The sequence below is a fragment of the Streptomyces sp. NBC_00503 genome, from assembly GCF_036346895.1.
Classification (GTDB): domain Bacteria; phylum Actinomycetota; class Actinomycetes; order Streptomycetales; family Streptomycetaceae; genus Streptomyces.
The window spans coordinates 1252286-1367628 of the sequence record NZ_CP107855.1 but is presented as its reverse complement, the minus strand read 5'-3'; the positions used below and the strand labels follow the sequence as shown (position 1 = coordinate 1367628).

The 115343-nt window shown below is 71.6% G+C and carries 99 protein-coding genes, 3 rRNA genes, 1 pseudogene and 1 riboswitch (2 of these 104 running past the window's edge); of the genes and pseudogenes, 60 read left to right on the top strand and 43 right to left on the bottom strand.

Going from position 1 to position 115343, the window contains the following annotated elements; genetic code table 11:
- Together OG490_RS06355 and OG490_RS06350 are read right to left on the bottom strand one after the other, a co-directional pair.
- Window positions 1-37, bottom strand: partial view of a hypothetical protein gene (locus tag OG490_RS06355; protein WP_330295298.1) — the 5' portion only. The gene continues 1601 nt to the left of window position 1, outside the view; only the first 37 of its 1638 coding nucleotides appear in the window; it begins with the start codon at window positions 35-37; the stop codon falls past the left edge of the window.
- A gap of 51 nt (window positions 38-88) precedes the next feature.
- Complete coding sequence (locus tag OG490_RS06350) at window positions 89-283, bottom strand: hypothetical protein (RefSeq protein ID WP_125646070.1); 195 nt, start codon at window positions 281-283, stop codon at window positions 89-91.
- Between the two features lie 300 nt (window positions 284-583).
- Between OG490_RS06350 and OG490_RS06345 the strand changes: the two genes are divergently transcribed.
- The 4 genes from OG490_RS06345 (at window position 584) to OG490_RS06330 (ending at window position 4306) form a co-directional block, all read left to right on the top strand.
- Window positions 584-1000: an ankyrin repeat domain-containing protein gene (locus tag OG490_RS06345; RefSeq protein ID WP_330295297.1), complete on the top strand. Its 417-nt coding sequence runs from the start codon at window positions 584-586 to the stop codon at window positions 998-1000.
- Between the two features lie 343 nt (window positions 1001-1343).
- Entirely contained in the window at window positions 1344-2741 is a 1398-nt protein-coding gene (locus OG490_RS06340; RefSeq protein WP_330295296.1) for a HEAT repeat domain-containing protein, read from the top strand.
- 96 nt (window positions 2742-2837) lie between these two features.
- On the top strand, window positions 2838-3341 hold the full coding sequence (locus tag OG490_RS06335) for a DUF2867 domain-containing protein (protein ID WP_330295295.1): 504 nt from the start codon (window positions 2838-2840) through the stop codon (window positions 3339-3341).
- Complete coding sequence (locus OG490_RS06330) at window positions 3338-4306, top strand: alpha/beta hydrolase (RefSeq protein WP_330295294.1); 969 nt, start codon at window positions 3338-3340, stop codon at window positions 4304-4306. Before OG490_RS06335 ends, OG490_RS06330 begins: the two co-directional genes overlap by 4 nt.
- Before the next feature lie 41 nt (window positions 4307-4347).
- Here the strand turns inward: OG490_RS06330 and OG490_RS06325 are convergent, their stop codons facing one another.
- The 3 genes from OG490_RS06325 to OG490_RS06315 are packed head-to-tail and all read right to left on the bottom strand — an operon-like array spanning window position 4348 to window position 6649.
- Entirely contained in the window at window positions 4348-5217 is an 870-nt protein-coding gene (locus tag OG490_RS06325; protein WP_330295293.1) for a biotin-dependent carboxyltransferase family protein, read from the bottom strand.
- The gene (locus OG490_RS06320; RefSeq protein WP_330300804.1) at window positions 5214-5840 is read right to left on the bottom strand and encodes a 5-oxoprolinase subunit B family protein; all 627 of its coding nucleotides are present in this window, start codon (window positions 5838-5840) and stop codon (window positions 5214-5216) included. Before OG490_RS06320 ends, OG490_RS06325 begins: the two co-directional genes overlap by 4 nt.
- An 8-nt stretch (window positions 5841-5848) precedes the next feature.
- A complete protein-coding gene (locus tag OG490_RS06315; RefSeq protein WP_330295292.1) occupies window positions 5849-6649 on the bottom strand; it encodes a LamB/YcsF family protein in 801 nt (266 codons plus the stop codon).
- 117 nt (window positions 6650-6766) lie between these two features.
- On the opposite strand from OG490_RS06315, the gene OG490_RS06310 reads away from it, so the two are divergent.
- The 4 genes from OG490_RS06310 to OG490_RS06295 all read left to right on the top strand — a co-directional run bounded on the left by OG490_RS06310 (window position 6767) and on the right by OG490_RS06295 (window position 14600).
- Complete coding sequence (locus tag OG490_RS06310; RefSeq protein ID WP_330295291.1) at window positions 6767-8272, top strand: hypothetical protein; 1506 nt, start codon at window positions 6767-6769, stop codon at window positions 8270-8272.
- On the top strand, window positions 8269-8769 hold the full coding sequence (locus tag OG490_RS06305) for a hypothetical protein (protein WP_330295290.1): 501 nt from the start codon (window positions 8269-8271) through the stop codon (window positions 8767-8769). The genes OG490_RS06310 and OG490_RS06305 overlap by 4 nt, the downstream gene beginning before the upstream one ends.
- Complete coding sequence (locus OG490_RS06300) at window positions 8766-9779, top strand: hypothetical protein (RefSeq protein WP_330295289.1); 1014 nt, start codon at window positions 8766-8768, stop codon at window positions 9777-9779. The genes OG490_RS06305 and OG490_RS06300 overlap by 4 nt, the downstream gene beginning before the upstream one ends.
- A 102-nt stretch (window positions 9780-9881) precedes the next feature.
- Entirely contained in the window at window positions 9882-14600 is a 4719-nt protein-coding gene (locus OG490_RS06295) for a hypothetical protein (RefSeq protein ID WP_330295288.1), read from the top strand.
- 15 nt (window positions 14601-14615) lie between these two features.
- On the opposite strand, the gene OG490_RS06290 is transcribed toward OG490_RS06295, so the two are convergent.
- Window positions 14616-15098 carry a hypothetical protein gene (locus tag OG490_RS06290; protein ID WP_330295287.1) on the bottom strand — a complete coding sequence of 161 codons (483 nt, stop codon included), beginning with the start codon at window positions 15096-15098 and terminating at the stop codon, window positions 14616-14618.
- Between the two features lie 396 nt (window positions 15099-15494).
- Between OG490_RS06290 and OG490_RS06285 the strand changes: the two genes are divergently transcribed.
- Genes OG490_RS06285 through OG490_RS06270 form a run of 4 tightly spaced genes read left to right on the top strand, consistent with a single transcriptional unit; the run spans window position 15495 to window position 19944 of the window.
- Window positions 15495-18410: a nitrate- and nitrite sensing domain-containing protein gene (locus OG490_RS06285; protein ID WP_330300803.1), complete on the top strand. Its 2916-nt coding sequence runs from the start codon at window positions 15495-15497 to the stop codon at window positions 18408-18410.
- Window positions 18407-18844 carry a roadblock/LC7 domain-containing protein gene (locus OG490_RS06280; RefSeq protein ID WP_330295286.1) on the top strand — a complete coding sequence of 146 codons (438 nt, stop codon included), beginning with the start codon at window positions 18407-18409 and terminating at the stop codon, window positions 18842-18844. Before OG490_RS06285 ends, OG490_RS06280 begins: the two co-directional genes overlap by 4 nt.
- A 10-nt stretch (window positions 18845-18854) precedes the next feature.
- The gene (locus OG490_RS06275; RefSeq protein ID WP_330295285.1) at window positions 18855-19337 is read left to right on the top strand and encodes a DUF742 domain-containing protein; all 483 of its coding nucleotides are present in this window, start codon (window positions 18855-18857) and stop codon (window positions 19335-19337) included.
- Window positions 19318-19944, top strand: coding sequence for a GTP-binding protein (locus tag OG490_RS06270; RefSeq protein ID WP_330295284.1), 627 nt, complete (start codon window positions 19318-19320; stop codon window positions 19942-19944). Before OG490_RS06275 ends, OG490_RS06270 begins: the two co-directional genes overlap by 20 nt.
- Before the next feature lie 192 nt (window positions 19945-20136).
- On the opposite strand, the gene OG490_RS06265 is transcribed toward OG490_RS06270, so the two are convergent.
- From OG490_RS06265 to OG490_RS06250, 4 genes are all read right to left on the bottom strand, one after another.
- Complete coding sequence (locus OG490_RS06265) at window positions 20137-21336, bottom strand: lipid-transfer protein (protein ID WP_330295283.1); 1200 nt, start codon at window positions 21334-21336, stop codon at window positions 20137-20139.
- On the bottom strand, window positions 21333-21812 hold the full coding sequence (locus OG490_RS06260) for a Zn-ribbon domain-containing OB-fold protein (RefSeq protein ID WP_330295282.1): 480 nt from the start codon (window positions 21810-21812) through the stop codon (window positions 21333-21335). Before OG490_RS06260 ends, OG490_RS06265 begins: the two co-directional genes overlap by 4 nt.
- Window positions 21813-21877: 65 nt before the next feature.
- Window positions 21878-22222 (bottom strand): Mpo1-like protein, encoded by a 345-nt coding sequence (locus OG490_RS06255; protein WP_443065762.1) that lies wholly within the window; start codon window positions 22220-22222, stop codon window positions 21878-21880.
- Window positions 22223-22236: 14 nt separating this feature from the next.
- Window positions 22237-22938: a M15 family metallopeptidase gene (locus tag OG490_RS06250; protein ID WP_443065761.1), complete on the bottom strand. Its 702-nt coding sequence runs from the start codon at window positions 22936-22938 to the stop codon at window positions 22237-22239.
- Window positions 22939-22961: 23 nt separating this feature from the next.
- On the opposite strand from OG490_RS06250, the gene OG490_RS06245 reads away from it, so the two are divergent.
- Both OG490_RS06245 and OG490_RS06240 read left to right on the top strand, forming a co-directional pair.
- Window positions 22962-23486, top strand: coding sequence for an NUDIX domain-containing protein (locus tag OG490_RS06245; protein ID WP_330295279.1), 525 nt, complete (start codon window positions 22962-22964; stop codon window positions 23484-23486).
- Window positions 23487-23669: 183 nt separating this feature from the next.
- Entirely contained in the window at window positions 23670-25520 is a 1851-nt protein-coding gene (locus OG490_RS06240) for a M1 family aminopeptidase (protein WP_330295278.1), read from the top strand.
- A 66-nt stretch (window positions 25521-25586) separates the two neighbouring features.
- On the opposite strand, the gene OG490_RS06235 is transcribed toward OG490_RS06240, so the two are convergent.
- Window positions 25587-27935 (bottom strand): glycoside hydrolase family 31 protein, encoded by a 2349-nt coding sequence (locus tag OG490_RS06235; RefSeq protein WP_330295277.1) that lies wholly within the window; start codon window positions 27933-27935, stop codon window positions 25587-25589.
- A 267-nt stretch (window positions 27936-28202) separates the two neighbouring features.
- On the opposite strand from OG490_RS06235, the gene OG490_RS06230 reads away from it, so the two are divergent.
- On the top strand, window positions 28203-30182 hold the full coding sequence (locus OG490_RS06230; RefSeq protein ID WP_330295276.1) for an acetoacetate--CoA ligase: 1980 nt from the start codon (window positions 28203-28205) through the stop codon (window positions 30180-30182).
- A gap of 71 nt (window positions 30183-30253) precedes the next feature.
- Entirely contained in the window at window positions 30254-31189 is a 936-nt protein-coding gene (locus tag OG490_RS06225; RefSeq protein WP_330295275.1) for a hypothetical protein, read from the top strand.
- Window positions 31190-31289: 100 nt separating this feature from the next.
- On the opposite strand, the gene ptsP is transcribed toward OG490_RS06225, so the two are convergent.
- Both ptsP and OG490_RS06215 read right to left on the bottom strand, forming a co-directional pair.
- Window positions 31290-32960, bottom strand: coding sequence for a phosphoenolpyruvate--protein phosphotransferase (gene ptsP, locus OG490_RS06220; protein ID WP_330295274.1), 1671 nt, complete (start codon window positions 32958-32960; stop codon window positions 31290-31292).
- A 73-nt stretch (window positions 32961-33033) separates the two neighbouring features.
- On the bottom strand, window positions 33034-33483 hold the full coding sequence (locus OG490_RS06215; protein WP_330295273.1) for a PTS sugar transporter subunit IIA: 450 nt from the start codon (window positions 33481-33483) through the stop codon (window positions 33034-33036).
- 743 nt (window positions 33484-34226) lie between these two features.
- On the opposite strand from OG490_RS06215, the gene OG490_RS06210 reads away from it, so the two are divergent.
- The 13 genes from OG490_RS06210 (at window position 34227) to OG490_RS06150 (ending at window position 49833) form a co-directional block, all read left to right on the top strand.
- A 16S ribosomal RNA gene (locus OG490_RS06210) occupies window positions 34227-35751 on the top strand.
- 287 nt (window positions 35752-36038) lie between these two features.
- A 23S ribosomal RNA gene (locus OG490_RS06205) occupies window positions 36039-39162 on the top strand.
- A 74-nt stretch (window positions 39163-39236) separates the two neighbouring features.
- Window positions 39237-39354 (top strand): 5S ribosomal RNA (gene rrf / locus OG490_RS06200).
- Together the 16S, 23S and 5S rRNA genes form the textbook arrangement of a ribosomal RNA operon.
- A 131-nt stretch (window positions 39355-39485) precedes the next feature.
- Entirely contained in the window at window positions 39486-40076 is a 591-nt protein-coding gene (locus OG490_RS06195; protein WP_330295272.1) for a CDP-alcohol phosphatidyltransferase family protein, read from the top strand.
- 101 nt (window positions 40077-40177) lie between these two features.
- On the top strand, window positions 40178-42673 hold the full coding sequence (locus tag OG490_RS06190) for a mannose-1-phosphate guanyltransferase (RefSeq protein WP_330295271.1): 2496 nt from the start codon (window positions 40178-40180) through the stop codon (window positions 42671-42673).
- A 113-nt stretch (window positions 42674-42786) separates the two neighbouring features.
- Complete coding sequence (locus OG490_RS06185; protein WP_330295270.1) at window positions 42787-43686, top strand: DUF881 domain-containing protein; 900 nt, start codon at window positions 42787-42789, stop codon at window positions 43684-43686.
- Window positions 43683-44015, top strand: a complete 333-nt coding sequence (locus OG490_RS06180; RefSeq protein ID WP_112452698.1) for a small basic family protein — start codon at window positions 43683-43685, stop codon at window positions 44013-44015. Before OG490_RS06185 ends, OG490_RS06180 begins: the two co-directional genes overlap by 4 nt.
- 38 nt (window positions 44016-44053) lie before the next feature.
- A complete protein-coding gene (locus OG490_RS06175) occupies window positions 44054-44836 on the top strand; it encodes a DUF881 domain-containing protein (RefSeq protein WP_330300802.1) in 783 nt (260 codons plus the stop codon).
- 483 nt (window positions 44837-45319) lie between these two features.
- A complete protein-coding gene (locus tag OG490_RS06170) occupies window positions 45320-45862 on the top strand; it encodes an FHA domain-containing protein (RefSeq protein ID WP_330295269.1) in 543 nt (180 codons plus the stop codon).
- A gap of 44 nt (window positions 45863-45906) precedes the next feature.
- A complete protein-coding gene (gene ftsR, locus OG490_RS06165) occupies window positions 45907-46668 on the top strand; it encodes a transcriptional regulator FtsR (RefSeq protein ID WP_330295268.1) in 762 nt (253 codons plus the stop codon).
- Between the two features lie 97 nt (window positions 46669-46765).
- A complete protein-coding gene (locus OG490_RS06160) occupies window positions 46766-47239 on the top strand; it encodes a bifunctional nuclease family protein (protein WP_330295267.1) in 474 nt (157 codons plus the stop codon).
- 203 nt (window positions 47240-47442) lie between these two features.
- A complete protein-coding gene (locus tag OG490_RS06155; RefSeq protein WP_330295266.1) occupies window positions 47443-48099 on the top strand; it encodes a MerR family transcriptional regulator in 657 nt (218 codons plus the stop codon).
- Between the two features lie 120 nt (window positions 48100-48219).
- Window positions 48220-49833 (top strand): DNA polymerase IV, encoded by a 1614-nt coding sequence (locus OG490_RS06150; protein WP_330295265.1) that lies wholly within the window; start codon window positions 48220-48222, stop codon window positions 49831-49833.
- Between the two features lie 59 nt (window positions 49834-49892).
- On the opposite strand, the gene OG490_RS06145 is transcribed toward OG490_RS06150, so the two are convergent.
- Entirely contained in the window at window positions 49893-50264 is a 372-nt protein-coding gene (locus tag OG490_RS06145) for a PRC-barrel domain-containing protein (RefSeq protein ID WP_330295264.1), read from the bottom strand.
- Between the two features lie 118 nt (window positions 50265-50382).
- Window positions 50383-50481, top strand: a riboswitch (glycine riboswitch).
- A 197-nt stretch (window positions 50482-50678) separates the two neighbouring features.
- On the opposite strand from OG490_RS06145, the gene gcvP reads away from it, so the two are divergent.
- Window positions 50679-53564: an aminomethyl-transferring glycine dehydrogenase gene (gene gcvP, locus OG490_RS06140; protein WP_330295263.1), complete on the top strand. Its 2886-nt coding sequence runs from the start codon at window positions 50679-50681 to the stop codon at window positions 53562-53564.
- A gap of 120 nt (window positions 53565-53684) precedes the next feature.
- Here the strand turns inward: gcvP and OG490_RS06135 are convergent, their stop codons facing one another.
- Together OG490_RS06135 and OG490_RS06130 are read right to left on the bottom strand one after the other, a co-directional pair.
- Window positions 53685-53891: a DUF5999 family protein gene (locus tag OG490_RS06135; RefSeq protein ID WP_330295262.1), complete on the bottom strand. Its 207-nt coding sequence runs from the start codon at window positions 53889-53891 to the stop codon at window positions 53685-53687.
- Window positions 53892-54160: 269 nt separating this feature from the next.
- Window positions 54161-54781 (bottom strand): hypothetical protein, encoded by a 621-nt coding sequence (locus tag OG490_RS06130; protein WP_330295261.1) that lies wholly within the window; start codon window positions 54779-54781, stop codon window positions 54161-54163.
- Between the two features lie 507 nt (window positions 54782-55288).
- On the opposite strand from OG490_RS06130, the gene OG490_RS06125 reads away from it, so the two are divergent.
- Together OG490_RS06125 and OG490_RS06120 are read left to right on the top strand one after the other, a co-directional pair.
- On the top strand, window positions 55289-56824 hold the full coding sequence (locus OG490_RS06125) for a glutamate-cysteine ligase family protein (protein WP_330295260.1): 1536 nt from the start codon (window positions 55289-55291) through the stop codon (window positions 56822-56824).
- 152 nt (window positions 56825-56976) lie between these two features.
- Window positions 56977-57759, top strand: coding sequence for a CPBP family intramembrane glutamic endopeptidase (locus OG490_RS06120; RefSeq protein ID WP_443065933.1), 783 nt, complete (start codon window positions 56977-56979; stop codon window positions 57757-57759).
- A gap of 36 nt (window positions 57760-57795) precedes the next feature.
- Here the strand turns inward: OG490_RS06120 and OG490_RS06115 are convergent, their stop codons facing one another.
- The gene (locus OG490_RS06115) at window positions 57796-58641 is read right to left on the bottom strand and encodes a PhzF family phenazine biosynthesis protein (RefSeq protein WP_330295258.1); all 846 of its coding nucleotides are present in this window, start codon (window positions 58639-58641) and stop codon (window positions 57796-57798) included.
- A gap of 148 nt (window positions 58642-58789) precedes the next feature.
- Between OG490_RS06115 and OG490_RS06110 the strand changes: the two genes are divergently transcribed.
- Window positions 58790-59413 carry a hypothetical protein gene (locus OG490_RS06110; RefSeq protein ID WP_330295257.1) on the top strand — a complete coding sequence of 208 codons (624 nt, stop codon included), beginning with the start codon at window positions 58790-58792 and terminating at the stop codon, window positions 59411-59413.
- Window positions 59414-59594: 181 nt separating this feature from the next.
- Here the strand turns inward: OG490_RS06110 and OG490_RS06105 are convergent, their stop codons facing one another.
- Window positions 59595-60077: a helix-turn-helix domain-containing protein gene (locus OG490_RS06105; protein WP_330295256.1), complete on the bottom strand. Its 483-nt coding sequence runs from the start codon at window positions 60075-60077 to the stop codon at window positions 59595-59597.
- A 439-nt stretch (window positions 60078-60516) separates the two neighbouring features.
- Here OG490_RS06105 and OG490_RS06100 point away from each other — a divergent pair, with 439 nt between their 5' ends.
- On the top strand, window positions 60517-61146 hold the full coding sequence (locus OG490_RS06100) for a PadR family transcriptional regulator (RefSeq protein ID WP_330295255.1): 630 nt from the start codon (window positions 60517-60519) through the stop codon (window positions 61144-61146).
- Between the two features lie 121 nt (window positions 61147-61267).
- Here the strand turns inward: OG490_RS06100 and OG490_RS06095 are convergent, their stop codons facing one another.
- Window positions 61268-61696, bottom strand: coding sequence for a type II toxin-antitoxin system Rv0910 family toxin (locus tag OG490_RS06095; protein WP_330295254.1), 429 nt, complete (start codon window positions 61694-61696; stop codon window positions 61268-61270).
- A gap of 181 nt (window positions 61697-61877) precedes the next feature.
- Here OG490_RS06095 and OG490_RS06090 point away from each other — a divergent pair, with 181 nt between their 5' ends.
- Window positions 61878-62837, top strand: coding sequence for an EamA family transporter (locus tag OG490_RS06090; RefSeq protein ID WP_330295253.1), 960 nt, complete (start codon window positions 61878-61880; stop codon window positions 62835-62837).
- Between the two features lie 166 nt (window positions 62838-63003).
- On the top strand, window positions 63004-64104 hold the full coding sequence (locus OG490_RS06085) for a DMT family transporter (protein ID WP_330295252.1): 1101 nt from the start codon (window positions 63004-63006) through the stop codon (window positions 64102-64104).
- Here the strand turns inward: OG490_RS06085 and OG490_RS06080 are convergent.
- The gene (locus OG490_RS06080; RefSeq protein WP_330295251.1) at window positions 64086-64832 is read right to left on the bottom strand and encodes a pyridoxamine 5'-phosphate oxidase family protein; all 747 of its coding nucleotides are present in this window, start codon (window positions 64830-64832) and stop codon (window positions 64086-64088) included. The genes OG490_RS06085 and OG490_RS06080 overlap by 19 nt on opposite strands.
- A 37-nt stretch (window positions 64833-64869) precedes the next feature.
- On the opposite strand from OG490_RS06080, the gene OG490_RS06075 reads away from it, so the two are divergent.
- On the top strand, window positions 64870-66201 hold the full coding sequence (locus OG490_RS06075; protein ID WP_330295250.1) for an aminotransferase class I/II-fold pyridoxal phosphate-dependent enzyme: 1332 nt from the start codon (window positions 64870-64872) through the stop codon (window positions 66199-66201).
- 44 nt (window positions 66202-66245) lie between these two features.
- On the opposite strand, the gene OG490_RS06070 is transcribed toward OG490_RS06075, so the two are convergent.
- Window positions 66246-67211, bottom strand: a complete 966-nt coding sequence (locus OG490_RS06070; RefSeq protein ID WP_330295249.1) for a DMT family transporter — start codon at window positions 67209-67211, stop codon at window positions 66246-66248.
- 73 nt (window positions 67212-67284) lie between these two features.
- Between OG490_RS06070 and OG490_RS06065 the strand changes: the two genes are divergently transcribed.
- A complete protein-coding gene (locus tag OG490_RS06065; protein ID WP_330295248.1) occupies window positions 67285-68184 on the top strand; it encodes a LysR family transcriptional regulator in 900 nt (299 codons plus the stop codon).
- Window positions 68185-68211: 27 nt separating this feature from the next.
- Here OG490_RS06065 and OG490_RS06060 read toward each other — a convergent pair whose 3' ends face one another.
- The gene (locus tag OG490_RS06060; RefSeq protein ID WP_330300801.1) at window positions 68212-68637 is read right to left on the bottom strand and encodes a pyridoxamine 5'-phosphate oxidase family protein; all 426 of its coding nucleotides are present in this window, start codon (window positions 68635-68637) and stop codon (window positions 68212-68214) included.
- A 208-nt stretch (window positions 68638-68845) separates the two neighbouring features.
- On the opposite strand from OG490_RS06060, the gene OG490_RS06055 reads away from it, so the two are divergent.
- Window positions 68846-69472, top strand: coding sequence for a cysteine hydrolase (locus OG490_RS06055; protein ID WP_330295247.1), 627 nt, complete (start codon window positions 68846-68848; stop codon window positions 69470-69472).
- 361 nt (window positions 69473-69833) lie between these two features.
- On the opposite strand, the gene OG490_RS06050 is transcribed toward OG490_RS06055, so the two are convergent.
- Entirely contained in the window at window positions 69834-72431 is a 2598-nt protein-coding gene (locus tag OG490_RS06050) for an ATP-binding protein (protein ID WP_330300800.1), read from the bottom strand.
- A 511-nt stretch (window positions 72432-72942) separates the two neighbouring features.
- Between OG490_RS06050 and OG490_RS06045 the strand changes: the two genes are divergently transcribed.
- A complete protein-coding gene (locus OG490_RS06045; protein ID WP_330295246.1) occupies window positions 72943-73389 on the top strand; it encodes a hypothetical protein in 447 nt (148 codons plus the stop codon).
- A 421-nt stretch (window positions 73390-73810) separates the two neighbouring features.
- Here OG490_RS06045 and OG490_RS06040 read toward each other — a convergent pair whose 3' ends face one another.
- Window positions 73811-74533 (bottom strand): hypothetical protein, encoded by a 723-nt coding sequence (locus OG490_RS06040; protein WP_330295245.1) that lies wholly within the window; start codon window positions 74531-74533, stop codon window positions 73811-73813.
- A gap of 556 nt (window positions 74534-75089) precedes the next feature.
- On the opposite strand from OG490_RS06040, the gene OG490_RS06035 reads away from it, so the two are divergent.
- The gene (locus OG490_RS06035; RefSeq protein WP_330295244.1) at window positions 75090-76271 is read left to right on the top strand and encodes a hypothetical protein; all 1182 of its coding nucleotides are present in this window, start codon (window positions 75090-75092) and stop codon (window positions 76269-76271) included.
- A gap of 51 nt (window positions 76272-76322) precedes the next feature.
- Here OG490_RS06035 and OG490_RS06030 read toward each other — a convergent pair whose 3' ends face one another.
- From OG490_RS06030 to OG490_RS06020, 3 genes are all read right to left on the bottom strand, one after another.
- Complete coding sequence (locus OG490_RS06030; RefSeq protein ID WP_330295243.1) at window positions 76323-76988, bottom strand: phosphatase PAP2 family protein; 666 nt, start codon at window positions 76986-76988, stop codon at window positions 76323-76325.
- Complete coding sequence (locus OG490_RS06025; protein WP_330295242.1) at window positions 76985-77590, bottom strand: phosphatase PAP2 family protein; 606 nt, start codon at window positions 77588-77590, stop codon at window positions 76985-76987. Before OG490_RS06025 ends, OG490_RS06030 begins: the two co-directional genes overlap by 4 nt.
- A gap of 259 nt (window positions 77591-77849) precedes the next feature.
- Window positions 77850-78425: a DUF4232 domain-containing protein gene (locus tag OG490_RS06020; protein ID WP_330295241.1), complete on the bottom strand. Its 576-nt coding sequence runs from the start codon at window positions 78423-78425 to the stop codon at window positions 77850-77852.
- A gap of 286 nt (window positions 78426-78711) precedes the next feature.
- Here OG490_RS06020 and OG490_RS06015 point away from each other — a divergent pair, with 286 nt between their 5' ends.
- The 4 genes from OG490_RS06015 (at window position 78712) to OG490_RS06000 (ending at window position 81855) form a co-directional block, all read left to right on the top strand.
- Window positions 78712-79308, top strand: a complete 597-nt coding sequence (locus OG490_RS06015; RefSeq protein WP_330295240.1) for a hypothetical protein — start codon at window positions 78712-78714, stop codon at window positions 79306-79308.
- Between the two features lie 123 nt (window positions 79309-79431).
- A complete protein-coding gene (locus OG490_RS06010) occupies window positions 79432-79908 on the top strand; it encodes a hypothetical protein (RefSeq protein ID WP_330295239.1) in 477 nt (158 codons plus the stop codon).
- A 202-nt stretch (window positions 79909-80110) separates the two neighbouring features.
- On the top strand, window positions 80111-80695 hold the full coding sequence (locus OG490_RS06005) for a hypothetical protein (protein WP_330295238.1): 585 nt from the start codon (window positions 80111-80113) through the stop codon (window positions 80693-80695).
- Window positions 80696-80838: 143 nt separating this feature from the next.
- Complete coding sequence (locus tag OG490_RS06000) at window positions 80839-81855, top strand: serine/threonine-protein kinase (RefSeq protein ID WP_330295237.1); 1017 nt, start codon at window positions 80839-80841, stop codon at window positions 81853-81855.
- A 221-nt stretch (window positions 81856-82076) separates the two neighbouring features.
- Here the strand turns inward: OG490_RS06000 and OG490_RS39140 are convergent, their stop codons facing one another.
- The 7 genes and pseudogenes from OG490_RS39140 to OG490_RS05965 all read right to left on the bottom strand — a co-directional run bounded on the left by OG490_RS39140 (window position 82077) and on the right by OG490_RS05965 (window position 93018).
- On the bottom strand, window positions 82077-82223 hold the full coding sequence (locus OG490_RS39140) for a hypothetical protein (protein WP_443066014.1): 147 nt from the start codon (window positions 82221-82223) through the stop codon (window positions 82077-82079).
- Between the two features lie 17 nt (window positions 82224-82240).
- Window positions 82241-82338 (bottom strand): annotated as a pseudogene (locus OG490_RS39135) (leucine zipper domain-containing protein); the annotation flags it as partial.
- Window positions 82339-82390: 52 nt separating this feature from the next.
- A complete protein-coding gene (locus OG490_RS05985) occupies window positions 82391-82615 on the bottom strand; it encodes a response regulator transcription factor (RefSeq protein WP_330295236.1) in 225 nt (74 codons plus the stop codon).
- Window positions 82616-82814: 199 nt separating this feature from the next.
- On the bottom strand, window positions 82815-85262 hold the full coding sequence (locus OG490_RS05980) for a SpoIIE family protein phosphatase (protein WP_330295235.1): 2448 nt from the start codon (window positions 85260-85262) through the stop codon (window positions 82815-82817).
- 115 nt (window positions 85263-85377) lie between these two features.
- The gene (locus OG490_RS05975; protein WP_330295234.1) at window positions 85378-86070 is read right to left on the bottom strand and encodes a 4'-phosphopantetheinyl transferase family protein; all 693 of its coding nucleotides are present in this window, start codon (window positions 86068-86070) and stop codon (window positions 85378-85380) included.
- The gene (locus OG490_RS05970; protein WP_330295233.1) at window positions 86067-90719 is read right to left on the bottom strand and encodes a type I polyketide synthase; all 4653 of its coding nucleotides are present in this window, start codon (window positions 90717-90719) and stop codon (window positions 86067-86069) included. The genes OG490_RS05975 and OG490_RS05970 overlap by 4 nt, the downstream gene beginning before the upstream one ends.
- Window positions 90720-90804: 85 nt before the next feature.
- The gene (locus OG490_RS05965) at window positions 90805-93018 is read right to left on the bottom strand and encodes an MMPL family transporter (RefSeq protein ID WP_330295232.1); all 2214 of its coding nucleotides are present in this window, start codon (window positions 93016-93018) and stop codon (window positions 90805-90807) included.
- Window positions 93019-93198: 180 nt separating this feature from the next.
- Between OG490_RS05965 and OG490_RS05960 the strand changes: the two genes are divergently transcribed.
- The 7 genes from OG490_RS05960 (at window position 93199) to OG490_RS05930 (ending at window position 99263) form a co-directional block, all read left to right on the top strand.
- Entirely contained in the window at window positions 93199-94038 is an 840-nt protein-coding gene (locus tag OG490_RS05960; RefSeq protein ID WP_330295231.1) for a HipA family kinase, read from the top strand.
- Window positions 94035-94418, top strand: coding sequence for a DUF3037 domain-containing protein (locus OG490_RS05955; RefSeq protein WP_330295230.1), 384 nt, complete (start codon window positions 94035-94037; stop codon window positions 94416-94418). Before OG490_RS05960 ends, OG490_RS05955 begins: the two co-directional genes overlap by 4 nt.
- Window positions 94419-94554: 136 nt before the next feature.
- On the top strand, window positions 94555-95316 hold the full coding sequence (gene fabG, locus OG490_RS05950) for a 3-oxoacyl-ACP reductase FabG (RefSeq protein WP_330295229.1): 762 nt from the start codon (window positions 94555-94557) through the stop codon (window positions 95314-95316).
- A 47-nt stretch (window positions 95317-95363) separates the two neighbouring features.
- The gene (locus OG490_RS05945; protein ID WP_330295228.1) at window positions 95364-96122 is read left to right on the top strand and encodes an SDR family oxidoreductase; all 759 of its coding nucleotides are present in this window, start codon (window positions 95364-95366) and stop codon (window positions 96120-96122) included.
- Window positions 96123-96274: 152 nt separating this feature from the next.
- Window positions 96275-97858 (top strand): ABC transporter substrate-binding protein, encoded by a 1584-nt coding sequence (locus OG490_RS05940; protein WP_330295227.1) that lies wholly within the window; start codon window positions 96275-96277, stop codon window positions 97856-97858.
- Window positions 97859-97995: 137 nt separating this feature from the next.
- A complete protein-coding gene (gene ung / locus OG490_RS05935) occupies window positions 97996-98664 on the top strand; it encodes a uracil-DNA glycosylase (protein WP_330300799.1) in 669 nt (222 codons plus the stop codon).
- A 95-nt stretch (window positions 98665-98759) separates the two neighbouring features.
- Window positions 98760-99263 carry a hypothetical protein gene (locus tag OG490_RS05930; RefSeq protein WP_330295226.1) on the top strand — a complete coding sequence of 168 codons (504 nt, stop codon included), beginning with the start codon at window positions 98760-98762 and terminating at the stop codon, window positions 99261-99263.
- Window positions 99264-99277: 14 nt separating this feature from the next.
- Here the strand turns inward: OG490_RS05930 and OG490_RS05925 are convergent, their stop codons facing one another.
- Both OG490_RS05925 and OG490_RS05920 read right to left on the bottom strand, forming a co-directional pair.
- Window positions 99278-99871 carry a hypothetical protein gene (locus OG490_RS05925; RefSeq protein WP_330295225.1) on the bottom strand — a complete coding sequence of 198 codons (594 nt, stop codon included), beginning with the start codon at window positions 99869-99871 and terminating at the stop codon, window positions 99278-99280.
- A gap of 120 nt (window positions 99872-99991) precedes the next feature.
- Window positions 99992-100516 carry a DinB family protein gene (locus OG490_RS05920; protein WP_330295224.1) on the bottom strand — a complete coding sequence of 175 codons (525 nt, stop codon included), beginning with the start codon at window positions 100514-100516 and terminating at the stop codon, window positions 99992-99994.
- Window positions 100517-100600: 84 nt separating this feature from the next.
- On the opposite strand from OG490_RS05920, the gene OG490_RS05915 reads away from it, so the two are divergent.
- Window positions 100601-101506, top strand: a complete 906-nt coding sequence (locus OG490_RS05915; protein ID WP_330295223.1) for a Gfo/Idh/MocA family protein — start codon at window positions 100601-100603, stop codon at window positions 101504-101506.
- A gap of 18 nt (window positions 101507-101524) precedes the next feature.
- On the opposite strand, the gene lnt is transcribed toward OG490_RS05915, so the two are convergent.
- From lnt to OG490_RS05890, 5 genes are all read right to left on the bottom strand, one after another.
- The gene (lnt, locus tag OG490_RS05910) at window positions 101525-103081 is read right to left on the bottom strand and encodes an apolipoprotein N-acyltransferase (RefSeq protein ID WP_330295222.1); all 1557 of its coding nucleotides are present in this window, start codon (window positions 103079-103081) and stop codon (window positions 101525-101527) included.
- Window positions 103082-103184: 103 nt separating this feature from the next.
- Window positions 103185-103655, bottom strand: coding sequence for a nuclear transport factor 2 family protein (locus tag OG490_RS05905; protein ID WP_330295221.1), 471 nt, complete (start codon window positions 103653-103655; stop codon window positions 103185-103187).
- Between the two features lie 70 nt (window positions 103656-103725).
- The gene (locus tag OG490_RS05900) at window positions 103726-103893 is read right to left on the bottom strand and encodes a hypothetical protein (protein WP_330301198.1); all 168 of its coding nucleotides are present in this window, start codon (window positions 103891-103893) and stop codon (window positions 103726-103728) included.
- A 123-nt stretch (window positions 103894-104016) separates the two neighbouring features.
- Window positions 104017-104895 carry an undecaprenyl-diphosphate phosphatase gene (locus OG490_RS05895; RefSeq protein ID WP_330295220.1) on the bottom strand — a complete coding sequence of 293 codons (879 nt, stop codon included), beginning with the start codon at window positions 104893-104895 and terminating at the stop codon, window positions 104017-104019.
- Between the two features lie 48 nt (window positions 104896-104943).
- Window positions 104944-105684, bottom strand: coding sequence for a TVP38/TMEM64 family protein (locus tag OG490_RS05890; RefSeq protein ID WP_330295219.1), 741 nt, complete (start codon window positions 105682-105684; stop codon window positions 104944-104946).
- 348 nt (window positions 105685-106032) lie between these two features.
- Here OG490_RS05890 and tuf point away from each other — a divergent pair, with 348 nt between their 5' ends.
- From tuf to OG490_RS05875, 3 genes are all read left to right on the top strand, one after another.
- On the top strand, window positions 106033-107211 hold the full coding sequence (gene tuf / locus OG490_RS05885) for an elongation factor Tu (protein WP_330295218.1): 1179 nt from the start codon (window positions 106033-106035) through the stop codon (window positions 107209-107211).
- 92 nt (window positions 107212-107303) lie between these two features.
- On the top strand, window positions 107304-108251 hold the full coding sequence (locus tag OG490_RS05880) for a patatin-like phospholipase family protein (protein ID WP_330295217.1): 948 nt from the start codon (window positions 107304-107306) through the stop codon (window positions 108249-108251).
- A gap of 67 nt (window positions 108252-108318) precedes the next feature.
- Window positions 108319-109110, top strand: coding sequence for a spermidine synthase (locus OG490_RS05875; protein ID WP_330300798.1), 792 nt, complete (start codon window positions 108319-108321; stop codon window positions 109108-109110).
- A gap of 81 nt (window positions 109111-109191) precedes the next feature.
- Here the strand turns inward: OG490_RS05875 and OG490_RS05870 are convergent, their stop codons facing one another.
- Both OG490_RS05870 and OG490_RS05865 read right to left on the bottom strand, forming a co-directional pair.
- Complete coding sequence (locus tag OG490_RS05870) at window positions 109192-110481, bottom strand: MFS transporter (RefSeq protein WP_330295216.1); 1290 nt, start codon at window positions 110479-110481, stop codon at window positions 109192-109194.
- 115 nt (window positions 110482-110596) lie between these two features.
- Window positions 110597-111658: a hypothetical protein gene (locus tag OG490_RS05865; protein WP_330295215.1), complete on the bottom strand. Its 1062-nt coding sequence runs from the start codon at window positions 111656-111658 to the stop codon at window positions 110597-110599.
- Window positions 111659-111753: 95 nt separating this feature from the next.
- Here OG490_RS05865 and OG490_RS05860 point away from each other — a divergent pair, with 95 nt between their 5' ends.
- The 4 genes from OG490_RS05860 to OG490_RS05845 form a co-directional block, all read left to right on the top strand.
- Window positions 111754-112206 carry a DUF4442 domain-containing protein gene (locus OG490_RS05860; RefSeq protein WP_330295214.1) on the top strand — a complete coding sequence of 151 codons (453 nt, stop codon included), beginning with the start codon at window positions 111754-111756 and terminating at the stop codon, window positions 112204-112206.
- Window positions 112207-112317: 111 nt separating this feature from the next.
- The gene (locus tag OG490_RS05855; RefSeq protein WP_330300797.1) at window positions 112318-112470 is read left to right on the top strand and encodes a DUF2191 domain-containing protein; all 153 of its coding nucleotides are present in this window, start codon (window positions 112318-112320) and stop codon (window positions 112468-112470) included.
- 155 nt (window positions 112471-112625) lie between these two features.
- On the top strand, window positions 112626-115136 hold the full coding sequence (locus OG490_RS05850) for a beta-glucosidase family protein (RefSeq protein ID WP_330295213.1): 2511 nt from the start codon (window positions 112626-112628) through the stop codon (window positions 115134-115136).
- A gap of 60 nt (window positions 115137-115196) precedes the next feature.
- A protein-coding gene (locus tag OG490_RS05845; protein ID WP_330295212.1) for a DedA family protein crosses the window boundary here: on the top strand, window positions 115197-115343 show its 5' end (the start). 525 nt of this gene lie beyond the right edge of the window; 147 of the gene's 672 nt are visible here — the first part of the coding sequence; the start codon lies at window positions 115197-115199; its stop codon lies beyond the right edge, outside the window.

Below are 115343 nucleotides of genomic sequence, written 5' to 3'. Positions count from 1 at the left end.
CGCTGCTGAGGATGCGGGGAAGTGGGCGCCGGGCCACGGGCGTCTCCTGGAGTTGTGGATGCTTCGGACGGGTTCCGGGTGCCGGGCGCTAGAGCTTGATCCCGCCGAGAAGGCTCGCGAGGCTCGCCGTGCTCGCCGTGATGCTGGGGGCGATGGCCGAGCCGGCGAGGAAGAAGCCGAAGAGCGCGCAGACGAACGCGTGCGTCAGCTTCATGCCGTCCTTCTTGAAGAACAGGAAGGCGATGATGCCGAGCAGGACGACACCTGAGATGGACAGGACCATGAGTCAGTTCTCCTGGTGGGTGGGGACGGTCACCATCAGTTCTTCCAGGCTCACAGGAAGTATCAATGCGACAAAAGGTGCATACGGGTGAATCGCCGGGTTTTTCACTTGACCGGCCCAGCCCGGCTGGCGCGCCGGGGGCGTAGGAGGCAAGAGGCTCGCGGGGTGATCATTGCCTCGGCCCGGCCCGCTCATGTGCAGGTCCGGGCGCTACGCTGGCGATTCACCCGTACGGACGCATTGCCGTACGCACCCCTGCCCGCGCAACCCCGGGTAACCCCGTGAAAGGCGGTACGACCGATGAGTGAGCACGTCGAGGACAGCTCCCAGGACGTTCCCGACGAGGACGTCATCGAGCTGGCCACCAAGATCTTCGACCTCGCCCGTCGGGGTGAGACCGAGACCCTCGCCGCCTACCTGGACGCGGGCGTCCCGGCGAACCTCACCAACGACCGCGGCGACACCCTCGTCATGCTCGCCGCGTACCACGGCCACGCCGAGGCCGTCACGGCCCTGCTGGCCCGCGGCGCCGAGGCGGACCGCGCCAACGACCGCGGCCAGACCCCGCTCGCGGGGGCCGTCTTCAAGGGTGAGGAAGCCGTCATCCGCGCGCTCCTCGCCGGCGGGGCCGATCCGGAGGCCGGAACGCCCTCCGCCGTGGACACGGCCCGCATGTTCGCAAAGGCTGACCTGCTGGAACTTTTCGGAGCCAAGTAGTCCGCTTTTGGCAGCCCCGTGCGCGGCCTTTGGCCGTTCCAGACCTCACGGATTGGTCACGGCGGCCTTAAATGTGGTCGCGGTGCACAAACCGCCTGGGTCATCATGACGTCGGATTCGATTCGCGGACAGGACGGACGGGCAGGAGCGGGCAGGACACAACGGGTGTCCGAACCCACACCTGCCGGGGGACCGCCGCCCTGGCCGCGAAGCACCGACGAGAGTGAGAAGGCAATGGTCTACATCGAGCGGAACATGACGGCGGACGTCCTCACATGCTGTTACGCGGCCCTGTGAATTTTGATTCCCGGTTGCGTCCCCAGCTTGATTTGAGGCCATTCCCATGTTCGAACCAGTCATAGCGCCAAGCGGCACCCTGCTCGGGCTCCTCCAGCGGGGGCGCGGCGACGGAACGCTGCACGCACTTGCCGCGCCCAGGGCCGAGGCCCTGTCGGCGCTCAACCAGTGCGTGGCCGGCGATCCCCGCCAGGACTGGCAGGTCGAGAACCGCTCCTTGTACTACGCCCGCCTGTACGTGGACCTCGACGGCCCCCTCGGCGAGATCGAGAACCACCTCTTCAGCGTCGACGACCTCGTCGACGAGGACGAGCGCCGCACCGGCCTCGCCCTGTCCGTGCTCGGACACCTGGCCTCGTACGGCCGCGACGACGCACTCATGCTGCTGCGCCGCTACGCCGCCACGGGCGCCGGCTGGTCCTGGGCCCTCGACGAGCTCGCCCTGCGCGACGACGACGAGGGGCTGCGCTCGCTCGCCGCCCCCGTGCTCGCCCGCTTCCCCGCCACCCCGGAGGGTGAGGCGCGGCTCGCCGCCGCCGTCCGCGACGCCTACGAACCCAGGCCCTGGTGCCTGTGGGAGGAAGACCCCGCCTACGGCGAGCGCCTGCGCGCCGCCCGCCAGCAGGGCTCCTTCGACCGCTGGCAGCGCCAGCTCACCCCGCGCGGCCCCCAGCCCGGCTGGGGCGTCCAAGCCGTCTTCGACTGGGCCGCCGACGGCCTGCGCCGGGGCACCCCGCTGCACGTCCCCGCCGCCCGCTGCCTCGCCGCCGTGGCCACCCCCGAGGACCGCTCCGCGATCCTTGCGGCCGCCGCCGGCGCCAACGGCGAGGCCGCCCGCGCCACCGCGCTGCACCACCTGGTCCTCGCCGAGCCGGAGAACCCGGCCGTACTGGACCTCATCGAAGCCGCCGGGGACGAGCCCGCCGTGGCCGCCTACGAGCGCATGTGCGGCCCCGCCGCCCTCGAACGGGCCCGGCGCTGGGCCCACCGCCCCGACGCCCTCGGAGGGGCCGCTGCGGCCCTCCTGGCCGCCCGCGGCGGAGCCGAGGACGCCGGCCCGGTGCTCGGAGCACTGCGCTCCACGGTGCGGGGCTCCGGCCCCGACTCGGTCCGCCTGTTCGCCCTGGTCGACGGAGCCGGCCGGCTCGCGATCGCCTGCTCGGCCCCGGTGCTGCGCCACATCTACCGGGAGACGGCCTCGTCGCACCTCAGGGGCCGGGCCGCCCGGGCCCTGGCGGCCACGGACCCGGCCTTCGGAGCGGGCTTCGCGGTGGAATGCCTCTGGGACTGCGAGGAGACCACCCGCGAGGTGGCCGCACGCCACGCCGAGACGGCCGACGCCCGCGTCGCGCCCAGGCTGCGGCGACTGGCCACGGACCCGGCCGAGGAAGAGGACGTCCAGTCGGCGGTGCGCAACCGGATCGCGCCGGAGTCGGCGGTGTAGTCGGCGGTGCGGTCGACTCTCCAGGGCCCGGGGGGGGCCTGGAGGGCCCAGAGCCTCGTATGAGGTAATGGGCCGACGGCCAAAGGGGGTTGCGTGATGGGCGGAACAGTTCGCCGGCGGGTTGCGCCGGTGGTGGGGGCCGCGGTCGCGAGCCTCGGAACCTACGACCACGTGGACGCGGTGGCGGTGGACGTGGCGCCCGGAACGAGCGCGGAGGACTTCGTCCGCCTCGTCTCCACCGGAAGTCCCGCCTGGGTGGGCCGGCTCCTGGCCCTGCGCGACAGGCTGGTCGCTCCGTTCGGCCTCCAGGTGCAGGAGCGGGCGAAACCGGCCGAGACCCGGATCGAACCGGGCGTCAAACGCGGGCCCTTCCGCGTCCTGTCGGTCACGCAGGACGAGGTCCTGTGCGGGGACGACGACAAGCACCTCGCCTTCCGGGCCTCCTTCGCCGTGCGGCCCAAGGCCGACGGGTCGGGGTCGGAGGGCGTCTGCACGACGGTGGTCCGGTTCGAACGGACCGCCGGGCGCCTCTACTTCCGCGCCATCGAGCCCTTCCACCACCTCGTCGTCCTGAGCCTGCTCCGCCCCCGCACGTCGTGACCGCACCGCCCTTCGACCGCGAACTGGGCGAGGCCCTCGCCGCGTCGGGGGACGCGGTGCGCGAGCCGTTCACCCCCGGGAACCTCGCGGCCCGCCAGGAGCGGGACGCCGCGACCCGGGCACGGCCCACCGTCCGCGAACTCGCCGACGGCGGCCGCTTCGAAGTGGCCGAGCTGCGGGCACCGGGACCGCCGGGCGGACCGGACGTCACCCTCGTGCACGCACGGCCCGCCGCGGCCTCCGGGCCGCTGCCGGTGCTCTACTACATGCACGGCGGCGGAATGATCATGGGAAACGCGTGGTCCGTGCTCCCGCGGCTGCTCCGGGACTGGGCCCTGCCGCTGGGGCTGGCCGTCGTCTCCGTCGAATACCGGCTGGCGCCGCGGACCCAGTACCCGGGACCGCTGGAGGACTGCTACGCCGGGCTCGTGTGGACGGCCGGGCACGCGGACCGCCTCGGTGTGGACGCGGACCGGATCCTCGTCGGGGGCAAGAGCGCCGGCGGCGGACTCGCGGCGGCGCTCGCGCTGCTCACTCGCGACCGCGGCGGCCCCGCACCCATCGGACAGCTGCTCCTGTGCCCCATGCTCGACGACCGCGACCACACCTTCTCCAGCCGCCAGATGGCCGGAGTCGACACCTGGGACCGGACCTCCAACGCCACCGCCTGGCGGGCGGCCCTGGGCGACCGGTACGGCGCCGAGGACCTGCCGCCGTACGCGGCCCCCGCCCGCGCCACGGACCTGTCCGGGCTGCCACCGGCGTACATCGAGGTCGGGTCGGCGGAGACGTTCAGGGACGAGGACGTGGCCTACGCCAACGCGATCTGGCAGGCCGGAGGCCAAGCCGAACTGCACGTGTGGCCCGGGGCCTTCCACGGGTTCGACACCCTCGCGCCGGACGCAGCCCTCAGCCGGGACGCCCGCGAGGCCCGCCTCCGCTGGCTCGGGCGGGTCCTCTCGTAGTCCTGCGAACGCCTCCTGCAAACGCCTCCTGCGAACGCCTCCTACGACCGCACGAAGCGCACGGCCAGTCCCGGCCCGGCCTGCGCCGCCGCATCCAGGGCGCGGCCCGGGGGGACCACGCCCACGACCGGGTAGCCGCCCGTCACCGGATGGTCGGCCAGGAAGACCACCGGGTAGCCGTCCGGGGGGACCTGGACCGCGCCCAGGACCATGCCCTCGCTCGGGAGTTCCCCGGACCGGGCGCGGAGCAGCGGCGGCCCCGCCTCCGTGCGCAGGCCGATGCGGTTCGAAGCCGGGGAGACGCGGTACGGGGCGCGCAGCAGGCCGTCCGTCAGCGAACGGGCGTCGAACCAGTCGGCCCTCGGGCCCAGGCGCAGCGGGAGGACGAGCTCCTGGGGCGGGCCCGGGACGGCGAGGGCGTCCACCCCGGCCACCGGATCCGGGCCGGGCGGGCCCACCGGCAGCAGGGCTCCCGCCGCCAGGACCGGGGGGCCCAGGCCCGACAGCAGGTCCGTCGAGCGACTGCCCAGGACCGGGTCCACGGCGAACCCTCCCCGCACCGCGACGTAGCTGCGCACCCCCGACTCCGCCCGGCCCACGGAAAGCTCCGCCCCGGCGCGCAGCAGGACCGGGGCTCCCCAGGGTGCGGCCCGCCCGCAGACCCGTACCGCACAGGGGGCGCCGGTCACGGCGACGAGCAGGGGGCCGGCCAGGGCCCGCAGGCCCACGCCGTCGAGGGTCGTCTCCAGCACGGCGGCCCGCGGCGGGTTGCCCAGGAGGCGGTTGGCCAGGGTGTGGGCCGCCGAGTCGAGGGCGCCCGAGCGGGGCACGCCCAGGTGCGCGTAGCCGGGGCGGCCCCCGTCCTGGACGGTCGTCAGCGCGCCCGGCCGCAGCACTTCGAAGGCCCTCATGCCGCCACCTCCGCGAACCGGACCCGTACTCCCGGTGCGAGGAGGGCGGCCGGTTCCCGCGCCGGATCCCACAGCACCGCGTCGGTGGAGCCGATCAGCTGCCAGCCGCCGGGGGAGGAGCGGGGATAGACCCCCGCGTACTCGCCCGCCAGCGCCAGCGAGCCCGCCGGTACGGCCGTACGGGGCGTCGCGCGGCGGGGCAGCCGCAACCGGGCCGGGAGGCCGGTGAGGTAGCCGAAGCCGGGGGCGAAGCCGCAGAAGGCGACGCGGAAGGAGACGGAACCGACGATGCCGGGGACCTCCTCGGGGGCGACCCCCCACAGGGCGGCCACCTCCTTCAGGTCGGGCCCGTCGTAGCGCACCCGGACCGTGACCAGGGGGCCGTCGGCCGGTGCGAGCGGCGGGATCACCCAGCGGCCGATGCGGGCGGCCAGGGCGCGCGGCTCGCGCACCCCGTCGAGCAGGACGGTCCGGGCCGCGGGCACGATGTCCCGTACGCCGCCCGGCCCGCCGAGTTCGCCCGCGTCCCGGCGGCGCAGCAGTTCCGCGTGGAGCGCGGCCACCTCCTCCGCGGAGTCCACCTCCAGGAGCAGGGCCTCGGCGCCCACGGGCAGGGCCCTCACCGCACCGGTCACGCGAAGGCCTCCACCCGGACCCCGGCCGCGCCGAGCGCCGCCCGGACGCGCAGGGCCAGGTCCGCCGCCCCGGGGGTGTCCCCGTGCAGGCAGAGCGAGCGGGCGGCCACCGGGATGCGGGATCCGCCGGCGGCCACCACCGAGCCCTCGGCGGCCATCGCGACCGCACGGGCGACCACCGCGTCCGGGTCGTGCACCACGGCTCCCGGCTCACCGCGTGGTACGAGGGTGCCCGCCGGGGTGTAGGCGCGGTCGGCGAAGGCCTCCGGGACGGCGGTCAGTCCGGCCCGTTCGGCGGCGGCCAGCAGCAGCGAGCCGGGCAGCCCCAGCACCGGCAGCCCCGCGCGCCCGGCCGCCAGCAGCACGCCCGAGACGACGGCGGCGGCCTGATCGGCGTCGTGGACGGTCCGGTTGTAGAGCGCGCCGTGCGGTTTCACGTACGACACCGTGGAGCCGGCCGCCTTCGCGAACACCTCCAGCGCCCCGATCTGGTACGCCACCTCGTCGGCCAGCTCACCGGCCGGCACGTCCATGGAGCGGCGCCCGAAGCCCGCCAGGTCGCGGTACGAGACCTGCGCGCCGATCCGTACCCGGCGGGCGGCCGCCAGTTCGCAGACGCGGCGCATGATGGACGGGTCGCCCGCATGGAACCCGCAGGCGACGTTGGCACTGGTGACGACCGACAGCAGGGCCTCGTCGTCGGTCAGCGTCCAGCGGCCGAAGCCCTCGCCGAGATCGGCGTTGAGGTCGATCACGGGGGCGGGGCCGGACGGATCCGGTGTGATCATGGAAGCCATGCGGTGAGGGTAGAACAGCGCGCGGTCCGTGTTCACGTGTCCCGGGTTCCGTCGGGGACGAAGATGCCGAACCATCCCGTTTGGGATGTTGTCACTGTCAGCGCCTAGTCTTTGTCCGTGACTTTCCCTGCCCCGGCGAAGACCCTGCCGTCCCCGGCGCCCGGCCCGGCCGCCGACGAGGGCCTGGCCCGGCGGCTGCGCGCGCTCGCCTGCACCGCCCCGCTGCACGACCTCGACGTCCGCAAGGCCAATCTGGCCGGCGAGTACGGCGGCTACGCGATGGCGGAGGTCGCGCTCGCCGCGATCGACCTGGTCACCCTCAACATGGACTTCGACACCGGAGCCGACCACGACCAGATAGTGGCCCGGTTGCTCCCGCGCATCGCCGCCCAGGCTCCGGGCCGCCCGGCGGCCGAGCACGAGCGGGTGGCCCGCTGGGTGCTGGAGAACCTGATCAACGTCGGCAGCGTCGACCGCGGCTTCCGCGCGATCTACGGCACCTTCGGGCCGGACGGGGTGTACGTCCGCCGCGACTACGACTTCAAGCTGATCGAGGAAGTCCCCGGCTACGGCGGCGCGGTGTACCTGCGGACCACCGACGAAGCCGTCAACGTCCTGGTCGGCGCCCTCGACACGGATGTCACCAGCGCGCAGATCGCCGCCGAGGTCAAACTGGAGGTCCTCATCAGCCGGGGCCGGCTCGCCGACGCCCAGCTCGCCGCCGAACAGGCCCGCTACCGGACCGTCCAGTACGCCGAAACCCTGCGCCGCACGCTCGACGCGACCCGGCGCAACGTGCGGGCCGTGGACTGGCTGGTGACCGTCCCCGACATGATCGCCGAGGCCCTCGACCACGTCGCCGACCGCTACCGCCACGAGAACGCGATCCTCACCAACATCCGCAAGGCGCGCGACGAGGCCGAAGAGCCGGAGAACAAGCGCCGCGCGGCGGAACTGGTCGACATCGTCAAGGACTGCATCCGCCGCCACACGCAGCTGCAGTCCCGGCTGCTCGACGCCGGCCCGCTCTTCCGCGCCGAACAGGACCGCCAGGCCTTCGCGGCCCCCGCTCCGCGTTCCGGAATCGACCTGTACGGGCAGCTCGTGGCCCCCCTGCTGCCGCTGCCGCTCTCCCAGGCCTCCCGGGTCACCGACGCCTTCTTCGCGGCGGGAGCCGGCCTGCGCACCCCCGTCTCGGTCCGGGTCGCCGACCTGGTGGAGATCCTCCTGACCCCGCCGGTGGAGCGGGAGCACCTGGGTCTGGAAATGCCGGAGCCGGACCTGATCGCGACCCCCGACGACAGCCGGTTCAGCGAGGAGCAGCTCGCCGCCGCGATGGAGCTCCTGGAACTCCCGCACGACGCCCCGCGCCGCCTCTCGGGCCTGCTCGCCGAGGCCCGCCGCTCCGACCCGGACCTGCCCTACCTGGTCGCCCTCCTGGCCGTCCACGCGGCCAGCCCGGCGGTGGGCACCGCGTACCGCCAGGGCGAGGAGCGGCTCCTCTTCGCGGTAGACGACGGCACCGCCCTGGAAGACCCCGAATTCGGCGGCGCCGACCTCATCGTCGGCACCGCCCTCCTCGACGCGGCCGCCATGACGGCAGACCGCACGGAGGCGGCATGACCCCACCCGTGCCCATGCCCCGGCCGGGTCGCGGGACGGACCCCGCAGCCACCGCCCCGCGCCCCCCGGCCGCCGCCTCGATGACCCGCCCCTCCGGGCCCGGGGCCGCCGCCTCGATGACCCGCGCCTCCGGGCCCGGGGCCGCCGCCTCGATGACCCGCGCCTCCGGGCCCGGGGCCGCCGCCTCGGCCGCTCCGCGCTGCCCGGCCGCCGCCTGCGACGCCGGGCGCTCCGGCCCCGGGGCGGTTTCCCGCCCGGGGGACCGCCCCGTCCGGCCCACGGCGCCGTACGCGTCGGCCGACGCTCCCGTCGCGGCGCCCGCGTACACGGCCGTGCCCGGCACCGGGGCGCAGGCCCCGGCCCGGCGGCTCCGACCGGGGGTGTGGGGGTTTGCCCCTGCTTTCGGGAAGGGGCGGGGTGGGGGAGATGCCCCACCCGCCGCCGGAGCCACCGCACCGCACACCACCACCCGCACCGCCGAGGAGACGTACCCGTGAGCGACCACCACGCCGAGCAGCACCCCGCGTGGAGCGCGCCCGACGCCGACGAGGCGTCGGCTCCGGCGTGGGCCCCGGCATCGGCCACCCTCCCGGCTCCGCCCCAGGGACCCGCCCCGGTTCAGGCCCTGCCCCAGGGACCGGCTCCGACCCAGGGACCGGCTCCGACCCCGGGACCCGGGGTCGCCCCCGTGACCCCGGCCGACGCCGCCGACGCCGCGCGGCTGGTCGCCTTCGGGCTCCAGCCCAAGCTGCTGCCCGCCCGTGACGCCGAGTACGCGGAGCTGCTGCGCCGCTACCGCGAGGACCCCGCCTTCGGCCGGCTCGCCGATGCCGTCGCCACCGGCCTCGGACTCGTCGTCCTGGAGGTGTCCCCGCGCGCCGGGATGGCCGTCGCCGCCGGCGAGGACTCCGTCTTCGCCGTCCGCATGGGCGACTACGCCCGCCGCGCCACCGCCGACTCCGCGGACCGCTTCCTGCACGGCCTCGCCCACCTCGCCGTCGCCGCCCTCGCCTTCCCCCGCCCCGAGGACCTCGCCGACGACGGCTACATCGGCCGGATCACCGTCAACGGGGTCGACGCCTTCGTCCGGCAGACCTGCCGCCGGCTGGAGGAGCGCGCCGAGGAGCTCGGCGAGAACACCGACCCGGCCTCCGACGCCCCCGGCCTGGAGGCCGCCTGGCGGGTCTACGCCCGCCGCAGCGCGACCGGAGCCACCAAGGACGCGCGCCGCCTGGCCGGTTCCACCACCGGCATCGTCGGCAAGGCCGCCGCCTTCCTCACCGACTCCGGCTTCCTCCAGCGCACCGGCGACGACTCCGGAGGCACCTACCGCACCACCCCCCGCTACCAGCTCCAGGTCCGCGACATGGCGGGCAGTGCGGCCATGGCCGAGCTGCTGGAGCTGGGAGTGGTCCCCGTCAGCGACGGCAGTGCCAGTCTGCTGCCGCCGCCCGAGGGCGACGACCTGGAGCTCGCCGCCGACGCCGGGCTGCCCTTCCACGCCTGAGCCGCCGGGCTGCCGGACTCCCCGCCGCGGAGCCGCCGCCCGTCGACCCGCCGAGTCACTGATCCCCGTACGAACCACGAGAGACCGCGAGAACCCGCCGCCATGTACGAGCTGTCCCGGATCCGCCTCTACTCCATCGGGCCCGCGGGCGCGCGCTACGCCGACACCGTGCTCGACCTGCGCGGAGTCGGCGAGCCGGTGCCCCACCCGGCGCCCGCGCAGGCGGAGTTCTTCGAGGACGAGCCCACCGGACCGCCGCGCCGCCCCGCACCCGCCGGCGTGCTGTTCCTGGAGAACGGCGGCGGCAAGTCCGTCCTGCTCAAGCTGATCTTCTCGGTGATGCTGCCCGGCCACCGCAACACCCTCGGCGGCGCCAGCTCCGGCGTGCTGCGCAAGTTCCTGCTCGCCGACGACTGCGGCCACGTGGCGCTGGAGTGGCAGCACACCCAGACCGGCGAATGCGTGGTCGTCGGCAAGGTCAGCGAATGGCGCGGACGCCAGGTCTCCAACGACCCGCGCAAGTTCGCCGAGGCCTGGTACTCCTTCCGCCCCGGTCCCGGGCTCAGCCTGGACAACCTCCCGGTGGCCGAGGCCACTTCGGTGCGCCCGCCCGTCGAAGGCGTCTCCGGCGCCCGCGGGCGGCGCCGCACCATGAAGGGCTTCCGCGACGCCCTCACCGAAGCCGGCAAGGCCTACCCGCACCTCGAGGTGTACTTCGAGGAGATCCACGACCGCTGGAACGAACACCTCACCGAGGTCGGCCTCGACCCCGAACTCTTCCGCTACCAGCGCGAGATGAACGCCGACGAGGGCGAGGCCGCCGGCCTCTTCGCGGTGAAGAAGGACTCCGACTTCACCGACCTCCTGCTGCGCGCCGTCACCGACACCCGGGACACCGACGGCCTCGCCGACCTCGTCCACGGCTTCGGCAACAAGCTCGGCCGCCGCGCCGAGCTGATGGCCGAACGGGAGTTCACCGCGGGCTCCGTGGACCTCCTCACCCGGATCGTCGAGGCCGCCGAGACCCGCACCCGGCTGCGCGACGTCCACGCGGGCGCCGAACGCCGCACCCGCTCCCTCGCCCGGCGGCTGTCCGCCCGCGCGACCGGGGAACGCGGCCTCGCCGCCGACCTCGCGCAGCGGGTCACCGGCGCCGCCCACGAGGTCACCGCCGCCGAGTCCGCCCGCTCCCGCAGCGCCGCGGTCTCCGCCGAACTCGCCTACCGGCACGCCTCGCTGGCCCTGACCGTCGCGGACAAGGCCGCCGCCGCGCAACGCCGCGAGCTCCTCGAAGCCCGCACCCTGCACTCCGCCTGGCAGGCCGCCGAGATCGTCCTGCGCCACCGCGCCGCCGCCGACGGCTCCGCCCGGGTCGCCGCCGCGATCCTGGAGGCCGAGCGGGACGCCGCCCCGGCCCTGGCCGCCCGCGCCACCGCCGCGGGAGAGCTCGTACGGGCCCTGCACACCGCCGCGGAGCAGGGCGAACGGGCCGCCAACGAGGAGGAGGAGCGCTCCGCCGTCCTCCAGGCCACCGGCGAGGCCGCCCACCGCGACGCCACCGCCGCCGCCACGGCCGCCCAGCGCACTCGCAGCGAAGCCGAGCACCTGCGCGCCCGCCTCGCCGAGGTCCAGCAGGAGACCGACGAGGCCGTCCGGGCCGGCTGGCTCGACGACTCCGCCCCCGACGCCGACCCGGCGCGCGCCGCGCTGGCCGCCGCCGACGCCGAGAAGACGGCCGTGGCCGCCTGGGAGGAGTCCCGCGAGGCCGCCCGCAGCGCCTCCGAAGCCGCCCGCGAGGCCACCGGGGCGGAATCCCGCGCCGAACTCACCGCCGCCCGCGCGGCGGACGCCGCCGACGCGGCCGAGGCCGCCCACGAAGCCGAGGAACGCGCCGCCGCCTCCCTGGCGGCATCGCCCCGCCTGGCCGCCCTGCTCGGCCTGCCTTCCGCCCCCGAGCCCACCGACGCATCCGACGCCCCGGTCCCCGGAGCCGACGCGGGTACGGGCCTTCGTGCACCGGCCCCCGCCCCCTCCGCCGGAGCCCCCGGCGGGCTCACCGTCGCCGACCTCGACCGGGGCTCCGACGAACTCGCCCGGATGCTGGCCGACACCGTCGGCTCGGCCGAACGCCAGCTCTTCGAGCTGCGCACCGCCGCCGCCGACGACTCCCGGATCCTCGGAGCCCTCGGCGACGGCGGCCTGCTGCCGCCCGGCCCCGACGTCCTGGCCACCGTCGAGTACCTCGGCGAACACGGCATCCCGGCCCTCCCGGGCTGGCGCTACCTCGCACAGTCCGTGGACCCCGCGGCCCACGCCGCCGTCCTCGCCGCCCGTCCCGAACTCGTCGACGGCGTCGTCATCACCGACCCCGACACCCACGCCCGCGCCCGCGAGGTCCTCTCCGGCGCGGCCCTGCTGCCCCGCTCCACCGTCGCCGTCGGCACCGCCGCCGCGCTGCTGGCCCCCGTGCCTCCGACGGACGCAGACGCCGACACCGGCGTCGGGGGCATCTTCATCGTCCCGCCGAACCCGGCGATGCACGACGAACAGGCCGCCGACGAGGAGCGCCAGGCGCTGCGCACCCGCGCCACCGCCCGCGACACGGAGATCCGGGAACTGGCCGCCCGCCTCTCCGGCGACCGCGAACTCGCCGCCCGGCTGCGCTCCTGGCGCACCGGCTGCCCGCCCGGCCGGCTCGCCGAGCTCGCGGAACAGGCCGCCGCCGCCCGCTCCTTCGCCGAGGAGGCCGAGGCCGAGCTCGCGCAGGCCCGTACCGTCCGCGCCGAGGCGGACGAGGTCTCCGCCGACGCCGTCCGCATCCGCGACGAGCGCCAGGACACCGCCCAGCGCGCCCGCCGCGTCGCGGACGCCCTCGCCGGACTCGCCTACCGGCTGCGCGAGCGCGCCGGCTGGCAGAGCAGGCTGCGCGAACTCGCCGAGGACACCGCCGAGTCCGAGGCCCGCGCCGAGGTCTTCCTCGACCGGGCCCGCGCCGCCGACGAGGACCGCCGCGCCGCCCAGCGCGCCGCCGACGACGCCCGCCGCACCGCCCGCGCCCTGCGCGGCGAACGCGCCGAGGTCGCGGGCGCACCGGACCCGCTGCCCGCCGACGACGGCACGGCCAAGGCCCCGCTCCCCGACCTCCGCGAGGCCTACCGCGCCGCCTCCCGGCTCTACGAGAAGGTCGGCGTCGGCGCCGACCTGCGCGCCGAACAGGCCCGCGCCGAGAGCGACGAGAGCGCCGCCCTCGCCGAGCTCGACCGCCTCACCAACAAGGTCCGCACCCGCGCCGCCCAGCTCCTGGAAGGCACCGACGGCGCCGACGGACCCTCCCGGCAGGCCGCCGCCGCCCGCGCCGAGGCCCTCGTACAGATGCTGGAAACCCGCGCGTCCACCGCGAGCGAGCACCTCGGCCGACTGCGCGGCGAAGCCGAACGGCACGCCCCCGCCGAGGGCGGGGCGCACACCGAACTGCCCGAGGAGCTCGTCCCCGACGACGTCGAGCAGGCCCAGGCGCTGCTGCGCACCTCCACCGCCCAACTCGGCGCCCACAGCTCCGCCCTGGACTCCGCGCGGGCGGCCCACGCCGACCTGCTGCGCGCCCACCGCACGGCCGAGGACGGCGCGGGCGGCTTCGACGAGACCGCCGCCATGCTCCGGGACCTGCTGCGGGACCACGCCCACCAGGAGGACGAGCAGGAGCCGGTGTCCCACCCCGGAACCCTGGAGGAGGCCCGCCAGTCGGCCACGGAGGCCCGCCGCTCGCTACGGGGCTGCGCCGCCGACCTGTCGGCCGCCGAGGCCGCCGTCCGCGAGGCGAGCGACCTCCTGGTCCGCCACGCCAACGCCAACCGCTACGAGCAGGTACGCACCCCCGCGCGCCAGCAGATCCGCGAACTGCCCGCCTCCGCCCTGCCCGAGCACGCGGCGGCCTGGGCCGTCGCCTTCGCCCCCCGGCTGCGCGTCCTCACCGACGAACTGGCGCAGCTGGAGCGCAACCGCGACAGCATCGTGGACCGGCTGCGCGGACTGGTGGAGTCCGCCCTGGCTACCCTGCGCTCCGCCCAGCGGCTCTCCCAGCTCCCCGAGGGCCTGGGGGAGTGGTCGGGCCAGGAGTTCGTGCGCATCCGCTTCGAGGAGCCCGACCAGGCCACCCTCACCGAGCGGCTCGGCGAGGTCATCGACGAGGCCACCAGCGCGGCCGTGAAGAAGAACAGCACCGCCTCCTTCGGCGAAGGCCGCCGCGACGGCATGTCGCTGCTGCTGCACGGGGTCCAGGCGGCCCTGGAGCCCAAGGGCATCTCGGTGGAGATCCTCAAGCCGGACGCGGTCCTGCGCGCCGAGCGGGTCCCCGTCGGCCAGATGGGCGACGTGTTCTCCGGAGGCCAGCTGCTCACCGCCGCGATCGCGCTCTACTGCACGATGGCCGCGCTGCGCAGCAACGACCGGGGCCGGGACAAGCACCGGCACGCGGGCACGCTGTTCCTCGACAACCCGATCGGGCGCGCGAACGCCACGTACCTGCTGGAGCTCCAGCGGGCCGTCTCCGACGCGCTCGGGGTCCAGCTGCTGTACACGACGGGCCTGTTCGACACCACGGCCCTCGCCGAGTTCCCGCTGGTCATCCGGCTGCGCAACGACGCCGACCTGCGGGCAGGGCTGAAGTACATCAGCGTCGAGGAACACCTGCGCCCGGGGCTGCCCCAGCAGTCCCCCGACGAGGAGACGATCCACGGCGAGATCACGGCGACCCGCATGTTCCGCCGTTCGACCACCCCGAGCCCGAGCCCGAGCCCGGTCCCCGGCCCGGTCGGCGGCTGAGGCCGGCCAGCCCCGTCAGCCCCGCCCGGTGCCCGAGGGCGGCGGCCAGATGCCGGTCGCGTCGCCGCGCCCCCGTATTCGCTCACCGGGAGCAGCCTGCCGGGGCCCGGCCCCCGCCGGCTGCGACCGGACCTCGCGGCGGGCCCGGCGCCGCTCGCGCCGACGACCCCGCGCGGTGCTGCTGGGCTCGGAGAAGACCCCGTACCGCTGGTTCCACATCTGCCGGGTGATCAGCACGTCCAGCACGCCCCAGGTGGCCACGACGGTCCCGGCTATCGCGCAGAGCGACAGCGGGAAGGCCAGCCAGGAGCCGGTGACCGCCAGGAAGAAGGCGATCGTCGCGTCCGTCAGCGTCACGGCCACGATCAGCACCGCGCGCACGGCGGAGTCCCGCACCGGGTCCGGCATGCGGCGGTGCCCCGCCGCCTGGTCCACCCACAGGGCCCGCCCGGCCGACGCCCCGGATCCCGCGTCGCCGTCCTCGTACTTCTTCGCCATGCCCCGCTCCCTCCCCTCCACGCGGCCGCTCATGCCCGCCCCGAACAGCTAGACGTACGGCGTCCTCGAGAGATTCCCGCTTCGCGGACCTTCGGAACGCGCCGCATCATCGCGGAACGAATAATTCCAGCCATCCATTCCGGTACGGGAACTGACGCCGCACCAAGTGTCATCTGCCACATATCGGGCCGCTCCCGACCGGAACTATCGGACAACTCGTGATCTTCACCCGGTGCCTCGGCCGAAAACGTCCGGACAGGCCTTCGAGGGTGCCCTGTGGCAGTAGTAGGCTCACGCCGTTTAAATGACGGAACACCAACCCCCGGTAACGGGGTTGAGCTGGGGGAGGCTGGGGAGGCCATGCGCTTTCGCGGGAAGTCCATCCGCCGGAAGATCGTGGCGTTGCTCCTTGTGCCGCTCGTCTCCCTGACCGCCCTCTGGGGCTTCGCCACCGTGATCACGGGTCAGGAGGCCTTCCAACTCCTCGGCGTGGCCTACGTCATCGACAAGGTCGGCTACCCCGTCGAGGACGTCGTCCGCGTCATCCAGAAGGAGCGCCGCCAGACCCTCGTGGTCATCGGCGACCCCCGCGCCTCCACCGCGACCGCCGAACTCGCCAAGCGGCGCGGCGCCACCGACGAGATGGTCGCGAAGATCGCCGCCGACGCCGCCGACCCCGAGGTGGCCGACGAGCTCACCCCGCTCGCCGCCCAGCGCCTGAACTCCATCCTGGAGGCCTTCCACGGCATCGGCGCCCTGCGCGGATCCGTGGACGCCGGCTCCCTCGACACCAGCCAGGCGCTGGAGCTGTACAACCGGCTCGTCGACCCCTGCTACGAGTTCCTCATGAACCTCCACGCGCTCGAGAACGTGGAGATGGACAAGCAGGGCCGCGCCCTCGTCGGCATCACCCGCGCCCGCGAGACGCTCTCGCGCGAGGACGCCGTCATCGCCTCGGCCCTGGCCTCCCGCAACGTCAGCCAGGAAGACGTCCGGCACGTCACCGACTTCGTCGCCAACCGCAAGCTGCTCTACGAGTTCAACCTCGCGATCCTCCCGGCCGCCGACCGGGAGCAGTTCGAGCAGTACTGGAACAACCCGGAGAGCCGGGGCCTGCGCGAGGCAGAGGAACGATTCATCGCCTCGGGCCCCGGCCACAACAACCCCCGCGGCGTCAACGCCGCCCAATGGGACAAGGGCGCGCAGAGGGTCCTCGACGACCTCGCCACCATGGGCACCGCCGCCGGCGACCGCTACCAGAAGCGCGTCGAGCCCGTGGCCATGAACGTGCTGGTCCAGGCCGCCGTCGCCGGAATCCTCGGCTTCATCGCCCTCATCGTCTCCCTCGTCCTGTCCGTGCGCATCGGCCGCGAGCTGATCCGCGACCTGTCCCGGCTCCGCAAGGAGGCCCACGAGGTCTCCGGCGTCCGCCTCCCCGGCGTCATGCGCCGCCTCGCCGCCGGCGAGAACGTGGACGTCGAGACCGAGGCGCCCCGCCTGGAGTACGAGAAGGACGAGGTGGGCCAGGTCGGCCAGGCCCTCAACACCCTCCAGCGTGCCGCCATCGAGGCCGCCGTCAAGCAGGCGGAACTGCGCCGCGGGGTCTCCGAGGTGTTCGTCAACCTCGCCCGCCGCAACCAGGTGCTCCTGCACCGCCAGCTCACCCTGCTCGACACCATGGAGCGGCGCACCGAGGACACCGAGGAACTCGCCGACCTCTTCCGCCTCGACCACATGACCACCCGCATGCGCCGCCACGCCGAGGGCCTGGTGATCCTCTCCGGCGCCGCCCCCTCCCGCCAGTGGCGCAAGCCCATCCAGCTGATGGACGTCGTACGGGCCGCCGTCGCCGAGGTGGAGGACTACGAGCGCATCGAGGTACGGCGACTGCCGCGCCTGGGCATCGCCGGCCCGGCCGTCGCCGACGTCACCCACCTCGTCGCCGAACTCCTCGAGAACGCCACCGTGTTCTCCCCGCCCCACACCGCGGTCCAGGTCCTCGGCGAACGCGTGGCCAACGGCTTCACCCTGGAGATCCACGACCGCGGCCTCGGCATGACCCCGGAGGCGCTGCTCGACGCGAACCTGCGCCTCGCCGAGACCCCGGAGTTCGAGCTCTCCGACACCGACCGGCTCGGCCTGTTCGTGGTCAGCCGCCTCGCGCAGCGCCACGACGTCAAGATCGGCCTCCAGCCCAGCCCCTACGGGGGCACGACCGCGGTGGTCTTCCTCCCGGTGGCCCTGCTGACGGAGGCTCCCGAGACCGACGGCACCGGCATCCGCCTGGCCGGCGGCAAGGCCGTGGGCGGCCCCAGGCGTCCCGCGGCGGCCGCCGTCGAGGGCGGGCCCGCCGACCGCCGGCTCCCGGCCGGCGCCGAACTGCGCGGCCCCGTCGAACTGGAGGCCCCGGTCGGCATCCCGGGGCTGGAAGACCCCGTCACGGCCCTGGAGGGGACCTCCAGCGGCATCACGGGCCTCACCGGGATCTCCGGGGTCTCCGGGGTCACCAACAACCCCGGAGCCAAGGGCCGGCCCGCCATGGCCACCCTCGACGACGAGACCCCGCCGAACGGCACCCCGCGCAGCGCCCTGCTCGGCCTGCGCCCGGCTGGCCGCCCGCACGCGGAGCGGCACGCCGAGCGCGGCACCCCCTGGAAGGGCGACCGCATCGGGGAACGCATCGGCGACCGCGACGGCTTCCGCGACCGGAGCGGCAACGGCGCCCCGGACCGCGACCGCGGTTCCGACCGCGAGCCCCTGGCCCCCACCGGCCCGGTCCGCCTGGAGTCCCCCCGCCCTGACCCCGCCCGAGCCGAAGGCTCCCGCACCACGGGCGCCGTACCGCTCCCGCGCCGCCGCCCCACGCCGACCCTGGTCGCCGAGCACGGCCGCCGGGTGCCCCGGCCGGTCTCCGCCGTCCCGGACCCCGATCCGGCCCAGGGCGCTCCGGAAGCGGCCCGGGCCGAGCCCGGCACGGCCCAGGGCACGGCCCTGCCGCGCCGGATCCGGCAGGCCAGCCTCGCGCCCCAGCTCAAGAACGCCCCGGCCCCGGCATCCGCCGAAGCCGCCGCCGACACGGTGGAGGACCGCGACGCGGAGGACGTGCGCCGCCGCATGTCCGCGCTCCAGCGCGGCTGGACGGCGGGACGCGACCAGCACGCTCAGCAGCACGCACAGCAGAACTCGCAGCAGGACGCACGCCGCGACGCCCGGCAGGACGTCCGGAACCCAGCACCGCAGCCGTCCGGGACCGAGGCCGGCACACCTGCCGCCACCGGGCCCGGATACGAGAACGAAGGGGACGGTCGATGACCGCACCGCAGTCCGGGAACGACACCAGGGGCCGCGGCTCCGGCCCGCTCAACTGGCTTCTCGACGAGCTCGTGGACAAGGTCGCCAGCATCCGCAAGGCGGTGGTCCTCTCCGGCGACGGCCTGCCCACCGGCAGCTCCAAGGACCTCACCCGCGAGGACAGCGAGCACCTGGCGGCCGTGGCCTCCGGATTCCACAGCCTGGCCAAGGGCGTCGGCCGCCACTTCGACTCCGGCAAGGTCCGCCAGACCGTGGTCGAGCTGGACGAGGCGTTCCTGTTCGTCATGGCAGCCGGAGACGGCAGCTGCCTGGCGGTCCTCGCCGACTCCGACTCCGATGTCGGGCAGGTCGCGTACGAGATGACCCTCATGGTCAAGCGCGTCGGTGACCACCTGGCGACCGCCCCGCGCACCGGGCTGCCAGCCGGAGGGTGAGTCGTACGGCATGAGCGATTCAGGCCAGGACCACCCCACCCGCCTCCCCGACCCCGACCCCGCCCTCGACGAGGCGCCCGACCGGGCCCACCAGGCCCGCCAGGCGCCCGATCAGGCCACCGACCAGTGGTTCGACGACGAGGCGGGCCCCGTCGTGCGCCCGTACGCGATGACCCGCGGCCGGACCAGCCACGCCGGCCAGCACCGGCTCGACCTGATCGCGCTCGTGGTCGCGGAGCCCGCGGCCGACGACCCGGTCTGGGACGCGACGCTGTCCCCGGAACACGCCCACATCCTCGGGCTGTGCCGGCAGCGCCCGCAGTCCGTCGCGGAACTCGCGGCGGAACTCGACCTGGCGGTCGGGGTGGTACGCGTCCTGATCGGCGATCTCGTCGACGACGAACTGGTCCACGTGACCAGGCCGGTCCCCCCGGCCGAACTTCCCGACGAATCCATACTGCGTGAGGTGATCGATGGCCTTCGGGCGCTCTAGCCGCACCGGCGCCATGCATGCCGTGACGCCGGTCGAACCGCTGACCCTGAAGATCCTGGTCGCGGGCGGTTTCGGGGTGGGCAAGACCACCCTGGTCAGTGCGGTGAGTGAGATCAGGCCGCTGCGGACGGAGGAACGGCTCTCCGAACCGGGCCGCGGCATCGACGACACCGGGGGAGTGGAGGGCAAGAACACCACGACCGTGGCCATGGACTTCGGGCGCATCACGCTCCGCGAGGACCTGGTGCTCTACCTGTTCGGCACGCCCGGACAGGACCGGTTCTGGTTCCTGTGGGACGAGCTGGCGCAGGGTTCGCTCGGTGCGGTCGTCCTCGCGGACACTCGGCGCCTCGCCGACTGCTTCGCCGCCATTGACTACTTCGAACGGCGCGGGATCCCCTTCGTGGTGGCGGTGAACTGCTTCGACGGCGCCGACCGCCACCCGGTGGTGTCCGTGCGCGAGGCCCTCGACCTCGCTCCGGAGGTGCCGGTCCTGCTGTGCGACGCCCGGGACCGGGAGTCCGTGAAGGACGTCCTGGTGGGGGTCGTGGAACACGCGATGACCCTGGCCAGGGCCCGCCGGCAGAGCCTGACGGCCGGGGCCTGACCGCCGGGGCCCGACATGGAGGCGGCCCGTACCCCCGCCGACTGGGGTACGGGCCGCAGCTCTCATGGGGGGATCCGGGGTCCCGGTCGCGGAGCGGGACTGTGGAGCGAGTGTGAACCCGCTGTCAGGGGCCGTCAAGCGTGCGGACAACAGCTCCTGTTCAGCGAGGGTCGGGCAAGGGCCGGCCCAGGGTCAGCGCACCGCGACCACCGCGGATCCGTGGCCGAACAGCCCCTGGTTCGCGGTGATTCCGGCCCGCGCCCCAGGCACCTGCCGGTCCCCTGCCGTACCCCGCAGCTGCCAGGTCAGCTCACACACCTGGGCGATGGCCTGCGCCGGCACCGCCTCTCCGAACGAGGCCAGCCCGCCGCTGGTGTTGACGGGAATCCGCCCGCCGAGCGCGGTCGCTCCCTCCCGGACGAGCTTGGCCCCCTCGCCCTGTCCGCACAGGCCGATGTCCTCGTACCACTCCAGTTCCAGGGCGGTGGACAGGTCGTACACCTCGGCCAGCGAGAGGTCGTCGGGCCCGAGCCCCGCCTCCTCGTAGGCGGCCCGTGCGATCGAGGCCCTGAACGACCCCGCCGCGGGCTCCACGGCGGTCACCGAGTCGGTGGCGATGTCGGGCAGGTCCAGGACCGTACGGGGATACGTGGGCGTGACCGTGGACACGGCCCGGATCCGCACCGGGTCCAGGACCCCGCGCGAGCGGGCGAAGTCCATGCTGCTGAGCACGAGCGCCGCGCCCCCGTCGGAGGTGGCGCAGATGTCGAGCAGCCGCAGCGGATCGGCGACGATCGCCGAGGCGGCCACTTCCTCGGCCGTCACGGCCTTGCGGTAGCGGGCGTTCGGGTTGAGCAGCCCGGCCGCCGCGTTCTTCACCTTGACCTGCGCGAAGTCCTCCCCGGTGTCCCCGTAGAGGGCCATGCGCCGGCGGGCGTACAGCGCGAAGTACGCGGGGTTCGTGGCCCCCAGGACCCGGAAGCGCAGCCAGTCCGGGTCGTCGGGCCGGTCCCCGCCCGCCGGGGCGAAGAACCCCTTGGGCGCGGCGTCCGCCCCGACCACCAGCACCACGTCGGCCAGCCCGGCCAGGATCTGCGCGCGGGCCGCCCCGATGGCCTGGGCCCCGGACGCGCAGGCCGCGTACACGCTGGTCACGCGGGCGCCCTGCCAGCCCAGCGCCTGGGCGAAGGTGGCGCCGGCCACGTAGCCGGGGTAGCCCGACCGTACGGTGTCGGCCCCGACGATGGACTGGACGTCGGTCCACTGGAGCCCGGCGTCGGCGAGCGCGGTCCGGGCGGCGGCCCGCCCGTACTCGACGAAGCTGCGCCCCCACTTGCCCCACGGGTGCATACCGGCCCCGAGGACGGCGATATCGCCGGCGGAGGCGCTCATTCCGTCACCCCCACGGGCCGGAAGTGCCAGGTGGTCCAGGTGGTGGCGGTGGCGGGGTCCTCGTTGAGCACGCCGCCCACCACCTCGACCTCCATGCCGACCGCCAGATCGGCGACCGTCACCCCGGGCACCGTCTGGCCGAGCACGACCATCCCCTCGGCCTCCAGCTCCACGGCGACCAGGGTGTACGGGGTCCAGGGCGCGTCCGGGTCGGACACGTACGGCGCGGGCGGCCGGTACCGGCCGTCGGTGTAGGACCAGACCCGGCCGCGCGGGGACAGCCCGGTCTCGGCGAGCTCGCCACCGCCGGGGCAGTGCGGATTGCGGCAGTACGCGTCCTCGCGCGGGAAGAACACGGCGGCGCAGGCGGAGCACCGGGTGCCGAGCAGCCGGAAGCCGCCGGCGGGCGCGTCGTCCCCCGTCGCGTCGTCCCCGGTGAACCACCCGCTGACGACGGGTGTGCGTGTGCGTTCCAAGACCCCTCCCGAAACAGACTCCTGATGATCTGACGATCCGTCAGGAGTCTGTCACGGGAACACCCTTAGGGGCACCGGTTCTCGGCGAGCCACTTCTGTGCGATCTCGCCCAGCTCCGCGTCCCGCCCGGCCAGCATCATCCGGATCATCTGCGCGTCCCCGCGCAGCGACCAGCCCGGATTCCCGAAGGTGGCCGGGTTGTTCCCCTCGATGAGGAAGTGCGCGGGCCAGGCCGTCCCGTACCCGATGAGGGGGAGCGCGGCGAGGTAGCGCCTGCGGCCGCGCGCCAGTCCGTAGGCGGTGACGGCGAGTCCGGTGAGGGTGCCGGTCAGGTGGATCCAGCGGGTGGCGGCGCGGGAGTGCATGGCCACGTAGTAGGGCCAGAACTCCTCGTACGAACTGAATGTCATACCTGGCAACGTACTCAGGGGTGGACGGCGGCGACAGAGACGGGGAAGTCGAAGTACGTGTCCGGGAACACCTCCGGCTTGTACGTGAAGTGCCACCACTCCTCGGGCAGGTTCACGAACCCCTGGGCGGCGAGCGCGCGCCCGAGCAGATCGCGGTTCTCGCGGGCCGGGCCGGTGACGAGCGGGTTGTCGGTGTGGGCGAGCGGATCGAAGTGGTCGAAGGGGGTCCCCATGTCCACGGGCTCCCCGCTGGGTCCGGTCAGCGTCAGGTCCACCGTGCTCCCGCGGCTGTGCCCCGACTTCTCGGCGATGTACCCCTCCGGGATCAGCCGGTCCTTGTCCACCCGGGGGTAGTACTCCGCCTTCGTGCCCTGGTCCGCCGGGTCCCCGGCCCAGTGCACGAACCGGTCCACGGCCCGCTGCGGCCGGTAGCAGTCGTAGACCAGCAGGGAGTACCCGCGCCGCAGCACCTCGCGCTGCGCCCGCCGGAGCGCCCGGGCGGCGGGCCGCGCGAGGAGGCAGACGGGCTCCTCGTAGCCGTCGACCACGGCCCCGGTGAAATTGCGCGCGGTGGCGTACCGCATGTCCTGGCCGATGGTCGGATCGACCTCCGCCAGCACGGCGAACCCGGGGGCCGGTGGCGGGGAGCCGCGGCCTCCCGTACCTCCTGCAACGACCGCGACAACTGCAGTGACCACAACGAGAGCCGTCCTCATGTCCCTTGGCTTACCATCGCCGCATGCCGGCGCATCTGAGGGACTCGCACTGCTCCACCTGTGGAGCGCTGTTCGATTCGACCGAGTGGCCCCGTACGTGCCCCTCGTGCGGCGACGTCGCCTACCGCAACCCGCTCCCGGTCGCGGTGGCCCTCCTCCCCGTCGAGGACGAGCTCGGCACCGGCCTGGTGGTCATCACCCGCACCATCGAACCGGCCCTCGGCGGCGTGGCCCTGCCCGGCGGGTTCATGGACTTCGGCGAGGACTGGCGCACGTCGGTCGTCCGCGAACTCCGCGAGGAGACCGGCATCCAGGTTCCGGCCTCGGAGGTCACCCTGGCCGCGGCCCACAGCTCCCCGGCCGGCCACCTGATCCTCTTCGGCCTCCTCCCCGCCCGCCCGGCCGCCGACCTGCCCGCATCCGCCCCTACGGACGAGACCACGGGCTGGCACGTCCTGCGCGGCCCGGAGCCGTTGGCGTTCCCGCTGCACACGCGGGCGGCGGGGGACTGGTTCGCGGGCCGGTACGCGGAGCAGGGCCACGGGTAGCGGCGCCCTCGGTGTCCGCCGAGCGGTGAGGGGAACACCTTTACCGAACTCTGATGGCATGCTCCGGTCAAATCTGCCAGGCTTCCGGCAGCCGTCACCCCCGCGGCTGCCCTCCGGCGCACCCAAGCCGGGCGGGCAGCCACCGAGCAGGCCGCAATCCCGGCCGCCTCAAAGGAGTTTCGTGTGAGATCGACCCCCCACAAGGTCCTCGCCGCGAGCGCTTTCGCCATCGCCGCGCTGATCGCCGCCGCACTCCCCGCCACCTCGGCGGCAGCGGCCCCGGCCGCACCCGCCGCCTGCACACCGACCCAAGTGGTCGGCAACGGCGGTTTCGAAAGCGGTACTTCACCCTGGAGCCAGTCCCAGACCAGCGTGATCACCAACCGCGCCGGCCAGAGTGCCCACGGCGGCACCTACTTCGCCTGGCTCAACGGAGTCGGCAGCACGCACACCGACACCCTCTCCCAGAGCGTCACGATCCCCTCCGGCTGCAGCACCGCCACCCTGACGTTCTGGCTCCACATCGGCACCGCCGAGACCACCACGTCCACGAAGTACGACAAGCTGACGGCGAAGATCGGCACCACGACGCTGGCGACGTACTCGAACCTCGACAAGAACACCGGCTACGCCCAGAAGTCCTTCGACGTCTCCGCGTTCGCGGGCCAGACCGTCAGCGTCGCCTTCACCGGCACCGAGGACTCCAGCCTCCAGACCAGCTTCGTCGTCGACGACATCGCCCTCGACACCTCCGGCGGAACCGTCCCGCCCGCGGACAGCACCCGCACCCCGGCCGCACCCGCCTACACCGTCAACCTGAGCAGCAACGCCAGCGGCACCGGCTGGACCGGCCACGAGAGCGCGAGCTTCACCAACGCCTCGGCCACCGCCCTCAGCGAGGTGTACCTGAGGCTGTGGGACAACTACCACGGCACCTGCTCCGCCATGCCGATCACGGTCACCAACGTCACCGGCGGCACCGCGGGCGCGCTGTCCGTCGGCTGCACCGCCCTCCAGATCACCCTGCCGACGCCGCTGGCACAGGGGCAGAGCGCCACGATCGGCTTCGACCTGGGGATCACCGTTCCCAGCGGCGCCGACCGGTTCGGCTACGACGGGGCCTTCAGCATGGTCGGCAACGCCCTGCCGGTGCTCGCGGTCCGGGACGGAGCGGGCTGGCACCTGGACCCGTACACGAACAACGGCGAGTCGTTCTACTCGCTGGCCTCCGACTTCAACGTGACCCTGGACCACCCCACCTCCCTGCTGGTGCCGGCCACGGGCGCCTCGGTCGACACGCCGGGAACCAGCGGTCGCACGGTCACCACCGCCACGGCCACCAAGGTCCGTGACTTCGCCTGGGCGGCCGGCCCGTTCAGCAAGATCTCCGGCACCTCGGCCTCCGGCACCCCCGTCAACATCTACTCCGTCTCGGGCATCAGCGCCTCCGACTCGCAGTCGATGCTGACCACCGCGAAGTCCGCGGTGGATGCCCACTCCGCCCGGTTCGGGGCCTACCCGTACGGCGAGCTGGACGCGGTCATCGACAACAACTACTGGTTCGGCGGCATGGAGTACCCCGGGTTCGTCCTGGACCTGGTCAGCACCACGGCCCTCACCCACGAGATCGCCCACCAGTGGTGGTACGGCATCGTCGGCGACGACGAGTACACCAGCCCCTGGCTGGACGAGTCGTTCACCGACTACGCCACCGACCTCGCGCAGAACAAGACCGGCGCGAGCTGCTGGAACAGCGTCTCCTGGGCCTCGTCGGCCGAGAAGATCACCAACTCGATGGGCTACTGGGACGCCCACTCCTCCCGCTACTCCACCGTCGTCTACGGCTACGGCAAGTGCGCCCTGCACGACCTGCGGCGCGTCCTCGGCGACACGGCCATGGCCAAGCTGCTGAAGGACTACGCCACTTCGCACTGGTACGGAGTCTCGACCACGGCCGAGTTCAAGGCGGCCGCCCAGGCCGCCACGACCACGGACCTGACCTCGTTCTGGACCACGCACCGCATCGACGGCTAGCAGGACCCGGTTCCGCCGCGGGAGCGCCTACGTCCCGGCGCCACCCGCGGCGGATCCGGTCCGCCGTCAGAGCCCCCGCACCACCACGCCCTCCACCGGCGCGCCCGCCTCGTCCTCCACCACCACCGCGTCCCCCGCCCAGCGCACGGTGTACCGCTCCACCTCGCCCGGCTCGAAGCCCGGCCCCGGATCGCGGACCACCAGCCCGCCGCCCGTACGGCCCCGCGCCGGAGCCCAGGCCTCCAGGACCACCGACCCGTCGGCCGCGACGACCGGCAGCAGCGAGCCCGCCCGGGCCAGCACCGGGATCCGGTCCGCCGGGGCGTCCAGCAGCACCTGGCCCGGCCCCTCGTGCGCCGCGCCCGTCGCCGTGTCGTACCAGCGGCCGCGCGGCAACCGCACCGCCCGCCGGTCCGAGCCGCACTCCAGCACCGGAGCCACCAGCAGCGCGTCGCCCAGCAGGAACGCGTCCTCGCAGTCCCGCAGCGCCCGGTCCTCCGGCGTCCCCCACCACAGCGGCCGCACGTACGGGGCTCCCGTCCGCCGCGCCAGATGGGCCAGCGTCACGAAGTACGGGCGCAGCCGCTCCCGTTCCAGCAGCACGGCCCGGGCCGCCTCCGTCGTCCCCTCGCCGAACTCCCACGGCTCGCGCCGCCCCGCGAAGATCGCCGAGTGCGTCCGGAACAGCGGCAGGTACGACCCCAGTTGCAGCCACCGCAGGTACAACTCCGGTGAGGGAGAACCCCAGAAGCCGCCGACGTCGGGGCCCGAGTACGGCACCCCGCACAGTCCGAGCCCCAGGACCAGCGCCAGCGAGGCCCGCAGCCCGTCCCAGCTGCTCTCCACGTCCCCCGACCACGTGCCCCCGTACCGCTGCATGCCCGCCCACCCCGACCTGGAGAAGAGGAACGGCCGCTCGGCCGGGCGCAGTCGCACCAGCCCCTCCCAGCCGGCCCGCGCCATCCCCAGGGCGTACACGTTGTGCGCGGCCCGGTGGTCCCCGCCCGCCCCGTCCAGGACGTGCCGCGCCGAAAGGGGGAGCGTCCGGTCCCCGAACGGGGCGAAGGAGACCGGCTCGTTCATGTCGTGCCAGACCCCGGCGAAGCCCTGCGCGAGCCGCTCCCCGTAGAGCCCGCCCCACCACTTCCGCGCGGCCGGATCGGTGAAGTCCGGGTACGCGCACTCGCCCGGCCACACCTCGCCGCGGACCTCCCGCCCCGCCGCGTCCCGTACGAAGGCCCCGTGCTCGCCGACCTCCAGGCCCGAGGCGTGCACGGGGTCGCCCGCCTTCACCGCCGGGTCGACGATCGAGACCAGGCGTACGCCGCCCTGTGCCAACTCGGCGGCCAGCCCCGGCAGATCGGGGAACCGCTCGCGGTCCACGGTGAAGACCCGGTGGCCGTCGTAGTGGTCGATGTCCAGATGGACGGCCGAGAGCGGCAGACCCCGGTCCGCGTACCCGGCCACGATCCGGCGCACCTGCGCCGCGTCCCCGAACCCCCACCGCGCGTGCTGGTACCCCAGCGCCCACTCCGGCGGCACGGCCGCGCCGCCCGTCAGCCCCGACCAGCCCTGCAGCACCCGCGCGGGCGGGCCCACCAGCACCCAGCAGCGCAGCGGACCGCCCTCCATGCGCAGCTCGCAGCTCCCCGGCCGGTCCGCACCTGATCCGGCCCCCTCCTCGCCCTCCCGCAACACCACCCGCCCGTCCCAGGTGTTGTCGTGGAACACCAGGTGCGTGCCGGCGTCCGCCACCACCAGCTGCACCGGCATCGTGATGTACAGCGGATCCCCGGTCAGACCGAAACCGTGCTTCGGGTCGGTGTTCCACAGCCGGTAGGAGCCGTCCCCGAGCCGGGGCCCCGTCGCCCGCCCGCCGAGGCCGAACACCCGCGCGTCCGCCGGGACCTCGCTGCGCAGCAGCCACCGGGCCCCGTGCCCGCCGCCGCCCTCCACCGGTTCCCACCAGCGCGGCGGCAGCTCGCGGCGCAGCACCGTCCCGCCCGGGGTGCGCACCTCCACCGCCCCGTGCCGGGACACCGCGACGGTCACCCGCTCGGAGACCACCCGCCAGCCGCCCTCGGTGTCCGGTTCCAGCACCGCGCGCGGATCGGCCTCCGGTCCGCTGCCGACCACCGCGTACGAGGGGGTGGGCGCGGCCCCGTCCCAGCCCCAGAACACCGCCCCGCCCACGGTGACCCGTATCAGCAGCTCCGAACGGGTGAACCGCAGCACGCCCCCGCCCGGCCGGGGCTCCGTACCGGTCAGCAGACCCGGCACCCGCGCCCGCTCCGCGCCCCGGGGTGCGAGCCCCTCCCTGTCCACGCGCCGGTTGCGCCAGGCCGAGCGCCAGGCGCGCCGCCCCCGCTCGCTGCCGAGCTCCTTCACCGCACGCACCAGCTCACGACCGTCCATGGCGCCCACCCTGCCACCGGCACCTGCCCGAGATGGCTGCGTTCAACTGCCGTTCACTCTCAAAAGGATCACTGCCGACCACCGATGACGGCTCTGGTGCGGATGTCGATCACATGGCATCGTCCCTGTGTGCCTCCGCGCTCCCACCCCGCGCGCGGTGACACCGTACGAACACCACAAGACGCACCACAGCCGCACCGCACGACACACCAGCCGACACGACACGCCCACGAAGCGCGAGCCGCAGACGTGACCGGGAGCCGACGCATGACCGCAGCAGCCACCCCCTCCGAGCCCCTCTGGTCCCCGGGCCCCGACCGGATCGCCGCGGCACGGATCACCGCCTTCCAGGCCTGGGCCGCCGAACACCACGGCGCCCCCGCCGAAGGCGGCTACCCGGCCCTGCACAGCTGGTCCGTCGACGCGCTCGACACCTTCTGGCAGGCCGTCGCCGAATGGTTCGACGTCCGCTTCACCACCCCGTACCAGTCCGTCCTCGCCGACCGGTCCATGCCCGGCGCCCACTGGTTCCCCGGCGCCACCCTCAACTACGCCGAGCACGCCCTGCGCGCCGCCGAGGACCCGGCGCGCGCCGACGAGGCCGCCCTGCTGTACGTGGACGAGACCCACGATCCCACCCCCGTCACCTGGGCCGAGCTCCGCCGCCAGGTCGGCGCACTCGCCGCCGAACTGCGCGCCCTGGGCGTACGCCCAGGCGACCGGGTCAGCGGCTACCTCCCCAACATCCCCGAAGCCGTCACCGCGCTCCTCGCCACCGCCGCGGTCGGCGGAGTCTGGACCTCCTGCGCCCCCGACTTCGGCGCCCGCAGCGTCCTGGACCGCTTCCAGCAGGTCGAGCCGGTCGTCCTCTTCACCGTCGACGGCTACCGCTACGGCGGCAAGGAGCACGACCGCCGCGACACCGTCGCCGAGCTGCGCGCCGAGCTCCCCTCCCTGCGCGCCGTGGTCCACATCCCGCTCCTGGGCACGCCGGCCCCCGCCGGGGCCCTGGACTGGTCGGCCCTCACGGCCGGCGCCGCCGAACCCGTCTTCGAGCCGGTCCCCTTCGACCACCCGCTCTGGGTCCTCTACTCCTCCGGGACCACCGGCCTGCCCAAGGCGATCGTCCAGTCCCAGGGCGGCATCCTCCTGGAACACCTCAAGCAGATCGGCCTCCACTGCGACCTCGGCCCAGGGGACCGGTTCTTCTGGTACACCTCCACCGGCTGGATGATGTGGAACTTCCTCGTCTCCGGCCTGCTCACCGGGACCACCGTCGTGCTCTACGACGGCAGCCCGGGATTCCCCGACACCGGTGCCCAATGGCGCATCGCGGAGCGGACCAAGGCCACTTTGTACGGGACTTCCGCCGCCTACGTGATGGCCTGCCGGAAGGCCGAAGTCCATCCGTCCCGGGACTTCGACCTGTCCTCGGTCAAGTGCGTGGCGACCACCGGCTCCCCGCTGCCGCCCGACGGCTTCCGCTGGCTGCACGACGAGGTGGCCGAGGACCTCTGGATCGCCTCCGTCAGCGGCGGCACCGACGTCTGCAGCTGCTTCGCCGGCGCCGTACCCACCCTCCCGGTCCACATCGGCGAGCTCCAGGCCGCCTGCCTGGGCACGGACCTCCAGGCATGGGACCCCTCGGGGAAGCCCGTCATCGGCGAGGTCGGCGAGCTCGTGGTCACCAACCCCATGCCGTCGATGCCGATCCGCTTCTGGAACGACCCGGACGGCAGCCGCTACCGCGACAGCTACTTCGAGATGTTCCCGGGCGTCTGGCGCCACGGTGACTGGATCACGATCACCGACCACGGCTCCGTGGTCATCCACGGCCGCTCCGACTCCACCCTGAACCGCCAGGGCGTCCGGATGGGCTCGGCCGATATCTACGAGGCCGTGGAACGGCTCCCGGAGATCAAGGAATCCCTGGTCATCGGCCTGGAGGAGCCGAACGGCGGCTACTGGATGCCGCTCTTCGTCCACCTCGTACCCGGCGCGGTCCTCGACGAGGACCTCCGCGCCCGGATCAAGGCGACCATCCGCGAGGAGCTCTCCCCGCGCCACGTCCCGGACGAGATCATCGAGGTCCCGGGCGTCCCGCACACCCTGACCGGCAAGCGCATCGAGGTCCCGGTCAAGCGCCTCCTCCAGGGCGCCCCCATGGACAAGGCCGTCAATCCCGGCTCGGTCGACAACCTGGACCTCCTGCGCTTCTACGAGGAGCTCGCCCGCACCCGGCGCTGAGCCCGGAGGTCACTGTCAGTGGCTCTGATTACTCTGAGTGAGCAAGCGATCGCGCCACTCAGGGGGACCCCATGCCACGCTCGAACGACAGCAGGACCGGTGCCACCGCGGGACGGCCCGCCCGTACCGCTCGTAGCGCCCGCGCCGGCAGGCGCCGCACCCTGCGCCGCGAAGTCCCCGGAACCGTCGGCCTCCTGGCCGACGCCGGGGACTTCGCGGCCATGCGCGGATACCGCAGCTTCACTTTCGAAGACCACCGCGACTACCTGGACCAGATCGACGGCCTGCTCCGCTCCCTCGCGGCCCAAGGCATCCACACCACCGTGACCCTCTTCGATCCCGAGGAGTACGCCGACTTCTGCACGGAGCACGGGATCGACCCGGACACGCCCGCGGCCCGGACCCGCTTCACCGCCGAACTGGCCGGCACGGGCCCCGGCCTCCCGTACGCGGGCCAGCCCATCGACGAACTGGTCCCGCTCCTCGTCGACGAGGCCGTCCGACAGGCCACCTGGGAGTACGCCACCACCCTGCTGGCCGCCGTGGGCGGCTGCGCCGACTGCGGGGAGGACATTGGAACGGCCTCCTTCGAACGCGCCGCCGCCGCACTGGAACACCTGGTGCGACGGGCCGGACCGGGCCACCACCACCTGGTGTGCAGCGTCCCCACCGAAACCGAACAGCTCGTGGCCGTGCTCCATGCGGACACGAGCTCCGAAGGCCCGCCGGAGATCGAGGGCCGCGAGGGCCTCGACTTCGTGACCGTCCTCGCCGCGGGCCTGGCCCTCGGCGGACCCGGGGGACTGGTCCTGCGCAGCGCCACCGAAGGACACCGGGACCGCGTCCACGGCTGGCGCCTGGACCACGGCCGCCTGGTACCCCTCTCCGCGGCGGCCGTCTTCAACGCCTACTGCACCGACGCCGACACCGGAGACCCCGTGGCCCCGGAACCAGGGGTCGAGTACCTCCCCGGGTACGAAGTGGACGAATCGGGGCCGCACCACTGACCCGAACGGGTGAGCACCGGGAAACGGCCGAGGGGCCCTCGCCACCGGCGAAGGCCCCTCGATCGAAACGGACACGGTCGGGCGCGGTGGCCCTCCCGTTCTACTCGCCGGACAGCACCGCCTGGGCGGCCACACGGGCCTCCTCGGCACTGTCCGCGGCACGAGCGGCGGCAGCCGCACGCTCACACTGCGCGAGGGTGTACTTGGCGAGCGTCGCCCGGACGTAGGGAATCGAAGCGGCACCCATCGACAGGGAGGTGACACCCAGACCCGTCAGCACACAGGCCAGCAGCGGGTCGGAAGCGGCCTCGCCACAGACACCACAGCTCTTGCCCTCGGCCTTGGCGGCGTCGGCCGACATGGCGATCAGGTCGAGCAGCGCGGGCTGCCACGGGTCCTGCAGTCGCGAGACGGCACCGACCTGGCGGTCGGCCGCGAAGGCGTACTGCGCGAGGTCGTTGGTGCCCAGCGACAGGAACTCGACCTCCTGCAGGATCGAGCGCGCCCGCAGCGCGGCGGAGGGGATCTCCACCATCGCGCCGAACTTCGCCTGCAGCCCGGCCTCGCGGCACGCGTCCGCGAACGCCTTGGCGTCGATCCGGTCCGCCACCATCGGGGCCATGACCTCGAGGTAGACCGGCAGCCCCGCGGAGGCCTTGGCCAGCGCGGTGAGCTGCGTACGCAGTACGTCCGGGTGGTCGAGCAGCGAGCGCAGACCACGGACACCCAGAGCCGGGTTCGGCTCGTCGGCCGGGGTCAGGAAGTCCAGCGGCTTGTCGGCGCCGGCGTCCAGGACGCGTACGACGACTCGACCCTCGGGGAAGGCCTCGAGCACCTTGCGGTACGACTCGACCTGCTTCTCCTCGGTCGGAGCCTTCTTGCTGTCGTCCAGGAAGAGGAACTCGGTGCGGAACAGGCCCACACCCTCGGCCCCGGCCTCGACGGCCGCCGGCACGTCGGCGGGACCGCCGATGTTGGCCAGCAGCGGCACCTTGTGACCGTCGGACGTCGCACCCGGACCCGAGGACGCGGAGAGAGCGGCCTTGCGCTCGGCGGCCGCGGCCTCCAGCTCGGCCCGCTTCTCCGGCGACGGGTCCACGAACAGGTCACCCGTGCTGCCGTCGACGGCGATGAGGGTGCCCTCGGCGATCTCGCCGGCGCCGGGCAGCGCCACGATGGCCGGCACGCCCAGTGCCCGCGCGAGGATCGCGCTGTGGCTGGTCGGGCCGCCTTCCTCGGTCACGAAACCGAGGACCAGCGCCGGGTCGAGCAGAGCGGTGTCGGCGGGAGCGAGGTCCCGCGCGATCAGCACGTACGGCTCGTCACTGTCCGGCACGCCCGGCATCGGCACGCCGAGCAGGCGCGCGACGATGCGGTTGCGCACGTCGTCCAGGTCGGCCACCCGGCCGGCCATGTACTCACCGGCGCCCGCGAGCAGCTCGCGGTACTGGGAGAAGGCGTCGTACACACCGCGCTCGGCGGTGCTGCCCACGGCGATCCGGCGGTCGACGTCGGCCATCAGCTCAGGGTCCTGAGCGATCATGGCCTGAGCCTCGAGCACGTGCTGAGCCTCGCCACCGGCCAGCTGGCCGCGCGCGATCAGGTCGGCCGCAACAGCGTCCACGGCCTGACGGGCGCGCCCCTGTTCGCGCTCCGCCTCGTCCGCGTTGATCTGCTTAGCCGGCGGCTCGAGAACCGCCGTACCCATGTGCCGAACCTCGCCGATCGCCACACCGTGGCTCACGCCGACGCCTCGCAGCGTTGTCTCCATTTCACCGTCTCCGATAGAGCGACGACTTCAGCCGTCGCGGTGGATGTCCGACTCGCCTCTGCAGGCGGACGCGTCACTGCCAGCTGAAGAGGGCGTCGTCAGCTTTGACGTCGCCGGACTCGACGACGTCGGAAAGGGAGTCGGGAGTCGCCTCAAGGGCCACGATGGGGCAGATGGGGGACTTCCCGGCGGCCTCGACCGCGGCAGGGTTCCAGCGGATGACGGCCTGGCCGCGGCTCACGGTGTCGCCCTTGCTGACGAGCAGCTCGAAGCCCTCGCCGTTGAGCTGAACGGTGTCGATCCCGAGGTGGGTGAGGACGCCGTGGCCCTCACCGTCCACTACTACGTACGCGTGCGGGTGGAGGGAGACGATCACACCATCTACGGGGGACACCGCCTCCGAGGGCTCACGTACGGGATCAATAGCGGTGCCCGGTCCCACCATCGCGCCGGAGAACACCGGATCGGGCACTGCCGCGAGTCCGATGGCGCGCCCGGCGAGTGGGGACGTCACGCTGGTCATGGGGGGCCTCCCAGGGGTGGGGCTTCTTCGTGTCGCCGTCACTACCTGTCGCGAACGGCGTACTCTTCAGAAGGATAAGTCACACGATGTTCGGTTTCGCCCGGTGTTGGTCCTGATCCGGACTGGTCCTTCGGCACGGAGACTAGTGGACTAGACCGGTGGACTAGACCATACGCCTGAATCGATTTGCTTGGGCACCGGCGGACCTGTACTGTCGAGACTCCCGCCAGGAAGCCCCGCGTGAACATTTCGCGAACGGCTGATGGACGGGACTCCTCCTCTTTCTTACTGATCTTGTATCTCGACTTCTTTCCGCGTGCCCATTTCGGCAAAACGGAGAGTGGTCAGGGAGCGGGAAAAGGACTGATAGAGTCGGACTCGTCGGAAAGGGAAAAGCGCGAAAGCGCAGGACCTGGAAGGCGGAAAACAAGCGAGACTGACTCTGATAGAGTCGGAAACGCAAGAACAGAACGAAGGAAGCGCCCGGAGGAAAACCCGAGAGGGTGAGTACAAAGGAAGCGTCCGTTCCTTGAGAACTCAACAGCGTGCCAAAAATCAACGCCAAAAAGTTGATACCCCGTCCACCTCGGTGGATGAGGTTCCTTTGAAAAAAGACCTGTGAGGTCGCGGTTCTGCCGTGGTGCTTGCAGGCAATTACACAGCGAGGACGCAGTGGACGGTCGGTCTTATTCCGACATGACTGTCCCGCTCTAAGTGCGTGTGCACCCGATTACGGGTAAACATTCATGGAGAGTTTGATCCTGGCTCAGGACGAACGCTGGCGGCGTGCTTAACACATGCAAGTCGAACGATGAAGCCCTTCGGGGTGGATTAGTGGCGAACGGGTGAGTAACACGTGGGCAATCTGCCCTTCACTCTGGGACAAGCCCTGGAAACGGGGTCTAATACCGGATAATACTCCTGCCTGCATGGGCGGGGGTTAAAAGCTCCGGCGGTGAAGGATGAGCCCGCGGCCTATCAGCTTGTTGGTGGGGTAATGGCCCACCAAGGCGACGACGGGTAGCCGGCCTGAGAGGGCGACCGGCCACACTGGGACTGAGACACGGCCCAGACTCCTACGGGAGGCAGCAGTGGGGAATATTGCACAATGGGCGAAAGCCTGATGCAGCGACGCCGCGTGAGGGATGACGGCCTTCGGGTTGTAAACCTCTTTCAGCAGGGAAGAAGCGAAAGTGACGGTACCTGCAGAAGAAGCGCCGGCTAACTACGTGCCAGCAGCCGCGGTAATACGTAGGGCGCAAGCGTTGTCCGGAATTATTGGGCGTAAAGAGCTCGTAGGCGGCTTGTCACGTCGGATGTGAAAGCCCGAGGCTTAACCTCGGGTCTGCATTCGATACGGGCTAGCTAGAGTGTGGTAGGGGAGATCGGAATTCCTGGTGTAGCGGTGAAATGCGCAGATATCAGGAGGAACACCGGTGGCGAAGGCGGATCTCTGGGCCATTACTGACGCTGAGGAGCGAAAGCGTGGGGAGCGAACAGGATTAGATACCCTGGTAGTCCACGCCGTAAACGTTGGGAACTAGGTGTTGGCGACATTCCACGTCGTCGGTGCCGCAGCTAACGCATTAAGTTCCCCGCCTGGGGAGTACGGCCGCAAGGCTAAAACTCAAAGGAATTGACGGGGGCCCGCACAAGCAGCGGAGCATGTGGCTTAATTCGACGCAACGCGAAGAACCTTACCAAGGCTTGACATATACCGGAAAGCATTAGAGATAGTGCCCCCCTTGTGGTCGGTATACAGGTGGTGCATGGCTGTCGTCAGCTCGTGTCGTGAGATGTTGGGTTAAGTCCCGCAACGAGCGCAACCCTTGTCCTGTGTTGCCAGCATGCCCTTCGGGGTGATGGGGACTCACAGGAGACCGCCGGGGTCAACTCGGAGGAAGGTGGGGACGACGTCAAGTCATCATGCCCCTTATGTCTTGGGCTGCACACGTGCTACAATGGCCGGTACAATGAGCTGCGATACCGTGAGGTGGAGCGAATCTCAAAAAGCCGGTCTCAGTTCGGATTGGGGTCTGCAACTCGACCCCATGAAGTCGGAGTTGCTAGTAATCGCAGATCAGCATTGCTGCGGTGAATACGTTCCCGGGCCTTGTACACACCGCCCGTCACGTCACGAAAGTCGGTAACACCCGAAGCCGGTGGCCCAACCCGTAAGGGAGGGAGCTGTCGAAGGTGGGACTGGCGATTGGGACGAAGTCGTAACAAGGTAGCCGTACCGGAAGGTGCGGCTGGATCACCTCCTTTCTAAGGAGCACAGTACCGATTGCAGACAAACGTTCTGCACGGTCAGCTCAGGGTGGAACGTTGATTAGTTGGCACGGTTTCCAAAACCTTCTGTGAGTACTGCTTCGGCGTGGAAAACGGTTTGAGTGGCGGGGATCGTGCTTGGCACGTTGTTGGGTATCTGAGGGTACGGCCGTATGGTCATGCCTTCTGCGATGCCGGCCCCAGTGAACTCGCCAGCTTGTCTGGTGGGGTGATGGGTGGCTGGTCGTTGCTTGAGAACTACACAGTGGACGCGAGCATCTGTAGGCCAAGTTTTTAAGGGCGCACGGTGGATGCCTTGGCACCAGGAACCGATGAAGGACGTGAGAGGCCGCGATAGGCCCCGGGGAGCTGCCAACTGAGCTTTGATCCGGGGGTGTCCGAATGGGGAAACCCGGCAGTCGTCATGGGCTGTCACCCACTGCTGAACACATAGGCAGTGTGGAGGGAACGCGGGGAAGTGAAACATCTCAGTACCCGCAGGAAGAGAAAACAACCGTGATTCCGGGAGTAGTGGCGAGCGAAACCGGAACAGGCCAAACCGTATGCGTGTGATACCCGGCAGGGGTTGCGCATGCGGGGTTGTGGGAATTCTTTTGATCGGTCTGCCGGCCGGTCGGCGAGTCAGAAACCGTTGATGTAGTCGAAGGACATGCGAAAGGTCCGGCGTAGAGGGTAAGACCCCCGTAGACGAAACATCAGCGGCTTGCTTAAGAATCTCCCAAGTAGCACGGGGCCCGAGAAATCCCGTGTGAATCTGGCGGGACCACCCGCTAAGCCTAAATATTCCCTGGTGACCGATAGCGGATAGTACCGTGAGGGAATGGTGAAAAGTACCGCGGGAGCGGAGTGAAATAGTACCTGAAACCGTGTGCCTACAAGCCGTGGGAGCGTCGCCGTTATTCTTCGGAATAACGGTCGTGACTGCGTGCCTTTTGAAGAATGAGCCTGCGAGTTAGCGGTGTGTAGCGAGGTTAACCCGTGTGGGGAAGCCGTAGCGAAAGCGAGTCCGAATAGGGCGATTGAGTTGCACGCTCTAGACCCGAAGCGGAGTGATCTAGCCATGGGCAGGTTGAAGCGGAGGTAAGACTTCGTGGAGGACCGAACCCACCAGGGTTGAAAACCTGGGGGATGACCTGTGGTTAGGGGTGAAAGGCCAATCAAACTCCGTGATAGCTGGTTCTCCCCGAAATGCATTTAGGTGCAGCGTCACGTGTTTCTTGCCGGAGGTAGAGCACTGGATAGGCGATGGGCCCTACCGGGTTACTGACCTTAGCCAAACTCCGAATGCCGGTAAGTGAGAGCGTGGCAGTGAGACTGTGGGGGATAAGCTCCATGGTCGAGAGGGAAACAGCCCAGAGCATCGACTAAGGCCCCTAAGCGTACGCTAAGTGGGAAAGGATGTGGAGTCGCAGAGACAACCAGGAGGTTGGCTTAGAAGCAGCCACCCTTGAAAGAGTGCGTAATAGCTCACTGGTCAAGTGATTCCGCGCCGACAATGTAGCGGGGCTCAAGCGTACCGCCGAAGTCGTGTCATTGCAGCAATAGGGCCAACGCCCGCTGTGATGGGTAGGGGAGCGTCGTGTGCCGGGTGAAGCAGCAGCGGAAGCTAGTTGTGGACGGTTCACGAGTGAGAATGCAGGCATGAGTAGCGATACACACGTGAGAAACGTGTGCGCCGATTGACTAAGGGTTCCTGGGTCAAGCTGATCTGCCCAGGGTAAGTCGGGACCTAAGGCGAGGCCGACAGGCGTAGTCGATGGACAACCGGTTGATATTCCGGTACCCGCTTTGAAACGCCCAATATCGAATCAGGCGATGCTAAGTCCGTGAAGCCGTTCCGGACCCTTCGGGGAAAGGAAAGTGGTGGAGCCGACGAACCAGACTTGTAGTAGGTAAGCGATGGGGTGACGCAGGAAGGTAGTCCAGCCCGGGCGGTGGTAGTCCCGGGGTAAGGGTGTAGGCCGAGGGGTAGGCAAATCCGTCCCTCATATAAGGCTGAGACCTGATGCCGAGCCGATTGTGGTGAAGTGGATGATCCTATGCTGTCGAGAAAAGCCTCTAGCGAGTTTCATGGCGGCCCGTACCCTAAACCGACTCAGGTGGTCAGGTAGAGAATACCGAGGCGTTCGGGTGAACTATGGTTAAGGAACTCGGCAAAATGCCCCCGTAACTTCGGGAGAAGGGGGGCCAGTCCTGGTGATCGGATTTACTCCGTGAGCTGGGGGTGGCCGCAGAGACCAGCGAGAAGCGACTGTTTACTAAAAACACAGGTCCGTGCGAAGCCGTAAGGCGATGTATACGGACTGACGCCTGCCCGGTGCTGGAACGTTAAGGGGACCGGTTAGTCACATTTCGGTGTGGCGAAGCTGAGAACTTAAGCGCCAGTAAACGGCGGTGGTAACTATAACCATCCTAAGGTAGCGAAATTCCTTGTCGGGTAAGTTCCGACCTGCACGAATGGCGTAACGACTTCTCGACTGTCTCAACCATAGGCCCGGTGAAATTGCACTACGAGTAAAGATGCTCGTTTCGCGCAGCAGGACGGAAAGACCCCGGGACCTTTACTATAGTTTGATATTGGTGTTCGGTTCGGCTTGTGTAGGATAGGTGGGAGACTTTGAAGCTGTGACGCCAGTCATGGTGGAGTCGCCGTTGAAATACCACTCTGGTCGTGCTGGATGTCTAACCTCGGTCCGTGATCCGGATCAGGGACAGTGTCTGATGGGTAGTTTAACTGGGGCGGTTGCCTCCCAAAAAGTAACGGAGGCGCCCAAAGGTTCCCTCAGCCTGGTTGGCAATCAGGTGTTGAGTGTAAGTGCACAAGGGAGCTTGACTGTGAGACCGACGGGTCGAGCAGGGACGAAAGTCGGGACTAGTGATCCGGCGGTGGCTTGTGGAAGCGCCGTCGCTCAACGGATAAAAGGTACCCCGGGGATAACAGGCTGATCTTCCCCAAGAGTCCATATCGACGGGATGGTTTGGCACCTCGATGTCGGCTCGTCGCATCCTGGGGCTGGAGTCGGTCCCAAGGGTTGGGCTGTTCGCCCATTAAAGCGGTACGCGAGCTGGGTTTAGAACGTCGTGAGACAGTTCGGTCCCTATCCGCTGTGCGCGTAGGAATATTGAGAAGGGCTGTCCCTAGTACGAGAGGACCGGGACGGACGAACCTCTGGTGTGCCAGTTGTCCTGCCAAGGGCATGGCTGGTTGGCTACGTTCGGGAGGGATAACCGCTGAAAGCATCTAAGCGGGAAGCCTGCTTCAAGATGAGTATTCCCACCTCCTTGAGAGGGTAAGGCTCCCAGTAGACGACTGGGTTGATAGGCCAGATGTGGAAGCCCGGTAACGGGTGGAGCTGACTGGTACTAATAGGCCGAGGGCTTGTCCTCAGTTGCTCGCGTCCACTGTGTTAGTTCTGAAGTAACGAACTGTGTTCATATCCGGTTGGTTAACTTCATAGTGTTTCGGTGGTCATAGCGTTAGGGAAACGCCCGGTTTACATTCCGAACCCGGAAGCTAAGCCTTTCAGCGCCGATGGTACTGCAGGGGGGACCCTGTGGGAGAGTAGGACGCCGCCGAACAATCATTGTAGAGAGCCCCGTACCAGGGAACTGGTACGGGGCTTTTCTGCGTTTACGGCCGGGTCGGACGCCTCCTGTAGGGTCAGGGGGCATCGTTCGACGTTTTTTCTACAGTCAGTGGAGGCCCCCGGGTGGAGGTCCAGGAGACTCGGGTTCAGACCGACCGAATTTTCACCATTCCGAACATCCTGAGCATGGCTCGCCTTGCCGGCGTACCCTTGTTCCTGTGGCTGATCCTGGCCAAGCACGACGGTTGGGCACTCGCCGTTCTCATGCTCAGCGGGATCAGTGACTACCTCGACGGGAAGTTGGCCCGGCGCTGGAATCAGATCAGCAACCTAGGAAGGCTGCTGGATCCGGCTGCAGACCGGCTCTACATCCTGTCCACCCTGTTCGGTCTCACGTACCGCGGGATTCTGCCGATCTGGCTCACGGCGGCCCTTCTCGCACGGGAGCTGATGCTTCTGGTGATGGTCTGGATCCTGCGCCGCCACGGCTATCCGCCGCCGCAGGTCAACTTCCTCGGCAAGGCGGCGACCTTCAACCTGATGTACGCCTTCCCCTTCCTGCTGGTCAGTGAAGGGACGGGCTGGTTGGCCTGGACCGGGTCCGTTTTCGGATGGGCGTTCGCCGGATGGGGTACAACCCTCTATTGGTGGGCAGGAATCCTTTACGTGGTGCAAGTCCGCCGGCTCGTGAAGGCGGACGCCACGGCCGATTGAGCTCGCTCGGCGCCTGACTGACGCGCAGGAGTGGTGCCAGTCACCGTCCGGGAGGGGCGAGGTCGGCGAAGACGCCGTCTCTCAAGGAGGACCTTTCCGACATGAAGGCCGTCGTGATGGCTGGTGGTGAAGGCACTCGCCTTCGTCCCATGACCTCAAGCATGCCCAAGCCGCTCCTGCCGGTGGCCAACCGGCCCATCATGGAGCACGTGCTGAGGCTGCTCAAGCGGCACGGGCTCAGCGAGACCGTGGTCACCGTGCAATTCCTGGCATCACTCGTCAGGAACTACTTCGGGGACGGCGAAGAGCTCGGAATGGAGCTCACCTATGCCAACGAGGAGAAGCCACTCGGGACCGCCGGCAGTGTGAAGAACGCCGAGGAGGCCTTGAAGGACGACACCTTCCTGGTCATCTCCGGCGACGCGCTCACGGACTTCGACCTCACCGACCTCATCGCCTTCCACAAGGAGAAGGGCGCACTCGTCACGGTGTGCCTGACCCGGGTGCCGAACCCGCTGGAATTCGGCATCACGATCGTGGACGAGGAAGGCAAGGTGGAGCGCTTCCTCGAGAAGCCGACCTGGGGCCAGGTGTTCTCGGACACCATCAACACGGGCATCTACGTGATGGAGCCCGAGGTCTTCGACTACGTGAGCCCGGACGTATCGGTGGACTGGTCCGGCGACGTCTTCCCCCAGCTGATGAAGGAAGGCCGGCCCATCTACGGCTACGTGGCCGAGGGCTACTGGGAGGACGTCGGCACCCACGAGAGCTACGTCAAGGCCCAGGCCGACGTGCTCGAGGGCAAGGTCCAGGTCGACATGGACGGCTTCGAGATCTCCCCCGGGGTCTGGATCGCCGAAGGGGCCGAGGTGAGCCCTGACGCGCTGCTGCGGGGGCCGCTGTACATCGGGGACTACGCCAAGGTCGAAGCCGGTGTGGAGATCCGTGAGCACACCGTCATCGGGTCGAACGTGGTCGTCAAGAGCGGCGCGTTCCTGCACAAGGCCGTCGTGCACGACAACGTGTACATCGGCCCGCACAGCAACCTCCGGGGCTGTGTCATCGGCAAGAACACCGACATCATGCGGGCCGCCCGGATCGAGGACGGGGCCGTCATCGGTGACGAGTGCCTCGTCGGCGAAGAATCGATCATCCAGGGGAACGTGCGGGTCTACCCCTTCAAGACGATCGAGGCGGGCGCCTTCGTCAACACCTCGGTCATCTGGGAGTCCCGGGGGCAGGCACATCTGTTCGGCGCCCGTGGGGTCTCCGGGATCCTGAACGTGGAGATCACCCCGGAACTGGTGGTCCGGCTCGCAGGCGCGTACGCCACGACCCTGAAGAAGGGCGCGACGGTCACCACCGCCCGTGACCACTCCCGAGGCGCGAGGGCGCTCAAGCGCGCCGTGATCTCGGCCCTCCAGGCCAGCGCGATCAACGTCCGCGACCTGGAGAACGTACCGCTGCCCGTGGCGCGCCAGCAGACCGCCCGCGGCAGCGCCGGCGGGATCGTGCTGCGGACCTCGCCCGGTGTGCCGGACTCGGTGGACATCATGTTCCTCGACGAGCGGGGGGCCGACCTCTCGCTCCAGGGTCAGCGGAAGCTGGACCGGGTGTACGCGCGCCAGGAGTACCGGCGGGCGTTCCCCGGCGAGATCGGCGACCTGCAGTTCCCGGGCAGCGTCTTCGACGCCTACACCGGTTCGCTGCTGCGCCGGGTGGACATCACCGGGGTCGCGGATTCCGGTCTCAAGGTGGTCGTGGACGCCTCCAACGGCAGCGCCGGGCTCGTGCTGCCCAGCCTGCTGGGCCGGCTCGGGGTGGACGCCCTCACCGTCAATCCGGGGCTCGACGAGTCCCGGCCCACGGAGACCGTCGAATCCCGGCGGGCCGGGCTGGTGCGGCTGGGCGAGATCGTCGCCTCCTCCCGGGCCGCCTTCGGGGTGCGCTTCGACCCGGTGGGGGAGCGGATCTCCCTCGTCGACGAGCGCGGGCGGATCATCGAGGACGACCGGGCACTGCTGGTGCTGCTCGATCTGGTGGCCGCCGAGAAGCGCAGCGGCAAGGTGGCGCTGCCGGTGACCACGACCCGGATCGCCGAGCAGGTGGCGGCGTACCACGGCACCCAGGTGGAGTGGACGACGACCTCGCCCGACGATCTGACCCGGGTGGGCCGGGCGGAGAACACCATCTTCGGCGGCGACGGGCGGGGCGGCTTCATCGTCCCGGAGTTCAGCAGCGTCTTCGACGGGTCGGCGGCCTTCGTGCAGCTGATAGGGCTGGTGGCGAGGACGCAGCTCACCCTGAGCCAGATCGACGCCCGGATCCCGCGGGCGCACGTGCTCAAGCGGGACGTGCCGACCCCCTGGGCGGTGAAGGGGCTCGTCATGCGGCGGGTCGTGGAAGCGGCCGGTGACCGGCAGGTGGACACCACCGACGGGGTACGGGTGGTCGAGGCCGACGGGCGGTGGGCGCTGGTGCTGCCGGACCCCGCGGAAGCGGTCACCCACGTGTGGGCCGAAGGTCCCGACGACGCCTCCGCGCAGGCGCTGCTGGACAGCTGGGCAGCGGTGGTGGACGGCGCCGGGCACTGAGCGGCGGGCACGGAACGGCGTAAGTACACAAGTCCGGTGGGCCGGGCGGGGTGAAGCCCCCGCCCGGCCCACCGGACGGGCGCATTCGGCGTGTGCGGTGCCGACATGCGACGATGTGCGGCATGTCGCAGCCGCCCCACAACCGGAGTTCGGCGTCGCCTCCCGCGCGCCCGGACGCTTCCATGTCGCTGCTGACGCACGTGATGGACCACAGTCTCGACGAGGGCTACGCGGAGGCCTCCGCCCGGCGCGAGTCGGACGGCACGGCGGGCCTGCCGCGCACGCTCAAGGCCAAACTGGGGCTCGCCGCCGGGCTGGTGCTCGCCGCGATGGTCGTCACGCTGGGTGCGGCGCAGGCGCGGGTTGCCGCGCCGGTGCTGGCCAAGGAGCGTCAGGAGCTCATCGACCGGGTCGACCTGGCCGATGCGCACGCGGACGGCCTGGAGCGGGACATCGAGAGGCTGCGGGGCACCGTCGCCGACCGGCAGCGCGAGGCGCTCAAGCAGCACGGCGGTGAACAGGGCCAGCTCGTGGCCCTGCTGTCCGGGGCCACGGAGGTGCGCGGGCCCGGGATCAAGCTGACGGTGGACGACGCGAAGGGCGCGTCCACGGGCAACGGTTCCAAGCCGCGCGAGAACACCGGTTTCTCGGATACCGGCCGGCTGCGCGACCATGACCTGCAGAAGGTCGTCAACGGGCTGTGGCAGTCCGGGGCCGAAGCGATCTCGATCAACGGGCAGCGGCTGACGTCGCTGTCGGCGATCAGGGCCGCCGGTGACGCGATACTGGTCGACAACAGGCCGCTGGTGCCGCCGTACGAAGTGCTGGCGATCGGCGACAAGAAGAAGCTCGGAACCGCCTTCCAGGACTCCGCGGACGGCCAGTACCTGCACGTGCTGCAGGAGAGCTACGGGATCCGCTACACCCTGTCCCCCGAGGACGAGGTACGGCTCCCCGCCGCGTCGAGCCTGACCGTACGTACAGCCACAGCAGTAGAGAAGGGTGCATCGTGATCGCGGTACTGGGCCTCGTGGTCGGAGTGGTGGTCGGACTTCTGGTCCGCCCCGAAGTGCCGGCCGTGGTGGAGCCTTATCTGCCGATCGCCGTGGTGGCGGCGCTGGACGCGGTGTTCGGGGGCTTGCGCGCGATGCTGGACGGCATCTTCGTGGACAAGGTCTTCGTGGTGTCGTTCCTGTCCAACGTGGTCGTGGCCGCGCTGATCGTCTTCCTCGGCGACAAGCTGGGCGTCGGTTCGCAGCTGTCCACGGGTGTGGTCGTCGTTCTCGGCATCCGCATCTTCTCCAACGCCGCGGCCATCCGCCGGCACGTGTTCCGGGCGTGAGGCCGATGAGTACGAACGACACCCCGCCCGAGGAGCCGATGGGTCCGGGGCAGCCGCCGAAGGAAGGGCCGGCCGCTCCCGTCGGTCCGGCCGAGCCCGAGGAGACCGGTCGGCAGCGGCTGGCGGCCGGCCTGTGGCCCCCGCGGGTGAGCCGGGCCCAACTGATCGTCGCGGTGCTGCTGTTCGTCCTGGGGCTCGGTCTGGCGATCCAGGTACGGTCCAATAGCGACTCCAGCGCGCTGCGCGGGGCCCGACAGGAGGACCTCGTACGCATCCTCGACGAGCTGGACGGCCGGACCAAGCGGCTGGAAGACGAGAAGCAGAAGCTCGACGAGCAGCGCAGGGAACTGGAGAGCAGCTCGAACCAGGCCGAAGAGGCCCGGAAGCAGACGGTCGAGAAGGAACGCCAACTCGGGATCCTGGCCGGTACGGTGGCCGCGCAGGGGCCGGGGATCGTGCTGAAGATCTCCGATCCCAAGAACCAGGTGCAGTCGGACAAGCTGCTGGACACCCTCCAGGAGCTGCGTGCCGCCGGGGCCGAGGCGATCCAGATCAACGGTGTGCGGATCGTGGCGGGCTCGTACTTCTCGGACGAGGGCAGCGGGGTCGCGATCGACGGTAAGAAGATCACACAGCCCTATGAATTCAGGGTGATCGGCAAGCCGCAGGACCTGGAGCCGGCGCTCAACATTCCGGGTGGCGTGGTCCAGTCGCTGGAGAAGGAGCAAGCGGTCGTCACCGTCACACGACCGGCGAAGATCGTCGTGGATGCCTTGCGGGCTGCGAAGCAGCCTGACTACGCTCGGTCGTCATCGCCGTGAGGCGGGACGCAGAGCAGACCGGCTCAGGCGGGCGAATGCCTGCGGGGGGTCGGCGCACCGAAGTCGTGGTACGTGGTGGAAACTGTCTGATGGTTACGGACGTTGTGAGAATGTCCGGGTCGGCAGGTGTTGCATTCGGAGTTCGTCCTGCCCCACGGGCGGGTCTGTTTCGGTCAAGGGGAATCGCCCGTGAAGTTGTTTGAGAAGTTGTTCGGCAAGAAGAACCGCGAGGAAAGCGGTGCGGCCAGGCACCGCGCGGGGCATGGAGACGTGGAAGGGCAGGGCGACCGGCCGCTCTTCCGCGACGAGGTCGCGGGCGCGGGTGATATTTCGGGCGCGCAGGGCGCGTCGACTGTTGACCCTGCCGGTACCGGACGCATAGGTTTCGGTGAACCATCAACCTCAAGTACGGGTGGAGGGTTTAACCCCGACCCGTATGCCACCAATGCCTCCGCGGGGCAGCCGCGGCGCGAGGAGCCGTCCATGTCGGCCGAGCAGATTTGCAGCAGGTGCGGGCACCGCAGCGATGCGGCGAGCCGATTCTGCTCCAACTGCGGGGCGCCGCTGCGGGCGGGTCTGACGCCGGAGCGTGCCTCGGAGACCACGTCCACCATTTCGATCTCGGGCCTCGAGGCCTACGAGGCCGAGGTGTCGGGACAAGCGCACGCGTCGTCCTCGCTGTCCCCCGAGGCCCAGGCCGCGGTGGAAGCACTGCCTCCGGGTTCCGCTCTGCTCATCGTGCGGCGCGGCCCCAACTCCGGCAGCCGCTTCCTCTTGGACGGAGAGCTGACGACGGCCGGCCGGCACCCGCAGAGCGACATCTTCCTGGACGACGTCACCGTCTCCCGGCGCCATGTCGAGTTCCGCAGGAGCCACGACGGCGGCTTCACCGTCGCCGATGTCGGCAGCCTCAACGGCACGTACGTGAACCGTGAACCGATCGACTCCGTCTCCCTCCACAACGGCGACGAAGTGCAGATCGGCAAGTACCGGCTGGTCTTCTACGCGAGCCTGCGGGGCATCTGACCCTCCTCCGGATCCTGTCCGGGGGACTCCCCAGGGAAGGTCCCATGCTGCGCACCCCGACAGGCGGTGCCGGAAACGGCACCGCCGCCTCGGCCCGACGGCTGGTGAGCATCGGCACGGTGCTCACGATGCTGCGTGAAGAGTTCCCCGAGGTCACGATCTCGAAGATCCGCTTCCTGGAGGCGGAGGGGCTCGTGGAGCCCCGGCGCACACCTTCCGGATACCGCAAGTTCAGCACCGACGACGTGGAGCGCCTCGCCCACATCCTTCGGCTCCAGCGCGATCACTACCTTCCGTTGAAGGTCATCCGCGAGCAGCTCGACGCGCTCGTCCGCGGCGAGCAGATCCGCATCCCGGCGCCCACGGCGCACGGGGAATCCGTCGACCCCATGAGCCCCGTGGTCATCTACGGCGAGGTGGGCCGGGAGCGGCCGACCGTGGCCCGGGTGGGCCGGGCCGAGCTGATCGCCGCCGCGGAGGTGGACGAGGTGCAGCTCGTCGAGTGGGAGTCGTACGGGCTGATCGCGGAGGCGCCGGGCGGCGGGTTCGACGCCGAGGCGGTCACCGTGGCCCGTCTGGTGGCCGATCTCGGCCGGTTCGGGCTGGAGCCGCGCCACCTGCGCGCGATGAAGGCCGCCGCCGACCGGGAGGCCGGTCTGGTCGAACAGGTCGTCTCACCGCTGCGCCGCCACCGCAACCCGCAGACCAGGGCACATGCCGAGGCCACCCTGAAAGAGCTCGCGGGGCTCTCCGTACGGCTGCACGAGGCCTTGGTGCAGACGGCGCTCGGGGTGCGGCTGCACTGATCCGGGGGGCTCTCGGAGGAGTCGCGGGGGGCTCCTGCGGGCAGCCTTGGGGGAGCCCGACTACCCAAACCGGCCGGGCAGGTCCTAGGGTTGCTGTGTGAACGAGCTCGACGTTGTGGGTGTCCGGGTGGAAATGCCCTCCAACCAACCGATCGTTCTCCTGCGTGAGGTGGGAGGCGATCGATACCTCCCCATCTGGATCGGACCAGGGGAGGCGACCGCCATTGCCTTCGCGCAGCAGGGCATGGCTCCTGCCCGGCCGCTGACGCACGACCTGTTCAAGGACGTGCTGGAGGCGATCGGCGAGGAACTCACCGAAGTCCGGATCACGGATCTGCGGGAGGGCGTCTTCTACGCGGAGCTCGTCTTCGCCAGCGGGGTCGAGGTGAGCGCGAGGCCGTCCGACGCCATAGCGCTGGCCCTGCGCACCGGGACGCCGATCTACGGCAGCGACGGCGTGCTGGACGACGCCGGAATCGCGATCCCGGACGAGCAGGAGGACGAGGTGGAGAAGTTCCGCGAGTTCCTCGACCAGATCTCGCCCGAGGACTTCGGCACCGGACCGCACTGAGTCCGGGGCCGCGGCGTCCTCCGGGCGTTCTCGACGCAGCCTCAAAGGAGATTGCAGCCCATTCGAGTAGCCTTTCCCCGCAATGGGGTACGGGAAACCACTCTCAGGGTGATTATCACTCGGCGTGCCGAGTGTGGCGATCGTTGACGCACCCCGGGTGACTGCCTACCTTCGAGGTGGCAGGTCAAGGACGGAGGGTCGGCGTGAGAGTCACGGGCGACGGTACGACCGGGGGCATCCCCGCACGGAGTGACGGTGGGCCGTACCCGCTGCACGGTGGTGCGGTGAGTTCCGCGCGCCGTCAGCCGGAGCCCGCGCCGGTCGGTTCGATGGGGCCGGTGGGGCCCCAGGGTGGCGAGGCGGCACCCGAGCAGGTCGGATACCGCGGGCCGACGGCGTGTGCCGCGGCCGGCATCACCTACCGGCAGCTCGACTACTGGGCGCGCACGGGGCTGGTGGAGCCGAGCGTGCGTCCCGCGTACGGGTCGGGCACGCAGCGGCTGTACAGCTTCCGGGACGTGGTCGTCCTCAAGATCGTCAAGCGCTTCCTGGACACCGGGGTGGCGCTGCAGAACATCCGCACCGCCGTGCAGCACCTGCGTGACCGCGGGTTCTCGGACCTCGAGCGCATGACGCTGATGAGCGACGGAGCCACGGTCTACGAGTGCACCTCGCCGGAACAGGTCGTCGGCCTGCTCCAGGGCGGTCAGGGAATCTTCGGGATCGCCGTCGGAGTGGTCTGGCGCGATGTCGAGAACGCCCTGTCGCAGCTCCACGGGGAGCGCGTGGACACCGGTGAGACGGTGGTCGGGCACAACCCCGCCGACGAGCTGGCCGCGCGGCGCAACCGGGCCGTCTAGGTCGTCCAGGTCATTTTCAGGGCACGTTCACCGAGGCCGTCCGGCCCGGCCCGCCTCCGCGGCGGGTCCGGTCGGACGGCCTCGGGCGTTTTGTCAGTGGCGTAGGGCAGCATCGGTGCTGTGAGAGCCGCGCCGACCATCATGCATCTGGACATGGACGCCTTCTACGCGTCCGTGGAGCAGGCGTCGAAGCCGAGCCTGCGCGGCAAAGCCGTCATCGTCGGCGGGCTCGGTCCGCGCGGGGTCGTCGCCACCTGTTCGTACGAGGCCAGGCGGTTCGGGGTCCACTCGGCGATGCCGACCGCCCAGGCGCGGCGGCTCTGCCCGAACGGCGCGTACCTGATCCCGCGCTTCGGCCTGTACCGGGCGGTCAGCGACACCGTCATGGCCCTCCTGCGCGAGCTGTCGCCGCTCGTGGAGCCGCTGAGCCTGGACGAGGCCTTCGTGGACCTGGAGGCGGGCGGGGTCGCCTTCGACGCGGAGTCCGCCCGGGCCGTGGGAGAGCGGCTGCGGGCCGACATCATGGCCGCGACCGGGCTCAGCGGATCGGTCGGGCTGGCCGGGTCCAAGATGCTGGCCAAGGTGGCCTCCGAGGAGGCCAAGCCCGCGGGGCTGCTGCTGATCGAGGTCGGCACCGAGCGGGCGCATCTCGCGCCGATGTCGGTACGGACCCTGCCCGGGGTCGGCCCGGCCACCGGGGAGCACCTGCGGCGGGCCGGGATCACCACGGTGGGGGAGCTGGCGGGGGCCGGCGAGGACGAGCTGGTCCGGATGGTGGGGCGCTCGCACGGGGTCGGGCTGTACCGGATGGCCAGGGGTGTGGACGAGCGGCCGGTGGTCGCCGAGCGCGACGCGAAATCGGTGTCGGTCGAGGACACCTTCGACGTGGACCTGCACGACCGGGTCCGGATCCGGGGCGAGGTGCAGCGGCTCGCGGACCGGTGCGTGCGGCGGCTGCGGGAGTCCGGGCACTCGGGGCGGACCATCGTGCTCAAGGTGCGGCGGTACGACTTCTCGACGCTGACCCGCTCCGAGACCCTGCGGGGGCCGACCGACGACCCGGCGGTGGTGCGCGAGGCCGCGGCGCGGCTGCTGGAGGCCGTGGACACCACGGGCGGGGTGCGGCTGCTGGGGGTGGGGGTCACGGGGCTGGCGGACTACACGCAGGAGGACCTGTTCGCCTTCGCGGTGACGCTGGCCGCCGATGCGGAGGCCGCCGAAGCCGAGGCGGCGGAGGCGGCGGCGGAGGGGGAGGCGGAGCCCGCTGGGCCGGATGGGGTCGGTGGGGCCGAGGAGACGGCTGCGGTCGCCGATGCGGAGGGCTCCGTAGAGCTGGAGCACGGCGGCAAGGGTGCCGGGCCGGCGGAGGCGGAGGGGAAGCGCGGACACGGGGAGCCGGGCGGGGAGCCGAGCCTCGGGGAGCCGGGCCGGGAGCCGGGCCTCGGGGAGCGCGGCCCCGGAGAGGCCCCGGCCGCGGCGGCCTCCGAGGACGGTGGCGGACCGCCCGGTGGGGGCGATGCCGGCGCCGGGCGGCTGTGGCACGCCGGGAGCGACGTGCGGCACGCGGTGTACGGGCCGGGCTGGGTGCAGGGCAGCGGGGTCGGGCGGGTGACCGTACGGTTCGAGGAGCCCGGCTCGGAGCCGGGCCGGGTGCGGACGTTCCGGGTGGACGACCCCGAGCTGGAGCCGTCCGATCCGCTTCCGCTGGTGGGGACGAGGGGCGTGACCTGCTAGGGGGTGTCCGCAAAGTAGCGCCAGACGCCACGGGCCAGGCGTTACTTTGCGGACACCGCCTAGGCCTGGCCCTCGTCGCCCGCCAGGCGGCCGAAGTCGCGGTGGAACTCGCTGGGGAGGGCCACGTCGAGGCCGTAGTGGTGGTAGAGCTGCAGCTCCTGTTCGGGGGAGAGGTGGCGGCCGACGCCGAAGTCGGGGGCGTCCTTGATGAGGGAGCGCTCGAAGGGGACGCGCAGGGTGTCGCCCACCATCTCGCTGGGTTCCAGGGGGACGAAGGCGTCCCTGCTGAAGAGGCCGGTGCGGACGGCTGCCCATTCCGGGACGCCCGTGGCATCGTCGAGGTAGACCTCGTCGACGGTGCCGATCTTGGCGCCATTGCGGTCGAATGCCTTGCGGCCGATCAGGCTGCGGGGATCGATGTCGGTCTGCACGGTCCGGTCCCTCCATTGGGGCGCAACTCCTCCGTAATGACTACAAAAGTGCATTTCCGGGGAGGGGGCCACTCGGGGAGGGCCCGAGATCCTCGCTGGTAGGCTGGGTGACGGCTGTTGACCCTGTGCGGGAGAGTCCTCCGAGTGAGCAAGACGGGGGCGCCGAAGGAGCAAATCCTCCCCGGAATCTCTCAGGCATACGTACCGCACGTAGGTGAGGCCACTCTGGAAAGCAGGGGCGGTACCGGGCGCGCAGTGCCGGTTCCTCTCCTCACCGACGGTGAAAGCCGGACCCCCGGGAGACCCCCGCGTGGCCCGGTGAAGCTCTCAGGTTCGATGACAGAGGGGGAGGCCGTCCGGGTGCCCGCGCCGTGGTGCCCCTCGCAGGTCGTACGACCCAGGAGGCCTCCGTACATGACCGCCAACCGCATTCCGCTCTCCCAGCTGGAGCGAGGCATCCCCTTCGAGCAGCGCCACATCGGCCCTGATGCCGAGGCGCAGGCGAAGATGCTCGCCCAGGTGGGCTACGGCTCGCTGGACGAACTGACCGCCGCAGCGGTGCCGGATGTGATCAAGACCACTGCCGCGCTGAACCTGCCCGAGGCGCGGACCGAGGCCGAGGTGCTCGCCGAGCTGCGTCAGCTCGCCGACCGCAACCAGGTCCTCTCCTCCATGATCGGCCTGGGTTACTACGGCACCTTCACGCCGCCGGTGATCCTGCGCAACGTCATGGAGAACCCCGCCTGGTACACGGCGTACACGCCGTACCAGCCCGAGATCTCCCAGGGCCGCCTGGAAGCCCTGCTGAACTTCCAGACCGTCGTCGCCGAGCTGACCGGACTGCCGACCTCCGGTGCCTCCCTGCTGGACGAGGGCACCGCGGCCGCCGAGGCCATGACGCTGGCCCGCCGCGTGGGCAAGGCCAAGGGGAACGTCTTCCTCGTCGACGCCGACGCGCTGCCGCAGACCATCGCCGTGATCCAGACCCGCGCCGAGCCGATCGGCATCGAGGTCGTCGTCGCCGACCTCTCCGAGGGCATCCCGGCGGAGGTCGCCGAGCGCGGCATCTACGGTGTGCTCCTCCAGTACCCGGGCGCCTCCGGTGCCGTACGGGACATCAAGCCGGTCATCGACCAGGGCCACGAGCTCGGCGCCATCGTCGCCGTCTCGGCCGACCTGCTCGCCCTGACCCTGCTGACCTCCCCGGGCGAGCTGGGCGCGGACATCGCGGTCGGCACCACCCAGCGCTTCGGCGTCCCGATGGGCTTCGGCGGACCGCACGCCGGCTACATGGCCGTCCAGGCCAAGCACGCCCGCTCGCTGCCCGGCCGCCTCGTCGGCGTCTCCGTGGACGCGGACGGCAACAAGGCCTACCGCCTGGCCCTCCAGACCCGCGAGCAGCACATCCGCCGCGAGAAGGCCACCAGCAACATCTGTACCGCGCAGGTACTGCTCGCCGTCATGGCCGGCATGTACGCGGTCTACCACGGCCCCGACGGCCTGCGGACGATCGCCCGCCGCACCCACCGCTACGCCACCCTGCTCGCCGCCGGTCTGAAGGCCGGCGGGGTCGAGGTCGTGCACGGCGCCTACTTCGACACCGTCACCGCCCGGGTTCCGGGCCGCGCCGCCGAGGTCGTGGCCGCGGCCCGCGAGGGCGGGGTCAACCTGTACCAGGTGGACGCCGACCTGGTCTCCGCCGCGTGCGACGAGACCACCCTGCGCGCCGACGTGGACGCGGTGTGGGCGGCATTCGGGGTCTCTGCCGACCTTGAGGCCCTGGACGCCACCACGGCCGACGTGCTGCCCGAGGGGCTGCTGCGCGAGGACGCGTACCTGACCCACCCGGTCTTCCACCAGCACCGCTCCGAGACCGCCATGCTGCGCTACCTGCGCAAGCTCGCGGACAAGGACTACGCACTGGACCGCGGCATGATCCCGCTGGGCTCCTGCACCATGAAGCTCAACGCGACCACCGAGATGGAGTCGGTCACCTGGCCCGAGTTCGGCCAGCTGCACCCCTTCGCCCCGGTGGAGCAGGCGGAGGGCTACCTCACGCTCATCACCGAGCTGGAGGAACGTCTCTGCGAGGTCACCGGCTACGACAAGGTCTCCATCCAGCCGAACGCCGGCTCCCAGGGTGAGCTCGCCGGCCTGCTGGCCGTCCGCGCCTACCACCGGGCGAACGGCAACGAGCAGCGCACCGTCTGCCTCATCCCGTCCTCCGCGCACGGCACCAACGCCGCGAGCGCCGTGATGGCCGGCATGAAGGTCGTCGTGGTCAAGACCGCCGACGACGGCGAGGTGGACGCGGCCGACCTGCGCGCCAAGATCGAGCAGTACCGCGACGAGCTCGCCGTGCTGATGATCACGTACCCCTCCACGCACGGTGTGTTCGAGGAGCACGTCGCCGACATCTGCGCCCAGGTGCACGACGCCGGCGGCCAGGTCTACGTGGACGGCGCCAACCTCAACGCCCTGGTGGGCCTGGCCAAGCCGGGTCACTTCGGCGGCGACGTCTCGCACCTGAACCTGCACAAGACCTTCTGCATCCCGCACGGCGGCGGCGGCCCCGGCGTCGGCCCGGTCGGCGTCCGGGCGCACCTGGCCCCGTACCTGCCCAACCACCCGCTGCAGCCGACCGCCGGTCCCGAGACGGGTGTCGGCCCGATCTCGGCCGCGCCGTGGGGTTCGGCCGGCATCCTGCCGATCTCCTGGTCGTACGTGCGCCTCATGGGCGGCGAGGGCCTCAAGCGCGCCACCCAGGTGGCGGTGCTCGGCGCGAACTACATCGCCAAGCGCCTGGAGCCGCACTACCCGGTGCTCTACACCGGCCCGGGCAACCTGGTCGCGCACGAGTGCATCATCGACATGCGCCCGCTGTCCAAGGCCACGGGCGTCAGCATCGACGACATCGCCAAGCGCCTGATCGACTACGGGTTCCACGCGCCGACCATGTCCTTCCCGGTCGCCGGGACGCTCATGATCGAGCCGACGGAGTCCGAGGACCTCGCCGAGATCGACCGCTTCTGCGACGCGATGATCGCCATTCGCGCCGAGATCGAGCGGGTCGCGGGCGGCGAGTGGCCGCTGGACGACAACCCGCTGGCCAACTCCCCGCACACGGCGGCGACGCTGGGCGGCGAGTGGAACCACCCGTACACCCGCGACGAGGCCGTCTTCCCGGGCGGGATGTCGGCCGCGGAGAAGTACTGGCCGCCGGTGCGCCGCATCGACGGTGCCTTCGGTGACCGGAACCTGGTGTGTTCCTGCCCGCCGCTGGACGAGTACGACAACTAGGCCCTCGCGGCCCCCACACCGGGGGCCGTGCGGCTTTGAGGCATGAGGAAGGGGCCGGTCCGGGAGTGGTTGCTCCTGGGCCGGCCCCTTTCGGCGCTCACTGCCAGCGGACGGGTCCGGCTAGGCGGCCTTCATCACGTGCGCCGCGGCGAGCGCGCGGTGCGGGGCGATGATCTGGCCGTCCGGCAGCAGCTCACCGGTGTCCTCGAAGAGCAGGACGCCGTTGCACAGCAGGCTCCAGCCCTGTTCCGGGTGGACGGCCACGGGGTGTGCGGCCTCCCGGTCGGCGGAGTCGGCGGACGGGCACGCTGGCTTGTGCTGGCACATGGATGCGTTCTTTCGCTGCGGTGTGGTCTGTGTGCTGCGGCTCGATGCGTTGTTCATGGCCGCCCCCCGTATCAACGATTTGGCTTGGTCAGGGTCCCCAGTGTTCCTCTAGGACTCGGTGTCCGCAGGGATTTCCCGGCAGCTGTCCTCATAGATTGATGACGCATCACCCGTGCGGGCGGTTCAAGTCAACTCCCCTGTCATTTAGGGTGGTTCGCAGGGGGCCCGAGTGGGCTAGGCCGAATGGGCAGTTCCGGCCACCTCCTCGTTCAGGCGGCCGGGGCCGCCATCGAGGGCGGGACCGGAGGCGCCGTAGGCGTGAGCCGGTGGGTCATCACGGGCAGCAGTTCGGAGACCGGGTGCGGGCGGTAGGCGGCGATGCCGGGCGGGGCCGGCGCCAGCGGGACCAGCAGATCGGCGGCGGCGGGCATTCCGGACGCCGCGTCGGCGCCCACCGCCCCGTGCAGCCACAGTGTCAGCATGTACAGCTCCGGTACGGACAGCAGCCTTGGCTGGTAGCTCTTGCCGAGGGATTCCGCCTGGCGCAGCGCGCGTTCGGTGGCGGCCACGTAGGGGCCCTCGAAGAAGTGGGAGAAGGTCCACCCGTCCGGGGTCAGCCGGGTGTCGGCCGCCGCCACGTAGCGGTCCCCGCTGCGGATCAGGAACCGCCAGCCGGTCAGCCTGGTGCGCGGGGGCCGGCCGCCCGACGCCAGACCGGCGAGGTTCAGCCGGTCCAGGACGTGGACGGGCAGCGGCAGTTCGGCGGTCATCGGACCCTGGAGGGCGCGCAGGGCCGGGGTGTGCGCCTCATGGACGGCGCTGGGGGAGCCGAGGGCCGCGAGGACACTGCGCAGGGCGGGCGCGGGGGCCGGAGGGACGTGCAGCGGCATGGTGGGTCGCCTCTCACTTGGGAGACCGGTGGATCGGGGGAGGTGCGGGACGGCGCTGTCGCATTCTGGGGCCAGAGGGGGGCTGAGGGGCAATGGCCGCGCGCCAACTCTCTGCCTCGTTTGCGGAGTTTATACGACATGTGTTCACGCAGTGTTTCGGCTAGCTGTCCCGCCCATTGCCGGCAAGGCGCTTACCGGTCCCTCTGACATGGCATTCATGCCGGGTGCGCGCAAAAATTCCGCGCTGACCTCGGAGGTTACCGGACGGGGGCTCGGCTGGAAAGCGTCGGTTATCCGGAACCGGCAAATCCCACGGGGTATTTGCTCATATCGGCTTGCCAGGTGAATGTGCCAAAGCGCCTGTCGGCCAAACCGGCGCGCGCTCCTCGCCAGTCACGCCCCTTCCGCGTTATCGATCACGCCGCCGGGGCATCATCGACCGTAAACGCGCGCCTGGGGTGATGGATCTCTTCCACCGGCCAGGCCCAGTCGAGGAGGGACGCTTCGATGGGGGAGAAGGTCGTGGCGGGCGGATTCGACCTGTCCGATCGGCAAAGGTACCGGAGGAAGCTTCACGAGTGCCTGGAGGGGCTGGAGCGGCTTCTGGCGGAGAAGAGGTTCGATCGACCCAAGAACATGATGGGGCTCGAGATCGAGTTGAATCTGGCGGGTGCCGACGGGTTGCCGAGAATGGTGAATGCGCAGGTCCTCGAGCGGATTGCGAGCCCCGATTTCCAAACGGAACTGGGAATGTTCAACCTGGAGGTGAACGTACTCCCGCACCGGCTCGGCGGCCGGGTATTCGACCAGCTCGCGGAAGAACTGAGCGCGGGTCTCGGCTATGCCCACCGGCAGGCCGTGGAGATCGACGCCGGGGTGGTGATGATCGGCATTCTGCCGACGATCTCCCGCGCGGACCTGGTCACCGCCAACCTCTCGGCGGTGGACCGCTACTCGCTGCTGAACGAGCAGATCCTGATGATGCGCGGCGAGGACTTCACGCTCGACATCGACGGAGTCGAGCGGCTGATCTGGACCTCGGGTTCGATCGTGCCCGAGGCCGCGTGCACCTCCGTGCAACTGCACCTGCAGGTGACTCCGGCCCGGTTCGCGGACGTGTGGAACGCGGCGCAGGCGGTGGCCGCCGTACAGATAGCCGTCGGCGCCAACTCGCCGTTCCTGTTCGGGCGCGAACTGTGGCGGGAGTCGAGGCCGCCGCTCTTCCAGCAGGCCACCGACACCCGGCCGCCCGAGCTCCAGGCGCAGGGGGTGCGGCCGCGCACCTGGTTCGGCGAGCGGTGGGTGGACTCGGCGTACGAGCTCTTCGCCGAGAACGTCCGCTACTTCCCGTCCCTGCTGCCGATCTGCGACGAGGAGGAGCCGCTGCGGGTCCTCGCCGAGGGCGGGGTGCCCAGCCTCCAGGAACTGGTCCTCCACAACGGCACGGTCTACCGCTGGAACCGGCCCGTGTACGGGGTCGCCGACGGGGTGCCGCACCTGCGCGTGGAGAACCGGGTGCTGCCGGCCGGGCCGACGGTGGCCGACGTCGTCGCCAACGCCGCCTTCTACTACGGGCTCGTACGGACTCTCGCGGACGAACAGCGCCCGGTGTGGAGCCGACTGCCCTTCGCCGAAGCGGAGGCCAACTTCGACGCGGCCTGCCGCTACGGGATCGACGCCCGGCTGCGCTGGCCGCGCCGGGGCCGGGGCGGGGGACTGGCCAGCGTGCCGGCGGTACGGCTGGTGCTGGACGAACTGCTGCCGATGGCGGCCGCCGGACTGGACGCCTGGGGCATCGAGCCCGCCGACCGGGACCACTACCTCGGCATCATCGAGGAGCGATGTCGGCGACGGGCCAACGGAGCGACCTGGCAGGTGGAGACGTACCACCGGGCGCTCGCGGCCGGACTGGAGCGGGACGCGGCGCTCGCCGCGACCACGCGCCGCTACAGCGAGCTGATGCACAAGGGCGACCCCGTGCACACCTGGCCGGTCGGTCTGGCGGAGGTGGAGGTGAGCGCCGTCGACGATCCCCTGCGTTGATCCCGTGCGTTGATCCTGTCCGTTGAGTCCGTCCGTTGAGTCCGTCCGTTGAGTCCGTCCGTTGATCCGGTTCCCCCGCCGACGAGGCAGTATGGGGGGTGATCGCAGTGGTCGGTGGACGGGAGACGAGCGTGCGGACGGAGCCGGAACCGGTGGTCGGGGAGCTGGGCGAGGGCCGGGACGGGCGCAAGCTCCTGCGCGACGAGACGCTGCTCGTGCTCGCCCTGTCCCTGGGCGCGAGCGGCGTCTCGGCGCTGATCAGCTTCATCGGCTCGCTGACCAAGCCGGGCGGGCTCAAGGACCAGGCCGCCACGCTCAACGGCTCGTACGCCCCCGGCAGGCCCTGGCTCGACCTGGCCTGGCAACTGTTCGGCATCGCTGGCGCGCTGGTCCCCGTACTGCTCGTCGCACACCTGCTGACCCGTGAGGGCGCCCCCGGGCTGAAGGCGCTGGGCTTCGACCGCACCCGGCCGGTACGGGACCTGGGCCGCGGTGCGCTCGTCGCCGCCGGGATCGGGAGCGCCGGGCTCGCCTTCTACCTGGTAGCGCGGGCCACCGGCTTCAACCTGACGGTGGTGCCGGAGGCACTGCCCGACGTGTGGTGGAAGTTCCCGGTGCTCATCCTCTCCGCGGTGCAGAACTCCGTGGTGGAGGAGGTCATCGTGCTGGCCTACCTGCTGCGCCGGCTCGGCCAGCTGGGCTGGTCGCCGATGGCCGCGCTGATCGCCAGCTCCGTGCTGCGCGGTTCGTACCACCTCTACCAGGGCATCGGCGGCTTCATCGGCAACATGGTGATGGGCGTCGTCTTCGTGCTCGCCTACCGGCGCTGGGGCCGGGTCGGGCCGCTCGTCGTCGCCCATGCGCTGCTGGACATCGTGGCCTTCGGCGGGTACGCCCTGCTGGCGGGCAAGGTGGGCTGGCTGCCCACCCCGTAGCCCGCCGTAGGTCTCGCGCTCTCGCGCTCTCGCGCCTCAGGGGGAGGTGAGCAGTTCGCCGTCGATGACGGTGACGGCGCTCCCCGTCAGCAGCGTACGGTCGCCCCTGAGCCGGACCGTGACCAGACCGGTGCGTGCCCCGCCCTGGAGGCCGACGAGCTCGGTGCGGCCCAGGCGCGCGGCCCAGAAGGGGGCCAGCGCGGTGTGGGCGCTGCCGGTGACGGGGTCCTCGTCGATGCCGAAGGCGGGGAAGAAGCCGCGGGAGACGAAGTCGTAGCCGCGGGAGGGGTCCTCGGCGGCGGCGGTGACGATGATCCCGCGGCGGGCGTAGCCGCGCAGGGCGGCGAGGTCGGGGTCGAGTTCCCGTACGGTCCGCTCGTCCGAGAGCTCCACCACCAGGTCGCCGATGTGGGCGGAGGTGTCGTGGACGGACTTGATCCCGGCGCCCAGGGCGCGCTCCACCTCGGCGACGGGGTCGACCCGGGTCAGGGAGGAGGTGGGGAAGTCCATCGTGATCGTGCCGTCCTCGGCGGCCTCGGCGGTGAGGATGCCGCACCGGGCGGAGAAACGGATCGGCCCGCTCGCGAGGCCGCTGGTGGCGAGTACGTGGGCCGTGGCCAGGGTGGCGTGGCCGCACATGTCGACCTCGCTGGTCGGCGTGAACCAGCGCAGCGCCCAGTCGGCGTCCCCGCCCGGGGGCAGGGGGTGGGCGAAGGCCGTCTCGGAGAGGTTGACCTCGGCGGCCACCTGCTGGAGCCAGGCGTCCGGGGGGAATCCGCCGTCGGGGCGGTCGAGGCCTTCCGGCCCGTCGAGGAGCAGGACTCCGGCGGGGTTGCCGGCGAAGGGGCGGTCGGTGAAGGCGTCCACGATTCTGATGCGCATGCCGTCGACCGTAGGGAGCCGCCGGCAGCCGCCGCAAAGGCCAATCCGGGACGACTGGCCTGGTCGGGGGCCCGGCGCGCACGCCAGTGGCTCCACCGATGCGAAACCCCGTGGCGTCCGGGCCGGACGGCCCGGAGAATCACGGCACATGGGGACGGACATTCATGGATTCGTGGAGTGCGTGGACGGAGAGGGCGAGCCCTGGGTGGCGGCCATCGACATCTCCCTGCTGTACCACGGTCGGAACTACGACGCCTTCGGCTGCCTCTTCGGGATGCGCAACTTCGCCGGCTTCCGGCCGCTGGCCGAGGACAGGGGGATCCCGGAGGACGCCTCCGAAGGCGTCCGCGCCGAGTTCGCGGAGTGGCGGTACGACGGGCACAGCGCCACCTGGATCGGCTGGGCGGAGCTCAAGCGGGTCGACTGGTCGGAGCCGGCGGAGCAGGTCGACGCCCGCATCCACCAGTACCGCCGTACGCCGGACGGCTGGGTGATGTCCGGCAAGTCGGCCTGGGACGGGCGGGTCGCGGAGGTGACGGGGCTGTCGATCGAGCGTGACCCCGGGCGGCTGTTCAGGTACGAGGCCCACGATTGGCCCGAGGGCACGGAGTGGCCCGATGGCGACGACCTCCTCTACCGCGTCGGGCGGCTGACCCGGCGCGACGCCGTCGCGCTGGACGGGGAGTGGAAGCCGCTCTGGACGGTCATGGAGACCCTTGCGGGGCTCTACGGCGACGAGAACGTCCGGCTCACCGTCTGGTTCGACAACTGACGCCCCGCCAGGCCTGTGCGGATCGGCGACGAGGCGTCTGAGCACGCCGCCACGGCCGCGACCTTGCCGAACATTCCAGACATGCGATGTCTCCCCTTGACGAATTGTCATCCATCGGCACTCACACCACCGGTGGTCGAGGTCCTCGACTCACCTCGTGGTGCTGTCTTCAGCGGAGAATTTATGGCCGGGCGGCGTGGGGTGGTGTGCAGGGAGTGCCGGGTTCGTGTGCTCCGCGTGCCGTGCGGCGGCCAGGGCGTTCGCGCGGTGTTCGGTCGGGGGTGATGCCGTAGGCCTCGCGGAATGCGCGGCTGAACCCGGTGGCGCCGGAGAAGCACCACCGGGCCGCGATCACCTGGACGGGCCGACCGCTCAGTTCCCCGGATGCGAGGTCGGTGCGGGCACGCTCCAGCCGGTCGTGGCGGATGCGCGCCGCGACGGTCAGGGGTTGGTCGGCGAAGAGAGGGTGGAGGCGCCGCAGGGGCATGTTGTGCCGGTCGGCGATCACCTGGGGAGTCAGGTCGGGGCCGCCGAGGTTGTTTTCGATGAAGCGGTGGATCCGCTGCAAGGCCTCCTGCGCGCGGGCCTCGGCGGGCGCCAGACCAGCGTCACCGAGCTGCCGTGCGAGGAAGACGGTGGCCAGGTCGAGGGCTACGGTCCCCAAGCCGCGCAGTTCCTCCGGTCGGCAACGGGCCTCGTGCGAGCAGCGTCCTCAGGAAGTCGGCGAGGACGGCCCCCGAGCCCATATGGCGACCGCCTCGATCTGCCCGTCCGGGCATGCCCCCTCGCTCGGCCGTGAGGTGTCGGTCAGTACGAGTCCCCCGCGACCACCGATTCGTTGCCCCGCTGGGAGATCCTGACGGCGCCTCGTGTGAGAAGCGCCAGTTGAAGGTGCTCGGGATCGCCGCGACGGACATGAGTCGCGGTGCGGCGCGAGAGCACCGGTGAGCAGGCCAAGCCCGTCAGGCGCACCGCCCCGAGGTCACAGCGCTGTTCGTTGAAGTTGTTTCCGATATATCGTTGACGCATCGCGATGGGTCAGCGATAGTAGACGTATCGCAACAGCGACAACCAGATCACCGAATGACGAAAGGAGCGCAGTCATGCGTTCACACGGACAGCACGAACGACGCGGACACGATCACGACCACGAGCACGGGCGGGGTCACGGCCACTGCGGGCCGGACCGTCGGGAGGAGTTCCAGGGGCGGCGCGCCGCCTTCGGGCCGTTCGGTCCGCCCTTCGGCGGCGGGCCCTTCGGTGGGCGGGGCGGGCGCGGCGGGCCGCGTGGCAGGGCCCGGCGTGGTGATGTGCGGGCCTCCATCCTGGCGCTGCTCGCCGACCGGCCGATGCACGGCTACGAGATGATCCAGGAGATCGGCGAGCGCAGCGGCGGGGCGTGGAAGCCCAGCCCCGGGTCGGTCTACCCGACCCTGCAGATGCTCGAGGACGAGGGGCTCATCACGAGTGTGAGCGAGGGCGGCAAGAAGCTGTTCACGCTCACCGACGCCGGCCGCACCGAGGCCGAGTCCGGTCCGGACGCCCCCTGGGCGGAAGCCGGGCGGGGCTTCGACTTCGAGGCGATGAACGAGATTCGGACGGCCGGTTTCGGTCTGATGGAGGCTTTCGGCCAGGTCTTCAAGACCGGCACTCCCGCGCAGCGGGAGAAGGCCCTCGCGGTCATCAACGACGCCCGCAAGAAGCTCTACCTGATCCTGGCCGACGAGCACTGAGCCCGGACGGCGGGACATCCCTCCCGTACACAGCAGCGCGCCCCGCGAGGAACCTCGCGGGGCGCGCTGCTGTGTACGGGAGGGATGGAGGTGTGGGTGGGGCGGGCGGGGCGGCCTGTGGTCAGGCTACGAGGCCTGCGAGCTTGCGCAGCGACTCGTTCAGGGCGGCCGTGGCCGAGTCCTTGAGCTTGCCCGCCATCAGGGCGACCGCGGCGCCCGTGAACTCTCCGTCGATGCGGACCGTGGTGGCCTCGCCGTCGGGGGTCAGGGTGTACCGGGTCAGGACGGCCACGCCCATCGGGCCCTTGCCGGTGATGGCGATGACGTGCTCCTCCTCCAGCTCCGAGATGGTCCACAGGACCTCGGCCGGGAAGCCCATCATCTTCATGTTCTCGGCGAAGGTGGACCCGATCGCGAGGGTCTCGGGACCGCCCTTCGGGAAGTTGGTGTGGGTCATGCTCCACTGGCCGTAAGCGTCCCAGTCGGTCAGCTGGGACCAGAGCTTCGCGGCGGACGCCTCGATGCGTGATTCCGCGGTGACTTCAGCCATGCGACCACCCCTTCTCGTCAGGTACGTGCGGCGGAACGTAGTCGTGGTGGACGCAACATTCAAGACTGACGACCTGTCAGATATTGAGGTACGGGCCGGGTCCGGCCGCGCCCGGTGTCGACTGCGTCTCAACAGGTGTCACCGTCGTGTCGCTCCTGACGGGCCCTGCCATGATGTCCGGATGCAAGCGTCAGGGAAACGTTCCGGACTGGGCCTCGCCCTCGTTTCGGCGATCGCGTTCGGTGGTTCGGGTGTGGCGGCGAAGCCGCTGATCGAGGCGGGTCTGGATCCGCTCCACATGGTCTGGCTCAGGGTGGCCGGGGCGGCTCTCGTGCTGTCCCCGCTGGCCTGGCGCCATCGCGATCTCGTACGCCGCAAACCCCTGCTGCTCGCCGGCTTCGGACTCGTCGCGGTGGCCGGTGTCCAGGCCTTCTACTTCGCCTCCCTGTCCCGGATCCCGGTCGGAGTGGCCCTGCTCCTGGAGTACCTGGGCCCCGCGCTGCTGCTCGGCTGGATCCGCTTCGTGCAGCGCAAGCCCGTGACCCGGGCCGCCGCGGCCGGAGCCGCCGTGGCCGTCGTGGGCCTCGCCTGCGTGGTCCAGATCTGGGCCGGGCTGAGCCTGGACCTGCTCGGGGTGCTGCTCGGCCTCGCGGCCGCCTGCTGCCAGGCCTTCTACTTCGTCTTCGCCGACCAGGGCAGCGACGGGGACGACGTGCCCGACCCGATGGGCGTGATCGCGTACGGCATGATCGTCGGCACCCTCGTCATGACCGTCATCGCCCGCCCGTGGCAGATCGACTGGCAGGTGCTCGGCGGCTACGCGGCGGTCGGCGACCTGAGGATTCCGGCCCCGGTGCTGCTGGGGTGGGTGATCCTGATCGCCACGGTGTTCGCGTACCTGACCGGCGTGGTCTCCGTACGCAAGCTGTCGCCGCAGGTCGCGGGGGTGGTGGCCTGCCTGGAGGCGGTCGTGGCGACCGTACTGGCCTGGGTGCTGCTCGGCGAGCACCTCGCGACGTGGCAGATCGTCGGCGGCGCACTGGTCCTGGGCGGGGCCTTCATCGCCCAGACCTCCCGGCCGGTCCCGCCGGGCACCGCGGAGCCGGTGGCCGCGCTGGACCGGGATCCGAGCAAGGTCTAGAGTCCGGGACATGCCGCAGACCGTGCTTCCGCCTCCCGCCTCCTAGCGCGGGCGGCTGCCACCACGTAGAGAACCCGGCCCGGGTCGTGTCCCGGGCGGGTTCGCGCTGTCCGCGAAGCGATGAGTCCTGCTTCCTTCATCCTTCACGCACGCGCGGAGACCTCTCGTGTCGAACCCTTCACGCTCTTCCCGTCCGGGGCCTGTTTCCCCCGGACCCTCCACCGGTCGCGGTCTGCTCTACCTCGTCGTCGCCGGAGCCGCCTGGGGCACGGCCGGGGCGGCGGCCTCGCTGCTCTTCCTCGCCAGTGACCTCGGCCCCCTCGCCCTGTCGTTCTGGCGGTGCGCGGGCGGGCTGGCGGTGCTGCTCGCCGTGCTCGCCGTACGGGGTGCACGGCGGGCCTGGGGCTCCCGCGGATCCCGGGGCTCCGGCCGGTTCCGGCGGTCCGGGTCCGGGGCGGCGGCCCGGCCGGGGCCCTCGGTGGGGTCGCTGATCGGGACCGGACTGCTGTTCACGCTCTTCCAGTCCGCCTACTTCGCCGCCGTCCGCGAGACGGGCCTCGCCGTCGGCACCGTGGTCACCCTCGGAGCCGGGCCGGTGCTCATCGCACTCGGCGCCCGCCACTGGATGGGGGAGCGGCTCGGCCGGGGAGGGGTGGCCGCCGTCGTCGGGGCGCTGGCCGGGCTGGCCGTACTGGTCCTCGGCAGCGGAGGCGGTGAGGTCCGGCCGCTCGGCGTCGGCTGGGCACTGCTGTCCGCCGCCGGATACGCGGCGATGACCCTGCGGGCCCGGCTGCTCGGACAGCGCGGGGCCGGCGGAGATCCGCTGGTCACCACCGCCTGGTCGGTGGGGGTGGGCACGGTGTGCCTGTTGCCGCTCGCCGCCCTGGAGGGGCTCGTCGCGCACACCGCCGAACCGGTACGGGTGCTGTGGCTGCTCGTGTACATGGCCACCGTGCCGACCGTGCTGGCGTACGCGCTCTACTTCAGCGGGGCCGCCGTGGTGCGTTCCGCGACGGTGTCCGTGATCATGCTGATCGAGCCCGTCAGTGCGGCGGTGATCGCAGTCCTGCTGCTCGGGGAGAGGCTGACCGGCGCGGTGGTGCTGGGCACCGTACTGCTGCTGACCGCCGTGGGCGCGCTGATCGCCGCCGAGTCGCGGGGGCCGGCGGGTGGGAGTGCCGACGGGCCTGAGGCCGGATTCGGGGACGTGGGCGGGGGCGGGCCGGAGGTCCGGCCCGCCCCTGAGCCTCAGAGCGCGGCGATGTAGTCCGGGGTGGCCATCCCGGGGGTCAGGTCCTCCGCCGGGATCGGGGTCCCGTACGCCGGTGCGACCGGGACCACGCCCGACCAGAACGGCAGCCCCAGGTCCTGGGGGTCGTCGTTCGGGCCGCCCGTACGGAGCTTCGCGGACACCTCGTTCAGGTCCAGGCGGATCACGGCGGTGGCCGCGAGCTCCTTGGCGTTGGCGGGCCGCGAATCGGCGGAGCGGCCCGGTACGACGTGGTCGACGAGAGCGTCGAGCGCCGTCCGGCGCTCCTCGGGGTCGGTGACCTCGTAGGCGATGCCGTGCACGACCACCGAGCGGTAGTTGATCGAGTGGTGGAAGGCCGAGCGGGCCAGGACCAGGCCGTCGACGTGCGTCACCGTCAGGCAGACGGGCAGTCCCGGGTCGGCCTTGCCGGCGGCGAGGAGGGGGCGGGAGCCGGTGGATCCGTGGATGTAGAGGGTCTCGCCGACCCGGCCGAAGAGGGTCGGCAGGACCACCGGGGCGCCGTCGCGGACGAAGCCGAGGTGGCAGAGGTAGGCCTGGTCGAGTATCGAGTGCACGGTCTCGCGGTCGTAGCGGGCGCGGTCGCGGGCCCGGGTCGGGACGGTGCGGTCGGTGGGCTCGTACCCGGTGGCCGTGTCCGTGGCCTTGTCCGTGGTCGCGGGTGTCGCCGTGGCGGGTTCCGCGGCGGGGTCCGGGATCGTCTCCGTGTCGGGCGTGGCGCTCATAGTGCGGACTCCGTTGTACTAGTGCATACTTGGCTTTGTGCTAGGAGATTATCTGATCATTGGGCGTCGCGCATCGGAAATCGCGGCCAGTGTCGAAGCGGGCGTCGGATCGGGCGCGCTGCAGCCGGGAGCGCTGTTGCCGCCGATGCGGGAGCTCGCCGGTGTGCTCGGGGTGAACCCCAACACCGTGGCCGCGGCGTACCGCACGCTGCGCGACCGCGGGGTCATCGAGACCGACGGGCGACGCGGCAGCCGGGTTCGCGGCCGCCCGGCGAGCGCACCGCGCGACGAGCTGCGGATGCCCTTCCCCGAGGGAGTGCGCGACATCGCCTCCGGCAATCCGGACGTACGGCTGCTGCCCGCGCTGGACGGGGCGCTGGCGGGCGCGGCGCGCCGGTACGCCGCGGAACCGACGCTCTACGGGCAGGAGCCGGTGGTTCCCGAACTGGCGCGCCTCGCCAGGGCCGCCTTCGACGCGGAGGGGGTGCCGGCCGGGGCCGTGGCGGTGACCTCGGGCGCCCTGGACGGCATCGAAAGGGTGCTGGCCGCGCACCTGCGGCCCGGGGACGCGGTGGCGGTCGAGGATCCGGGGTGGGGGAGCGTGCTGGACCTGGTCCCCGCGCTGGGGCTGCGGGTGCTCCCGGTGGCCGTGGACGACGAGGGCCCGCTGCCCGGCTCGGTGGAGCGGGCGCTGGCGGAGGGCGCGCGGGCGCTGCTCGTGACGGCCCGGGCGCAGAACCCGACCGGGGCGCTGGTGAGCGCGGAGCGGGCGGCGGAACTGCGGTCGGTGCTGTCCGGGCATCCGGAGGTGCTGGTCATCGACGACGACCACGGACACGGCCTCGTGGACCTGCCGCTGCACTCCCTGGGCGGGGTGACCCGGCACTGGGTGCTGATCCGCTCCACGGCGAAGGCGTACGCGCCCGACCTGCGGCTCGCCCTGCTGACCGGCGACGCGGTGACGCTCGACCGGGTGCGGGGCCGGCAGCGGCTGGGCCCGGGATGGGTGAGCCGGCTGCTCCAGTACACGGTGGTGGAACTGTGGAACGCCGGGGCGGTCGACCGGGCGGCGGTCGCTCGGTCCTACGGGGCGCGGCGCGAGGGGCTGATCGCCGAGCTCGCGGAGCGCGGCGTACCGGCGCGCGGGCGCAGCGGCATGAACGTGTGGGTGCCGGTCGCCGACGAGACGGCGGTGGTGACGAGGCTGCTCGGCGCGGGCTGGGCGGTGTCCGCCGGGAGCCGGTTCCGGGTGGAATCGGCGCCGGGCGTACGGATGACGGTGTCGAGGCTCTCGCTCCCGGACCTGCCGGGGCTGGCGGACGCGGTGGCCGCGGCGGTGCGGCCGACGGGCGGGGGGCGCTTCGGCTAGGCCGTTTCTTCCGGATCCGACCGACAAGATCCGTAAGAGATGGCCTAGCGGCGGCGGGCCTGGCTGAGGGCTGCGCCCGCCAGGACGACGGCGGCGCCGACCGGGGTGTTCCAGTGGAGCTGTTCGCCCAGCAGGAGGACGCCCGCGGTGGTGGCGATGACCGGGATGAAGTACGTGACCATCTGCGCGGTGGTCGGGCCGATCTCCGTGACCAGGCCGTACTGCATCTGCAGCGCCAGGCCGGTGCCCAGTGCGCCCAGGGCGATCACCGACAGGGTCGGCCAGAGCGGGAAGGAACTGGGGGCCGTGGTGAACAGGGCACTGACCGCGGCGAGTTGGAGGGTGGAGACCAGGAGCTGCGCGCCCGTCAGGGCAACCGGGGAGTCGGGGGTGGAGGCCAGCGTGCGGCGGACGTAGATCCAGCCGATCGGGTAGCAGAGCGAGGCCAGCAGGGCGAGCGCGGTGCCCTTGGCGTCGATGCCCGAGAAGCCCTGCCAGGCGCCGAGGACGGTGAGCACGCCGAGGAACCCCATGCCCAGGCCGGCGAAGCGGCGCCGGGTCGGGCGGTCCTCGGAGAGGGCGACCAGGGACAGGGCCATGCCCCACAGCGGGGACGTGGCGTTGCAGATGCCCGCCAGGCTGGAGGGGATGCTCAGCTCCGCGTACGCGAAGAGCGAGAAGGGGGCGGTGTTGAGCAGCAGTGCGGCCACCGTCAGGTGGACCCAGGTGCGCCGGCCCCGGGGGAGCGGTTCGCGGCGGATCAGGAGCACGGTGAGCAGGGCGAGCGCGCCGAAGAAGACCCGGCCGAGGGCGACTTGGAAGGGGGCGTACGCCTCGGTGCCCACCTTGATCAGGAGGAAGCTGAAGCCCCAGATCACGGAGAGGATCGCGAAGCGAAGGCGCCAGTCCAGCCGTCCGGCGGAGGTGGGAGCGGCGGGAGCCGAGGAAGTGGCGGGGGTGGCCGCGGGGGTCTGGGAGAGGGGCGGGCGGGGGGTCGTGGGAGCGCTCATGGCCTCACTCTGGCCCTGCCGACCTCTTAGGACAAGCGAGAGTTTTTTTGGGTGACGGCGTAGCATCGCTTACATGTTGAACCTGGAGCGACTGCGCACCCTCGACGCCCTCGCCCGCCACGGCTCGGTCAGCGGCGCCGCCGACGGGCTCCACGTCACCACGTCCGCCGTGTCCCAGCAGATGGCGAAGCTGGAGCGCGAGGTCGGCCAGCCGCTGCTGGCCAAGAGCGGGCGCGGGGTCCGGCTCACCGATGCGGGCCGGCTCCTCGCCGATCACGCGGCCCGGATCATCTCCCAGGTCGAGCTCGCCCAGGCCGACGTCGAGGCCCGGCGCGGCCGTGCCGTGGGAGAACTGCGGATCGGCGCCTTCCCGACCGCCATGCGCGGCCTGCTGCCCCCGGTGCTGGCCGCCCTGCGCGTGGACCACCCCGAACTGCGGCCCCGCGTGAGGGAGCAGGAGCCGGGGGAGGGCATGGCCGCGGTGGTGCGCGGCGACCTCGATCTGGCCCTGGCCATCGACTGGCACAACAAGCGGATGCCGGTGCCGGGGGAGCTCACCCGGATGCACCTGCTGGACGACTCCGTGGACATCGCGGTGCCGGCCGGCCATCCGCTCGCCGACCGGGCGGAGGTCTCGCTCGCGGAGTTCCGCGAAGACGACTGGATCTCGTGGAACGAGGGGCAGTTCTGCCACGAGTGGCTCGTCCACACCCTGCGCGGTACCGGCATCGAGCCCCGGATTGCGCACATCGCCGAGGAGCACCACACCCAACTGGCCTTCGTCGAGGCCGGGCTCGGGGTGTGCGTGGCCCCCCGGCTGGGGCGCGGACCGGTACCCGACGGGGTCCGGCTGCTGCCGGTGAGCGACACCGTACGCCGCCACGTGTACGCGGTCTGGCGGGCGGACGCCGACCGCCGGCCGTCGATCAGGGCCGCCGTCGAAGCCCTCCGGCAGACCGCCGCCTCTCTCTAGTGCTGTGGCCGGAAAGGTTCACCGGCACTAGATCTTGCGGAAGTCCCAGGAGACGATCGACTCCGGGGTCAGCCGGATCCAGGCGTGCCGCCCGTCGTGCGGCATCTCCTCGATCCCGAAGTTCTTCACCGGGAAGATCCGTTCCGGCTCGGCGAGTTCCTCGCACGGCTCTCCCGTACGCGGGGCCTCGCCCACGAAGACGGCGTTGCCGGACAGTTCCACGCCGCGCAGTTCGTCGTAGCCCTCGCCCGAGTCCACGACCACCGAGATCCGGGGGTCCTTGCGCAGGTCCGACCAGCGCCGGCTGCGGGTGATCGAGTACAGCCACAGCGAGGTGCCGTCCCAGGCGAACCAGAGCGCGCCCACGTGCGGGCGCCCGTCCGGGGAGACCGTGGCCACCCGGCAGGTGCGCTGCTCGCGCAGGAAAGCGTCCAGTTCCTCGCCGGTCATCATGATGCGGCGGCCGCGCCGCTGCGCCCTGTCCGGGTGGCTCCCTTCGGGGTGCGTCCTGTCCGCTCGGGTCTCGTCCGCGTGGGCCCCGTCCGTGTGCGCCTCGTCCACTTGGTCCGTCACCTGGTCCGCCATCCGTTCCGCACCCCTTCACATCTGACTGTGTGTCAGGAATCATGCGGGCTCTTGCGTCGTCACGCCAGGGGGAGCCATGGCCGAACCAGATCCAGCCACCACCGCCTTGCTCACCGTCGAGTGCCAGAGCGGAGTCGTCGGCGAGGAGAGCGCCCTGCCGGAACTCGCCAAGGAGGCCCGGGACTCCGGAATGCTGGACCGGGTCGCCGCGCTGGTCGAGGCCGCGCGCGGGGCCGGGGTGCAGGTGCTGCACGCGATCGCCGAACGGCGGCCGGACGGGCTCGCGGCCAATACCAACGCCCGGCTGTTCCGGGCCGCCGGGAGACTTCCCGTGCGCCAACTGACCGGCAGCCCGGCCGTCGAGGTCGCCGCACCCATCACGGTCGCCGAACAGGACCTGGTGGTGCGCCGACTGCACGGGCTCTCCCCGATGGCCGGAACCGACCTGGACGCGCTGCTGCGCAACCTCGGCATCCGCACCCTCGTCGTCACCGGAGTGTCCTCGAACATCGCGATCCCGAACACCGTCTTCGACGCGGTGAACCTCGGCTACCAGGTGATCGTCCCCTCGGACGCCATCGCCGGGGTGCCGGCCGCCTGCACCGCCGAGGTGATCCGCAACTCCCTCTCCCTGGTGGCGACCATCACCACGGCCGAAGCACTGATCGAACAGTGGCTACCCGGCTCCGAGTCGACCGGCTGACCCGCAGGCCGGTCGAGTCATGAGCCGCCGCCTGTGCCGCCGGCCGGACGAATGTCGTTCAAGCTCTCCACGATGACCACCGGCGGCGGAGGCGACGGCGTGGGCACCTGGATGAGCACGGGGATGTAGACGATCTTTCCGTGCCGGTACTCCGCCTTCAACGAAGTCCGGTAGCACACCACCGACTCCGGGCTGCTCCGCGCCGCGTAGCACCGGGGCACCGACGCCGAGGGCGCGGCCCGCACACTCCGGGACGGGCCGGCCGCCCCGCTCGCCGGTGCGCCCCATGCGCCGAGTGCCATGCAGCAGCAGGCCGCAGCCGCAAGACCGGTACGTCGAAGGGCTGTTCTCTTCATCCTCATCACCTGAGCTCGGACCGGAGGAGCCTGCGGGCGGCTTCGTGGCGGGTGTGGACGCCCAGTTTGGTCAGTACGGCGCCCACGTGATGTCCGGCGGTCTTGGGCGTGATGTAGAGGCGGGCGCCGATCTCGGCATCCGACAGGCCCTCGCCCAGCAGCTTCAGGACGTCCAGCTCCCGGTTGGTCAGCCCGTAGGGGTTGGCCCGGGTCGCCGCCCGCGGGCCCCGCCGGACCGGGCGGACACCGCGGGTACGCATCAGGGCGCGGGTGCGCACCACCGCAGAGCGGGCGCCGAGGGCCTCGAAGGCGGCCAGGGCCTGGTGCAGAGCGGGTACGTCTCCGGACAGGCGGGCCAGCGCGGCATCGTACGGGCAGCCGAGCCTGTCCCACAGTGCCGCGGCGCCGGCCCAGTCGCCGGCCAGCTCCAGCGCGTAGGGTCCGGCGGCCGGCACCGGCGGCGGGGTTCCTCCGGTGCGCCGGATCCAACAGGCCAGGGGTCCGGACAGCCAGGGGTGGTCGCGCCCCTGGGCCTTCAGCGCGGCCAGGGCGCGCCCGGCCTCCGCCCGCACCCGTTCGTGGTCGCCGACCAGCCAGGCCGCCTCGACCCCGGCCTCCCGGCCCAGGCCGGTGTCCAGCAGACAGCTCGGGTCGACCAGGCCCGCGGCTCGTTCCAGCAGCGGCCACACCCGGGCCTTGCCCTGCCGGGCCTGTCCGAGGCCCAGGACGGTCAGGGCCACGGACCGGGCGACGGGCGGGGAGCCGGGATGGGACAGCACGGCCTGCGCGGCATCGGCGGCCGGGACCCACAGGCCCCGGTTCAAGAGCCCCCAGCTTCCCCAGGCCCTCGTGCACAACAGGTAGGACAGCAGGTCGCGGTCCAGACAGTGCGATTCCGCCCGGCTCAGCGCCGCGGTGGTCCGGACGGCATCACGCTGCAGCGCCGTGAACCAGCAGGTGACGACTGCCAGGAGGCCCGCGTCCACCGGCAGATCCTGGGCCGTCGCATCGGCCAGCGCGTGTTCGCACTCCTCCCAGCCGGCCCCTTCGCACAGCATGCGTGCCGCCGCGGCATGGAACCGGGCCTGTACGAGTACGCCCGCATCGCCGAAGCGCTCGCCCAGCGCGATCGCCTTCCCGGCGTAGGCGGCGGTCGCCTCCACCCCCTCGTGGCCGTAGCAGGCCAACCGGCACAGGTTCAGGTACGCCCGGGCCAGTTCCGGGCTCGGCCCCAGCGCTTCGAGCACCCGTACGGCGTCCAGGCCAGTGGCTCTGGCCTCGGAGGCCCGCCCGGCCGGCCACAGCCACCCCGACAACCAGTGCAGGTCGTCGCCCTCGTGCAGCCGGTCGCGCAGCGCACGGCGCAGCCTGACGGCCGTACGTCCTGACGCGATCCCCTCGTCCAGCCCGCCGGACAGAAGGCAGGCCTGCGCATGGCCCTCCAGCAGGGAGGCCGACTCATCGGGCGGCAGGCGGCCGGCGTACGACAGTGCGCGGGCGTACTGGGCGGCTGCTTCGCGATACGCCCCCGACGACGCGGCGTGGGCGGCCGCAGCGGGCGCGTACTCGAGCACGGCCGTCGGATCCATGGCGCCCTCGGCGTGATCGGCGAGCAGCGCCAGATCGTGCGCGGCGATCGGAGCGGACCGCATCACCGCCAGCACCTGCCGGTGTACGCGAAGGCGGCACGCGACGGGGACGGCATCGAGCACCGCTAGGCGGGTCAGCTCGTGGCGGAACTCGGTCACCTGCCCGTCGGTGCACACGATTCCGCAGGCCACGGCCTCATCGAGCGGTTCCTCCGGGGTCGGCAGGATGCGGGCCAGCAGGTGCAGCGACACCTGGCGCCCCAGAACGGCCAGGACGTCGACGACCGTCCGCGCGGGGGCCGAGAGGCCGGCCAGGCGACCGGCGACGGCCTCGCGCACCGTGGCCGGTACGGGTTCGGCGGGGGCGGCCAGGACCTCGGTCACGATGAACGGATTGCCCGCGGAGAGGTGGTAGAGCCGCTCGGCATCGACGGCGTGTCCGCCGGCGAGGCGGGCCACGGCCCGGCGGCTCAAGGGTGCCAGATCCTGGCGGTACACCCACGGATAGCCGGCCAGGGTGCCGAGGAGGCCGGTCAAATGGTGGGTGCGGCCGATCTCGTCGTCGCGGTACGTGACCACGACCAGGGCCGGAACGCTCGGCAGCCGCCGGACCAGGTAGCGGAGCAGGTCCAGCGTGGCCTCGTCGGCCCAGTGGACGTCCTCCACCACCAGGAGCCCGGCACAGGTGCTCAGGTCCGCGAGCAGGCAGTCGAAGACCTCATCGGTACGGCAGGTACCCGCCAGGGCCCCGGCCAGGGCGGTGCGTACCGTCGGGCCCAGCCGCGGGGCCAAGTCCATCAGGGGGCCGAGGGGGCGGGGTGTGGCCAGTGGGTCACAAGCGCCGGTCAGGACCCGGATGTGGGGATCGGCCAGCTGTGCCAGACGCCGGATGACGGCGGTCTTGCCGATCCCGGCTTCGCCCCGCAAAAGGACCAGACGTCCTGGGCCGCTCTCGGTCGCTTGCAGGTGACCGACGAGGGCCTGGAGCACGGCCTCTCGCTCTAGCAGGTCCATCACCAGCCAGTTTCCTCCCCCGGTCGGAGCCTCGCAAAAGATCCAGACCGAGCGGGAGGGCCGGGCGCGGGGCTGGCGCCAGGGGAGCCCCCGGGGGGACATGGGGAGTGCCGGAGGGGAATTTGGGGTGAGCCGGGGTCGAATCTGGGGTGTCTGCCCGATGTGCCACCCGCTACCGCGGAGCATCCTGGCGAAAGAGTTCCAGAACCCGGGTCTCTCTGGTTCGCATGTCCCACCGGCCCCCGTGCAGGGCATGCCGTTCGGCATGCCGTCGAACCCGCGCCTCCTGTGATTGACACCGGCAGTGAATCCGGTGTCCGGGCGCCGAGGGTGATGGCCTGTGAGGCCGAGGCTGGGGTGCGAACCGACAGGGTTCATACGGAAAGGAATCGTCATGCTCAACAAGTTCGCAAAGCGTGCGGTGATGCTGGCTGCATCGGCTGCTCTGGCCGTGGGGGGCGCTGCGGTGCCCACAGTCGCCTTTGCTGCCACGACGCCGACGATCGCGCACGTGACGGTACCGAATGACGACGGCGGGAACAATAACAACAATAACAACAACGGCGGCAAGGGCGGAAACAACAACAATAACAACAACAACGGCGGCAAGGGCGGAAACAACAACAACAATAACAACAACGGCGGCAAGGGTGGGAACAACAACAATAACAACAACAATGGGGGCAAGGGCGGGAACAATAATAACAACAACAACAACGGAGGTAAGGGCGGGAACAACAATAACAACAACAACAACGGCGGCGGTGGCGGAGCCAACAACAACAATAACAACAACAACGGCGGCGGAGGCGGAGCCAACAACAATAACAACAACAACGGTGGTGGGGGAGCCAACAACAACAATAACAACAACAACGGCGGAGGTGGAGCCAATAACAACAACAATAACAATAATGGCGGTGGGGGTGCGAACAATAACAACAATAACAACAACTGAACTTCAAAATCCGGCGGCCGGTGTTCGAAGTCACCCGGCCGCCGGATTGTCACGTGCGCGCCCTGCTGTGGGCGGATGGCAGAGGGTGGAGCCGGTTGGTCGGCGCCGGTACGTCCACGGCATCGGCCGACACGGGTACTCGGGGCGGGAAGGGTTCGTGTCGGCCTCGCCCGGTCTGTGGCCCCGTGGTGAGGGACTCCGCCTGCCGGGTTCAAGGGGCGGCGGCGCGGGCGGAAATCGCTTGCGAAGGGCAGGGGCTGACCCGGATGGGCGTCAAGGCTGCCATTGACAGGCTCGCGAGCCGAGCCCGCACTTGCGGCGATCTTTCCGCTGTGATCTCTGCGCTGCCGAACCCATGGAAAGGGTCGATGCACGTGAATTATTCCGTGCCACCCTGCCGCTCCCTGCCGGGCCGGCACCCTTAATGCTGGTTGCAGCTGATGTTCAGAGTGCCGATATAGGTGTCGCCCAGTCCGGCTTGCTCAATCGGATAACAGGTCTGAAGGTGAGAGCGTGTCGCGTCTTCGATAAGCGCTCGCACTCCTCCAACGCTTCGCGTCGCGGCGTCGTCGTGAGCGTCGACTGCCTTGTCTTTGGCGCCGCCATTGTTATTGTTGTTGTTATTGTTCGTCCCCTCACCCCCGTTGTTGTTATTGTTGTTGTTCGTCCCCCCGCCGATGTTGTTGTTATTGTTGTTGTTGTTCACGCCTCCGCCGTTGTTGTTATTGTTGTTGTTCGTTCCTCCACCGAGGTTGTTGTTGGTGTTGTTGTTCTGGGTTTCGGTGTAGCTGTTGCCTTCTCCGACCTGCACCGAGTATGAGGCTGGAACGAGTGCCGTCTTGTGCAGGAGCGAGAAGAGTCCCGAGTCGTCGTCGTCGTGCGATTGAGTCCGGCCTCCGCTGTTGTTGTTATTGTTGTTGTTGTTCACGCCTCCGCCGATGTTGTTGTTCGTGTTGATGTTCTGGGTGCCGATGTAGGTGTTTCCGTGTCCGACCTGGACCGGGGTCGAGGCCTGGGGGAGTGTCGTGCTGCCGAGGAACGAGAGGAAATCCCCGTCGTCTTGTGCCTGGGCGCCGCCGGCGCTGAGGAGTACCGCTGCCGTCGCGGCGGTGCTGATCGTGACAAGCCGCTTGGTGAGCTTCATTCGGCCAACCTTTCGTCGTCCCTGAAGTCCGGATCCTGAGTCTCAGTCGACAGGATGGCGACCGGAGGGATTGAACGATCATCAGGCACGCTGAAGTGCCGGCCTTTTCCCCCGGACAGCCCCAGAGCTCCGCTCGGCCGCCCGTCGGTCGCACAGCCCTTGGAAGAGGCCTGACAGGAAGGCCCCGGCGGGGCATGATCGGGCAGCCCATTCGGATGGGTCCGCCCTGCCCCGAGCGGTCGCCGAGGCCGAGCCGGACTCCCCGGTCCTTCCCGGACCGGCTCCGTCCGCGGTCCGTGCCGCGGGGCACCCCGTACGTCGTCCGCGACGAGATCGGCCCGGTCCGCCGGCCAGGCGAGGTCGCCGCCCGCCAGCAGAACGGGCCCTGGAACTGTGCTCGACGAGGCTCTTGCCGGGAGCCGCGGCGGCCTTCTCTCCGGGTGCCGTGATGCTCGGGGCCGGTAGGCGCGCGCCGGGGCGCCGCCGCCGTCGATGGCTTCGTCGAGCAGGGTGGCTTCACGCGGCCGCGGACCTCCGGGGCCGAAGACGGGATCCGGTGATCGGCGGAGCCGAAGATGCCGGATGCCTCGGCGGCCTGCCGCGCGTCCGCGAGTACCTCGCCGGATCAGGGGCGGGAGACCGTACTCGCGGCCCGACGGCGGATCCCGGACGGCGGCCCGGGCCCGGCCTCAGCGAGCGGGAACTCGACGCGGTCGAGGGGCGGTTCGGCTTCACCTTCTCGCCGGACCACCGGGTCTTCCTCGCCGCCGGGCTTCCGCACGGGTCGACGCGGTGGCCCGACTGGCGGAACGGCGACCCCGAGGACCTGGCGGCCCGGCTCTCCGCGCCGGTCGAGGGCGTGCTCTTCGACGTGGAGCGCAACGGCTTCTGGCACCCCGCCTGGAGTCCGAGGCCCGCGGGGACATCAGAGGCGCTGCGGATCGCGCGGTCCGAGTTGGCGGCCGCTCCGCGGCTGGTGCCCGTCTACGGCCACCGCTACTTGCCCGGCACCGCGGGCGAATGCGGCCACCCCGTACTGTCCGTCCACCAGACCGACGTCATCGTCTACGGGAACGACCTCGCCGACTACATCCGGCACGAGTTCACCGGTCGGGCGAGCACGCTCCCCGCCCGTGCGACCGTCGGCTTCTGGTCGTACTTCGTCCATGGCGGTCCCGGCACCGACACCGCCATGCCCACCCCGCACACCCCCTACGCCGCCAGCGCGCGGGAGGCTGTCGAGTACCTGCGGATGCTGGCACTGGAGCGCCTGATCGGCCGACGGCACCATCCGCACCAGCTGATCGAGGCAGGGCTCACGGCGCTGGTCCTCGACCTCGAGACGGAGTCGCTCGCGCTGCTCGCCGGTCTTTCGCGCACCGAGCACGAGAACGCCGATGCGCTCTTCGACCAGGTTCTGGCTGAGCTGGGTCTGACCGCGGATCTTCCCGCCGATGACACCGGTCTTCCCTGGGAGGCGGTGCGCTGGGAGCTCGTGCGCTGGTGGCTCCGGCTGATCGTGAACGGGAGTCTGGATCCCGGGGCCGGCGGTGACGTGATCGCGTACGAGGGCCGGGGCGCACTGGCCGGGCCCTCGTCGCTTCGGCCGCTGGTCGACACGGTCGATGCGTACAACGACTGGGAGGCGATTCTGCGCGGCACGCGCGAGCAGCTGGCCGGAGCGATCGTCGCGGAGGCCGAGCGCCTGCTCGCCGGTCCCTGGCCACCCCCGGAGTGATCCGGCTGCGCAGGTACTCCGCGGGCCGGGGTGCACGCGGGGTGCACGTGCTCAGGATGTGTTCGGGTTGGGCCCGGCGCCGTCCCGCGTCAGCCGCAGGTAGGCGCAGGCGGCCAGGGCCAGCCAGGCGGTGGCGAACAGCCAGCCGCCGAGGACGTCGCTGAACCAGTGCACGCCGAGGTGCACCCGGGTCAGGCCCACGGCCGCGCCCCAGAGGCCGATCAGGACGGCGGCGAGCCGGGGGAGGCGCGGGCCCCTCAGGAGGAGGGCGGCGATCAGGAGGCCCGCGGTCATCGCTCCGGTGGTGGCGTGGCCGGAGGGGAACGACCAGCCCGAGGCGTGCGTCGCCCAGTCGCCGAGCGCCGGTCGGGGGCGGGCGACCAGCGTCATGACGGCGTACCGCAGGGCCTGGCCCGCGCCCAGGCAGAGGGCGAGTCCGGCGGCGGTGGTGACGCGCTGCCGGGGGGTGCGGCCCACGGACAGGCCCGCCGCGACGACCGCCGCGAGGGGGATGACACCGGTGCCGGTGGCGGTGATCGCCCGGGACAGTGCCACGGCGACGGCGGGCCGGTGGGCCAGGGACCACTGGTGCAGTGCCGCGTCGCCCGGCAGCGGCCCGGGGTGCGCGTGGAGCACCGCCGCGGTCAGCAGGGCGAAGGCGGCGGCCGCGGCCAGGGCCGTCCAGCCGCACCGTCGGGCGGCCCCGGGGCGGGTCACCCCGCGGCCAGCAGGGGGCGCAGCGGGCCGTGCCCGAGCCGGGTGGCGAGCGCGCTCTGCTTGCGGCGCACGGCCCAGGTGGCGAGGAGGGCCACGAGGGCGCCGACGGCGAACCCGATGAGGACGTCGTGCGGGTAATGGACGCCCACCCAGACCCGGGAAGCCGCCATGAGGATCGCTCCCGCCAGGGCGATGAGGCCCAGGCGGCGCGATACGAGGAGCAGCGCGAAGGCCGCTGCGGAGGCGATGGCGGCGTGGTTGCTGGGGAAGGACCAGTCGCCGGGTGCGGGGCAGGCTTCGAGGGTGGCCGCGTGCAGCTGCCGGCAGGGCCGGTCCTCGCGGACGGCCGGTTTCAGCAGGGAGTCGACGGCGAAGGCGAGAACGGTGACCAGGGGGACCGCGAGGGCGGTGACCGCGGCCGGGGTCCCCGCGCGGCGGGCCTGCCACCAGGCGATGAGCATCAGCAGCGCGAAGGCGCCCAGGCCGTAGGCCGACCAGCCCGTGATCAGGCTGTCGAGCCAGCCCGGGGCCCGGTGGGCGAGGTCGACGACGTCGAGGTAAGCGGGGCCGTCGATGGCCGAGCCGTCGTACGCGAGATGCATGAAGGGGCCTCGTTCCTCTCCCTGACCGCGGGCAGGGGGCAGGCGGATGGAACAACCGGGCGACTGCAGTCACGTAGACGGTCTACTGAACTGTAGACGATCGGGAGGTGAGGGGAAGGCAACGGCCGAGGGGGCCGGTGAGCGGTGGCCGCCGCGCTGCCCGTGCCGGGCGCTGCTCGGTCGCCAAGTCACCGACGGCGGGATGGATATCGGTGCATCCCTGATGGTGCGTCCGCTCTCACGCGCCGGTGCGTGCCCGTCAGGGAACGGCCGCGGCGGCGGTGAAGGCGGTGGCCCGGACGGTGGTGCCGCAGAGCGCGAACTGCCCTCCGTCGTCAGGGGCCAGCTGGAGACCGCCCCCTCCCACGCCCAGCACGATCGAGGGAGCGATGGTCGGCTCGGCGCCGGAGGGGCAGTACCCGCCGGCCTCGCCGAGGACCGGAGCGAAGGTGAGCCGGGTCGAGGCCCGGTCGCCGGCGGCCAGCCGTACGGGGTGCGCCCGGCCCTGAGGGGTCACGGTCAGGGGCTCGTTCCGGTCCGGGGAGCCCTGGCCGGCCAGGGCCACGGTGGGGAAGCCCCTCAGGACGCACGCCCCCGGACCGTCGTTGACCACGGTGATCCGGACCTGACTGGCGCCGATCCGCTCCGCGCCGTCCGCGATGAGCCGCTCGCTCGTACACGGAGCGGTGGACCCCCGCAGCCAGGCCGTCTCCTGCGCCGATGCGCCCGCCCCCGTACCCGCGGCCAGCAGCAGACCGCAGGCCATGGCGCCCGCCGCGAGCCGGGTCCGGGACGCGCCGCCCCGCCCCGTGCCCGTTCGTACCGTTCCCGTCATGGGGGTCTCCTCGCGGTCAGCGGGACGCCCCGCCCCGGCCGGGTGACGCGCTCCCCGTTGGCTGCGCTCTCCTCTCAGCGTCGCGCGCCCCGGGCGGCCGCGCAGTCTTTAACCCAGGCCCACGAGGGTGTCAAGTCCCGAATTCCCGGCACATGACCGGGGTGTGTCCGCCGGGGCTTACTGGTGGAGCGGAAAGGACCTCACCGAAAAGGAAACGAGGGAACATCCGCACCGACCCGGATCACGGGACAACCCAATGAATCATCTGAATCGGTAGGAGAAGGTCATGAACTTCAAGGCTCGCACCAACAACGTCGTCCGCCCCAACCGTCGAGGTTTCCGCATCGCGACGCTGGTGGCCTCGGCCGCAATGATCTCCGGAGGGGTCCTCATTCCGGCCTCCATGGCCACGGCGGCTCCGATGCCGGCTCACGTAGCCACCGCACTGCCCGCGGCCGGCGGCGCCGGCGGGGACGGCGGTGAAGGCGGAGGTGGCCTCATCGGGGGCGGCGGCGGCTCCGGCGGCTCCGGCGGGGGCAGCGTCCTCGGCGTCGGCGGCAAGGGCGGCAACGGCGGCAAGGGCGGCACCGGCGTCCTGTCCGGTGGCGGCGGCGGTGGCGGCGGTGGCGGCGGCGACGGCGTGATCGGCGGCAACGGCGGCAAGGGCGGCGACGGTGGCGGCGGCCTCTTCGGTGGCAGCGCCGGCAACGGCGGTGGCGGCGGCAGCGGCACCCTGATCGGCGGCAACGGCGGCAAGGGCGGCAACGGCGGCTTCGGCGTCTTCCAGGGCGGCAACGGCGGCAAGGGCGGTAAGGGCGGCTTCGGCGGTCTCTTCGGCGGCCTCGGCGGCGGCGGTGGCGCCGGCGGCGGAAGCATCTTCTGATCGCAGCACCGCAGCACCGCAGCACCCGGCTCTTCGGGGTGGAGGCCTTCCGGGCCTCCACCCCCCACATCCCTTCTCATCCCCCCACAAGCGACACCCGTGCTCACGAAACGGAGAATCCCCATGTTTACAAGCCCCTGGAAGCGTCCGCTCATCCTGGCGGCGGCCTCGCTGGCCCTCGTCACCGGAACGGCCTGCGCCGCGCAGGCGTCGGTTTCCCACACCCCGGCCGGTGTCAGCGCCTCGGTCCTGGCGGACCTGCCCTCCCACTGCGGCAAGGGCGGCGAAGGCGGCGAAGGCGGCAAGGGCGGGGAGGGCGGCAAGGGCGGGCAGCCCGGTCAGCCGGGTGAGCCCGGCAAGCCCGGCGGAATCGGTTGCTTCCGGTTCGAGGACCTGCCCGACAAGCCGAAGTCGGAACTGACGGTGGTGGACAGGGTGCGCATCGTGGTGACTCTGCTGGCCGACGACTCCGACGCCACGAGGGAGAAGATCGCCAAGAAGTACAAGATCTCGGAGGAGCAGCTCGACACCTGGAAGCAGCAGTACCAGGACGGCGACTGGATCGCCCTGATGGGAGGCAACCTCGCAGTCGCTCCGTGAGGTACGAGGGCACAGCAGGGGACGGAAAGGCCGAGGAAGACCAGAGCAGGACCAGGGGAAGACCACACGGGCCCGTCCGGTCATTGGCCGGCCGGGCCCGCGTCGTCCCGGTAGCCATTCGCTCCCGTGCCCCCGTGCCCCCGCTGTTCGCCCCGCTGGATCCCGTGTCACGGAAAGCCATTTCTCGGAAAGGGAGAACGTCATGCGCATACGAACTTGGAAGATCCGTCTTGGTCTGGTCGTTTCGGCGACGCTGCTCGGCGCCGGTTCGATGGCCTCCGTCGCCGCGGCGGCCCCGGCCCCGGCGAACATGGCAGCCGCTCCGGCGCTCGCCGCCCAGCACCACGGCTCGGGCTCCGGCGGCGGTGACTTCAGGCCGGGCGTGGCCCGGTACGGCAGCGGGGCGCTCGGCGGCGTGAAGGTCGGCAACGGCAGTGTCCGCGTGGGCGACAAGGTGTGTGCGGGCAACTGCAACGGAACGGTGAACGGCACCAACGGCAGCGGCGGCGGGGTCTGTGCCGGCCTGTGCAACGGCAGTGCCAATGGAGGCAAGGGAGCCGAAGGCCGGCCGGGCGGCGGCACCGGTGCCAACGGAGGCAAGGGCGGGGTCTGTGTCGGGGTGTGCGGCGGCAGCGCCAACGGAGGCAACGGCGGCACCGGCGGGACGTCGGCGCCCGGCGGCGACGGCGGCACCGGCGGGCGGGGAGGCGACGGCGGCATCTGCTTCGGATCGGGTTGCGAGACAAGCGGTCGGGGCGGCAACGGTGGTGCCGGTGGCGACGACTGAACCCGCCGAACGCAAGGACCACGCGTCCGTGGCCGGTCCCTCGGGGACCGGCCACGAACGCGTCCGTCGTCGGCGGCGGCCACCCGCCTGCCCCTCCCGTCCCGGACGGGCAGGCGGGTGGCCCACTGGATAGACTTACAGGCATGGAAGATCGGCCTGCCGAGTCGATTCCGGGCCGGCCCTCCGGCCTGATAGGGCAGCAGATCGCGGGCTACCGGATCGAGCGCCTGATCGGCCGCGGCGGCATGGCCGTCGTCTACTGCGCGAAGGATCTGCGTCTGGAACGTACGGTCGCGCTCAAGCTGATCGCCCCGGAGCGCGCCCGCGACGAGGTCTTCCGGCGCCGCTTCACCCACGAATCACGGGTGGCCGCGCGGATCGACCACCCGCACATCGTGCCGATCTTCGAAGCCGGTGAGACCGACGGCCTCCTGTACATCGCCATGCGCTACGTATCCGGCCCGGACCTGCGGGTCCTGCTCCAGCGGGAGGGCCCGCTCCCCGTCGCGACCGCGCTGCGCATCGCCACCCAGGTGGCCTCCGCGCTCGACGCGGCCCACGCGCACGATCTGGTGCACCGGGACGTCAAGCCCGCCAACATCCTGGTCGCCGAGGGCACCGACAGCGAGCACCCCGAGCACGCCTACCTCACCGACTTCGGGCTGACGAAGAAGTCGCGGGCGCTCACCGGGTTCACCACCGTGGGCGAGTTCGTCGGCACGGTCGACTACATGGCGCCGGAACAGATCTCCGGCCGGCCGGTGGACGGCAGGTGCGACGTCTACAGCCTCGCCTGTGTGGTCTACGAGTCCCTCGCCGGCGGGCCGCTCTTCGAACGCGACGACGCCCCGGCGCTGCTCTGGGCACACCAATACGACCGGCCGCCCCTCCTGGTGGAGAGGCGGCCGGATATCGCGCCCGCTGCGGACGAGGTGCTGACGAAGGCCCTGGCGAAGGTGCCGGAGGACCGCTACGGGTCCTGCCTGGAATTCGTGGCGGCCCTGCGCGTCGCCACCGGGGGCGGCGTGGGCCGGGGAGCTCATCCGCCGACCCTGGTGGTTCCCCGTCCCCTCGGGGTCCCGGGGATCTCCGTGCCCCCGCCGACGCCCCCGTCCTGGGCGCGGCCGGTGTTCCGGGGACGGTCCGGCGAGACGGCCTAGGTGTGTTGTTCGGGGAGGTCGGTGACGCGGCTGGCGGGTGTTTGCAGGGCCGCTGGTAGGCCCATTCCCCGAGCAGAGTGTGGTGGAAGCGTTCGACCTTGCCGTTGATCCGGGGCCGCCATGGCCACCAGTCGATCCAGTCGGTGAACGCGGTCTGGCGTTCGCTGTCTGAGGCGCCGGGTTCCTCACCCGCGCCACCGCCTGGTTGGCGTCCCTGGGCATCACCGTCGAACGGGACCGCCGCCGTCCGGGATCCGGCCGAGTTTCTTGACGTCGACGTGGATCAGTTCGCCCGGCCGAGCCCGTTCGTAGCGGCGCAACGGACCGATGCGGTGCTCGCGCCGCAGGCGCAGGACGTGTTCCTCCACCTCTGCCGCAGTGCGCCGTGGCTGCTGGGTGGGGGCGGCTGGACCGGTCACTCATTCCGGCGATGCCGAGCTGCCGGTAACGGCCGGCCCAGCGGGCCGCGGTCGTGTGGCCAACGTCCCGGGACAACACACCTGGCGCCTTGTGCTGCGTAGGGCCGGAAGAAGGGTCACAGGCCCAGGGAGATGGCCATGCGGGTCAGTTCCGCGGTGGTGTTGATGCCCAGCTTGGCCCGGATACGGCGGAGGTAGGCGTCGACCGTGTGCTTGGAGAGTCCCATGGAGTGGGCCGTCTGCACGTAGGTGCGGCCTGCGGCGATGTGTCCCAGTGCCTCCTGCTCGCGCGGGGCGAGTGCGGGGGCTTCGGCCTGCGGGGTGGCGAGGGTGAGGCTCATGGGATTTCCTCCGACGCATCGGCTCGGTCATCGCTGCTCACACCTTCGGAAGCAGGGGACATATCCACGAATGTGGGTGTATGTCCGTGATAAAGAGCCTGTCGGTCGGACTTCATGGAGCTGTCCGTCGACTGTCACGGGCGTGTCACAGGGAACGCCGACGCGCGTGGCGCGGGCACGAACGGGGCAGAGCGCCTCCTCAGGGCCCGACGAGGGTCTGCTCGGCCCAGATGGTCTTGCCGACGAGGGTGTGCCGGGTGCCCCAGCGCTGGGCGAGCTGGGCGACCAGCAGCAGACCTCGCCCTCCCTCGTCGAATATCCGGGCCCGCCGCATGTGCGGGGCCGTACCGCTGGCGTCGGAGACCTCGCAGATCAGGGTGTTTTTCTCGTGGATCAGCCGCAGCTGGATGGGCGGCTCGCCGTAGCGGATGGCATTGGTGACCAGTTCGCTCACCACGAGCTCCGTGACGAAGGCGGCGTCGTCGAGCCCCCACGCCGTCAGCTGGTCGGTGGCGTCCCGGCGGGCCTGGGCGACGACGGAGGGGTCGGGCGGTACGTCCCAGACGACGACCTTGTCGGCGTGCAGGGCCCGGGTCCGGGCGACGAGCAGGGCGACGTCGTCTTCGGGCGGGTGCGTCAGCAGAGCCGTCAGTACGCGGTCGCAGACCGCGTCGAGCGTGGAGGCGGGCCGGACGAGGGCGGTGAACATGCTGTCCAGGGCCTCGTCGATGTCGTGCTCGCGGGCCTGGAGCAGCCCGTCGGTGTACAGGGCGAGGATGCTCCACTCGGGAAGCTCGACCTCGACGGTCTCGAAGGGCAGGCCCCCCAGGCCCAGCGGCGGCCCGGCCGGCACGTCCAGGAGGTACGCGGAGCCCTCCGGGGAGACCACGACGGGCGGCGGGTGGCCCGCCCGGGCGACGGTGCAGTGCCGGGTGATCGGGTCGTAGACCACATACAGGCACGTGGTGCCGATCCCCCCGGCGGCTTCCCCGTCGCCCTGGCCCCCCTCGTCTGCGGACAGGCGGATGACGAGGTCGTCGAGATGGGTGAGCAGTTCGTCGGGCGGCAGGTCCACGTCGGCCAGGGTGCGCACCGCGGTGCGCAGCCGGCCCATGGTGGCGGTGGCGCGGATGCCGTGTCCGACGACATCGCCCACGACCAGGGCCACCCGTGCACCGGACAGCGGGATCACGTCGAACCAGTCGCCGCCCACGCCGGCCTCGCCACCGGCGGGCAGGTAGCGGGAGGCGATCTCGAGTGCCGACTGGTCGGGCAGCGTGTGCGGGAGCAGGCTGCGCTGCAGCGTCATGGTGCTGGTGTGCTCCCGTGGGTGCCGGGGCGCGTTGCGGATGCTCACGGCCGCTCGGCCGGCGAGCTCCTCGGCCTGCCACAGGTCCTTCGGACGGAACGGCTCCCGGTGCTGGTGGCGGCCGAAGACGGCCGACCCGACGGTGGTACCGCCGGCCCGCAGCGGCACCACCATCACCGAGTGGGTCCCGTATTCGCCGATCCAGGCGGCCCCGGGGTCCTGGGCCACCCATCGGGCGATGGCCGGGTCCGTAGTCCCGTAGACCGTGCCGCGCCCCGCGGTCAGGCACTCGACGGGGGGTGACAGCGCCGGGTAGACGGTCGTGTCGCCGACCGCCACCCCGGACTGCGGGCTCGTGCCCAGGACCGACCGCACGGCGGTCCGGCGTACGGTGACCACCCCTTCGACGGCACCGGAGGAGGGATCGTCGCCGCGCGGGAGGGGGTCCAGCAGGTCGACGACCGCGAAGTCGGCGAGCTGGGGGACGGCGGCGTCGGCCAGTTCCCGCGCGGTGCGGGCGCTGTCCAGGGTGGTGCCGATGCGGGCGGCGTCGAGGTCCGGCGGCAGGGCCGGCTGCCCGTCGCTCCCGGTCGCGGTCCGCTCGTGCGCGGCCAGGTACACGGCGCGCACGCGGCCGTCCGCGTCCCGCAGGGGGGTCAGCGAGGTTGCCCAGCCGTGCTCCGTGCTCACGCCCGTCGGGCGGACGAGGCCGTCCGCGTGCTGCGTCTCGCCGGTCTCCAGGGCCAGGCGCATCCTGCGCTCCGTCTCCTGGCTGACGGGATCCGGGGCGATGTCCGGCAGGCGCAGCCCGCGCATCTCGTCCTCAGTGAGGGACAGCACGCGCTTCATCACGGCGTTCGCCCGCACCAGCCGCAGCTCCGCGTCGAAGATGGCCAGGACGCAGGGGGACTGGGCGAACGCCCATTCCCCGAGCGGTTCCTCCCAGGGCGTGCCGGTCGTGTCCGCCGCACCGGACCCGCCCGCCACGGCGGACACCACGGACCACCTGGTGTTCCCCCCGGTCGACGTCCAGCGGTGCGCGAGCAGCCCCAGTTCCGTCCGACGGCCGTCCCGGTGCCGCAGCGCCACGGTGCCGCTCCACCGCTCCTGCCCGGGCGGGATCCGCCGCGCCCCGTCGGCGGCGGAATCGGCGAGCAGGTCCGCGGCGGGCAGTCCCACGACCTCGGCGGGCGGGTAGCCGAGCAGCCGATGGGCCTCGTCGCTCCACTCGGTCACGATGCCCTGCTCGTTGATGGTGGCCGTGGCCGTGTACGCGGCCTCGTGGAGGGGGTTCGTCTCCTCGGGCCGCTCACCAGGAGAGGTGGGAAGTCGCTCCATCGCAGCTCATCTCGCCCTCGCTAGATCCTTTGCCGCGTCCCGCGGCAACCCGCACGGCCAGGGGCTCCACTGACAAGCATGATCCGGCGGGGCGGGGAGCACCAACGCAGTGCCGTCACGGGAGGCGGGGCGGCGCGGCCGGCTGCGCGAGCACCAGGGCGAGCACCGCGTCTCCCGCCTGCCACACCATCGCGCGGCGCCGTCCGCCGAGTACGGGCGGCCGGAGGCCGAGTATCTCCACGCCGCGCGCGGCGGCGCCGAAGATGCCGCTCCGGTCGGCCTTGACCGCGGCCTCCTTCAGGGCCCAGGCGCCGGCCAGGGCATCGGGCCGGTCCGTGCCGATGAGGGAGACCTCCGCGGGGGACAGGACGTGGCCGGCGACGCGCAGTACCGCGGCGGCCGAGTCGGTCGCGCACAGGTCCACTCCGACCGGTTCCGGCGCGAGGGCCGCGGCGACGTGGCCGGCGGTGTGGCTGATCGAGACGTGCAGGCCGGGCACCGGACCGCCGCCGACCAGGACGCCGGGACTGCCGTCGGCGCGGGGAAGGACCTCCACCTCGTCGGCCCGTACGGAGAGGAACTCGCGGACCACCTGCTTGGCGAGCAGACGGCCCGCCGCCCACTCGGCCTGCCGCCGGGCCGACAGCGCCCTGACCACGCGCCGTTCGGCGGGCGAGAGCAGTGGTTCCCGGTGGAGGCCGGAGCGCCGGGCCACGGCGATGGCGGCTCCGCCCCATCGGTGGACGTGTCCCGGCGCGATCGGCGGGAAGCCCGGGAAGAGGGTGTGCACGGCCGCGGCGGGGGTCATGCGACCGCGGGGGCCGTGTCCGGCTGCCGCAGCTCGCGCTCCAGCGCGTTCACGGCGTACCGGATCTGGTCGGGCGTGTGGTCGCAGGTGATGAAGAAGCGCAGCCGGGCCATTTCCTCGGGCACCGCCGGGTGGAGGATGGGATTGACGCTGATGCCCTGCTGGAACAGGGCCTCGGCGAGGCGCAGGGTCTTCAGCGAGTCCCCGACGATGCACGGGACGATCGCCGTGTCCCGGCTGTCCCCGATGTCGATCCCCGCGTCCCGCGCGAGGCGGGCGAACAGTGTGGCGTTCTCCGCGAGCCGGGCCACGCGCTCCGGCTCCTCGCGCAGGACCCGCAGCGCGGTCAGGGACGCGGCGGTGTCCGCCGGGGTGAGGCCGGCGCTGTAGACGAAGCCCGGAACGGTGTAGCGCAGGTACTCGACGACCCGTCGATTCCCGGCGACGTAGCCTCCGCAGCTCGCCAGGGCCTTGGACAGCGTTCCCGACCACAGCTCGACGGCCGAGCGGTCGACGCCGAAGTGCTCGCCGATGCCTCCGCCCGTCGCGCCGATCGTGCCGACGCTGTGCGCCTCGTCGATCATCAGCAGTGCGCCGTGCCGGCGCTTGACCTCCAGGAGGGCGGGCAGATCGGCGATGTCGCCGTCCATGCTGTACACGCCCTCGACGACGACGAGTACCCGTCGGTACTGGTGGCGGACCTGCCCGAGGAGGGCGTCCAGGGCGGCCGCGTCGTTGTGCGGGAACGGCCGCCGGGTCGCGCCGGACAGCTTGCACCCCTGCAGGATGCTGTCGTGGGCGAGGGAGTCGTGGACGACGAGGTCCCCGGGGCCCACGAGGTGCCCGATCACGGTGACGTTGGTGGCGTGCCCGTTGGCCAGGGCGAGCGCGGCCTCGCACCCGAGCAGGCCGGCGAGTTCCGCTTCGAGTTCCAGGTGGAGCGGACGGCTGCCGGAGAGCAGCCGGCTGGCGGACACCGAAGTGCCGAAGCGTTCGATGGCCTCCTTGGCCGCCTCGTTCACCCGGGGGTGCGTCGCCATGCCCAGGTAGTTGTAGCTGGAGAACGAGAGGAGCTCCCGGCCGTCGATGACCGTCGTGTCCGTCATCCCGCCTTCGTGGACCAGGAAGTACGGATTCGCCAGCCCGACCCGGCCGAGCAGGGCGACGCGCTCGCCGTGGGCGGTCACCTCGGGGAAGCACTCGATCCGCGTGTGCTCCTCGGGCAGCGGGGCGGGGGAGCAGGGCGGCTCGGCGGCCGGGGGGACCACCGCCACGCGGACGGGCGCCGGGGGCGGGGATTCGCCGCCGTGGTCGGCGCGCTGCCCGGGGACGGCTACCGGTGCGCCGTCCGCGGCGGGGGAGCCCGCGATCACCGCGGCTATCCTCGCGACGGTCGGCCGGTCGGCGGCCTTCTCGTCGAACCTCCACTGCGGCCACTGCCGCTTGAGGGCGACGAACAGGTCGGTCAGCATCAGCGAGTCGAAACCGAGGTCGTCGATCAGCAGCTGGTCCTCACGCAGACCGCTCACCGGGAACGCGCTGATCCGGGCCACGTGCGCGAGGACGGCTTCGGTGACCTCGTCGAGGCGGCCGGCCGGTACGGGCATCTCGTCGGCCGGAGCCGGAGCCGCGGGGGCCGGTGGGGCGGGTGTCTGCTCGGCGGCGTTCGGAGCGGTGAGGGTCTTGCCGAGGCGGGAGAGCAGGGTGACCTGCTGCTGGACCAGCTGGAGCAGTTCGCCCATGGAGTCGTTCACGGAGTCGTTCGTCGAGTCGTTCATCGGGGTCTCCTCGGTCGGTGCGGACTTGGTCGGTGCGGACTCGTTCGCGGTGCGCCGGTCCGCCACCCAGTAGGACCGGGTGTCGAGCTTCGCCACCGGCAGGTCCAGCAGGCGGCGGTCCTCCCGGCGGACCAGGGCGCGCGGGTCGACGGGGGCGCCCAGGACCGCGAGCCGGGCGAGGGCCAGCGCGAGGCTGCGTCCGCCGTCCGGCGCTCCGCCCTCGACCGGGACGACGTGGACGTCGCCGTGGCCGGTGAGGTTGCGGCGCACCGAGGTGAGGAGCGAGCTTCCGCCCGTCACCTGGAGGAAGACGCGGGCGCCCTGCTCGTATGCGGTGTGGACGGCGTCTTCGAACAGGACGGGCGCGGAAGCGTGCCGGGCCCACAGCTCGCGCAGCCCCTCGGGGTCGGTGCAGACCTCCGCGTTCACGGTCGAGACGAACGGCAGGACCGGGCTGCTGACGGGACGGCCGGCGAGGCCGGATCGGATGGTGTCCTCGACAGAGGCCAGCCGTGGAGAGTGGAAGGCGTTGGACACCTCCAGTGCCGCGGTCACCACCCCGGCCCCGGCGCAGGCCCGCCGCATGGCGCCGAGCCCCTGCTGCGTCCCGCTGACCACGACCTGGCGCGGCTGGTTGAAGCAGGCGAGCCAGACGTCGCCGATGCCGTGCATGAGCCGGCGGCACGTCTCCTTGTCGGTCTGCACGGCAAGCATCCCGCCCCGGAAGCCGGATTCGGCCCGCCGCAGGGTCGCACCCCGGTGGACGAGCAGCCGGATCGCGTCCACCGGGGTGAGCGCTCCGGCCGCCGCGGCCGCGGCGAACTCTCCGGCGCTGTGGCCGAGGGCGAGGTCGGGGGCGATCCCGCAGTCGGCCAGGACTCGGGTGGTGGCCATCTGGACGGCGCCGAGCAGCGGCTGGCACACGTCGGTGGCGGCGAGCCGCAGCCTGAGTTGCTCGGTGTCGCCCCCGGACGTCGCGGCCTCGCCGTACAGCAGGTCGGCGAGGTCGGTGCCGAGGTCCCGCCGGGCCACCGCGCCGAGGACGCAGACGGCCGACCGGAAGCCGGTGAACCTCTCGTGGAGGTCCCGCATCATGCCCGGCCGCTGACTCCCCTGACCGGGGAAGAGGAAGGCGATGCGGCGCTGCGCGTCCGGCAGCGGGGCGTCGGCGGCGAAGGCGCCGTCGCCGAGGTCGCCCCGAGTGCCGGTGAGGAGCTGCTCACGGGCGTGACGCAGCCGCCGGAGGAAGGAGTCCGTGTCGGCGGCCACGATCGCGAGCCGGGCCTTCAGGGGCTCGCGCGAGCCCAGGGTGTGGGCCACGGCGGCCAGCGGGGCGCGGTCCGCCGTGTCGAGTGCGTCGAGTACGTCGCCGATGTGCTGGTCCAGCAGTTCGGCCTTGCCGGCCGTGAGGAGGACGAGCTGCGGTCCGGAGCCTTCGGCGTGTCCGGTGCCGTCGGCGCGTTCCGGGCGGCGCTCGGGGGCCGGGGCGGGCTGCTGCTCTTCCAGCACCACGTGGACGTTCGTGCCGCCGAATCCGAACGAGCTGACGGCGGCACGCCGGGGAGTTCCCGTGCTCGGAAAGGGACGTGCGGTGTCCGCGAAGCGCAGGCCCGCGGCCGAGACGGGCAGGTCGGGATGGGGGGTGGTGCGCGGCTGCGGCACGATCGTGCGATGGTGGACGACCAGGGCCGTCTTGATCAGTCCGGCGATGCCCGCCGCCGACAGGGAGTGCCCGATGAGGGCCTTGCCCGCGCCGAGGTAGCACAGACCGGGGTCGTCGTCGGGGTACTCGGTGCGCAGCCGGCGCAGCGCCTCCGTCTCGGCACGGTCGCCGGCGGCGGTACCCGTGCCGTGGGCCTCCAGGAAGCCCACGGAGGACGGGGAGACGTCCGCGTCGCCGTAGGCCCGGAGCATGGCGCGCAGCTGGCCTTCGGCGGTGGGAACCAGCGGCCCCGGAGACGCCCCGTCGTTGGCGGAGCCGATGCCCTTGATCACCGCGTAGACGCGGTCGCCGTCCGCGAGGGCGTCGGCGAGCGGCCGCAGGACGACGGTGCCCGCGCCTTCGCCGAGGACGAATCCGTCCGCCTCCTCGTCGAAGGGGCGGCACACCCCGGCGGCGGACAGCGCGCGGAGCCTGGAGAAGCCGACCAGGCTGTCGGGGGTGAGGTTGAGGTACACGCCGCCGACGAGGGCGGTCCGGCAGGTGCCCCGGCGCAGGTGGGCCATCGCCTGGTCCAGGGCGACCAGTGAACCGGAGCAGGCGGCGTCGACGGCGAAGCTGGGGCCGCCGAGGCCGAAGTACCGGCTGACCGTCCCGGCCGCCATGTTGAGGAGGCTCCCGGGAAGGGTGAAGGAGTCCACGGTGCCGAGCTGCCGTGCCCGTTCCTTGGCCGCGTCGAGGGCGCCCGGGTCGTCCGCCGCGTACGAGTCCTCGGCCAGGGCGATGGCCCGCAGGGGGGCCGTCATGAGGTCCTTGTACTCGGAGACCGAGATTCCGAAGAAGACCCCGGTGTTCTCCCGGTCGAAGTCGCGGCGGCCCAGCCCCGCGTCGTCGAGCGCCTCGCGGGTGACGTCGAGCATCAGCCGGTGCTGCGGGTCCATGGCCCGTGCACGGGCGGGCGCCACCCCGTAGTGCGCCGCGTCGAATTGGTCCACGTGGTCCAGGAAGGCGACCTGGTCGGTGTAGGCGGCATTGGGGCCGGACCGGGTGCCGGGCTCGTGGAAGGCGCCGTGGTTCCAGCGCTTCCCCGGGACGGCGGAGAACTGCCGCTCCCCGCTCAGCAGGAGCTTCCAGTAGCCGTGGACGTCGGGGGCCCCGGGAAAGCGGCAGCCGAGTCCGACGATGGCGATGTCGTTCACGATGTCGTTCATGACGGATCTTCCTTGTCGTACTGGTCGTGGCGCCCTGAGCGGCCTGCGGCCGCGATGGCGAGGGAGGGAGGTGTGCGCCCGGTGGTCAGCGGCGCGCGGGGGTGTGCGTACGGAGGGGGGAACGGGCGGGGGTGCGGGCCGGGTTGCAGCGGCCGGGGGGACACCGCCCGGGGGCGGCCGGCGGAGTCCGGGGGGCCGGGCTCGGCGCCTTGCGCCTCAGCGGCCGCGGCGCCCACCAGTTCAGGCCGCCGGCCAACCGCATCAGTGCCGGTACGAGGACGCCCCGTACGAGCGTGGCGTCGAGCAGGACGCCGAGACCGGCGCCGATCCCGAAGAACTGCAGGAGGGAGACCCGGGAGGTGCCGAAGCTCAGGAGGGTGAACGCGAGCAGGGCTCCGGCGGTGGTCACGATGGATCCGGTGCGGGAGACGCCGGTGACGATCGAGCGGGCGTTGTCCTGCCCGGCCTCGTGCGCCTCCTTGATGCGGGCGAGGACGAACACCTCGTAGTCCACCGAGAGCCCGAAGACGATGCAGAACAGCAGCACCGGCATGGTCGTGCTGAGCGGTCCGGGCGTGAAACCGAGCAGGTGGCTCAGGTGGCCCGTCTGGAAGATCCACACCATGGCTCCGAGGACCGCCGTCAGGCTGAGGGCGTTCAGCGCGATCGCCTTGAGCGGCAGGAGCAGGCTGCGCGTGAAACCGAACAGCAGCAGGAACGTCGTGAGGGTGATCAGGGCGAGGGCCACCGGAATCCGGTCTCCCACCGTGTCCTTGGCATCGACCAGTACCGCGCCGGCTCCGCCGACCAGGACCTCGGTGCCCGCCGGGGCGGGGGCCTCGTCGCGGATCTCGTGGACGAGCCGCTGGGCCGCGCGCGATCCGGGATCGGCCAGCGGCACCACGGTGAGCAGGGCCGGGCCGTCGCCGACGGGCCCCACGACCCGGGCGACCTGGGGGAGCGCGGCCAGCCGGCGGGCGTAGTCCTGCTGCGCGGGCCGGGGCGCATGGCCCGTGATGACGACGGTGAGGGCGCTGGAGCCCTTCATGTCGAACGCTCCGCGCACCAGGTCGCCGGTCTGCCGGCTGGAGGCGCTCACCGGCAGCGCCCGGTCGTCGGGGGTGGCGAATCCGGCGTGCGCGAACGGCCCGGCGAGCACCAGCAGCAGGCCGATCACCGGCAGCGCCGCGAGCAGCGGACGGCGTACGACGATCCGCGCCAGCCCCTCCCAGAAGCGCGAGCGGGAACCGGTGTGGACCCGGCGTCGCCACGGCACGGGCCAGGCGTTCACCCGCTTCCCGAGCAGTGCGAGCAGAGCCGGCAGGACGGTCAGGGCGCTCACCGCGGCGATCACGACCACGGCGATGCCCGCATAGGCGAAGGAGCGCAGGAAGTACGGCGGGAAGACCAGCAGGGTGGCGAGGGCGGCGCAGACCGTCGCGGCGCTGAAGCCGATCGTGTGGCCCGCCGTGCGCACGGTCCGGATGGCGGCGTTGCGCGGGTGGTAGCCGTGGGCGAGCTCTTCGCGGAACCGCGAGACGATCAGCAGTCCGTAGTCGATTCCCAGCCCCAGGCCGAGCGCGGTGGTGAGGTTGAGCGCGAACACGGACACGTCGGTGACGGAGCCGAGGACGCTCAGGACCAGCAGGGTCCCGGCGATGGCGAGGACCCCGATGAGCAGGGGCAGGGCGGCGGCGACCACACTGCCGAAGACCAGGACCAGCAGGACCAGCGTTCCGGGCAGGACGACGGACTCGGCCCGCTTCAGGTCGGACTCCGCGATGTCCTGGAGCTGGGCGTCGGTCAGCGCCGGCCCTCCCACGTCGACCGTCAGGGCCGGACCGGCGGAGGTGGGGGCCGTCAGCTCCTCGCTCAGCCGCTCGACCCGCGCCGAGAGCTGTTCGCCCTCTCCGTCCACGTGGGCGGTCAGCATGGCCGCCCCGCCGTCCCGGCCGCGCAGTTCCGCCGCGTGGCCGGTCCAGTACGAGGTCACGGCGCTCACGTGCGGCTGGGCGGCGAGGCGGCCGGTCAGTTCCTCACCAGCGCTCCGGGCCGCCGGGTCGTCCACGGAACCGCCGAGGGAGCGTGCCACGACGACGAGGTTGGGGGAGGCCCCCAGGTGTTCGGCCGCCACGCGGGCGGCGCGGCTGGACTCGGACCGCGGGTCGTCGTACCCCTGGGTCTTCAGCCGGCCGGTCGCCTGGGCACCGAACACGGCGGACACCAGGAGGAACAGGAGCGCGGCGAGGAGGACGAGGCGGGGACGGCGGGTCACGAAGACCCCTGCACGATGGGACATCGGGGCCTCCGGTCGGGGTGGGGGTCCGTCCCGCTCGGTGCGGGACGGTCGATCTCCACCGTGCCCGGAGCGGGGACGAGGCCGTAGACCCGGATATTCGTTGCTTGACAGGCGACCCGAAAGCCGCATTTCGGGAAAACCCTTTGATCGTGAAGCACGTCCGCCCGTTAGCCTGGGAAAATGCTCACAGAAGTGATCGCGACCCGCTACGTCACGCCCCTGCGTGAGGGCGGCTCCCTGCCCGGGATCGTCGAGGCCGACGATCTCGGCACCTACGTCATGAAATTCACCGGAGCCGGCCAGGGGCGCAAGACCCTGGTCGCCGAGGTCATCTGCGGCCGGCTGGCCCAGCGGCTGGGGCTGCGCGTCCCGCGGCTGGTGCAGATGCAGCTCGACCCCGTGATCGGGCTCGGCGAGCCCGATCAGGAGGTCCAGGAGCTGCTCAAGGCCAGCGGCGGCCTGAACCTCGGAATGGACTACCTCCCCGGCTCGATCGGCTTCGATCCGCTCGCCTACCAGGTGGACCCGGTCGAGGCGGGGCGCGTCGTCTGGTTCGACGCCCTGATCAACAACGTCGACCGGTCCTGGCGCAATCCGAACATGCTGGTCTGGCACGGGGACCCGTGGCTCATCGACCACGGCGCCACCATGATCTGGCACCACAACTGGCCCACCGCCGAGAGCGCCGCCGCCAAGCCGTACAACGCCTCCGACCACGTGCTGGCCCCGGCCGGTCCGGACATCGCGGCGGCCGCCGCCGCGCTCGCCCCCCTCGTCACGAGGGAGCTGCTCACCGAGGTCGCGGCCGACGTGCCCGACGAGTGGCTGGTCGACGAGCCCGGCTTCGACTCCACCGACGCGCTGCGCCGCGCCTACGTGGACGTGCTGCTGCCGCGCGCGGCCACGATCCACGAGAGGATCTCGATGGAGGCCGAGGTGAAGCCCCGGTCGGGTCCTCCCGGCTGGCTCGCCGACCGCCTCGACCCCCGTCCCCGGAAGAACAAGAGCGACAACGAGTGACCAAGCGGGACGTGTTCGAATACGCGCTGGTGCGTGTCGTGCCCCGGATGGAGCGCGGCGAGTGTTTCAACGCCGGCGTGATCGTCTACTGCCGTGCGCACTCCTACGTGGCTGCGCGCACCCACCTCGACGAGGCCAAGCTCCTCGCCCTGGATCCGAAGGCCGACGTGGCCGGGGTCCGGGCCGCACTGCGCGGGGTCGAGGGGTTGTGCGCGGGCGGAGAGTCCGCCGGTCAGGCCGCGGGTGACGACGCGGGCCGCCGGTTCCGCTGGCTGATCGCGCCGCGCAGCACGGTCGTGCAGCCGGGGCCCGTCCACACGGGGCTGACGGCCGACCCCGCTGCCGAGGTGGAGCGGCTGCTCGACCTGCTGGTCCGCTGACCGGCATGATCTCGGGAGCCCTGGCGCCTGGTGGCGTTGACACCGGGTGCCAGGGCTCCTAGCGTCTCCTCAGCTGAAGCTACTAAGCGGTTGCTCACCCATGGGGAGCCGCTTTCCTAGGGCGAGGAGATCCAGCATGTCCACCACCGAGCAGCGCGTCGCGATCGTGACCGGGGCGGCCCGGGGCATCGGCGCGGCCACCGCCGTGCGCCTGGCCGCCGAAGGACGGGCGGTCGCCGTACTCGACCTTGACGAGGCGGCCTGCAAGGACACCGTGGAGGCGATCACGGCGGCCGGCGGCACGGCCGTCGCGATCGGCTGCGACGTCTCCGACAGCGCGCAGGTGGAGGCGGCCGTCGAGCGCGTGGTGAGCCTCCTCGGCGCCCCGACCATCCTGGTCAACAATGCGGGCGTGCTGCGCGACAACCTGCTCTTCAAGATGAGCGACAACGACTGGGACACCGTCATGAACGTGCACCTGCGCGGTGCGTTCCTGATGTCGAAGGCCTGTCAGAAGCACATGGTGGCCGCCAAGTTCGGCCGCATCGTGAGCCTCTCCAGCAGCTCGGCGCTCGGCAACCGCGGCCAGGCCAACTACTCGGCGGCCAAGGCCGGCCTGCAGGGCTTCACCAAGACCCTGGCCATCGAGCTCGGCAAGTTCGGCATCACCGCGAACGCCGTCGCCCCCGGCTTCATCGTCACCGAGATGACCGCCCACACGGCCGCCCGGGTCGGCATGGACTTCGAGGACTTCCAGGCCGCGGCCGCCACCCAGATCCCGGTGCAGCGCGTCGGGCGCCCGGACGACGTGGCCAACGCGATCGCCTTCTTCACGGGCGAGGCCGCCGGCTTCGTCTCCGGCCAGGTCATGTACGTGGCCGGCGGCCCGCTCAGCTGACGAGGGACGGGACCGACCGGATGAGCGACGAAGGGGCAGGCGGCGCAATGGACAGTGGAACGGACAGCGGCAAGGTCGCGCTGATCACCGGCGCGAGCCGCGGCATCGGCTACGGCATCGCCGAGGCGCTGGTGGCACGCGGGGACCGGCTCTGCATCACCGGGCGCAACGAGGAGGCCCTCAAGGAGGCCGTCGAGCGGCTCGGCGCGGACCGGGTGATCGGGGTCGCGGGGAAGGCGCACGACGAGGCCCACCAGGCCGTCGCCGTGGAGCGCACGATGGAGGCCTTCGGCCGCGTCGACTTCCTGATCAACAACGCGGGGACCAATCCGGTCTTCGGGCCGATCGCGGACCTGGACCTCGGGGTCGCCCGCAAGGTCTTCGAGACCAACGTGATCTCGGCGCTCGGCTTCGCCCAGCGCACCTGGCACGCCTGGCAGAAGGAGAACGGCGGGGCGATCGTGAACATCGCCTCGATCGCCGGAGTCTCCGCCTCGCCCTTCATCGGGGCGTACGGGATGAGCAAGGCCGCCATGATCAACCTGACCCTGCAGCTCGCCCACGAGATGGCGCCGGGCGTCCGGGTCAACGCGATCGCGCCCGCCGTGGTGAAGACCAAGTTCGCGCAGGCGCTCTACGAGGGCCGGGAGCAGGAGGCCGCGGCGGCCTATCCGCTGGGCCGGCTCGGGGTCCCGGAGGACATCGGGGGGGCCGCAGCGTTCCTTACATCTGCACAAGCGGAATGGATCACCGGACAAACTCTCGTCGTTGACGGTGGAATGTTCCTCAATGCCGGAGTGCATTGACCGATAGTCGGACGCATTTGCCTCCCAAGAGGAGGCAAATGCGTACCGAATACCCACTAACTCGGTCAAGTGCCTCACGAAACCTGCCCATTGGATTTGTGAGGCACTGCGGTAGGGTCTGCCGCACCCCTGGCTGATCGAGGAGCGTGCACGTGTTCAACCGGACCAGATGCCTGCAGATCACTGCGGCCCTTGCGTCCATATCCCTGCTCTCCGGATGCAGCCTGTTTTCGGACAGTAGCGGCGACGGGGCGAAGCGGATTGTCGTGGGAACCACGAGCGCACCCAGCACACTCGATCCGGCCGCGGCCTGGGACGGCTCCTGGGAGCTGTACCGGAACGTCTACCAGACGCTGCTGGCCTTCCCCACGGGTGCCACCAAGCCCCAGCCCGACGCGGCCCAGAGCTGCGATTTCACGGACTCCGGGAACGAGTCGTACCGCTGTGTCCTGAAGAAGGGCCTGAAGTTCTCCGACGGCGAGACGCTCGACGCCAAGGCCGTCAAGCACTCCCTCGACCGGATCATGACCATCGACGCCCCGGCCGGCCCCAAGGCCCTCTTCGGCAGCCTGGACAAGATCGAGACGCCGGACGCGCAGACGGTGGTCTTCCACCTGAAGACCCCCGACGCGACCTTCCCCTTCGTGCTCGGCTCGCCGGCCGCCTCGCTGGTCGCGCCGAAGGAGTACCCCGCCGACAAGCTCCGCGAGGACGACAAGGTCACCGGCTCCGGCCCGTACACCCTGGAGTCCTACAAGGAGGGCTCCGAGGCGGTCCTGAACAGCAACGGCAGCTACACCGGCTTCGCCAACCGCCGCAACGACGGCGTGACGATCCGCTACTTCGCCGACTCCAAGAAGATGATCGCCGCGCTCAGGGGCAAGGAGATCGACGCGACCTACCGGGGCCTCTCCGCCCAGGAGGTCAAGGACCTGCAGAGCCCCGAAGCGCACAACGAGGGCGTCCAGGTCGTCGAGAACGTCGGTTCGGAGATCCGCTACCTGGTCTTCAACCCGAAGGACCCGCAGGTCGCCAAGCTCCCGGTGCGCCAGGCCATCGCCCAGATCGTCGACCGCGGAGCACTGGTCTCCAAGGTCTACCAGGGCACCGCCGAGCCGCTGTACTCGATGGTCCCCAAGGGGGTCGTCGGCCACAAGACGCCGTTCTACGACAAGTACGGCCAGGCCGACGTGGCGAAGGCCAAGAACATCCTCAAGACCGCCGGGATCACCCAGCCGGTGGAACTGACCTTCTGGTACACCACCGACCGCTACGGCGCCTCCACGGCGGAGGAGTTCACCGAGCTCAAGCGCCAGCTGGAGGAGAGCGGACTCTTCAAGATCACCCTGCGCGGCCAGCCCTGGAAGGCCTTCCAGGAGGGCTACAAGAAGGGCGAATACCCGGTGTTCGGCCGCGGCTGGTTCCCCGACTTCCCGGACCCGGACAACTTCATCGCACCGTTCGTCGGCAAGGACAACGCGGTCGGCACCCCGTACGAAGCCCCCGTGATCACGGGCGAGCTGCTGCCCAAGTCCCGCCGCGAGAGCGACCGGTCGGCCGGAGTCCACGAGTTCGAGCAGGCCCAGCAGATCTTCGCGGACGACGTCCGGCTCCTGCCGCTGTGGCAGGGCAAGCTGTACGTGGCCGCGCGCGACGACATCGCGGGAGCAGAGCGCGCGCTCGACCCGCAGACCGTCATGCAGGTGTGGGAGCTGTACCGCAAGACCAGCTGGTAGCCGCCGCGGCGGTACGGGCGGGTGGGGCGTTGTCAGTGGCCCCCGGTAGGTTCTTGAGCAGTCGCGCGAAGCAGTTGCGCGAGGTGAAGACGCGAAGTCTTGAAGAACGTGTACCGGAGGTTGTCGCCGTGACCCAGATGCTGCCCGAGTCCTGGCTCCCCGTCCTCGGCGGGGAGCTGGACCAGCCCTACTTCAAAGAGCTCCTGGAGTTCGTAGAGAAGGAGCGGGCGAACGGGCCGGTCTACCCGCCCCGCGAGCAGGTCTTCGCGGCCCTGGAGGCCACTCCCTTCGACCAGGTGAAGGTACTGGTCCTCGGCCAGGACCCCTACCACGGCGCGGGCCAGGGCCACGGGCTCTGCTTCTCCGTGCAGCCCGGCGTGAGGACCCCGCCCTCGCTGCGCAACATCTACAAGGAGATGAACGCCGAGCTGGGCACCCCCATCCCGGACAACGGCTATCTGATGCCGTGGGCCCAGCAGGGCGTCCTGCTCCTCAACGCGGTGCTCACCGTCCGCGAGGCCGAGCCCAACTCGCACAAGGCCAAGGGCTGGGAGAAGTTCACCGACGCGGTGATCCGCGCGGTGGCCGAGCGCCCCGACCCGGCCGTCTTCGTCCTCTGGGGGGCGTACGCGCAGAAGAAGCTCCCGCTGATCGACGAGGAGCGGCACGCGGTCGTCAAGGGGGCCCACCCCTCGCCGCTGTCGGCCAAGAAGTTCTTCGGCTCGCGCCCGTTCACGCAGATCAACGAGGCCGTCGCCGCCCAGGGGCATGCGCCGATCGACTGGCGGATCCCGGACCTGGGCTGATGCCCGACCGCGCCTAGGCCCCATTGCCGGTGCCTCCGGCTAGCGTCTTGATGATCAGACCGGAGCAGGTCTGGCAGAGCTAGCCGGAGGCCGCGTTGACGGAGCAGCAGGAGGCGTCTGAGGACGCCGTCATGACCAGGATCGGCCAGGCGGTCATCCTGCTGCACGCAGGTGACCGCGAGGAGGCCCGCAACCGGCTCGGCGAGATCTGGTCCGAGATCGGCGAACAGGGCGACTCCCTGCACCGCTGCACGCTCGCCCACTACATGGCCGACGCCCAGGACGACCCCGCCGAGGAACTCGCCTGGGACCTGCGCGCCCTGACCGCCGCCGACGGGTCCCTTCCGCCGCCGGCCGTACGGGTCTTCTACCCCTCGCTGCACCTGAACCTGGCCGCCGACTACGTCAAACTGCGGCGGCCCGAGACGGCCCGGATCCACCTGGCGCGGGCCCGCGCCGCCACCGGCGCGCTGGCCGACGACGGGTACGGGAACGGCGTACGGGCCGCCATCGCCCGACTGGAGCGGCGGCTCGCGGCGGAACCGGGCGACGGGCCCAGGTCGTTCCCGGAACAGCATCCGCAACAGGGTCCGCAATAGGGTCCGGGCGGGGGTCAGCCGCCGTGGACGCCCGCGCAGATACGGGCCTCCGGGCTGTCCGGATGCCAGCGTCCGTGGCGGCGGCCCAGCGCGCACACGTCGGCCGGCCGCACCGGCAGCTCGCCCACCAGCTCGCGCGGAACCTCGGCCTCCCCCGACCGGGGGCGGTGCTGACGGTGGCCGCCGGGACGCCCGTCGCCCTCGCCCCGGCCCGGCTTGCCCGCCTGTTCGCCGGGCTTGCGGGGCTCGGGGATGTCCGGGACCGGAGGGGCGCCCCCGCCCCCCGAGGCCGTCTCCCGCGCCGCAGCTGCGGCGTCCGGGCCCGCCGCCGGGCCCCCGGAGCGCGGGGCGGACTGCCGGCCGGCGGCCGGGGACGGCCCGGCCGACTGCCCCGGCACCGCCTCGAGGGCCTCCAGAGCGGGCGCCTGAATGACCACCGGCGCGGCTCCGGGCCCCCCTCGCGGCTCGTACCGGGGCGCCGCCCCCGGGGTGCTGGGGGCGGCGGCCGGCTGCATGGAAGCCGGGGTCACGTTCACGCAGCCGGAGACGGCCGAGACCGCACAGGCGACTCCGAGCAGCAGTTTTGTCGTGGTTCGGGTTGGATGCACTCGCGCAACTCTGGTGTGCGAGGACCCCGTTGCGAAAACCCGCAGCCGATATTCACCCCGCATGGGCTACGGCCGTCCGCCCGTTGACACGGGGACGTCCGTCCGCCCGCCGTCCCTGCACTACTCCCCGGTGGCGCCGTCGATGTGCTCCCGGAGCAGGTCCGCGTGGCCGTTGTGGCGCGCGTACTCCTCGATCATGTGGGTGTAGACCCAGCGCAGGCTGAACACCTCGCCCCGGTGATGGCTCGCGGCCGACGAGGCGAAGTCCAGGGAACGCCCGGCGGCGGCCTGCCGGGACAGCGCCACCTCGGTCTGCCACACCTGCTCCGCCTCGGCCCAGGTGTCCTTCTCGGTGAAGCTGAAGTCCCCGTCCCGGTTCTCCTCGGTGCTGTACAGCTCGGGCAGGTCCTCACCCAGCATGATCTCCCGGAACCAGTACCGCTCCACTTCCGCCATGTGCCGCACGAGCCCCAGAAGACTCAACGAGGACGGCAGGAGCGGGGTCGTGCGCAGCTGGTCCTCCGACAGTGCCTCGCACTTCCAGGCGAGGGTGGAACGGTGGTAGTCGAGCCAGCCGTCGAGCATGTCGCGCTCATTGGCCGTGGTCGCGGGTTCGGTGCGCTGTGATCCGTTGCTGAGAGTCATGGGCCCCATCCTGGTCGAACACGGTCGGGGTCACCACCGATTAGGCTGCGTACTTCCCACAAGGAACGAACCTGGAGGCTCCCGGTGAAGGTCGGCTGCATCGGACTCGGCGACATCGCGCAGAAGGCGTACCTGCCCGTCCTCACCACGCGCCCAGGGCTCGAACTGCACCTGCAGACGCGGACTCCGGCCACCCTGGAGCGGGTCGGCGCCCACCACCACCTCCCGCCCGGGCAGTTGCACACCGACCTCGACTCGCTGCTCGCGCAGAAGCTCGACGCGGCCTTCGTGCACGCCCCGACCGCCGTCCATCCCGAGATCGTGGAGCGGCTGTTGGAGGCGGGCGTGCCGACGTACGTGGACAAGCCGCTCGCCTACGAGCTCGCGGACTCCAGGCGTCTGGTCGAACTGGCCGAGGAGCGCGGGGTGTCGCTCGCCGTGGGCTTCAACCGCCGTCACGCGCCCGGCTACGCGCAGTGCGCCGACCACCCGCGCGAGCTGATCGTCATGCAGAAGAACCGGGTCGGCCTGCCCGAGGACGTACGGACCTTCGTCCTGGACGACTTCATCCACGTCGTCGACACCCTGCGCTTCCTGCTGCCCGGCGAGGCCGACCACGTAGACGTACGGGCCGTGGTGCGCGAGGGGCTGATGAGCCAGGTGGTGCTCCAGATGTCAGGGGCCGGGTTCACCGCGCTCGGCATCATGAACCGGCTCTCCGGTTCCACCGAGGAGGTGCTGGAGGTCTCCGGACAGGACACCAAGCGCCAGGTCGTCAACCTCGCGGAGATCATCGACCACAAGGGGCAGCCCACCGTGCGGCGGCGCGGGGACTGGGTGCCGGTCGCCCGCCAGCGCGGCATCGAGCAGGTCGTGGACGCCTTCCTGGAGGCCGTGGAGACGGGCACGACCCTGAGCGCGCGCGACGCGCTGCTCACCCACGAACTGTGCGAGCGGGTGGTGAGCTCGGCTCTGGAGCAGGCCTCCTGAAGGGTTCCCCGCCGGTTTTCAGGCCGGGTTCCCCGCCGCTTTCCCCACCGGCTTCCCCGAGGGCGTCCCGACGCGCAGCGAGCGGGCGCCCGCGGCCGCGGCGTAGAGCGCCAGGGCGGCCAGCGCCGCGCCCACCGGCCAGTCCCCGAAGCGGACGTAGAGGGTGGTGCCGCGGGCGAGCGGGACCTCGTACACCGTGGCCGTGCTCGCCGAGGTGGGCAGCGCCGACCCGATCGGTTCGCCGGAGGGGCCGCGCACCCCGCTGATGCCGGTCAGGGTGGCGTGGACCATGGGCCGGCCGGTCTCGGCGGCGCGCAGCGCGGTCAGCGAGGCGTGCTGGGCCGGGGCCCAGCCGTCCTGGAACGTGGACGTGGACGACTGGTCGATCAGCAGGGTGGCGCCGTCGCGGGCCAGGTTGCGGGTCATGTCGGGGAACGCCGACTCGAAGCAGACCAGCGGTCCGAGGCGGACGTCCGGCCGGCCGGGCAGGTCCATCACGACCTGGGCGCTGCCCGGCACCCGGTTCTCGGTGGCCGCCTTGCCCACCGAGGTGGCCCAGCCCAGCAGGGCCCGGGCCGGGACGTACTCACCGAAGGGCACCAGGCGCATCTTGTCGTACCGGTCGCCCGTCGGGCCCCCGGGTCCCACGAGGACCGCCGATTTGCGGATCCCGGGCCGGTCGGCGGCGCGGGCGTCGACATTGACCAGCAGCGGAGCCCCGACCTGCGCCGACAGGGCGGCCAGCCGCCGGGCCAGGTCCGGGCGGGTCGTCAGGTCCTCGCCCACGCTGCTCTCGCCCCACACCACGAGGTCCGGGTGCTGACCGGCCAGGGTCCGGGTGAGCTGCTCCCCGAGGGCGAACCGCCGCTCCGGGCCGTCCGGTCCGTCCGCCACCGGGCCCGGCTGTACGACGGCCACGCGCAGCGTTCCCGAGGCCTCCGGGCGGGGCACCCACAGCCACACCACCCCCGTCAGCACGGCGCACCCCGCCACCCCCGCCACCGCGGGCATCCGCGCCCCCGGAACCGCGAGCAGCAGCACCAGGGCGCAGTTCACCGCCACCACCAGCAGGCCGACCAGCCAGACCCCGCCCACCGAAGCCAGCCGCAGCGCTGGGGGCACCTGCCACTGGCTGGCTCCGAGCAGCCCCCACGGCCCGCCCAGCCCCTGCCAGGACCGCGCCAGCTCCGAGAGCAGCCACCCGGCCGGTACGAGGACCAGCGCGGCCGTGGCCCGGCCTCCGCCCGGAGTTCCGCCGAGCAACTCCCGCACCAGCAGCGCCCAGGGGATCCAGAGCACGCCCAGCAGGGCGGCCAGGGCGAACAGGAACACGTGCAGGCTGGGCAGCAGCCAGTGGTGGACCGCGAAGATGAACCCGGCTCCGCCGAGCCAGCCCTCCAGGGCGGCCCGCCGCCCGGTGGGGGCCGACCTCAGCAGCAGCATCCAGGGCACGAGGGCGACGTAGGCGAACCACCAGAGCGCGGGGGCGGGGAAGGCGAGGCAGGGCAGCGCCCCGGCCGCGACGGCCGCCGCGGCACGCCACCACCCCACCCGCTTCGGGACCGTCAGCACCATGAGGGGCCTCCGTTTCCAGTGTGGAACAGCCCTGCGGTTCCGGCCCTGCCTGGCCTGCCCGTCGGCCTGTCCGGCCTGCCTGCCCGCCGGACCGGAGCGCCGGTCAGAAGGCCATGTGGCGCCACTTCTCGTGGACGGTGACCCGCGAGAGCCGCCACCCGTCGCGGGCGGTGCGCGCGACGGCGAAGGTGTAGCGGCCCGCGGCGACGAAGTTGGGCGCGGTGACCGTGCCGTCGAACTCGTCGCCGGCCAGCCGCATCGGATTGAGGAAGTCGGCCCGGACCTCCGCCGTGTCACCGGGGGAGCCGCCCAGGTCCGCCACCCGGATCAGCCGGTTGACGATGAGGTGCTGACGCACCGGGAAGAGCCGCATCGTCTCCTCGAGCCAGTCCGCCACCTCCCCGGCCGGGCCCTCGACCCCGCCGGCCGAGACGTAGTCGGCCCGCCCGCCCGGGGCGAACAGGGCGCGGTAGGCGGTCCAGTCCCCGTCGTCCACGGCCACCGCGTACCCCGTGACCAGCTCGTCGATCGCCAGCCGGTCCATCACGGTCGCAAGGTCCACACGCTGCGTCATCGGGCAAGTGTGGAGGTGCGGGGCGCGGAGGCCAAGAGGCGTGCGCGGCCCGGATCCGCCCCGCCGCGGATCAGTGGCCGGAATGCGCCTCCCGGGGGCGGACCACGACGAGGAACGCGTCGCTGGCCAGATCCATCACCACCTCGGCCGGCACGCCCTCGCGCGTGCGCTGTGCCGCGTACTCCTCGGCCGGCCAACTTCCCCTCGGACTACCGGCCGGAAACCGTTCCAGCACCACTCGACCCATGGGACACCCCCTGCTGCTTGCCTTCAGGTCTCTCCAGGCACAACGACGCGCAGGCCGCCCGGGAACGTTCCCGGGCGGCCTGCGATTCACGCGAAGCGGTGAGCAGGGGCGGATCTAGCCCGCGGACTCTCCGGCGTGGGGGCTGAGCACACCCATGCCGATCAGGGCGAACAGCACGATGCCCAGCAGGATCCGGTAGATCACGAAGGGCATGAAGCTCTTGCTGGAGATGAACTTCATGAACCATGCGATCACCGCGTAGCCGACGACGAAGGCGATGACCGTCGCGAAGATCGTCTGACCCCATGCGATGTGACCGGGCTCCTCGATCACGTCCTTGATCTCGAACAGGCCCGAGGCCAGCACGGCCGGGATGGCCAGGAGGAAGGAATAACGGGCCGCGGCCTCACGGGTGAAGCCCAGCAGCAGACCGCCGGAGAGCGTCGCGCCGGAGCGGGAGACACCCGGGATCAGGGCCATCGCCTGGCAGAGCCCGAAGATCAGACCGTCCTTGACGCCCAGTTCCTTCAGGGTCTTGCGCTCCCGGACGGCGCGGTGGCGGCCGCCCTCCTCGTCGCGGGCGGCCAGCCGGTCGGCGGCGCCGAGCACGATGCCCATCACGATGAGGGTGGTGGCGATCAGCCGCAGATCGCGGAACGGACCCTCGATCTGGTCCTTGAAGACGAGCCCGAGCACACCGATCGGGATCGAGCCGACGATCACCAGCCAGCCCATCTTGGCGTCCTGCTCGGAGCGCAGCGCCTTGGTGTACAGCGAGCGGAACCAGGTGGAGACGATCCGCGCGATGTCCTTGCGGAAGTAGATCAGCACGGCGGCCTCGGTGCCGATCTGCGTGATGGCGGTGAAGGCCGCTCCCGGATCGGTCCACCCGGCGAACGCCGCGGTCAGCCGGAGGTGGGCGCTGGAGGAGATCGGGAGGAACTCCGTAAGTCCTTGGACGAGACCGAGGATGAGGGATTCGATCCAGTTCATGTCGGGGTGTGCTCGTCCTTGTGATCGTCGGGCAGTTCGGGTCCGATGCTAGGGCCCGTGCGGAACGGCCGTGACCACAGGGGGGTGGTTGGCCGTCAGTTCGCGTACCGGTACGGACGCCCGCGCGCTCTCGCGCACCGGCGCGAGGTGGTGCCGTTTGCGCCACGCGACGATCGCGGCGCCCACTCCGGAGACGGCGATGAAGCCGAACGAGGCGAGGAAGGCGGGGGAGCCGGGAGAGGAAGCGGTGGCCCCCGCGACCACGTACGCGGCGGTGTTGGGGATCACGCCGATCGCCGTGGCGAGGAGGAAGGGCCCCCAGCCGCAGCGGGACATCGCGGCCGCGTAGTTGGCCGCCGCGAAGGGCAGACCGGGGAAGATCCGCACCGCCAGCATCGAACGGAAGCCGTGCCGGGCCAGCTGGTCGTCGGCCGCCTGCAGCCACCGGCCGCGGATCAGCGGCCGCAGGGCCTCGCGGCCCATCATCCGGCCGAGGCCGAAGGAGATCCCGGCCCCGATCACCGAGCCGGCGACCGCCGCGAGCAGGCCGAACTGGGATCCGAAAAGTGCGCCCGAGGCGAGATTGAGCAGCGGGCGCGGCACCAGGGCGGCCGTGCACACCCCGTACGCCGCCGCGAAGAGGAGCACCGCCGCGCCCACCGGGAGCCCCGGGGGCCAGCCCTCCGACAGCAGCCGCTGGGGCTCGTACAGCACCACGCAGACGCCGGCGGCCAGGAGCAGCACGACGAGCAGCGAGAGCCGGGTCCACGGCGCGAGGAGGAGGGACATTCCGGGAGACTAACCGACCCCCGTGACCCGGCGCCGTAATCCGGGTCTCATGCGGACGAACGACCGGCGGCGTCCGCGGGGCGAATGACCATGGGGTGAATAACCATTCGACGGGCCGGGGCCGGTCCGGCAGGATCGGCGGCATGAACCGGTACGCCTTCCCCGCAGCGCCGTCCGCAGTCGCGGACGCGCCGGAGGCTGCCGTCCTCGCAGAGGCATCTGCCCCCGCCGCATTCGACGGCGCACGAAGCTGACCCTTCCCGGATCGTCCGGCGGACCCCACAGGGGGAGGGTCGGTTCGCTTCGGGGGTCCCGTATTTCCAGCTTCGGATCACACGGGAAGACATCATGGCCAAGACGGCCTTCGTGCGCACCAAGCCGCACCTGAACATCGGCACCATGGGTCACGTCGACCACGGCAAGACGACGCTGACCGCCGCCATCACCAAGGTCCTCGCCGAGCGCGGCGGCGCCTCCTTCGTGCCCTTCGACCGCATCGACCGGGCCCCCGAGGAGGCCCGGCGCGGGATCACCATCAACCTCACGCACGTCGAGTACGAGACCGACACCCGGCACTACGCGCACGTGGACATGCCCGGCCACGCCGACTACGTCAAGAACATGGTCACCGGCGCGGCCCAGCTCGACGGGGCGATCCTCGTGGTCTCCGCGCTCGACGGGGTCATGCCGCAGACCGCCGAGCACGTGCTCCTCGCCCGGCAGGTCGGCGTCGACCACATCGTGGTCGCCCTGAACAAGGCCGACGCGGGAGACCCCGAGCTCACCGACCTCGTCGAGCTGGAGGTCCGCGAGCTGCTCACCGCCAACGGCTACGGCGGGGACAGCGCCCCCGTCGTACGGGTCTCCGGGCTCGGGGCGCTGGAGGGCGACCCGCGCTGGACCTCGGCCATCGAGGCCCTGCTCGACGCCGTGGACACGTACGTGCCGATGCCCGTGCGGTACACGGACGCGCCGTTCCTGATGCCGGTGGAGAACGTCCTCACCATCACCGGGCGCGGCACCGTGGTCACCGGAGCCGTCGAGCGGGGCACCGTCCGCACGGGCGACCGCGTCGCCCTGCTCGGCGGCGACGGCGAGCCCGTCGAGTCCGTGGTCACCGGGCTGGAGACCTTCGGGAAGCCGATGGAGTCCGCCGAGGCCGGGGACAACGTCGCGCTGCTGCTGCGCGGGGTGCCCCGCGACGCGGTGCGCCGAGGGCACGTGGTGGCCGCGCCCGGCAGCGTCGTACCCACCCGGCGGTTCACCGCCCGGGTCTACGTCCTGTCCGCCCGGGAGGGCGGCCGCACCACGGCGGTGGCCTCCGGCTACCGGCCGCAGTTCTACATCCGCACCGCCGACGTGGTGGGCGACGTGGACCTGGGCGAGGCCGGTACGGCCCGGCCGGGGGAGACGGTCACCATGACCGTCGAGCTCGGGCGGGACGTCCCGCTCGAGAGCGGGCTCGGCTTCGCGATCCGCGAGGGCGGGCGCACGGTCGGCGCGGGGACGGTGACCGCGGTCGGATAGCCGGGACAACCGACGGGCGGTACCCGTTGTGGTGGCGGTGGTCGGCTTGCGCCAGACTGCCGTCACCACTGGCATGCGGGGAGGAGCGGTTCATGGGCGGCGACGGCCACGGCAACACCGACGGCCACGGCAACACCGACGGCCACGGCAAGACCAACGGCAAGACCGACGGCCACGGCAACACCGACGGCAAGGGCACGGCGCTGGTGCTCGGCGGCGGCGGGCTGACCGGCGTCGGCTGGGAGGCCGGAATGCTGTACGGGCTCGCCCGCGCGGGCGTCGACCTGTCCGGCGCCGACCTCGTCGTCGGCACCTCGGCCGGCTCGGTCGTCGGCGCGCAGCTCACCTCCGGTCTGCTCACCCCGCAGGAGCTGTACGAGCGCCAGCTCGGCGACCCCGACGGGGAGCTCCCCGCGAAGCTGGGCACCGGACTGATCGCGCGCTACGCCGTCGCCATGGTGCGCTCCCGCGACCCCAAGGCCTATCGGCGCCGGGTCGGAGCCATCGCGCTCGCCACCGACGCCGGGGCGGAATCGGAGCGCCGCAAGGTGCTGGAGGCCCGGCTGGTCTCGCACGCCTGGCCCGAGCGGCGCCTGGTGGTCGCGGCGGTGGACGCACTGACCGGCGAACTCGCCGCCTTCGAGCGGGGCAGCGAGGCCGGGCTGGTCGACGCCGTCTCGGCGAGCTGCGCCGTACCCGGGGTGTGGCCGCCCGTCACGGTCGCGGGGCGCCGGTTCATCGACGGCGGGATCCGCTCGGCGACCAACGCCGACCTGGCCACCGGCTACGCCCGCGTGGTGATCCTCGCGCCGATGTCCATGGGCGGCGGGCTCGTCCCCTCGCCGGCCTCGCAGGCCGCACGGCTGCGGGCGGCCGGGGCGAAGGTGGCGCTGATCACCCCGTCGGCGGCGGCCCGCAAGGTCTTCGGGCGCAACGTACTGGACCCGGCCCGGCGCGATCCCGCGGCCCGGGCGGGACTGGAACAGGCCGCCGAGCACGCCGCGGAAGCCGCCGGTGTCTGGGCGGATCCGGCGGCCTGACAATGGTGCGGTGAGTGACGAACAGATTCCGGTGATCCGGGACGTGGCCCAGGGCACCGCCAAACTGATGCCGGACGTCGACGGGGAGCGGGCCTGGCTGCTCACCGTGGACGGCGCCCCGCAGTCGTACGTGGACCTCGACGACCCGGAGCACCTGGAGTTCGAGTACGTACGCCGCCTCGCGCACGTACTGGACTGCGCGGGCGAGCCGGGGGCCCCGCTGGACCTGCTGCACCTGGGCGGCGGCGCCCTGACGCTGCCCCGGTACGCGGCGGCGGCCCGGCCGGGATCGCGGCAGGACGTGGTCGAGTTCGACGCGGGACTGGTCGGGCTGGTCCGCGAGTTCCTGCCGGTGGCGGACGGCACCGGGATCACGGTGCACGTCGCCGACGCGCGGGCCTGGCTGGAGGCGGCGCCGGACGCGAGCGCGGACGTGGTGGTGGGGGACGTCTTCGGGGGATCCCGGGTGCCTGCTTCGCTGACCTCCGTGGAGTACGCGCGGGAGGTGGCCCGGGTGCTGAGGCCCGGCGGCGTCTACGCGGCGAACCTCGCGGACGGGGCGCCCTTCGGGTTCCTGCGCGGGCAGCTGGCGAACTTCGCCGCGGTCTTCGGGGAGCTGGGGCTGATCGCGGAGCCGGGGGTGCTGCGGGGGCGGCGGTTCGGGAACGCGGTGCTGCTGGCTTCGGACCGGGAGCTGCCGGTGGCGGCGCTTTCGCGGGTGTGCGCGGGGGATGCGTTTCCCTCCCGGGTGGAGGTGGGGGTGGCGTTGCGGCGGTTCATGAAGGGGGCTCTGCCCGTGGCCGACGCCGACGCGGTGGCTTCGCCCGAGCCGCCGGAGGGGGCGTTCAGCCTCGGCTGAGGGGGTGGGCGGCCGCTGCGCGGGGCCGTCCCCTACCCGCCCTTCGCCCGTTCCCCGGGGCTCCGCCCCGGACCCCGCGCCTCAAACGCCGGCGGGGCTGGAAGTGGCGGGGGTGGATTCGGTGAGGCTGGAATCGGCTGGGCTGGGCTCTGCAGGGGTGGACGGTTTGCGGGTCATGTGGCGGACGTCCGGGACCAGGAGGACGGCCGCGGTGACCAGGACGACCAGGGCCGCGCAGCCCCAGAGGGCCGAGGTGCGGCCGATCGCGGATTCGACCGGGCCGGCCACCGCCGTGGCCAGCGGGAGCATCGACAACGAGCCGAACCAGTCGTAGGCGGAGACCCGGGAGAACATCTCCTCCGGGATCTCCTGGTGCATCGTGGTCATCCAGCTCACGCCGAACACCTCGATGGCCGTGCCGCTCACGAACATCACCGCGCACAGCCCCCACACCGGCAGCGGCACCGCCAGCCCCGCCGAGGGCAGCGCCAGCGGGAACACGCACAGGGTTCCGACCAGCAGCAGGCGGCGCGGTTTCCACAGCATCATCAGGAGGGCCCCGCCGATGGTGCCGAGGCCGAAGAAGCCGAGCGCCAGGCCCCAGGGTGCCGGGCCGCCCAGTTGGTCCCGGGCGACCAGGGGACCGTAGACCGCCTCCGCGGCGCCGACGACGGCGACGACGACGGAGAACTGGAGCACGATGCTCCACAGCCAGGGGCGGCTCCTGAACTCCACCCAGCCCTCGCGCAGATCGGCCAGCAGGCCGCCGCCGGAGGTCCGTTCGGCTACGCGGCCGACGTCGAGGAAGGCGCGCAGGGCGCCGGCGACCGCGAAGGCGGCCGCGTCCAGGGCGAGGACCCAGCCGGGCCCGATCGCGGCGATCATGGCTCCCCCGAGGGCCGCTCCGCCGATGCCGGCGCCGTTCATCGCCATCCGGAAGAGGGCGAAGGCGCGGTTGGAGTGCTCGCCGGAGACGCTGGAGAGGAGCATGCCCTCGGCGGCCGGGTTGAAGAAGGCCGTTCCGGTTCCGCACAGCGCGGTGAGCAGCATCATCTGCCACAACTGCGGGTCGCCGGCGAGGACGAGCACGGCGAAGGCCGCTTGGGAGAGGCAGTTCAGGATGTTGGCCGCGACCATGACGTGGTGGCGGGGTATCCGGTCGGCTATGGCTCCGCCGATGAGGAGGAAGAGGACGAGCGGCAGGGTACGGGCGGCGGCCACCAGGCCGACGTCGCCGCCGGAGCCGCCGGCGTCGAGTACGGCGAACGCGGCCGCGATGAGCGCTCCGTGGCTCCCGAGGTTCGTGACGACCGCCGCACCCGTCAGCAGGGTGTAGTTGCGGCCGGCCCAGGCCGGCCGGCGTGGGAACACGGACGAACGGGACCCACCGGGGGAGGGGTCGGGGAGAGGGCTCACCCCTGGACTATCCCCGTACCGGGCCGGGAATCCAAACGGATTCCCGGCCCGTGGGGCGTGCCGCGGGAAATCAGCTGGCGCTGATGCGGACGGTGCTCAGGATCTTCTCGAAGGTCTCCTGGGTCACCTCGCCGGGGACGTTCGCGGCGCCGTAGAGGATCCAGCTGGAGAGGTCACCCTTGGGGGTCAGGAAGCTGAAGGCGATCGACTTGCCGTCGGAGGAGCACTTGTTCTCCTTGGGCAGGCCGGTGACGGTCGCGGTCGCCATGGAGCCCTTGAGCCCGGAGGTGGTGGTGTACTCCTTCGGGTCGGTGACCTTGACGGTGCCCTTGGGCGCCTTCTGCGCGTACGCGGCGAACACCCAGTTGCCGGCCTCGTTGCGCGCGGCCTCGTTGAGGTCCTTGGCGCCCTGGCCGCCCTTGCTTCCGGTGCCCGCCAGCGAGGTGCTCTCCTCCTTGCCGTCCTTGTTGGCGTCGACCTTGCACCAGTCCTCCTTGAGGAAGGCGGGTGCGGACATCATGACGAGGGGGGAGCCGTCGCCCTTGACGTCGTCGGAGAAGCCGACGGACATGCCCGAGGACAGGACGTTCCACTCCGGCGGGACGTCGAAGGCGGTGCCGTACTTCGGGTTGATGACGACCTTCCAGCCCGGGATGACCGGCTTGACGTCGCCGCCGCCGCGCGGGTTGGCGCCCGAGCTGGCCGGGGCCGGCGTACCGGAGGAGGCGGGGGCCGTGGGGGCGGTGGTCGGCTTGTCGTCCGCCCGGTCGCTCTTGCCCTTGTCGTGGTTCATGACGACCACGCCGGTGACGACGGCCGCGACGACCACTGCCGAGGCCGCGACGATGGCCACGGTCTTGGTCGCGAAGGGGCTCTTGCCCCCGGGAGGCTGGGGGGCTGCGGGCGGCGGAGCCCCCCACTGCTGTACGGGAACGGTCTGCGGCTGCTGCTGGCCCCACTGCTGGGGGGCGGGCGGCTGCTGCGGATATCCGTAGCCGGGCTGCTGTTCGCCGTTCGCCGGCGGCTGCTGCTGGTACGGGTTCGGCGTTCCCGGCTGCTGCTGGTACGGGTTCTGATGCGCGTCCTGAGGGTTCTGTTCTCCCCCGGGCGGCTGCTGCTGTCCTGGCCACATGGCCGGTAACGATAGTGGGAGCGGGAGCGGGGAGCCACGGCCGCCCCCGTACAGGTATGGCCAATGCCGCTTACTGGCGGGTAACATTTGGTCGCATGAGCGCTGAACAGATGAACGTGGGCGAACTCCTCGCCGCCACCGTGCCGATGGCCAAGACCCTGAAGCTCCAGTTCCTGGAGACCACCCCCGAGCGCGCGGTCGTCCGGCTGCCGGACCAGGCCGAGTTCCACAACCACCTCGGCGGCCCGCACGCAGGCGCGATGTTCACCCTGGCCGAATCCGCCAGCGGCGCCATCGTCCTGGCCGCCTTCGGCGACCAGCTCTCGCGCGCCGTGCCCCTCGCCGTGAGCGCCGAGATCGGCTACAAGAAGCTCGCCAAGGGCGTCGTCACGGCCACCGCCACGCTCGGCCGCCCCGCCGCCGAAGTGGTCGCCGAACTCGACGCGGGCGGCCGCCCCGAGTTCCCCGTCACCATCGCCATCCAGCGCGAAGACGAGGCCGTGACCGGCGAGATGACCGTCGTGTGGACGCTGCGCCCGAACGCGTAACGGCGCGGGCCCGGCACCGATAGAGTCCCTGCCACACCGGATGGAGGGGGTCTCGTGACGAGCCGGGCCAAGGTCAGCATCAGCCTCGACGCCGAACTCGTCGTGGAGGTCATGGTCCTCGCGGGGATCGGATCGCCCCAGGACGCCGTAGAGGCCGTCGTACGCGACTACATCGCGCGCGGCCACCGCACCGAGGCGCGGGTCCAGCTCCAGGACGAGCCCCGCCGGGACCCCGACACCGCGCAGCCGCCGCCGCAGGGCTGAACGTCGGGCGCGCGATGGCGCGCCTGAGGCGGACCCGGGCCGACGGCGGCGCACAGTGGGCGGCGGGAGCGGTCCGGCGCGGGCCGCTCCCGCCGACCGGCGCCCGAGGCTCCCCGCGGACGGCGTTGCCGAAGTCCACGCCGCAGGGAGCGCCCATGAGCGAGGCCGTGTCCAGACGCCAGGTGATGGGCCTCCTCGGGGCGGTGGGCGCCGCCCTCGGCGCGGCCGGCTGCGTACCGGCGCCACCGCCAGGCGCGCAGTCCCGTAAGGCCGCAGTCCAGACCGCGCCCAGGGCCGGCAGTGCGGCCAGGGTCGACGGGCTGCTGGGGCGGCTCACCCTGGAGGAGAAGACCGTCCTGCTGCACGGAGCCCCCGACCCGGCCCCGCTCGGGCAGGCCGGATACGTGCCCGGCATCCCCCGCCTCGGCATCCCCGCGCTGCGGCTCGCCGACGGACCGGCCGGGGTCCGCGTGGGCAAACCCGCCACCGCGCTGCCCGCGCCCGTACTGCTCGCCTCCGCCTTCGATCCGGCGCTCGCCCGCGAGTACGGCCGGGTCATCGGGCGCGAGGGTCGGGCGCTCGGCCAGGACGTGCTGCTCTCGCCGATGGTCAACCTCATCCGCACCCCGTACGCCGGACGGAACTTCGAGACGTTCGCCGAGGACCCGAAACTCACCGCCGACCTGGTCGGCGAGGTCGTCCGGGGCATCCAGGACGAGGGCCTCATCGCCACCGTCAAGCACTTCGCGCTCAACAACCAGGAGAAGGGCCGCGACACCGTCGACGTCGTCGTCGCCGAACAGACCCTCCACGAGACGGAGCTACGGGGCTTCGAAGCCGCCGTGGCGGCCGGCGCGGGCGCCGTGATGGGCGCCTACAACAAGGTCAACGGGGTCTACGCCTGCGAGAGCAAACCCCTCCTCGACGAACTGCTGCGCGGCCGCTGGGGGTTCGACGGCTGGGTGATGTCCGACTGGGACGCCGCCCACAGCACCGTCGCCGCCATCGGCGCCGGCCTCGACATGGAGATGCCCGGCGGCACCCACTACGGAGCCCCGCTGCGCGAGGCGGTGCGCGGCGGCTCCGTCCACGAGAGCGCCGTGAACCTCGCCGTCCGCCGCATCCTGACCACCATGGACCGCTTCGGGCTGCTCGCGGAGCACCCCGCCGCCCGGCCCGCCCGGGACGCGGCCGCCGGGGCCGAGGTCGCCCGCCGGGTGGCCGTGGCCGGCGCGGTCCTGCTGCGCAACGAGCGCGCCACGCTGCCGCTGACCGGAGCGGCCGCCCGCTCGATCGCCGTCATCGGCCCCACCGGAGGGACCCCGTTCGTCAGCGGCGGCGGCAGCGCGCACGTGGTCCCCGACGCGGCCGCCGTCCCCCTCGCCGCGATCCGGCAGCGGGCCGGTACCGGCGCCACCGTGCGCTACGCGCTCGGCGAGGACCTGTACGGGCGCCCGCTCCCGGCGAAACTGCTGACCCCCGACACCGGCCTCGACGACCGGAAGGTGGACGCCGGGCGCACCTGGAGCCACGAGGGCACCTTCCGGCTCGCGGCCGACGACGAGTGGACCCTGCTCGTCCACTACACCGGGAAACGGCCGGTGGTCAGGCTCGACGGGGAGGAACTCTTCCCGGTCCGCCAGGGCGTGGCCGAGTACTTCGCGGGAGGGCTCCTCGGCGCCGCGCCCGACGGGCTCGCGGTGCGCCGCCGCACCCTCGCGCTCAAGGCGGGCGAACACCGGCTCGCCGTCACCGCCGAAGGCGGCCCGCAGGGACAGCGGCTGCGGCTGCGCCATACGACGGGGGCGACCCGGGCCGCCGACCTCGCCGAGGCGGTGAAGACCGCCAAGGAGGCGCACAGCGTGGTGCTGTTCGCCTACGAGGACGCCACCGAGGGCAGCGACCGGACCTCCCTGGGTCTTCCGGGCGGCCAGGCGGCGCTCATCGAGGCGGTGTCCGCGGCCAATCCGCGGACCACGGTGGTGCTCAACACCTCCTCCAGTACGACGATGCCCTGGCTGCCCCGTACCGGAGCGGTCCTCCAGATGTACTACCCGGGCCAGGAGGGCGCGGGAGCCACCGCCGACGTGCTCTTCGGCGACGCGGACCCGGGCGGCCGGCTCACCCAGACCTTTCCGGCCGACGAGCACGCGACCCCGGTCGGCGGCGACGCCGCCCGCTACCCGGGGGTGGGCGGCCGGCAGGAGTACTCCGAGGGCGTCCACGTCGGCCACCGCTGGTACGACGCGCAGCGGGTGGCTCCGCTGTTCGCCTTCGGGCACGGGCTCTCGTACACGACCTGGGAGTACGAGAAGCTGGCCGTCCGGCCGGGCCCCGGCCACGGGAAGGGCGGCGGGCTGCGCGTGGAGTTCACCGTCCGCAACACCGGGCGCCGCAAGGGCACCGAGGTGGCCCAGGTGTACGTGGGCCCCTCGCCGGACCTGTCGCTGGAACAGCCGGTGCGGTTGCTGGCCGGCTACCGCAAGCTCACCCTGGAGCCCGGCGAGGCGCAGCGGGTGGTCCTCGACATCGACGCGCGCACGCTGTCCTCGTGGGATCCGGAGCGCCATGCGTGGGTGGTCGGTTCAGGCCGTCGGGAAGTGTTCGCCGGTCGTTCCTCGCGCGAACTCCCGCTGCGGGCAAAGGCTGTGGTGGCGACCGGATAGGCTGCCCGTTCGGCCTGTCACAGGGGGCGGGCCGGGCGAAGAACTCGGGAGGACGTACCGGTGCACATCCAGGAATGGCTGGAGACGATTCCGGCGGTCAGCATCTATCTCCTGGTGGGGCTCGTCATCGGGGTCGAGAGCCTCGGAATTCCGCTGCCCGGAGAGATCGTGCTGGTCAGCGCCGCGCTGCTGGCCTCGCAGCAGGGT

Coding starts and splice junctions, on each gene's coding strand:
- OG490_RS06350 (WP_125646070.1), bottom strand. CDS start 283: ATGGTCCTGTCCATCTCAGGTGTCGTCCTGCTCGGCATCATCGCCTTC.
- OG490_RS06345 (WP_330295297.1), top strand. CDS start 584: ATGAGTGAGCACGTCGAGGACAGCTCCCAGGACGTTCCCGACGAGGAC.
- OG490_RS06340 (WP_330295296.1), top strand. CDS start 1,344: ATGTTCGAACCAGTCATAGCGCCAAGCGGCACCCTGCTCGGGCTCCTC.
- OG490_RS06335 (WP_330295295.1), top strand. CDS start 2,838: ATGGGCGGAACAGTTCGCCGGCGGGTTGCGCCGGTGGTGGGGGCCGCG.
- OG490_RS06325 (WP_330295293.1), bottom strand. CDS start 5,217: ATGAGGGCCTTCGAAGTGCTGCGGCCGGGCGCGCTGACGACCGTCCAG.
- OG490_RS06315 (WP_330295292.1), bottom strand. CDS start 6,649: ATGGCTTCCATGATCACACCGGATCCGTCCGGCCCCGCCCCCGTGATC.
- OG490_RS06305 (WP_330295290.1), top strand. CDS start 8,269: ATGACCCCACCCGTGCCCATGCCCCGGCCGGGTCGCGGGACGGACCCC.
- OG490_RS06295 (WP_330295288.1), top strand. CDS start 9,882: ATGTACGAGCTGTCCCGGATCCGCCTCTACTCCATCGGGCCCGCGGGC.
- OG490_RS06290 (WP_330295287.1), bottom strand. CDS start 15,098: ATGGCGAAGAAGTACGAGGACGGCGACGCGGGATCCGGGGCGTCGGCC.
- OG490_RS06280 (WP_330295286.1), top strand. CDS start 18,407: ATGACCGCACCGCAGTCCGGGAACGACACCAGGGGCCGCGGCTCCGGC.
- OG490_RS06275 (WP_330295285.1), top strand. CDS start 18,855: ATGAGCGATTCAGGCCAGGACCACCCCACCCGCCTCCCCGACCCCGAC.
- OG490_RS06270 (WP_330295284.1), top strand. CDS start 19,318: ATGGCCTTCGGGCGCTCTAGCCGCACCGGCGCCATGCATGCCGTGACG.
- OG490_RS06265 (WP_330295283.1), bottom strand. CDS start 21,336: ATGAGCGCCTCCGCCGGCGATATCGCCGTCCTCGGGGCCGGTATGCAC.
- OG490_RS06255 (WP_443065762.1), bottom strand. CDS start 22,222: ATGACATTCAGTTCGTACGAGGAGTTCTGGCCCTACTACGTGGCCATG.
- OG490_RS06250 (WP_443065761.1), bottom strand. CDS start 22,938: ATGAGGACGGCTCTCGTTGTGGTCACTGCAGTTGTCGCGGTCGTTGCA.
- OG490_RS06245 (WP_330295279.1), top strand. CDS start 22,962: ATGCCGGCGCATCTGAGGGACTCGCACTGCTCCACCTGTGGAGCGCTG.
- OG490_RS06235 (WP_330295277.1), bottom strand. CDS start 27,935: ATGGACGGTCGTGAGCTGGTGCGTGCGGTGAAGGAGCTCGGCAGCGAG.
- OG490_RS06230 (WP_330295276.1), top strand. CDS start 28,203: ATGACCGCAGCAGCCACCCCCTCCGAGCCCCTCTGGTCCCCGGGCCCC.
- OG490_RS06225 (WP_330295275.1), top strand. CDS start 30,254: ATGCCACGCTCGAACGACAGCAGGACCGGTGCCACCGCGGGACGGCCC.
- ptsP (WP_330295274.1), bottom strand. CDS start 32,960: ATGGAGACAACGCTGCGAGGCGTCGGCGTGAGCCACGGTGTGGCGATC.
- OG490_RS06215 (WP_330295273.1), bottom strand. CDS start 33,483: ATGACCAGCGTGACGTCCCCACTCGCCGGGCGCGCCATCGGACTCGCG.
- OG490_RS06190 (WP_330295271.1), top strand. CDS start 40,178: ATGAAGGCCGTCGTGATGGCTGGTGGTGAAGGCACTCGCCTTCGTCCC.
- OG490_RS06185 (WP_330295270.1), top strand. CDS start 42,787: ATGTGCGGCATGTCGCAGCCGCCCCACAACCGGAGTTCGGCGTCGCCT.
- OG490_RS06175 (WP_330300802.1), top strand. CDS start 44,054: ATGGGTCCGGGGCAGCCGCCGAAGGAAGGGCCGGCCGCTCCCGTCGGT.
- OG490_RS06170 (WP_330295269.1), top strand. CDS start 45,320: ATGTCGGCCGAGCAGATTTGCAGCAGGTGCGGGCACCGCAGCGATGCG.
- ftsR (WP_330295268.1), top strand. CDS start 45,907: ATGCTGCGCACCCCGACAGGCGGTGCCGGAAACGGCACCGCCGCCTCG.
- gcvP (WP_330295263.1), top strand. CDS start 50,679: ATGACCGCCAACCGCATTCCGCTCTCCCAGCTGGAGCGAGGCATCCCC.
- OG490_RS06135 (WP_330295262.1), bottom strand. CDS start 53,891: ATGTGCCAGCACAAGCCAGCGTGCCCGTCCGCCGACTCCGCCGACCGG.
- OG490_RS06130 (WP_330295261.1), bottom strand. CDS start 54,781: ATGCCGCTGCACGTCCCTCCGGCCCCCGCGCCCGCCCTGCGCAGTGTC.
- OG490_RS06125 (WP_330295260.1), top strand. CDS start 55,289: ATGGGGGAGAAGGTCGTGGCGGGCGGATTCGACCTGTCCGATCGGCAA.
- OG490_RS06115 (WP_330295258.1), bottom strand. CDS start 58,641: ATGCGCATCAGAATCGTGGACGCCTTCACCGACCGCCCCTTCGCCGGC.
- OG490_RS06110 (WP_330295257.1), top strand. CDS start 58,790: ATGGGGACGGACATTCATGGATTCGTGGAGTGCGTGGACGGAGAGGGC.
- OG490_RS06100 (WP_330295255.1), top strand. CDS start 60,517: ATGCGTTCACACGGACAGCACGAACGACGCGGACACGATCACGACCAC.
- OG490_RS06095 (WP_330295254.1), bottom strand. CDS start 61,696: ATGGCTGAAGTCACCGCGGAATCACGCATCGAGGCGTCCGCCGCGAAG.
- OG490_RS06090 (WP_330295253.1), top strand. CDS start 61,878: ATGCAAGCGTCAGGGAAACGTTCCGGACTGGGCCTCGCCCTCGTTTCG.
- OG490_RS06080 (WP_330295251.1), bottom strand. CDS start 64,832: ATGAGCGCCACGCCCGACACGGAGACGATCCCGGACCCCGCCGCGGAA.
- OG490_RS06070 (WP_330295249.1), bottom strand. CDS start 67,211: ATGAGCGCTCCCACGACCCCCCGCCCGCCCCTCTCCCAGACCCCCGCG.
- OG490_RS06065 (WP_330295248.1), top strand. CDS start 67,285: ATGTTGAACCTGGAGCGACTGCGCACCCTCGACGCCCTCGCCCGCCAC.
- OG490_RS06060 (WP_330300801.1), bottom strand. CDS start 68,637: ATGATGACCGGCGAGGAACTGGACGCTTTCCTGCGCGAGCAGCGCACC.
- OG490_RS06055 (WP_330295247.1), top strand. CDS start 68,846: ATGGCCGAACCAGATCCAGCCACCACCGCCTTGCTCACCGTCGAGTGC.
- OG490_RS06050 (WP_330300800.1), bottom strand. CDS start 72,431: ATGGACCTGCTAGAGCGAGAGGCCGTGCTCCAGGCCCTCGTCGGTCAC.
- OG490_RS06040 (WP_330295245.1), bottom strand. CDS start 74,533: ATGAAGCTCACCAAGCGGCTTGTCACGATCAGCACCGCCGCGACGGCA.
- OG490_RS06025 (WP_330295242.1), bottom strand. CDS start 77,590: ATGCATCTCGCGTACGACGGCTCGGCCATCGACGGCCCCGCTTACCTC.
- OG490_RS06020 (WP_330295241.1), bottom strand. CDS start 78,425: ATGACGGGAACGGTACGAACGGGCACGGGGCGGGGCGGCGCGTCCCGG.
- OG490_RS06015 (WP_330295240.1), top strand. CDS start 78,712: ATGAACTTCAAGGCTCGCACCAACAACGTCGTCCGCCCCAACCGTCGA.
- OG490_RS06010 (WP_330295239.1), top strand. CDS start 79,432: ATGTTTACAAGCCCCTGGAAGCGTCCGCTCATCCTGGCGGCGGCCTCG.
- OG490_RS06005 (WP_330295238.1), top strand. CDS start 80,111: ATGCGCATACGAACTTGGAAGATCCGTCTTGGTCTGGTCGTTTCGGCG.
- OG490_RS06000 (WP_330295237.1), top strand. CDS start 80,839: ATGGAAGATCGGCCTGCCGAGTCGATTCCGGGCCGGCCCTCCGGCCTG.
- OG490_RS05985 (WP_330295236.1), bottom strand. CDS start 82,615: ATGAGCCTCACCCTCGCCACCCCGCAGGCCGAAGCCCCCGCACTCGCC.
- OG490_RS05980 (WP_330295235.1), bottom strand. CDS start 85,262: ATGGAGCGACTTCCCACCTCTCCTGGTGAGCGGCCCGAGGAGACGAAC.
- OG490_RS05975 (WP_330295234.1), bottom strand. CDS start 86,070: ATGACCCCCGCCGCGGCCGTGCACACCCTCTTCCCGGGCTTCCCGCCG.
- OG490_RS05970 (WP_330295233.1), bottom strand. CDS start 90,719: ATGAACGACATCGTGAACGACATCGCCATCGTCGGACTCGGCTGCCGC.
- OG490_RS05965 (WP_330295232.1), bottom strand. CDS start 93,018: ATGTCCCATCGTGCAGGGGTCTTCGTGACCCGCCGTCCCCGCCTCGTC.
- OG490_RS05960 (WP_330295231.1), top strand. CDS start 93,199: ATGCTCACAGAAGTGATCGCGACCCGCTACGTCACGCCCCTGCGTGAG.
- fabG (WP_330295229.1), top strand. CDS start 94,555: ATGTCCACCACCGAGCAGCGCGTCGCGATCGTGACCGGGGCGGCCCGG.
- OG490_RS05945 (WP_330295228.1), top strand. CDS start 95,364: ATGGACAGTGGAACGGACAGCGGCAAGGTCGCGCTGATCACCGGCGCG.
- ung (WP_330300799.1), top strand. CDS start 97,996: ATGCTGCCCGAGTCCTGGCTCCCCGTCCTCGGCGGGGAGCTGGACCAG.
- OG490_RS05920 (WP_330295224.1), bottom strand. CDS start 100,516: ATGACTCTCAGCAACGGATCACAGCGCACCGAACCCGCGACCACGGCC.
- lnt (WP_330295222.1), bottom strand. CDS start 103,081: ATGGTGCTGACGGTCCCGAAGCGGGTGGGGTGGTGGCGTGCCGCGGCG.
- OG490_RS05905 (WP_330295221.1), bottom strand. CDS start 103,655: ATGACGCAGCGTGTGGACCTTGCGACCGTGATGGACCGGCTGGCGATC.
- OG490_RS05895 (WP_330295220.1), bottom strand. CDS start 104,895: ATGAACTGGATCGAATCCCTCATCCTCGGTCTCGTCCAAGGACTTACG.
- OG490_RS05890 (WP_330295219.1), bottom strand. CDS start 105,684: ATGTCCCTCCTCCTCGCGCCGTGGACCCGGCTCTCGCTGCTCGTCGTG.
- tuf (WP_330295218.1), top strand. CDS start 106,033: ATGGCCAAGACGGCCTTCGTGCGCACCAAGCCGCACCTGAACATCGGC.
- OG490_RS05880 (WP_330295217.1), top strand. CDS start 107,304: ATGGGCGGCGACGGCCACGGCAACACCGACGGCCACGGCAACACCGAC.
- OG490_RS05875 (WP_330300798.1), top strand. CDS start 108,319: ATGCCGGACGTCGACGGGGAGCGGGCCTGGCTGCTCACCGTGGACGGC.
- OG490_RS05865 (WP_330295215.1), bottom strand. CDS start 111,658: ATGTGGCCAGGACAGCAGCAGCCGCCCGGGGGAGAACAGAACCCTCAG.
- OG490_RS05860 (WP_330295214.1), top strand. CDS start 111,754: ATGAGCGCTGAACAGATGAACGTGGGCGAACTCCTCGCCGCCACCGTG.
- OG490_RS05855 (WP_330300797.1), top strand. CDS start 112,318: ATGGTCCTCGCGGGGATCGGATCGCCCCAGGACGCCGTAGAGGCCGTC.
- OG490_RS05850 (WP_330295213.1), top strand. CDS start 112,626: ATGAGCGAGGCCGTGTCCAGACGCCAGGTGATGGGCCTCCTCGGGGCG.